Here is a 115,343-nt window from a genome sequence, read left to right on the forward strand (position 1 = left end):
TTTTGGCATTAGTTTACGGGCTCAAACTGTTTCAGGTGTTGCAAGCAATACAGGATGTCAGAATAGTGGTATTGTAACGGCAAGCAGTACTCTGGTTTAGTGTCCTGAGCCATTACGCCAATTGAAAAGAAAGCAACTGTTACAACTGTGATTACTTTTGTCATTTTGTTTAAATGTTTTTTGTGTTAGAGATTATAATTGGTAAATCAAATATAATCCGAATTCTTATAGCTGATTCTTACAAATTGTTAATGTTTTTGTAAAATCTGTTAATGAGTTGTAAAGCCTCCACCATTGTATTTAATAGTTAAGATTAACTCCAAATCCAATTCCCATATCGCTGTCGTAATGTGTCGTAATTCCGAAGTTTCGGGCAATAATGTATTTCAATCCAGCCATGTATTCTTTATCAGTATTCCACATTAAATTCATTCTGAGTCTTTGCGAAAGCGGAATGTCTTTTCGTTCAAATTGGACTCTCACATTTCCATCGGTATAAACCTCAACTTGTGCTTTTATGAGCATTGGCAAAGTATATTCTGCTCCTAGACTAAAAACCGAACGGTTGTCTTTGGTGTTTTTCTGTCCGAAGAGATTCTGTTCCTGTTCGTCTATTCCCATTTTTCGGTATCGCCAGTCAAAACCAATAAAAGGCATTAACCATTGATTTTTTCCAATATAGCGACCAATATGTGTTTCAGCTTCATAACCGTGTTTGTCATTATAACCCAATCTCCATTCGGTTCCAATGCTCCAACGTGTGTTGCTGAACACCGCTTCACCGTCATTTCCATTCGAAGCAAAATCATTTTCAGCCATAAAATGAAACATTCTATCATCCATTTTTAGCATTTTAAAAGCCATTTCAGGATGATGAATCAACGGATTTGGAGCTGAATTTTCGTAAGTGAAAATTCTTCCCATTCCCGCCATCATGTGATATAAAATATGACAGTGAAAAAACCAGTCGCCATCAGCATTTGCTTGGAATTCGATTGTGTCGGTTTCCATCGGCATAATGTCAATCACATTTTTTAAAGGAGAATAATCCCCATGTTCGTTCAAAATTCTAAAATCATGTCCATGCAAATGCATTGGGTGGCGCATCATAGAACCGTTGTACAGCACAATACGAACGTTTTCGCCTTTTTTAATTAAAATTTTATCGGTTTCAGAAACCACTTTATTATCCAAACTCCAGACATAACGATTCATATTTCCAGAAAGTGTAAAACGCAATTCTTTTACAGGTGCATCTTTCGGAAGATTGGTTTTAAAAGGAGATTTCAGCATTCCGTAATTCAAAGTCACAATTTCAGAAGTTTCAATACTGTCATTTTCCATTTTCATTCCTTCCATATTATGATTTGAATGATCCATCGCAGGTTTTGCATTTTCATCTTCACCTGAAATTTCTGGATACATTACGGCATTCATATCCATTTTATTCAAAGACATATTCATGCCCATATCGTTCATGTCGCCGTTCATTTTCATCATATCATTCATCATTTTCATACCTTCAAAATATTTTAATTTCGAAAGATGATGAACTGGCTGTTTCTCTCCTCTTCCTAAAAACAAAGACGCAGATCCCGTTCTGTCTTCGGCTGTAGCCAAAAAAGCAAAAGATTTGTTGTCTTCAGGAATCGTAATTACAACATCATAAGTTTCAGAAACTGCAATAATCAAACGATCGACTTCGACAGGATCAACATCATTTCCGTCGCTTGCCACAACCGTAATTTTTCCTCCGCCATAAGTCAGCCAAAAATAACTCGAAGCACCTCCATTGGCAATTCGTAAACGGACTTTTGAACCTGGTTTAAGATCTGAAAACTGCTGTTCGTTTTTACCATTAATGAGAAACTTTTCATAATAAACATCGCTGACATCCATTGCGTTCATTCGTTTCCATTCGTTGGTAACTTTGGTAGAAAAATGCCCTTGTTTTACAGCTTCGGAATAACTTTGAGTTGTTCCTTTTTTGATAGCAAACCAATCATTTGCATTGTGCAGCATTCGCTGAATATTCTCTGGTTTAAGATCCGACCATTCGCTTAAAATAACTGGAATCGTCGGCAAATCGTCAATTCCTTTTCTAATAGTCGGATCGTCTTTTTTCTTGTTGATGATGAAAAGTCCGTACAAACCAATTTGTTCCTGAAGTCCAGAATGGCTGTGATACCAATACGTTCCATTTTGAATAATAGGAAATGTATATTTGTGAGTTGTTCCTGGTTCAATTGGCATTTGAGTTAAATACGGAACACCGTCTTCTTTATTGGGAAGAAATAATCCGTGCCAGTGCATTGAAGTACTTTCTTTTTTTAATTCGTTATGAACGTAAATCTCTGCAATATCGCCTTCGGTAAAAGTTAGAGTCGGCATCGGAATTTGTCCATTAACAGCAATCGCACGTTTTTCTTTACCCGAAAAATTGACAATCGTATCACGAACATGCAAGTCGTAACGCACTACTTTTTGAGCCTTTAGTTGAAAAGCGATTGCAAAAAGGATAAGGATATATTTGATTTTAATCATTAGATTATAATTTTAAATTTCTCAATCGCAAAGCATTTACGATTACGGATACAGAACTCAAACTCATTGCCACCGCAGCCAACATTGGCGAAAGCAATATTCCTAAAAACGGATATAAAATTCCAGCTGCAATTGGCACGCCCAAAGTGTTATAGATAAAAGCAAAAAATAAATTCTGCTTGATGTTTGACATCACAGCATGGCTGAGGTTTTTTGCTTTTACAATTCCCTTTAAGTCTCCTTTTACTAAAGTAATTTTAGCGCTTTCAATAGCGACGTCAGTTCCAGTTCCCATTGCGATTCCTATATTGGATTGAGCTAAAGCAGGCGCATCATTGATTCCGTCTCCAGCCATGGCAACAATTTTTCCTTGTGCCTGAAGACGTTGAATCTCTTTTAATTTATCTTCTGGAAGACAATCTGCCTTGAAAGAACTTAAATGTAAATGTTCAGCAACTGCTTTTGCAGTATTATGATTGTCACCAGTCATCATGATTACTTCAACACCTTGAGCGATTAATTCTTTAATGGCTTTTGCGCTGTTTTCTTTAATGGCGTCAGTAATGGCTACGAAGCCTAAAACGCTTTTTTCAATAGCGATGTACGAAATAGTTTTTCCTAAATTCTGTTCAGAAATTACTTTTTGTTCTAAATTGGCAGAAACAGAAGCACCAATTTCATCCATTAATTTTTTGTTTCCTAAAGCGACATTTATGTTTTCTATAGTTCCCAAAACGCCTTTTCCTGCAATAGTTTCAAAACCTTGAACTTCTTTGAATGAACTATTTTTTGCTTTCGCGAAATCTACTACGGCCTGCGCTAAAGGATGTTCGCTATGCTGATTTAAAGAAGCAATGTTTTGAAGAAGAAAATCTTCGTCATTATTTACTGCATAAATTTTTTCTACAGATGGTTTTCCTTCTGTGATGGTTCCAGTTTTATCGGTTATCAAAACATCAATTTTATTCATGTTTTCTAAGGCTTCTGCATTTTTGATCAAGATTCCGTTTTGAGCACCTTTTCCAACCCCAACCATAACCGACATCGGAGTTGCGAGTCCGAGTGCACAAGGACAGGCGATAATTAGAACCGCAATCGCATTGATTAATCCGTAAACATAAGCGGGTTCTGGACCAAATTTTGCCCAGACAAAAAAGGTTACAATTGAAATGATAACAACTGTTGGCACAAAATATTTAGAAACGCGATCAGCTAATTTCTGAATCGGAGCACGAGATCTGCTTGCATCATTTACCATTTGGATAATTTGTGACAACATGGTTTCTGAACCGACTTTTTCGGCAATCATCACAAATGATTTTGTACCGTTTATAGTTCCTGAAATTACAGCATCGCCTGTTTTTTTGTCTACCGGAATTGGTTCTCCAGTAATCATCGATTCGTCTATACTGCTTTCCCCAGTTGTTATTTTTCCATCTACAGGGATTTTTTCTCCTGGTTTTACACGAAGTAAATCGCCTTTTTTGATATTGTGAATAGAGATTACTTTATCTACACCGTTTTCAACCAAAGTCGCTTCTGTTGGAGCTAATTTCAATAATTCTTTTATTGCTCCGTTGGTTTGTCCGTGCGCTTTGGCTTCCAACAATTGTCCTAATAAAACCAAAGTGATAATTACAGTGGCAGCTTCAAAATACAAATGAATCGTTCCGTGATGCGATTTGAATTCGTCTGGAAAAATACTTGGAAAAAACATTCCCACGATACTAAAAAGAAAAGCAACGCTGGTTCCGATTCCAATTAGCGTAAACATGTTTAAATTCCAAGTTACAATTGATTTGTATGCGCGAACGAAAAACATCAAGCCAGCATAAAACAAAACAGGAATAGAAAATAATAACTGAACCCAGTTCCATTTTTCAATAGACATGATATTGTAAAGCGGATTATTCGGAATCATTTCTGACATTGAGATGATGAAAATTGGAAGCGTAAACAGAATCGCTATTTTCATTTTCTTTAATAAATCAGAATAAGTTTTGTTTCCTTCACTTTCTGAAGCTTGCATCGGAACCAAATCCATTCCGCAAATTGGACAATCGCCTGGTTCGTTTGAAACAATTTCTGGATGCATTGGACAAGTAAATTGTGTTGCGGTTACGGCAACTTGCGGAACTAAATCCATTCCGCAGACTGGACAATCTCCAGGTTTGTTGTATGTTTTATCGCCTTCACAATGCATTGGGCAGTAATAAACGCCATTCGCACTGTGATGATGTACTTTTTTAGTTTCTGCTTTATGATGATCGTGATTGTGACCGTTATGTTCTTTTTTATGACTAGAACAGCAAGATTTAACGGCAGTTTCTCCATGATTTTTAGGAGAATCCATTTCAATAGTATAATTTCCCGCAACCGATAAAACTTCCTGAAATTTTTCTGTCGGGACGTGCTTATCCATTGTTATAGTGGCTGTTGGCGGATTCAAACTAACTTCTGCATGAACGCCTTCAACTTCATTTAAAGTTTTTTCTACTTTAGTTCGGCATCCATTGCAAGACATTCCTGAAATTATATATTGATGAGTCATTGTATTGGTTTTTAATGTTACAATGCAAATTTCTGAACTATCTGTGAGTTCGGTTTGTAGAATTTTGGGAATGATTTGTAAGATTTACTAAATGTTGTTTTTTAAACGCAAAGGACGCAAAGAATTTACGCAGAGTTCGCTAAGTTTTTATTTAGTTGAGATTTTTAAAAGTTCGCAAAGCTTTGTGTGAATAATTCTGCGAGCTGTATTTAAACATAGCCCAAGGTTTCAACCTTGGGTACACAAAGATTGGAACACGATGCGTTTCCCAAGGTTGAAACCTTGGGCTATGTTCTGAATAAATTGCGAAATCGTTATGTGAAAAGTTAGCCACAGACTTAAAAGATTAACACAGATTTTAAAATCCTTTTAATCCTTATAATCTGTGGCTAAAAAACTTTGCTCCCGATAGCTATCGGGATTGCGTAAACCTTTGCGGTTAAATAAAAAACTACAAATTCTCGATCTGAATACGCATTTTATCTTTTGATTGTTTGAATGAAGTAGGAGTAAAGCCTGTAATTTTCTTGAATTGATTGCTTAAATGCGCCACATTGCTGTAGTTAAGAATATCGGCGATTTCGCTAAGAGAAAGCTCATTATAAATCAATAATTCTTTTACTTTTTCAATTTTCTGGCTGATGAAATACTTTTCAATAGTGGTATTTTCAATTTCAGAAAATAAATTGCTTAGCGAATTATAATCTTGATTTAGGTTTTCAGCTAAATAATCAGACAGGTTGATTTTTAAATCATTGTTTTTATGATGTACCAAATCGACAATTAGGTTTTTTATTCTTTCGACTGTTTTCGTTTTTTTATCATCGATTAAATCAAAGCCTAAAGCTTGAAGATTTTCTAATAGAACTTCTTTTTGCTCGTCGCTGATTTCTTCGTTCAGCTCGACTTCTCCCAATTCTACAGAAGTGGTTTGAAGTCCGAGTTTTTCGAACTCAGACTTCACTACCATTTTGCATCGGCTGCACACCATATTTTTGATGTAAAGCTTCATATTTATTTGATCGTTTCTACCACATTTCCGCAAGTCAGCATAGAAGAACCATAATACGGATTTTTAACCGCTTTTTCTTTGCTTAACCAATCAGCGTCTGCCATTGGGCAATATTGTTTGTAGATTGGTTCACTTGGATTTGAAACCTTAATTAAATCGTAAGTGCTTTTAGATAAAGATTTAAAAGTCTCACGCTGTTTTTTAAGATCTGTTGTTGCTGAAATACTTTTGGCATCGGCAGTTAATTTTTTAACTACTTTCATCCAAACGGTATGTTCGTTGCTTTTCAGTTTGTCCATTTTAACAGCGGAAATGGCTGTCAACAAAGTTGCAGCTTTCGCCGAAGTTAGTTTGCTGTCACTTTTAATAAGTGCATCTTTTACAGAAAAATAAGCATCGTAAACAGATTGAAGCTGACTAGCATCAACAATTTCTGTTGTTCCTGACTCTAATTTTGCTGTTTTTGCCTGAATAATATTTGCGTTAAATAATACTGTAAATGCTGTTGCTAAAGCTATAATTGATTTTTTCATTGTATATAATATTTAAGTAAAGGATTTATTTCCTTTAAAATTAATTAAAAATTTCGTTTTAAAAAAGACCCAATATGGGCTGTCATAAATACAAATATTATATTTTCGGCTTCAGCCAAATAGAAGCAAATCCAGAAGAAATAGTAGAATTACTATAAGATGAAATAGTGTTTTTTAAAGAAAAATTGAAAACATCGTTTTGGAAATCAAAATCATTAGAAGTTAAAAGAATGTTTAATACTGAGGTATTACAGCCAGTATGACGGCATTTTCCTTCGCAATTGTGTTTTTCTTGTTTTGAAGTTTTCTTTTCACAGCATTTTTTAGAACAGCTGTTTTCTTTTTTCGAGGCAATTTCTTTTGAGTGTCCAGTATGACATGCGTAAGTATAACTCGGATTCAAAAAGAAACTAAGTGTTATAAAAAGCATTATTATGTGGATTTTCTTGCTCAAGAATTTGTTTTTAGTAGCACAAATTTAGTTAAAAATGTTTGAGGAAATAACTTTTTAAGATTTCGCTAACTAGAGTTTTTTGAAATCTGTCGGTTTCATGTTTTTACGTTTCTTGAAATAATTGGTCAAATGACTTTCATCGGTAAAACCAAATTCGTACGCAATCTGTTTAATCGGCAATTGATTGTTGTGAAATCTTTTTTCGATTAAAGTCAATCTTAAATTATGAATGTATTCGCGATAACTAATGCTGAAAGTTCTTTTAAAATAAGCGCTAAAATAGGTCTGAGCGATATTAAAATGTTCTGCAATAACTTTTATCTGAACCAATTTAGGCTGATAAATATTCTGATGTATATAATTTGCAATTTGTTCATTGTCCAGATGTTTGGATGTCATTTGTAAATTCATGCATCTAATCGTTTCTTTAATCAATCCAAAAATGGAAAGTATCTGATAGAATACAATTGGCGAATTGGTAACATCTATATATTCGCCATACTTTGTGATGTTTTCAACTGTATTCTTTAGAATGGTTTTGCAAGGTTCATCAAACTTTAAAACAGTTTCTTTTAAAATTTTATCACGCATGAAACTTTCTGGAGTGTGAATTAGAAATTCATCACAAGTTAGATTTTGCTTCGAATTAAAATAATTATCGGTGAATTTTATAAAAATAAAACGAGTACTCTTTTTAATATCAAAGTAATGTTCGTCATCAGGTGAAATCACAAAAAGATCTCCTGCTTTATAATGAAGCAAATTATTATTTATATGATGAATACCACTTCCTTTTTTGATATAAATGATTTCGTAATACGTATGTGTATGCGGAGGAAGATGAAATTTCTCTTCCTCAAATTCGTCAAGAACAAGCGTTTTAAACTGATTTAATTTAGGCATAACATAAATGTACAATTTTATATCGTAAATTTACAACTTTTTTTAAGGTTAACGGTGTTAATTTTGCCTCGTAGAAATCTATTCCTTTCTACATTAAATCAAAATGAAAAAAAGTCTTATTGCACTCTCTTTAGGAGGGTTAACTATTGGAATTACAGAATTTGTAATGATGGGATTACTCCCAGATATTGCTTCAGATATGAAAGTTTCAATTCCGGTTGCTGGATATTTAATTTCAGCTTATGCGCTTGGAGTTGTTATTGGAGCACCTTTATTAGTAATCGCAGGAAGAAATTATGCGCCTAAAAAAATGCTTTTAATTTTAGCTTTAATGCTGGCAGTTTTTAATGCATTATCAATTATTGCTCCCGATTATAATATTTTATTTGCTTCCCGATTTCTTTCTGGTTTGCCGCATGGAGCATTCTTTGGAGTGGGAGCGGTAGTCGCAAGCCGTTTGGCAGATAAAGGAAAAGAAGCACAGGCAATCTCAATTATGTTTGCCGGCTTAACTATCGCTAACTTAATAGGTGTACCTATTGGAACTTATATAGGACATCATTTTATTTGGCGTTATACTTTTGTTTTAATTGCTCTTGTGGGATTATTGACGTTGCTGGCAATTTATTTTTGGATGCCGAATTTAGAAAAAGGAGAAAGTGTCAATATGAAAACACAGCTTCAGTTTTTTAAGAAAACAGAAGCTTGGCTAATCATCGGAATTACAGCAATTGGTTTTGGAGGTCTCTTTGCTTGGATCAGTTACATTGCACCTCTTTTAATTAATGTATCAAAGTTTTCGCCAGAAGATGTTTCATCTATCTTGATTTTAGCAGGACTAGGAATGGTAGTTGGTAACTTCGTGGGAGGTAAATTGGCAGATCGTTTTTCGCCAGCTCCAACGACTCTAGCTTTATTGCTTGTTATGTCTACCGATTTGGTTTTGGTTTACTTTTTCTCATTTAATCAATATGTGTCCTTATTTCTAACTTTCTTAACGGGGGCTATTTCATTCTCGGTAATTGCGCCAATTCAGATGCTGATGATTCGTACGGCAAAAGGAGCGGAGATGATTGCTTCGGCTTCTCTTCAAGGAAGCTTTAATATTGGTAATGCTTTAGGCGCTTTTCTTGGCGGATTGCCTTTGGCGGCGGGATTCAGCTATTCTTCTCCTAATCTTATTGGCGTAGTAATGTCGGTTATCGGAATGATTATTACATTCATATTGGAGATTACATCAAAAACAGGTTCAAGTTCAGCCAGTATAAGTCTAAAAACAATCAAATTTTTAAGCCCTTAACTTTTGTTTAAGGGCTTTTTTTATGCTTGTAAATACGCAAGCTTATAGTCAGAATCACTTTTTCTTTTCCTCCGTTGACTTTATTTATAGGTAAAATCATTATAAAATTTAAGCTGTAAATAGTTTTTTTTTAATTTTTTTTGGCTTGGCTTTAACTTTTTAAGTGTAAAAACAACACCTGATAATTTCGTAATTAATATTCATGTAATCGATTGTTTTTTTTGCAATAATCGAATCAAATGAACGATTAGTAATAATATTTTTAATATTTTAAAGTGATATAAATTATATATGTCACATAAAAAAGCAATAATAATTTTCATATATAGTTTATTTTGGGATTTTTTTGGGAAATTTTATTTTTCGTTTAAAAAAAATATCTATGTTTGTGTAATCGATTACAACTTTTTTTGCGTTGTTCGAAATCGATTAAGTTATGTGAAGGAAAATGAAGCTTGAATAAAGTTTTAATGAAGAGATAAATAAATTACTGTTAAATAAAAACCACAAATATTAACTATAAAATGAATTGAAAGTAACCACAAAAAACCACTTAAACCAACTAGAAAAAACATTAATAACTTAAACAATCAACCATGAACTTTAAAGAACTATTAAACAAAGGAGCAAATTTTTGCTTTAAACTTGTTTTCTTACTGTGCTTATTGATCGGTAGTCAAGTACACGCGCAGGGCACAACGATAGAGGGAACCGTGAAGGATGCCGCGGGACTTTCTCTTCCTGGGGTAAACGTCTTAGAAAAAGGAACTAAGAACGGAACTTCTACCGATTTTGATGGGCATTACAAAATAAAACTAACCAATCCGAAAGCAGTATTAAGTTTTTCATTTATAGGGTTTCAGAGCATTAATGTTCCAACGGAAGGAAAGACCAAAGTAAATGCAACATTAATTGAAGATGCTAATAACTTAAATGAAGTTGTTGTAATTGGATACGGAACGGCTAAAAAGTCTGATTTGACTGGAGCGGTATCTACTATTTCGGGTACAGACTTGAAAAAAGTGCCAGTAGCTAATGTTGCTGAAGCTTTAACAGGTAGAATTGCTGGTGTGCAGGTAACTACCGCAGAGGGTTCTCCTGATGCAGACATTAAAATTAGAGTTCGTGGAGGTGGTTCACTTACTCAAGATGCTTCGCCTTTAATTATTGTGGATGGATTTCCAATCAATAATATGAATGACATTTCTTCATCTGATATTGAAACAATGACTGTTTTAAAAGATGCCGCTTCAACTGCAATCTACGGATCACGTGGTGCAAATGGGGTAATTCTTATTACTACAAAAAGCGGAAAAGATGGAAAAATGGCAGTAAACTTCAACATGTTTTACGGTATGAAAACGATGGCGAAGAAAATTGATGTTTTATCACCGGAGGATTATACTAAATGGCAATATGAGTATGCTTTACTTTCGCAAGGGACTCCAAAAGTAGCTTCAGATCCAAGTTCATATACTAAGTATTTTGGAAATTGGCAAGATCATGATATGTACGCAGGTGTGAAAGGGGATGATTGGCAAGAGCAGATTTTTGGACGTACAGGTGAGGTTCAAAGCCGTGATTTAGGAATTAGAGGAGGAACTGATAAGCTTAATTATAATTTTAATTATGCTCATTTTGATGAAAAAGCGATTATGGTAGGTTCAAACTATAAAAGAAACAACTTAGCATTAGCTTTAAAAAGTAAATTAAATGATAAGATTGACGTTGGTTTTACTATGCGTTATTCAGATACAGAGATTGATGGTGGTGGTGTAAACGAGCAAAATGAGAAATCTTCATCAGACTCACGTATGCGTACTATTGTGGGTTATGCGCCACTTCCAGTTGCAGGTTTAACTACAGAAGATGTAAATGGGGATGGAACAGATATGTTAATAAATCCTTTTACGTCTATTTCTGACAACGATCGTCAGCAGTTTCGTAAAAACTTTAATATGTTAGGAAGTTTTGGATGGGAAATTGTTGATAATTTAAAATTGAAAGTAGATTTAGGTTTAGACAATTTCAATAACCAAGATTATCGTTTTTACGGACTAACTACTTATTATGTGGCAAACTCACCACTGGCTACAATGCAGAACATGCCAGCAATGATTATGTCAGATGCTAAGGAGAAACGTTTTAGAAATGCTAATACGCTTACTTACGATTTTAAAAAATTAATGGGCGATGATCATCATTTGAATGTTCTTGTTGGGGAAGAAAACATTACATATAGCTCAAATACTGTAACAAGCACTATCCACGGATATCCAACATTTTTTAATTTTGATCAAGCAAAAAAATTAACTACGCAAGGAACTCCTCAATCTGTTGATAATTATTACAGCCCAGATGATAAATTATTATCATTTTTTGGACGTGCAAATTATGACTACAAAAACCGTTACTTACTTTCAGCGACATTTCGCGCCGATGGATCTAGTAAATTTTTGGCAGAAAATCGTTGGGGTTACTTTCCGGCTTTTGCAGCAGGATGGAAAATGTCAGAAGAAAATTGGCTAAAAAATAAAACTTGGTTAAGCCTTTTAAAGCTAAGAGCAAGTTATGGTGAAGCAGGAAATAATAATATACCTGTTGGTCAGCAAATTCAAATTTTTCAATCTACAGCAACATCATGGATCAATGGGGTTACTAGCGTTTGGGCGCCTTCAAAAACGATGCCTAATCCTGATTTGAAATGGGAAACAACTGTAACTCAAAACTTAGGTTTAGATTTCGCATTTTTCAAAAATCGCTTAAGTGGTAATTTCGATATATATAAAAATATTACTAGCGACTTATTAATTAATTTCCCAGTTGCAGGATCTGGATATGATTTCCAATATCGTAATATGGGAGAAACACAAAATAAAGGTTTTGAAGCTACAATTAATGTTGTTGCGATTGAAAAAGCTAAATACGGATTGAATTTTTCTTTCAATATGTCGGTAAATAAAAACCGTATCAATTCATTAGGAATGATGAGTGATTTTGGACAAGGCACAGGATGGGCTTCTTCACAAATTGGAGATGATTACCTTATAGCAGTTGGCGGTTCATTAGGTAGTATGTATGGCTATAAAAATGATGGAAGATATGAAGTTTCTGACTTTGATTATGTTGGAGGAAAATATGTTTTAAAAAGCGGAGTAGTGAATACTTCTACTTCTTTAGTGGGTGATGGAAATGGCCTTAGACCTGGAGATATGAAATTAAAAGATATCAACGGAGATGGTAAAGTAGATATTAACGATAAAACAGTTATTGGAAATGTTAATCCTAAAAGCTCTGGAGGTTTTGTTATCAACGGAAATGCTTATGGATTTGATTTAATGGCAGCTTTCAATTGGAGTATTGGTAACGATATATATAATGCAGATAAAATTGAGTTTTCGACAGCTACAGCTTCAGGAGAATACAAAAACTTAAATTCTACAATGGCTGATGGAAAAAGATGGACAAATTTAGATCCTGCTACAGGACAATTAGTAACAGATAATCCTCAAGCTTTAGCAGCTCTTAATGCTAATACAACGATGTGGTCTCCATATATGAGATCTGCTATCTTTACTGATTGGGCAGTTGAAGACGCATCATTTTTAAGATTGAATACTTTAACATTAGGCTATACAATGCCTGAAATGTTTACATCTAAACTTGGAGTTTCTAAATTGAGATTTTACTTGACAGGAAGCAATGTTTTTGTTTGGACTAATTATTCTGGTTCTGATCCAGAGGTTTCAACAAAAAGAAAAACTCCACTTACTCCTGGGGTTGATTCGAGTCCTTATCCAAGAAGCAGACAAATGATTTTTGGAATGAATCTTAATTTCTAATTTAAACGACTACAAAATGAAACATAAAATAATTATAGCAGGATTGATTATTTCGGGTCTATTTAGTTCTTGTCAGCAATTTGAAGATGACTATTTAGAAGCGCCTGCACAATCAACATTAGATGCTTCTGTAATTTTCTCTACTGCGGGACTTGCAAAAGGAGCTATTGACGGAATTAAAGTTCCATTTGCAGAAACAAACTCTTATAGAGGAAGATTTTTACCTTATTACGGATTAAATACAGATGTAGAATGGTATAATACTTCGCAAACAGCTGGAGACAAATCAGATTTGTGTGTGTATGATGCAAAGCCTAGCAATACAGAAATGAATACTACCAATAATGCTTATGCCATGATGTATTCAGGAATTGAGCGTGCAAATGTTTGTATTCAGGGCTTACGCCAATATGGAAATCCTACACCAGGAACAGAATTAGGTCAGTTATTAGGAGAGGCTTTAACACTACGAGCGATTTACTATGCTGATTTGCTTAAATCTTGGGGAGATGTTCCTGCTCGTTTTGAACCGATTACTAGTGCTACTTTATATTTGCCTAAATCAAATAGAGATATTATTTATAAACAATTAATTGCAGACTTAGGAGAAGCTTCAACATTGGTGGCTTGGCCTAACGAGACTTCTTATACAAGTACAGTAGAACACGTAAATAAGGCTTTTGTAAAAGCATTTAGAGCGCGTTTGGCTTTGGCAGCAAGTGGTTACCAGCAATATCCTGACGGAGTGAGAAGAAGCAATGATCCAGAACTTTCAGTAGCGTCTATGTATGCATTGGCATTAAGAGAATCTCGTGAGGTAATCCAAAGTGGTTCTGCTCGTTTAGAATCTACTTTTGAGGGATTATGGAGAAAATACAACGAAGAAAATACTGCTGCAGGAGGAGAATCTCTTTGGGAACTTCCTTTTTCTGATGGGCGTGGTAGAATGTTATTTACTTTTGCTGTAAAGCACACGGCGGCAGCTGATCAATTTCAGGCTAATGGAGCTAACCGTGGTGGTGTTGCAGGTCCATTACCATTTGTTTTCTATGACTACGATCAAACTGATGCTCGTAGAAATGTTACTTGTGTGCCTTATAAATATGGTGCAGCGGTTAATGGTATTGCAAAACAAGAGTTGGGTTCTTTAGATACATGGTATTTTGGTAAATACCGTTACGAATGGATGAAACGTTATGTAACTTCTACAAATGATGATGGAGTTAATAAAATGTACATGCGTTATGCTGAGGTGCTTTTAATTGCTGCTGAAACGGCAAACGAATTGGAAGGGCCAAGTGCAGCAATGCCTTATTTGAAAGAAGTACGAAGAAGATCATTTTCTTCAGCAGATCAGGCTGCTAAAGTTGAAAATTATGTAAATGCTTTAACTAGTAAAGAAGCAATGTTTAATGCGCTTGTTGATGAAAATAAATATGAGTTTACAGGTGAAATGGAACGTAAACAAGCACTTATTCGTTGGAATTTGCTTAAAGTAAACTTAGATAAAGCAAAACAAAAAATGGCAGAATTATCTGCTCGTACAGGACAATATGCAGATGTGCCAGCTACTTTGTATTATAAATACCAGTCGGATAATGTAAGTTTAGATGTGTATGGACTTAATCGTGGAGAAACTACAAATCCAGGAGTTTTGTATACTTCGACTCCTTGGACATGGACAGGAACAGCTGCTGATGCTAAAATAGCTTCTTTATATAAAGTAGGAGTTAATCCTGATAACAGACAATTTTGGCCAATATGGCAAGTGTTTCTGGATGCAAGTAATGGTCAGTTAAAAAATGATTACGGTTATTAAAAATTTTTCAAAAAACTAATAATAAATTATAAGTTATTATGATGAAAACAATAAATATATTTAAAGGATTAATAACCGTATTACTTCTTTCAGTAGCAATTTCTGGTTGCGAAAGTTATAATGAAGCGTTATTAGACGATATAGGAAATACAAGAGAGTTTTCTCCAATTGGACTTAAAGCTACAATTAGAAATAAAACTGTAGTTGAATTAAACTGGACGGTTAAATCAGATGAAAATACAGATCATTATGTAGTAGAATTTAGTGCCGATGATCCTAGTTTCTCTACAATTTATAAAACCATAAATGTTGCGCCTTCTGAACTTCCTATACAAGTACCTCTAGAAGGAGAAACAGTTTATTCTATTAGAGTAAAATCTGTTACTTCGGGACTAGAAGATTCAAAATGGTCAGTTATAACAGCTACGACATTATCAGAACAAATAATGTTCCCGGTTCAAGATGCAGATATTGAAGCAACTAAAGTTACATTAAGATGGATTCCAAATAGCTCTGTGACACAAATTACAGCTATGCCTGGAAATATTATACACACTATTACAGCGGCTGAAAAAACTGCTGGAGTAGCTACTTTAACAGGCTTAACACCTGAAACTGCTTATACAGCAATTTTATACAACGGTACGAAGAAAAGAGGTGATGCATCATTTACAACTGGAATAGATATTGGAACTGGAATATTAGTTAAATTAGGAGATGATATAATTCAAAAAATTGTTAGTGCACCTTCTGGATCTGTTTTAGTTTTCATGCCGGGTGATTATACAGCTCAAACGGGAACAATAGCAGTAAATAAAACATTAACATTAAGAGGTTTGAGACCAGGTGATAAACCAAAACTTAAATTTAATTTCACTCTAGCTAACAATCCTAATAATGCAAGCGAAGTAGTTAATTTCTCTTTAGTTGATATCGATTTAAGTGGAGTAGGAACAACTGGTGGTGCGATTACAATTGGTACAGCAGCCACTACACAATTGGGAGATGTTTTAATTAGCGGTAGTTATATTCATGATTTCCCATCTCAATTAATGTACGGAAATGCATCAGCAAAATTAAAATCGTTTACTGTAGATAATAGTATTGTTAAAAATGTAAATACTGCTTCTGGAGCTGATTTTATAGATTTCAGAACTACTTACGTGGCAAGTGTTTCTTTAACAAAAAGTACATTTGACACTTGTTCATCTCGTGATTTCATACGTTTAGATGCAGCTGCTGGATTAACAGGAACAGGGTTAACAAGCAATGTGTTAATTGATGCGTGTACAATTTATGCGCCTACCTTGCCAGCTGCAAGTAGAATCTTGTATGTGCGCTTTGTATCAAATGCATCAATAGTACGTAATACATTGTTAGCAGTTGGATCTGCAGTTTATACAAATTCTACAGCAACTGCCGCTCCAACATTCGGAAATAATAATAATTTCAATTCAGCTGGTTTACAGGCTACAGCAAGTAACAATAGACCAGATGCTTCTGCAACTGTATTGGATCCTCAATTTACAAGTGCATCAACGGGTGATTTTACAATTAAAAATCAAACATTAATTGACAGAAAAGTGGGAGATCCACGTTGGATAAAATAAAAAAATCGTGGTTGATTAAATAGAGAAAAGCGGGATGCAATTTACTTTGTAATCCCGCTTTTTTAATTTTGGTGCTAGCTTTCAATTTTAATTTAGTTGTAGCAGAAACTGAAAATTAAAAAATCATTGAATGTAGTATCGTTTCAAAACTTTGATTTTTAATACGGATTCCATTGTTATTCTAATTCGATACAATCAAAAATGGTATTGTTTTGAAGTAATGCTGTAACATTCAATTCGCTGTCAACTCGTAAGATGTTATCGCAATCTTCAAGGTCGAAATTCCATTGAGATTCTGGTAATAATTGATTTAGTAATGCAGAAGCCGATTCAAATTTGGCTTGGTTATCAACGGAAGTTTTAAAAACATAAATCATAATTTGCATTTTTGAGGAAGCAAATTTCTGAAAAACGTCTACATAATTGTTAGGATTCTCTAATCAATAATTGGGACTTATCAATCAATTTTCGATATCGTATTGGAGAAATTCCTTCTGTTTTTTTGAAAAAACGGCTAAAGTAAGATTGATCTTCAAATCCTACTTGTGCTGCGATTTCACCTACAGAAAGGGTGGTTTGAAACAGTAAATATTTAGCTTCGAGCAATATGTTTTCGTCAATCCATTTCACCGCAGATTTTCCTGTAATAGTCTTTACACATTTATTTAAATGGTTTGGAGTGACATTCAATAAAGACGAATAATAATTTACCTGATGCTGGGTTTTTATATGATCATGAATCAGTTCTTTGAATTTTGCTGTAATGGCTTCTGCTGCCGAAATGCTTTTGATAGTTTTCACAGCATTTTTATTCATTTCATAAAACAGCGTAATCAGATAAGATTGCACAATATTCAAATCTGCAATTGTAGTTTCTGAATATTCCTTTTTCAATCGTTCAAAGATATTGGTAATGGGTTCAATATCTTCGGGAGCCAGTTTGATTTTCGGATTTCCAGAAATTTTCAAAAAATCAAAATCATTCAACAATTCGCGACTGCCATATTTCCGAATTAAAATATCAGGATGAAACTGGCAGATATAACCTTTATGAATATTATTTACATTATCAAGCGAAAAAATCTGACCCGCTGGAACCATAATCATTTCATTATCGGTTGTGATAAATTCCTGATATCCCAATTTCATAATATGCTGACCAGAAGAAATAAAAATTAAAGTATGGCAAGAATGTTTAGAAGGCGGAACAGGATGTTGCATTTGCATCATTTCTTCAATTTCAAGACAGAAAAAATGATCCGAATTCGATTTGAAAAGCAAATGAATAGGATTGTCTTCACCTAAAAATTTCTCTCGAAATCCTTTTGGGCCATACGTTTTTATTTTCTCTGCCTGCCTCTTTTTCATTTTTAATAATATAGTCTAAAATCAAGCAGTTTGCACAGATTGTAATGTTTAGTATAAAGATCTTCGACCACTTCGATCAAATTGTCATTTTCCTGATACAGGCTAAAAAAAGCTTTGTCGATTGTACTGCAGCTGGCAATTTTATTATAAGTAGAACCATAACCAGAAATTGCTCTTGCGCCAGTAATATCCAAAAAATATTGTGCTTCTTCTTCGTTTAAATCTAAAACCTTAAGATTGGCAAAGTGGATAATTTTACCTTTCATTTTTCCTTCAAACAATTCGGCAATTTCTTCAATGCTGTAATAATAATCGTGAAGGCAGATATTGTTTTCCTGACCCGGCATTGCTAGATAAATAATTTCATAATCTTTAAAGTTATGATCTTCGTAAAGCAGAATATTCAAACTTTCTTCTAAACCCTCAATCGTGTCGCAGGTTTTATGAATGCTTGAAATGCCTTGGTCAATAGCCAATTCTTCAAGACATTTTACCACATGTGTTGGGGTATGATCGTCTATATCTTTAACGCCTTCAAGGCAGAAAATAAATTTTTCACTATCCATGCAGTTTTTTCCTTTCTTTTTAAGACTTTTTTAGTGGTTCTAGCAAATGTATTTTTTAAATCATAAAATCCAATAGATAAAACAGACTTTAACGTCTTTTTTGGTTTTTAAATTTAGGTTAGAGCCACGTAAATTTTTAAACGTATTTTTGTAAACCGAAAATAAGTTACGCATGATACAAATTAACCAAACAGCATCCTTTGCTGTTGAAGATATATTATTCTGCTTTGCTCTCGAATCTGAAGCTGCAGAAGTTTTTAAAGGCCACAATGTTTTAATTACAGGAATCGGAAAAGTAAACGCCGCTTATGAATTGACAAAAGCAATCCAAAATAAAAGACCTTCTGTGATTATAAATCTGGGTTCAGCGGGAAGCAGCTGTTTTCAAAAAGGTCACGTAATTTGCTGTACCAAATTTGTTCAAAGAGATATGGACGTTCGCGGTTTAGGTTTTGCATTGTACGAAACACCACTTTCAGGGTTGTCACCAGTTTTAGAATATGGTTTGTTAATGGATAATCTTCAAGAAGGAATCTGCGGAACAGGCGATAACTTCGAAATGGGACATTGCTCAGACGCTTACAATGTCGTTGATATGGAAGCTTACGCTCTAGCGATGATTGCCATGAAAGAAAATATTCCGTTTTTAAGTCTAAAATATATTTCTGACGGAGCCGATGATAATGCTGCAGAAGATTGGACAGTTCAGGTTCATAAAGCTGCAACTGCTTATGGTAAAATTTTGGGATTGATAAAAGAATCAGAAGCCATTTCTTAGTTGAAATGGCTTTTTTTATTTAGATTGCAGACACAGAAACAAATAAATAATTATGGAAGATTTTATTAATGAGATTTTAGGAGATGATCGTGAAATAGTTGAAAAAGTAGATTTTAATGATTTTGTTTTTGTTTTTTTTAAGCCCAAAGGGTATAGCAATCCATATAAGGATGAAAGACTAAATTTAATATCAAGTTCAGGGCCATTAAAAATTAATATAAAGACAATGGAATATGAATTTACTCACATATATGAGTTTTATTCAGAATATGGAGATAATGAAATAATTTTTCCAAAAAAAGATGAAGTTCCTCTTGATTGGGGTGAGGTTCTCTACAATATTAAAATGAGGGAACGTTTTAATTCAGAAGACTTTTTTTTACTATTAAAAAATTATAATCTACCTCTTGATAGTTTTGATATTTATAGTATTAATAGTCAAGACACTATTGAGATTGAAATAAAACATGATGTAGCTATTAACTATTTAATAGAGTTTCTTGAGAAAAATAATGGCAATTATATTAAAAAACACAGCAATCATTTTCTCATACAATTAGATATCTAATTTTTCAGTGATAACAAGATGAAGTAAAAAAGCAACAGGAGTATTTCTAACTCTCTGTTGCTTTTTTTATGGTATAACACAAATAAAAAAAGAAAAACGACTAAATAAGCCTCATAACACAAAACTGATAAGTATTTGATGGGTTATTTTTAACTAATACGGAATGTTTGTTTACTACTGAATTTCAGAAACTTTTTAACTTTATAACCTTCATAATTTACTAACTAAAGACTTTCAAAACCAAATGATTTTAAATATGAAAAAGATAATAATGCTGTGCTGTGCTTTTCTGTTTATTGGAAAAACTATAGCGCAGGAAATTCCGTTGGTGGCAAATATTTCTTCGCGAAACAATATTACTTTAAACGGAAAATGGAGTTATATAGTAGATCCGCTGGAAAACGGATATTTCAATTACCGTTTAGAACCTTTTAAAGACAACGGATTTTTCGAAAATAAAAAATGGAACACTACAGAACTGAGCGAATATAATTTTGCAACCTCAGCAGTAATGGATATTCCGTCAGATTGGAATTCGAAAGACCAAAGATTGTTTTTTTATGAAGGAACGGTTTGGTTTCAGAAAGACTTTAGCTATAAGAAGGATTCCAAAAGCAAAGGAATTCTTCATTTCGGAGCGGTTAATTATGATGCGAAAGTTTATGTAAACGGAAAATTGGCAGGAACTCATATTGGCGGTTACACACCTTTCAATTTCGACGTAACCAATTTATTGGTTGACGGAAATAATTTCGTAGTTGTAAAAGTCGATAACAAACGCCATAAAGACAATGTGCCAACCGTAAATATGGATTGGTGGAATTATGGCGGAATCACAAGAGATGTAACTCTGGCTCAAGTTCCGAATACTTATATTGAAGATTATTTAGTTCAATTGGATAAAAAAGAAAAAGGAAAAATTTCAGGCTGGATAAAACTAAATAGCGAATCGGCAAATCAGTCTCTTTCGGTTTCAATTCCAGAACTGAAAATTAAAAAAAGCGTTACGACCAATGCTAAGGGAATGGCGTATTTCGAAATAAAAGCCAATCCAATTTTATGGACACCTGAAAAGCCAAAATTATACGATGTAACCATTTCTAAAGCAGATGAAAATATTGCCGATCAAATTGGTTTTAGAACTATTGAAACCAAAGGCAAAGAAATTCTGTTAAACGGAAAAAAAGTCTTTTTACGCGGTATCAGTATTCACGAAGAAGCGCCTTTTAGATCTGGAAGAGCTTGGTCGCAAGAAGATGCTATAACGTTGTTGACTTGGGCAAAAGAAATGGGCTGTAATTATGTTCGTTTGGCTCATTATCCGCACAACGAAAATATGGTAAAAGAAGCCGAAAAAATGGGATTGATGATTTGGTCTGAAGTTCCGGTTTATTGGACAATTTCGTGGACAAATCCTAATACGTATGCTAATGCCGAACATCAGTTGCACGATATGATTTACAGAGATAAAAACCGTTGCGGAATCGTAATTTGGTCAATTGCCAATGAAACTCCACACGGTGATGATCGTGATGCTTTCTTGAGCAAATTGGCAAAATATGCGCGCACGCAAGACAATTCTCGTTTGATTAGTATGGCGATGGAAGTTACTTCGAGTTCAAACAACATCAATACGCTTCATGATAATATGAATGAATATGTTGATATTGTAAGTTTCAATCAATATTTGGGTTGGTACAGAGGAACTAACGAATCTTGCAAAGACATGCAATGGGTGGTTCCGTACAACAAGCCTGTTATTATTAGCGAATTTGGTGGCGAGGCTCTACAAGGTTTGCACGGTGATAAAAAAGAACGTTGGAACGAAGAATATCAGGAAGAGCTTTATATTCAAAACACACAAATGTTTAATCGTATTGAAGGTTTAGCAGGAGTTTCGCCTTGGATTCTCGTTGATTTTAGATCACCAAGAAGACAATTGCCAAACATTCAGGATTTCTTTAATCGCAAAGGATTAATTTCTAGCAACGGAATTAAAAAGAAAGCTTTTTATGTAATGAAAGATTGGTACAAACAAAAAGAAGAAGAATATAAGTAAGATTGATAAAGTAGAAAACCTTCAAAGTCCTTTAGATTTTGAAGGTTTTTTTATGTTTTTTCCTTAATTTTATTTTAAAAAACACAAGACTTAAATGGATGTCGAAATTATCATAAAATTGCTTTTAGCAACATTTTGGGGAGCTTTAATTGGTGCCGAAAGAGAATACAAAGGAAAAGCTGCCGGACTTCGCACAACGATAATGATTTCTGTTGGAGCGTGCTTTTTTACCCTAATGTCTGAATGGATCGGCGGACCAGGAAATCCCGATCGCATAGCTTCTAATATTGTTACAGGACTAGGTTTTCTTTGTGCGGGAGTAATCTTTAGATCAGACAGTCACGTTTCAGGTATTACAACGGCAGCGACAATATGGTCGGTTGCGGCTGTTAGCATGGGGGTAGGAGCAGGTTATTACTTTGCTTCGGCTTGTGCAGCGATTATGATTATCATAATTCTAACAATGCTAACGGTTCTTCAAGATAAAATAGACCTCATCAACGAACATAAAACACTTCGAATAACTTTTAAGCGCTCCGATAATGGACACGAAAGGTGTAAAGAACTTTTTTCGACTTTTGGCGTAAATTCAAAACTCATGACTCAGCGCCGTAATATGGATCATATTACTTTAGAATGGCAAATTCATGGTTCTAAACGCGCTATAGAATCTTTATATGCTTCGCTTTTAGTAGATCCAATTTTTGAAGAGTTAGTTTTATAAAAATCAAAATAATGAATTTTAATTTACAACCCGTTTTAGAAAACGATCTTTGCATTCTTTCTCCTTTAGAAGAAAAAGATTTTGACGCATTATACCAAGTAGCTTCCGATCCTAAGATTTGGGAGCAGCATCCAAACAAAGACAGATGGCAAAGAGAAGTTTTTGAAAACTTTTTCGAAGGAGCCATGAAAAGTAAAGGCGCTTTTAAAATTATAAGTAAAGAAACGGGAGAGTTTATCGGAAGCACACGATTTTACGATTTCAGTGAAGAAGACGATAGTATTCTTATTGGCTATACTTTTTATGTGGTTTCATGTTGGGGAAAAGGTATTAATCAAAGCGTAAAAAAAACAATGCTGGATTATCTTTTTCAATATGTTTCGAAAGTCAAGTTTCATATTGGTTCAGAAAATATCCGATCGCAAATTGCCATTTCAAGAATAGGTGCCCAAAAAGTGGCCGAAGAAGAAGTGGCTTATTTTGGAGAAAAGCCCAAATTGAATTTTGTCTATCAAATAAATAAAGAAGACTGGAAAAGACAAAAGCCTTAAACGAAATGTTTAAGGCTTTTGTCTTTTTATAAATGGATTTTCTATTTCACCAAATAATCAACTTGATCTGCTTCGCAAAGTCTAAAATAGCCAAATGCAAAATTATTAGCATCAGAAGTATTTATAATGTTTCCTCTAATATTTCCTGGCGGAACAAGAAACGGATTTGAGCTTGAGGCTTCCAAAATTAATTTCCAGTAATTGTAGAAGTTTTTAGAAACGCCTCTGTGAGTAATTTTTACAGTATTTCCAGATTTCATTTTGTCTTCATGAGAATATCTCGTACTGATTTCGTTTCCGTTAAAGAATTCATCATTCGTGATTTCATATTCTGGGTAAATCAAAAATGAACCTTGGTAATCGGTGACATAATAATTGATCTCGTCTGCAGGATCATTATAATAATAAGTCAGTTCAATAATATCTTTTCCACTAAAATCGGGAACAATATTCTGTTCTATTTTAGTAATTGGCGTTACAGAAGTTAGTTTTTCAACTGCTGTAAAACTTTGCCCTTCGGCAGTAATAAATAGTTTATAATCTGCATTGAGAACAGGAACAAAATTAGTGCATTTGTAAACGCCAGCTTCGGTTTCGTTAAATGCAAAAACATCTCCGTTACTGTTTTCAATTCTTACTTGAGCGCCAGAAACTTTTGGCGTTGAATTGCTATAATAAGGAGCCGTTTTACTGATTTTTATGGTTTGTTCCTTTCCGTCAGTTCCTTTTTTCCAGATAATTTCGGCATCTATAACCAATTTGGTTTCGCCAGTTTCCAGATCCAGATTGACTACATCTTCGCAAGAAGCAAAAGAAAAAACAAAAAGAAGACTTATTAATGCCAGTGCTTTATTCATTATCGTATATTTTTTCAATTTATTCATAGCATTAAAATTTAAAATTATAAGAAACCCCAGGAACAATTCCGAAAATAGAAAGTCTTCTGGTTTCATTTGCTCCCGTATCTTCATTGGTTGTAAAACTCATAGAAGCCGCATTTTTTCTGTTGTAAATATTGTAAAGGCTAAATACCCAATAGCTTTGCCAACCTTTCTTTTTGTCTGGTTTAGGCGTGTACGTTGCCGCAACGTCTAAGTGATGGAAAAGTGGTAAACGGTTTTCATTTCGCAAAGAATAATTCGGAATATGAATGCCTCCCATTTCGTAGTATCCATTAGCATAAGTAACAGGTTGACCTGATTGCAAAGTGAAATTTCCATTAAAAGACCATTTCGGATTAAGTTCATAACTTCCTACAATGCTCAAATTATGCAATTTGTCGTAACCAGATAAATACCAGTCGCCGTTTGCGATTCCTGGTTCTTCAGGAGTTCTTCCCGGAGTTTTTTGTTCAGCTCTAGATAAAGTATACGAAATCCATCCTGTAAAAATGCCAGTATTTTTTCTGAATAACAACTCCATTCCGTAAGATCTGGCTTTTCCGTTTAGAATAACCTGCTCAATATTGTTGTTAGCCAAAATATCAGCGCCGTCAATATAATCAATACGATTTTGAACATTTTTATAAAATAATTCGGTTTCTAATGAATAATCTCCGTCTTTGAAATTTCTGAAATATCCCATCGCGTACTGATCCAAAAGTTGAGGTTTTGTAAATGGTCCGCTTGGTGTCCAGATGCTCATTGGCAGTGGAGACTGTGTGTTTGATAAAATATGAATGTACTGCGCCATTCTGTTGTAACTTGCTTTTATAGAAGTTTCGTCATTAAAAGCATAAGACAAGGCAGCTCGAGGTTCAAAATTGTTAAACTTGCTGATGGTTTTTCCTTTTCCGTACGAAATGCTTCCGTTTGGCGTTCCTTCCTCGTAAATTTTATACAACGGATTGTATACTACCGCCTGACCATTTTCGTAAGTGCTGATAGTTTCGTCTCCTAAACGATAAAACATGCTGTAGCGAAGTCCATAACGGAAATTTAGTTTCTCTGTAATTTGATTTTCAAAATCAACAAAAGCAGAAGCTTCTAAAGCATATTTTTTATCCAATTGCATATAATTAAACTGCGAATCTGGAGAAGTCGGTTTTACAACTCCAGGATTAAAGTTGTAATACAAACCATCAATACCATAATTGATTTTGAATTTCTCTGACTGTTGGAAATTCCAATTGTATTTCAATCCATAACTCGCAATATTGCTATCCCATTTAAAACTTTCAATCGGAATTTCTAGATTAAATCTGTAATCGCTGTAGAAAGTTGATAAATTGCTGTTTACACGATCAGAAAATTTATGTTTCCAGCTTAAAATACCCATTGTGCTTCCGTAAGTGCTGGCAAAACGATCATTGATATCGAATATGTCATTTCCGAAATAACCAGAAAAAGACAATGTGTTTTTAGCATTAAAACGATAATTTAATTTAGCATTCAAATCATAAAACATGGCAGAGTTATTATTGTCTGCCAGTTTCATGAACAAATGCGCGTACGAAGCTCGTCCAGAAAGGATAAACGAACCTTTTTCTTTTTGCAACGGACCTTGAACTAAAAGTCGGCTTGAAATAATTCCGATTCCTCCGTTTACTTTATATTCTTCAAAATCTCCAGTCTGTTGCGTAACATCTAAAACAGAAGAAACGCGTCCTCCAAATTTTGACGGAATTCCTCCTTTATATAAATCTAAACCGTTGACAATATCAGCATTGAAAATAGAAAAGAATCCAAACATATGCGAATCTGCATATACAGGCGCACCATCCAAAAGAATCAAATTCTGATCGGCAGCACCACCGCGAACATTAAAACCCGAAGAAGCTTCTCCTGCATTGGTAACTCCTGGCAAAGTTAAAATTGATTTTAACGGATCAGGCTCTCCCATTGCAACAGGAATTCTTTTGATTTCCTGCATCGTAAGCTTGTTAACGCTCATTTGGGTAGTTTTAATATCAACCGCTTTATTGTTCATAACAATAACTTCTCCCAATTGCTGGCTGTCAGAATCTACATTGAAGTTCACTTTGGTATCGTCTGAAATAGAAACACGTTTTTCTTCATTTTTAAATCCAACATAACTTACCTGAACAGTATAATTTCCGTGAGGGACATCAATACTGTATTTTCCGTTAGCATCTGTTACAACGCCAGTTTCCAATTCTTTAATATAAATATTAGCGCCAATAACAGGCTGTCTTTCGTCATCATAAACGTGACCGGTCAGCTTGCTTTTTTTTTTGGCAGGTTTTGGAGTTTGAGCTTTCTGCTTCACAAAAATATTGTTGCCAACTATAGAAAATTGTACAATCGAAGTTTGGTTTAATTCCGTAATTAGCTTGCTGATTTCAATATTCTTATAAGTATTTTTTTGTGTAAAATACTTTTTATTGGTGTCGATCTGATCTGTAAAAGCAAATTTAAAATTGGTTTGGCTTTCAATCTGTTTAAAGAATTCTTTTAAAGTTACATTTTGATCTACAGTTACTGTAACGCTCTGTGCAGACATACATAAACTGAATAAAAAAAAGCACGCTGAAATTATATGCTTCATGAAATTTCGTATTTTTGAATATTATTAAATGGAATAACCTCGTGTTATCCTGAAAATTAGGAGGATGTGTAGTTTCGCGGCTTGCATCCTTTCTTGTTTTTTTATTGAAAAGTGATCTGTTTTAAATCTTCATTTATTTCAAAGTTTAGGTTATACATTTCGGATAGTAATTGTACAATTGTTTTTAAATCTTCTCTTTTATTGATTCGGATAGTGATTTTCTGATCTAGATTTTCTTTCGGAATATTGACTTTATAACCGTATTTTTCTTCAATATATTGACTGATGACTGACAGTTTTTCGTTGTCAAAATCTACAAATGGGCTGAATTCTGTTATTGAAGCAGTTCGGTTTCCGTAAGTGAATTTATCACCTGGTTTCAAAATCCATTTTTGGCTTTGCCCTTTTACATTCATCTGAACGCTTCCTTCAAAAAGCTCAACAGTAACTTGTTCGTTTTTGGTTTCCTTAACTGTAAAAGAAGTTCCTAGAACAGTTGTTGTAGTTTCGTCACAAAAAACTTGAAAAGGGTGCTGTTTGTCTTTTTTTACATTAAAATAGGCTTCGCCCTCAATTTCAATTTTTCTGTTTAAAGCAAAATTATTTCCATAAGAAATTTTAGAATTTGGACCTAATTCAATTTTTGAACTGTCTGGCAAGACAACATATTTTATTGCTGAGGTTGTGTTTTCAATGATATTTTCAGCAAGAACAGCATTTTCATTTGAAGATTCGTTGTTGAAATATATTCCAGTTCCAATAAGGGCAAAAAGTAAAATTGAAGCTGCTGCATAAAGATGCCAAGGCTTAAATTTTCTTTTTTTCTTTGAAAATGTCTTAGCATAAAATTGTTCCCACGAAGCTTCTTTTTCGCTGTCGGAATGAGATAGAGGAGACTCTTCCCATAACTTTTTAAACTCCTCGTCAAATTTCTCCTTATCCATTTTTTCTAGCTTAAATAATTTGACAATGAAATCCTTGTTTATTAAAGACACTGTAAACCATTTCTTTGATTTCACGGTTAGTTTCTATTTTAAGGATGTTTTCGCGCCCTTGTTTATCAAAATTTATGATACAGTCAGAAATGATAAACTGTAAATGAGCAACAAGTAAACTTGCGTCTTTCTTTGTTTTAACATTAGTTTTATACGCTTCGATATGCATTTTTAGTTCCTGTTTTTTAGTATAACAAACGAGAACTAAAAAGTTCCTAATGGTTTTCGATTTTTTTTCGAATAAATTTACTGGCGAGATAAATATGATTGGCAATGGTCTTTTCAGAAAGATCCGTTATTTCTGCAATCTCCTTATAGCTAAGGTTTTCCAGTTTGTGTAAAGTAAATATTTTTTGTTGCTGTTCGGGAAGCTGATTAATGAAATTTTGAAGTTTTTCTTGTCTTTCTTCAAAAATTCCTGAGTCAGTTTCTTCATCTAGCATTTCAACTTGAGAAGGATCAAGCTGTATTATTTTATTTTCCCTGTTAACATGATTGATAATAATGTTTTTACAGATAACAAATATCTGTTTGTCGAACAAAACATCTTCATTAAGCAGTTCTTTTTTATTGTAAAGTCTTATGAAAGTTTCCTGAACAAAGTCTTCGGGAGTAAATACAGAAGAATTGAATCGTTTGGCAATATTTATAAGTTTGTCGTAATAGCTGAAGTAAACTTCCTTGAAAGCTGCTTCATTACCTTTTTTTAAACTTAAAATAAACTTTTTATTGTCCATAACGAAAGTATCGTGCTAGCTCCCTAGTTCTAAACTCTTTAGAGTCAATATTATTGTATTCGGAAATTAAGTAACCTCAAATGAAAATGTAATAAGTTACAAAGAACCGTAATTTAATTCAAGATTTGACGCTTTTGTAGATTAAATGTTACAAATTATTTCAAATAAAAACCCTTAAACATTTTGTCTAAGGGTTTTGCTTTTTGTTGCTAATTAGAAATTTTAGTTTTTCAGCTAATAATAAGCATCATTTGAATGTCTACTCTGTCATAAGAAGATGAGATACCAGTAATTTCTTTAAAACCTAATTTTTCATACAACTTAATAGCAGATTTCAGTTTGGTATTGCTTTCCAGATATATTTTAGAAGCACCTTTTTCTGATGCCCATTTTATTGCTGATTTAGCCAGTAAAAATCCCACGCCTTTTCCTTGTGCTTTTGGGCTTACAGCCATTTTAGCCAATTCGTAATCGTACTCTTTTCCGTCACTTTTAATTAAAGCACAAACCCCTAAAACTTCATCGTTTAAAATGGCAGAAAAAATTTCCCCACCTTTATTTATAATATAATCTTCGGCGTGATCTAACGCTTTCACATCATTTGGTTCAACCACAAAATAATTTGAAATCCATTCGATATTTAAATCCTTAAAACTTTTTTGATACTCAGGTTTATAAGTTACTATTTCTACTTGTTCTTTATTTTTCATAATACATTAAATGCTGTTTTTTATTATTCTGCCCAATTTTTCTAAATCAGACTCCACGCGTTCATTCCATTCCAAAGCATAATTCAGTCGCATGCAATTGTTGTATTGATTGTATTGCGAAAAAATTCTTCCAGGCGCAAAATTAATTTTCTGACTTAGGGCAGTATTAAATAATTCTGTTGTTGATATTCTTTGATCCAATTCCAGCCATAGCATAAAACCGCCTTTTGGTTGTGCAATTTTGGTGTTATCTGGAAAATAAGCTTCTATAGCACGATTCATCTGTAGATAATTAGCATAAAGCTTATTTCTGAATGTTCTTAAATGATGATCATAACGTCCGTGTTCTAAGAAATCCGTAATAACATCTGAATACAACGAAGAATTACAAACCGTCTGAACCAATTTCTGTCGAATAATTTTATCTTTAAATTTTCCGGGAGCGATCCATCCAACTCGATAACCCGGAGCAAGAGTTTTAGACACAGATCCAATCCATAAAACTAGACCAGCTTCGTCGTAAAACTTGCAAGGTTTTGGACGTTCGGAACCAAAGTAAACATTGCCATAAATATCATCCTCAATCAGCGGAACGTTATATTGAGTGATCAATTTAACTAGTTCTCGTTTGTTTTCGTCAGGCATTTGAAATCCCATCGGATTATTAAAATTGGTAATAAAACAACACGCTTTAATTTCGGGAAGAACTTTTTTCAAAGCCTCAAGGTCTAATCCGAATAGAGGATGTGTCGGAATTTCAACTGCTTTTAAACCTAATTCTTTTATTGCTTGAAGTATTCCAAAATACGCTGGGCTTTCAACCGCAACACTGTCTCCAGATGATGTCACAGCCATAAGCGCGTTGTAAATTGCATGCATTGCACCTGAAGTGATAACAATATCATCTTCAGTAATTTTTCCTTCCATCACTAAAGCCCATTTTGCAATAGCACGACGAAGGCTTTCCGGTCCTTGCACTGGCTCATAGGGAGTGCCAGCGTCGTCTCTCGTGCGAACGACATTGATAATTCCTTTATTCAATTTTGCAATAGGCAGGAAATTCTTTCCTGGCATTCCGAGTGCAAATTGTGTTACATCGACTTGTGTGATAGTGGCAAAAACTTTATCAATAAGTTCTTCAGGAGTATTTTCCGTTTCCTGATTATCTATACTTGCAATTGTTGGAAGTGCTGTTGTGCGTTGTGAACTTTTGCTCACGTAATATCCCGTTTTTGGACGAGATTCTATAAGTGAGCGGCTCTCGAGTTCTAAATACGCTTGTTTTATCGTGTTTAAACTAACATTATACAGTTTTTGTGCGCTTCTTACAGAAGGTAATTTATCGCCCAGCACCAAAGTTTCATTGTGAATCTGATCTTCAATGATTTTAGCAATTTTTAAGTATAATGTTTCTTTGTTTTTCATTTATGCTAAAAATTCAGGTAGTGAATAAAATGCTCTGTGCTTTGTTTCAGTTGCTCGGCATTATTGAAATTGGCGCTATTTTTCTTCTTCAGAAATTTTTTGATGTAATCATTAAATAACGCTTTATCTTCATTTGTCAAACTTCCATCATCATAAATTCTAAATACAATTTGATTGCTTTGGTTTAAAATTAAACTGGCAAACGAATTTATTTTATTGTCTTTTTCGCAGAGAAGAAATGGTACTCCAAAAAGCATTTTGTCTTCGGCTTTCTCATGCATATTTTGAATGAAGATGTTTTGCAAAATCTCCATATCAAATACATAAACTTCTCTAAAATTTATTTTTTCCTGAGTTACAGCTTTAGATTCCATATCTTTTTTTAGCAAAATTATTGCTATTGTAGATTTGGGTACAGATACAGAAAATACTTTTTTTATGGATACAGATAAAATTACTGCTTTTTTAGGAGAGGACGAAATAATTATAAAAAACAAAATCCCTGAATAAAAATATTCAAGGATTTTGGTGTTCTTTATAGCTTGGAAAGGAAGAAACGTTTATTGGTTTTCTTTTTCCAAATCTGCAGCTGAGATCTGATCTAATATATTAGTCTGATTTGGCGAAATGTAGTTTTTGTTTTCGGTAACCTGTTCCTTTTTAAAAAGAAGGTCGAGTGCATTGTAAAGCTTTAATAAAACATCTTTGTCTTCTTTGGCAATATCTAAAGCGGTGTTGAAATTAAAAACATAATTGTTAGAATTACGTACTTCTACTTTAATTGTTTTAGATGTGATCTTAAATTTTACTATGTCCATATGTTTGTAAATTACCTTTGCAAAATAACTATTTTAATGGCACTTATTGCGGTTATTTTTTAATTTTTTAATCAAAAAGAATTTCTGCTATTCTCTTTTAATTCTAATAGAACCTTCATTGCTTTTTGAGCATCATTTTCGTCAACAAATATATGGTCGTGCAAATATGCGGCAACTACATTACAGCTGATATTGGCATTCCCTAGAGCCTGAGAAAAAGCAGCAGTCAAACCTACAGCAGCCAAAGAAGAATGAACTTCTAAAGTAATCCAAGAAGCAATGTATGAGAAATTAAGATTAAGTTCTTCTGCAAAGCGTTTTTCTAATACAATGGTGATTCCTTCTTTTTCTTTAAATAGAAACAGAATTTTAGAAAAAGGAATCTGATCTAGCGAATCTACTTTTGTAAAAACATATTTTCCGTCGTTAAGAACAGGATTAAGATTCTCTAAAATGATGTTTAAATTTATTTCTCCTTCCATGAAACTAGGACTATTTTTTGTTTAAATATAATAAAAAACCCTTAAACATTTCTGTTTAAGGGTTTTACCTTCTAGTAGCGAGGACGGGAGTTGAACCCGTGACCTCAGGGTTATGAATCCTGCGCTCTAACCAACTGAGCTACCTCGCCTGGACTGCTATCATGAATTCCTGATTGCGGGTGCAAAGATAGAAATAATATTAAAGCACGCAAGCATAAAATGAAGAAAAAAAAATATTTTTAAAAATGCATTGTTTTTGGACATATATTCTTATATTTCGAAAAAAATTAAAGTAGCACATGGATTCAAAAATACGTTACGAAATCGAGTTTCCGATTAATTCTTCGCCACAATTATTGTATCAATATATATCAACTCCGTCAGGTTTACAAGAATGGTTTGCTGACAATGTTAATTCGAGAGGTGAATTTTTTACTTTTATCTGGAATGATTCACAGGAGAGAGCACGTCTAGCTTCGAAAAAATCTGGTGAAAAAGTAAAATTCAAATGGGTTGATGACAGCAGTAAGGATACAGAGTATTTTTTCGAACTCCATATTTTAGTTGATGAATTAACTAAAGATGTATCGCTTATGGTAGTAGATTTTGCTGAAAAAGAAGAACTAGGCGAAGCTAAACAATTGTGGGAGAATCAAATCTCAGATCTAAAACATCTTATAGGATCTGTTTAGTAAAAGTCTATTTTATACCTTATATTTGCCCTGAACAAAATTCAGGGTTTTTTTATGATTAATTTTAACGGAAACATAGGGCAGGAAGAAAATATACTAACTCTAAACCGCGCTTTTTTGTATGGTGACGGAATATTCGAAACAGTAAAAATTATCAACGGAAAAATCTTGTTTCTTGAGGATCATTATTTTAGACTAATGGCTTCAATGCGTGTGGTAAGAATGATGATTCCAATGGATTTTACAATGGAATATTTTGAAGAGCAGATTCTTAATTTGGTAAACGAACAAGGAATTGCAGCTTCGGCACGTGCAAGAATTACTGTTTTTAGAAATGATGGCGGTTTATATCTTCCAAAAAGCAATGATATTTCATTCTTAATCAATGCCATTTCTCTTGGAAATAAAGCTTACACTATAAATACAAACGAGTATGAAGTAGATTTGTATAAAGACTTCTATGTAACAAAACAATTATTATCGTCTCTTAAAACGACTAATAAGATGATTAATATTACGGGAAGCATTTATGCAAATGAAAATGATCTTGCGAATTGTATTTTACTGAATGACAGCAAAAATGTTGTAGAAGCACTTCAAGGAAATATTTTTATGGTGACGGGTAATAAGCTTATTACACCTCCAGTTTCAGAAGGTGCTTTAAACGGTATTATGCGTAAACAGATTTTAGCTTTAGCTAAAAAAGTAGATGGCATAGAAGTTTTGGAAGAAGTAATTTCACCTTTTGATCTTCAAAAAGCAGACGAATTATTTCTGACCAATGTAATCACGGGAATACAACCGATAACTAAGTATCGAAAAAAGGAGTTTACAACAAATCTGGCTCATTTATTAGTACAGCGACTAAATGAATCCATCTCTGAAAATTAATTCAGATATGGATTTTCAGGTGCATTTGACCAAATAAGATAATCGCCGCCAAGCTCAATAATCTGCTCTTTCCAAAAGTGGGTAGTAGATTTTCCGATAATTTTATTTTTGTAATTATTATCAGCAATAATCCAAGAGTTACCTTGCATCTCATTCTCAAGTTGATTTTCCTCCCAGCCGGTATAGCCTAAGAAAAAACGAATGTTGTTTTTGCTGATAGATCCGTTGTTAATTAGGTCCTTAGTGGACTCGAAATCGCCTCCCCAATAAATTCCGTTAGAAATTTCCACACTATTTGGAATTAACTCAGGAATATTGTGAATAAAATAAAGGTTGTCTTGTTCTACAGGGCCTCCGTTATATATCTTAAAGTTAGCATCAATCTCAGGTATTAAGTCATTAATAGTATATTTTAATGGCTTATTAATTATAAAACCAATTGATCCTTCCTTGTTATGGTCTGCTAATAAAATTACCGATCTGTTAAAAGATAAATCTCCAATTATTGAAGGCTCGGCAATAAGCAGGTGTCCTTTTTTTAATTTTTCTGAAATCATACGGTTACAATTTTTATTAAATTTACTCATAAAAAAATTAAAATCACAAAAAAAATCGTTAAACCGCATAAAAAAACCTTCCAGATGGAAGGTTTTAATTATATTATAAGTTTAGAGAACTTTCTTACTTAGTTCACTGCACCTTCTAATTCAGCACCAGCTTTAAATTTTACAACGTTTTTAGCTGCGATTTTGATAGTTTTTCCTGTTTGAGGGTTTCTACCGTCTCTAGCAGCTCTTGAAGATACTGACCATGATCCGAAACCTACTAATGAAACTCTTCCACCTTTTTTCAAAGTAGTTCCTACATTACCTAAAAAAGACTCTAAAGCTAATTTCGCCGCAGCTTTTGTAATTCCTGCATCAGCAGCGATAGCATCGATTAATTCTGATTTGTTCATAATAATTAGTTATTAATTGTTGGTTAAAAAAAATTGTTAATACACAAATTTAGTAGGAAATCCGTTGCGTGCAAGTGTTTTCTTTATTTTTAGCAAAAATTGTTGATAACTTGCTTTTTTTGTTCATAAAGAGTGTTATTTGTCGATGAAAAACAAGTACAAACCCCTGTTTTACTGACGTTAATACACTTTTGCAGCTTCTGAAAAACTCACTCCATTTAATAATTCTGAAGCAAGCATTCTCTTTTTTCCTGGAAATTGTAGACTTAATAACTGAATAAAACCGTCTTTTATTGCAATCTTGATTTCTTTTTTAGTGCTAATTAGCTTTCCAATCTCGTAAGAATGTGATTCTGAGATTAGTTTTGCTTCATAAATTTTGATGTTTAATTCTTCATTTTGGTCTTTTAAGTAACACCAAGAAGCAGGATATGGACTTAATCCTCGAATTAAATTATTGATTTCTGCGCCAGATTTTGTCCAGTCAATTTTACAGTTTTCTTTGTTTAACTTATAAGCCGTTTTTATATCGTCGTTATCTTCCTGAATTGTTGTCACGACATTTCCGTTTTCAATAACCTTTAAAGTGTCAATAACAGTTGTGCTTCCTAAATGCATTAAGCGATCGTGAAGTTGTCCTGCTGTTTCTTCGGGCTCAATATTGATTTCAGAATTTAAAATCATAGCACCAGTATCAATTTTGTCATCAATAAAGAAAGTAGTAACTCCAGTTTTAGTTTCTCCATTAATAATAGCCCAGTTAATAGGAGCAGCTCCACGGTAATTAGGAAGCAATGATGCGTGAAGATTGAAAGTTCCTAAGCTTGGCATTTCCCAAACTACTTTAGGGAGCATTCTAAAAGCAACTACAATTTGTAAATTGGCATTTAAAGCTTTTAATTCTGCTAAGAAATTTTCGTCTTTTAAATTGGTTGGCTGTAATAAAGTAAGGTTGTTTGCAAGCGCATATTCTTTTACAGCCGAATATTTTATTTTTTGTCCGCGTCCTGCTGGTTTGTCTGCAGCAGTAATTACGCCAACAACTTCATAGTTATGTTTAATAATGGTGTCCAAAATGCCAACGGCAAATTCTGGCGTTCCCATAAATATAATTCTCAATTTCTCCATTATGATTTTAAAGTGTATTTATTATTCGGTTGTATAATGATATGATTGTTTTCGAGTAATTCCTGAAGAACCAATAAAATATCTTTTGCATCCATTTTTATCTGATTTTCAATTTCTCTCGAAGTCAGCGAAGCTGTTCTAAGCAGAGACAAAATCTTGTCAGCAATCGAATCGGCTTCTGTAATTTTTCCTTTTTGTGTAATGCAGTACGAACAAATGCCACAATTTTCGTTTGTTTCTTCTCCAAAATAATTCAAAACCAATCTGTTTTTGCAAGTTTTGTTGTCTTTTATATAATGAAGAACCGATAGAAGTTGTTCTTTTTTAACCTCGTTTTGTTTCTCTAAATATTTCGAAACTCTATTTATAGTAAGATCATCCTCGCGGACTTCATTAAACAATATAGTAGCATCGTTGTTTTTAGATTTATATTCTATAATTTCTTTTTCTCTTAATTTTTCTAAAAGTGCGGTAACTTGTTCTTCCGAGTGATGAGATTTTTTAGCAATTAAACCAAGATTCAGATTAGATTTTACGTCATAAATTCCAGGATAAGTTCTCAAAATAGTCAGGATAATCTCTTCATCATTTGGATTCAAACTCATATATCGAATGACTTCTTTAGATTCTATTAAAAATTGAGCGCTAATTTTTTCTGAGAATTCCTGAGACATCGTAATAATTCCTTGCTGATTTAAAAACTGTAAAGAATTGTACGTTTTGAGAGTGGGAAAGTCATATTTATTGCAAAAATGATTCAGTTTAAACGAAAAAGATTCATCTAAACCTTCGCCATATGCAATCTGAAAATAATTACAGAGTTTGATGTACATCGTTTTTAAAAACTTCTTGTCGGGAAGAACGTTGATAAACTGCTGTTCGGTCTGGATCATGTCCGAATTATTGTAAAGCAAAACCGAAAAAGCTTTTTCGCCATTTCTTCCAGCCCTGCCAGACTCTTGATAATAATTTTCTATGTTTTCTGGAAGCTGTGTGTGAATAACGGTTTTGACATTGTCTTTGTCAATTCCCATTCCAAAAGCATTTGTTGCCACAATAACTTGCGCTTGCTGTGACATCCACAACTGCATGTTTTTGTCTTTTTCTTTTGAAGAAAGTCCGCCGTGATAATACGTTGCCGTAAAACCTAACGATTGTAATTGCGAAGACATGTTTAGACACGCTTTGCGATTTCGTACATATATAATAGAAGGCTGTGGATTTTTTTTCAAAATCTGTTCCACGCGATACAATTTATCTTCGACTTCAAAAACCATGTAAGCGATATTTTTTCGCTCAAATGACTGCTGAAAATGTCTTGGATTTTTTAATTCTAATTGCGTTCTGATATCTTCAATAACTCTCGGAGTCGCCGTAGCAGTCAAAGCCAAAAACGGAATTTTAGGAAAGAACTTTTTCAGTTCCGAAATTTTAAGATAAGCAGGTCTAAAATCGTGTCCCCATTGCGAAACACAATGCGCTTCATCAACAGCAATTAAATTAATAGGCAAATTTTTAATACGCTCCAGAACCCAGTCCGATTGAAGTCTTTCTGGAGATAAATAAAGAAATTTATAATTTCCGTACTGGCAATTGTCGAGAAGATCAATCAATTCTTCGGTGTGAATTCCGCCTGTAAGGGCAATCGCTTTTATATCCCTTTTCTGCAGATTCGCAACCTGATCTTTCATTAAAGCAATTAGAGGAGAAATAACAAGGCAGATTCCTTCCTGCATCATCGCAGGAACCTGAAAACAAATCGATTTTCCTCCGCCTGTCGGAAGTACCGCAAAAGTATCCTGTCCTTCAAGAACAGAATCGATAATTTCTTTTTGTAACGGTCTAAAACTGTCGTGTTTCCAGTGTTTTAGAAGAATATCCTGCGCTCCGAGCATTGCTTTAGTTTTAAAGTTAAAAATTTAGAAAACAGTTTCTAGTTTTGCAACTTTAAACCATGCCGCTAAATTTTGTCTAAGATATAAAGAATTCTGTTTTCGACCGTATCTTTTGGAACCTCAATCAGTTCGTAACCATATTTTTTGTAAGTTTCAACAAGATGCTCTTGGATTTTTACTGCCTGATCAAAATTTTCATAACGTTCAGAATCACTTTGGTAAATTTCTTCCCAAGGCGGTAAAATAAAAGTTTTAGAATATTTATAATCTTCGCACGCTTTAACGAAACTCTCTGGATATTCATCACCAATATAATCCATATAAGCTACTACATCTGGAATTCCGCGGTCAATAAAAACCACATTATCCGGCTCTTCAAGAGCATTTTTATATTGTTCAATACGACCTTCCAATAACATTTCGCTAAACAAAAGCGGCTGTTCAAGAAACAACTGTTCAATGCCTTGTTGTTGCGCTTTCATGGTAACCTGTCTTGAAATTTCAGGATAGCAGCAAAAGCCACGAGCTACCAATTCGTTAATAAGTGTTGATTTTCCAGTACCAGGTCCGCCAAGCAAGACTATAATTTCTTTTTGCACTATTCTAAAAATAAAGCGCAAATTTACCTAAACTTATTTATAATTAAAAAGAATATTTATCAGAAACGAAAGATTTGGCATTTTTGCAATCATGCGTTCCTGCTGTTCGCTACAATCTTTTGCTTTTTAAAGAAAAAAGCAAAAGGATTTCCGCTTCCATCAGGGTTAAAAAGGAGAGATGGTTTTGTTTTTGGAATTATTTTGTATTTTTTTTCTCCTGCAAGGTTTTCAAAACCTTGTAGGTCTCTAAATGTGAATTATTAGTAGTAAAAAGAGAAAAAAATAATACCTACAAGGTTTTGAAAACCTTGCAGGAAATCAAGAAAAAGCATAGGCTCCAGCGGAGCGACACAATTTGGATAGTTTATATGTCGCTCCGCTGGAGCATTTTTTATTTGAATTGCCGTTGGTTTTAACCAACGGGATTTTTGAAGATGTAGAATTTCGGCTTTAGCCAAATGTAATAGTTGTTATTTGTTTTGTTTGAATATCATCATTAAATCAGAATATAAGTATACACCAGCAATTGCTAATATAGGAATAGCAATAAAAAATTTGCCATCTGGAATCATGCCAAATATGCTAAATAATATTAAAGCTAAACAAAATGGATATGTAAATAATCGGGTTAATATTTTACCGCCGCTCCATTCATTTTCTGATTTTTCTTCTGTTTCTGAATCAAGGATTCGACTTCTGTGCTGTTTGGTTAATTGCTTATTATTTACTTTAATATTTATTAATTGATAAAAATCTGTCAATTGATCTTTTTTATTAACTAAACCTATTCTGCGACTGAGTAAATAACAAGCAAAAGTCAAAAAAAGAAAAACACTTATACAGGCTAAGAATTTTTTAATTTGAAAATCCGTAAAAGCTGTCAATAGTAGAGGGAAGAAAAAGAATAATGGAAATAGTAGTTGTGAAAATTGAGCAAATGGATTTAATTTATCATTGACTTTTGTAAGTATGTCTTCTGAATCAAATTCAAAAGAATATAGTGAATATGAGCTTCCAGTCCAACCTGTTCTTTGCCAGATAATGATTTTATGCTTTTCAATATTTCCGTAGATTTTGTAATCTTTTTTGAGGGAACATATAAAATGATTAAAAAAGGTATTTTCTTTCTGAACTTGTATTAGTTTTTGAATGTCTGATTTTGTTACTTCCATTTTTTGTAAAATAAAATATCTTAAAATGTAGTAATTGTCTTTCTTTTTTTACTCGCAAAACAAATACTTCCCAGAACTTTTTCCATTTTTAGATGGCACAATCAAATGCGATTGAAACTTTTTACCATTCGAAACATCATTCACAAAATCTAGAACATATTGCTGTCCTTGGTGAAAAAGATAGCCAGAAAATTCATGTCCGCCACCGCAGAAAGTAATCAGCTCAATGTCTTTGTGTAAATCGGTCATTTGATTGTAAACCGCATAAGAGCCAAAAAGAATCAGCCAGCCCGACGCATTTGTTGGGCAAGAACGGTGCGAACCTGCAGCGTATGGAACTGTATCATCATTATTTCCATGTGCCAATAACATCGGAATTGCTTTTTCTTTTGTAATCAAATTAATGTCCTGAATAGCTCCCGAACCTCCAATAAAACCTTTGTATTTAAAGTTTTCAGGCAAATTACTTTTGTATAAATTCATCAATTTATAATCCCAAAACGAAGCATGGAAGCCAATTTCGGCACCTGCACTAATTCCTGAAATAAAGATTTTTGAAGTATCAAGACTGTATTTGTCTGCATTCTCAATCATGAAAGCAGTTGCTTGCCACATATCACTCACACCAATTTGGATCGCTTTTATTTTTTCGGTTAAAGTTCCTTTACACCCAAAATCTTTTCCTTTCATGTATAAACTGTACGAAATACTCGCAACCGCATAACCATTTTGTGACATGAATTTTCCAAAATCTTTTTCGCTTGTGCGTTCTCCGCCAGAAAAACCTCCGCCAAATGCGAACATTATTAACGGAATTTTTTCGCCAGCTTTTTTCTTTGGCAGATATAAATCTAAGTCTAGTTTTAAAGTGTCGTTTTGGAAATAAGTTAGTGTTTTAACTTCCTGCGCTTGAATATTGGTGAATGTAAGGAAGATAAAAAATAAAAGGATTTTTTTCATTGTAATGTGTTTTAATCTCGCAAAGTCGCGAAGTCGCAAAGTTTTTTTGCCACGACTCGAGCGATAGCGAACAGGCGAAGCAATTTTACGAATTTTCGCTAATTATTATTTTTTGATTTGCCAAGTTAACTAAAATTCGTGAAATTGAAATTTCAGAAAAAAGAATAGATAAAAATTCGTGAATTCGTGACTGAAAAAATACTAGTTTTTTAGAGTCAAAAAATCTAAAATCTAAAATCATAAATCTGAAATCAAAACCGTATATTTGCGTTTATTTTTAATTACGAATGGAGAACGATAAAGAAAAAAATACAGCCGAATTTTACGAAAGATTAAAATTAGAGCTAGATAACGCAAATACTTGGCCAGCAGAATATTTATACAAATTTATTGTGCCTTCTGTAGCAGACAATGTTGAGCGTGTTGAAAAAGCTTTTGATAGAATGGGAGCAGTCATTAAAACAACAAAATCTAAGACAGGTAAATTTACCAGTGTTTCTGTAGATGTTACAATGCACAGCTCAGATGATGTGATCAGCAAATACAAAGAAGTTTCTACAATTGAAGGTATAGTTTCATTATAAACTTATGATCGAAAAATATAAAAGAGAAGCCGCAAGCGACGTTGTGTATAATTTGGAATACAATTCTGAAAGACAACGTTTAATTATCCCTGAATATGGTCGTCATTTACAAAAATTGATCGATCAGGCAACTGCAATCGAAGATGATGAAACGCGCAATAAAGCCGCAAAATATATTATTCAGGTTATGGGAAGTCTGAATCCGCATTTGCGTGATGTGCCAGATTTTCAGCATAAACTTTGGGATCAGCTTTTTATTATGTCTGATTTTAAACTGAATGTTGAGTCTCCGTACCCGATTCCGTCAAGAGATGTTTTGCAGCTAAAGCCAGAGATATTGCAATATCCACAGAATTTCCCGAAATACAGATTTTATGGTAATAATATCAAATATATGATTGAAGTTGCTAATAAATGGGAAGAAGGAGAGATGAAAAATGCGCTGGTAATGGTAATTGCCAATCACATGAAAAAATCTTTCTTAAGCTGGAACAAAGATACTGTAAAAGACGATGTGATTTTTGAGCATTTATATGAATTATCTGGTGGTAAAATCAATTTATTGCACAGTACAGAAGAACTGTTAAACACGACAGATTTAATGCGTACAAACAAACGCATGTCGAACAAAACAGCTTCTGGAACACAGCCAAAAGCTCAAAACAACAAGAATAATAAAGGCGGTCAAAAAAAGAACTTTCAAAAAAACAATAATCAAAAATAAAAAAGGGGCTAAGATGCTAAGGGACTAAGATGCTAAGATTTTTATCTTAGAACCTCAGAATCTCATAACCTCAGAACCTTAACAAAGATCTATGGGAATTTTTAAAATCGAAGGAGGAACTCCTTTAAAAGGAGAAATCACTCCGCAAGGAGCAAAGAATGAGGCATTACAAATATTATGTGCCGTGCTTCTAACAGGAGAGAAAGTGAAAATTAATAACATTCCTGATATTATAGACATCAATAAATTAATCACTTTGTTGGGGAATTTAGGGGTAAAAATTCAACGTAACGAACCAGGTTCGATTACTTTTCAAGCTGACGAAGTTAATGTTGGATACTTAGAAACTGAAGCTTTCAAAAAAGAAGGTGGAGCGCTTCGTGGTTCTATTATGATTGTTGGGCCGCTTTTGGCTCGTTTCGGAAAAGGATATATTCCAAAACCAGGAGGAGATAAAATCGGTCGCCGTAGATTAGATACACATTTTGAAGGTTTCATCAACCTTGGAGCAAAATTTAGATATAACAGAGAAGATCATTTTTATGGAGTAGAAACTCCTGAAGAAGGTCTTAAAGGAACAGATATGCTTCTTGATGAAGCTTCTGTAACAGGAACTGCAAACATTGTAATGGCTGCCGTTTTAGCAAAAGGAACCACTACAGTTTACAATGCTGCTTGTGAGCCATACTTACAGCAATTGTGTAAAATGCTTAACTCTATGGGAGCTAAGATTACAGGAGTTGGTTCTAACTTATTGACTATCGAAGGTGTTGAAAGCCTTGGTGGTTGTGAGCACAGAATTTTACCTGATATGATTGAAATTGGTTCTTGGATTGGTCTTGCAGCAATGACAAAAAGCGAAATCACAATCAAAAATGTTAGCTGGGAAAACTTAGGTTTGATTCCAAATACTTTTAGAAAACTTGGAATTACAGTTGAAAAACGTAATGATGATATTTACATTCCTGCTCACACAAATGGGTACGAGGTAAAAACAGATATCGATGGTTCTATCTTAACTATTGCCGATGCACCATGGCCAGGATTTACACCTGATTTATTAAGTATCGTTTTAGTTGTGGCAACTCAAGCTAAAGGAGATGTTTTAATTCACCAAAAAATGTTTGAAAGCCGTTTGTTCTTCGTGGATAAATTAATCGATATGGGAGCAAAAATTATGTTATGCGATCCACACAGAGCTGTGGTTATGGGGCATAATTTCGAATCTCAATTGAAAGCAACAACAATGTCTTCTCCTGATATTCGTGCGGGAATTTCATTATTGATTGCGGCGCTTTCTGCGAAAGGAACAAGCACAATCCAAAATATCGAGCAAATCGACCGTGGATATGAGCGTATCGATGAGCGTTTAAGAGCAATCGGCGCAAAAATCGTGAGAGCTTAAAATGTTATAGCCACGAATTCACGAATTATTTTGATAATCTTTGAGGATTTAAATTCGTGATCCCGATAGCTATCGGGAGTGGCAGAAAAAAATAAATGTCGCTAAATGACAAACGAACAAAAAGCTATAAAAGCTACATACTTTAGTATAGCCGGAAACACCTGCTTGGCCCTTATAAAAGGTCTTGCAGGTTTTTTTGGCAATTCTTATGCCTTAATTGCAGATGCAATTGAATCAACGACAGATATATTTTCATCATTTTTGGTTCTGTTTGGAATCAAATATTCGAATAAACCAGCAGATGAAAATCATCCTTATGGTCATGGCCGTGCAGAACCTCTAATTACGTTTTTGGTTGTAGGGTTTTTAATCACTTCGGCAACTATTATTGGTTACGAAAGCATTGCTAATATTGGCACTTCACATGATTTGCCTAAATCTTGGACTTTGTACGTTTTGGGTGCCATTATTATTTGGAAAGAATACTCTTTCCGTTTGGTAATGAAACGAAGCAAACAAACCAATAGTACCTCTCTAGCAGCTGATGCTTGGCATCATAGAAGCGATGCAATAACTTCTGTAGCAGCTTTTATCGGGATTTCGGTTGCTTTAATTATGGGTAAAGGATACGAATCTGCTGATGACTGGGCAGCGCTATTTGCAGCCTTTTTTATTCTCTATAATAGTTATAAAATTTTCAGACCTGCGCTTGGCGAAATCATGGATGAAAATCTAAATGAGGACTTAGTAGAAGAAATTCGCGTTGTAGCCCTTACAGTTCCTGGTATTTTAGGAACTGAAAAATGTTTTATCCGTAAAGCTGGAATGAAATACCATGTTGATTTGCACGCTATCGTTTCAGCAAAAATTTCGGTTAAAGAAGGACATGATTTGGCCCATAAACTGAAAGATACACTCAGAGAAAAAAATCCTGAATTAGGACATGTATTAATTCATGTTGAGCCAGATGATTATTCTTAAGGGACAAAGTTGCAAAGGTTCAAAGTTGCAAAGGTTTTTTCACTGAAACTTTTATTAAAGATTGAAATAAAAAAATCCGTTTATTATAAGTAATAAACGGATTTTTTTTGTTTGATATATTTTTGAGTTCCAGCGAAGTAAAGAATCCGCAAGGTGTTTCAGCTTTGAACCTCTGAGCCTTTGCAACTTTGAACCTTAGCTTAATCCAACGCATTTAAGATTTTCAAGCCAAAAACTACTCCGTTTTGCTGAATGCCGCCTTGGTAAGAATGCACATAATCGATTCGGAATAATTTGAATTTTCCAAAACCTAGATTGTCTAAACCAACCGTAAATTCAGAATAGGGTTTTCGATCAGGAATCGCTAAAGCGTGAAAACCAAGATTCATAGTCGATTTCAAAAGATTTAGCAGCGGAATTTTATTCATAATAAAACCAGTGTCGTTATACTCGGTGTGCATTTCAAAATAACTATCGTTTGTGCTGTTAGAATAATAAGGCATCATATTAAAAACGTTCAAATAGCGATCACTTGTTCCGATGTGAGTTTGATTTCCGTTGAAATGTCTATAATCAATAAATGAGATGTTTTCTGCATTAAAGAATTTTCCTCCTCTAAAATTGGTTCCTAAAAGACCTTTGTTGCCAAGTGATAAGTCATATTGAACAGAAGCGCCAATTCTTTCATATTCATATTTTTTTTCGCTTGCTGCGAAAGCTTTTTCAAATGCAAGATAAACCGTTGGATATTTGTCATTTTTGATATTGAATCTTCCGTCAGGTCTTGAGATGTATTTACTTCCAAAATTGATTCTTGTTGTTACAAGAGCTTTAAACAAATGATGCTGATCAAATGCTGGAGTTGTAAAATCGTTTGGCGCTAAAGGATTATTAGACGAATAAATATCATCTTTTTTAAAGAAAGAATAATCAGTTGTATTAAAAAGCGGTTTTCGCTGTTCGTAACCAATTTTTCCCGTAAGATTTATTCCATTTGCAATATCTTGTCCGTAATTGATTTCTACAAATTCTAGGTTATACAGCTTCATGTAATTGTCTTTAAAAAATAAAGAGCTTATAGAATTGACAAACTTACTAATAGGCTCCGCACTATTAAACTGAGCTGTTTTTGCACCACCAGAGCCCCAAATTGTAGCATAATTTATAGTGTTGAAACGATGGCTGAATTGGCCAATTGCACGAAAACGTTCGTCAGAAAAGCCATAATTGAAAGTGGTGCTTATAGAAGTGTTTGTTCCTTTTTCTTCATCCCATTTTCTGAAAGAAAAACCAGAATCCAGATTGAAACCCTGAACAGTATTAAAACTCAAAGAAGTAATATTTAAAAGGCCTTTATAATCAAAAGAATATTTTTTAAATGTGTTTTTGTAATCATAACCCATTAATATATCCCAAACCTTAAACTTGTTGTTTTTAGCATCAATAGAATCAGTATATTTTTTTGATTTTCTAATAGTCTGCAAACTGTCTTTTTTAGCATAATCATTACTTTCTTCAAGTGTTAACGGAATTGGCCGAATTTCATTCCAAAAAGCATCCTCTTTTTTATTGGCATTAAGTTCAAAAGCAACAATTTCATTTCCGAAAGTTTTCTTGTCAAAAGAATCGGGAAATTCATAATTCGAATAAACGTAATTGAAGTTTCCAGAGAATTTTACTCCAAAAATGCCCGCGTTAAAAGAAAGCGTCTGAGCATTCTTAGACCAGATTTTGTTTTTGGTGTTATAACTAAAACTCTGTTTTAAAGTCATCACTTCTGTAAATTCATTTTTCATTCGATATCCTTTAATGTCGAGATCAATGGCATAGATTGCAAAACTGTCATCTACAATATAAATGTAGCCTTCAAAAACAGGTTCTTTATCTCGTTTCGGAATAACTTTGATTTTATTAATCTGCTGATTATTGTCGTCATAAAATGTACTTTCCAATTTATATTTATAATAATTGAAAGCATTGTCGGCAATAGGAGAGATGAGTTTTACATCAAAATCTAATGTATTGTCATAAAAATCGTAAGTAGATAAGGCAGCCGTATTATAACTATAACCGCGATTGTTTCCTGAAATTTTAGAAGCGATGATTTTTTCTTTTAGTTTATCTGGTTTTTCAAAAGTCACTTTCGAAATCGTCTCAGATAAATACAGAATCCCTGTTCCTGTAGAATCTAAATTTGAAGCCATATCATCACCTAGATCTACTTTTTTGCCAAGGATTTTTTTAGGAAGATCTTTAACCTTAAACATTCCTTTCGAATAAAAATCGGCTGTATATCTTCCAGTTTTATCTGAGTTTTCCTTTTTATTTGCTATTGCACTTTTTATAATAGCATTTGCAGGATTATTTTTAGGATCAATGATCACTTCGTTCAATGCAAAACTTTCTTCTTGCAGGCTAACATCCATATTAACTATTCTTGTTGCGGCAAGAACCGTTATCTTTTTAGTTTTATACCCTAAATATTGAAAAGTGATGACGTTTCCTCCAATTTCTTTTACGTTAAGCTGATATTTTCCCTGTTCGTTTGTGGTTGTTCCAGCATAGGTGTTTTCTTCAAAAACGGATACAAATGGCAACGGATTTCCTTTGTCATCTGTTACAGTTCCTCTGATTTGAGCAAAATTAGAAAGCGAAAAAAATAAAAAGGCAAGTAAAGTATAGTTTCTCATACAAATGTGGTATATCTTACAAAAATATAATAAGTTAAATCTGAGCTTATTAATAATTTGTTAAATTGAATGAGAGAGTTTATCATTCTGAGAGAAGTAGTTGTCTTCGCTCAGAATGACAATATGCTATAAAAAAGACTGAACAGCTAATTCGTAACTTTTTAGGCCAAATCCTAAAATAACGCCTTTTGCATTTCCAGATAAATACGATTGATGTCTAAAGCTTTCGCGTGCATAAGTGTTTGAAATATGAACCTCAATTACTGGTGTGGTAACGGCTTTCATGGCATCACCCAAGCCTATAGAAGTGTGGGTATAAGCACCAGCATTCAGAATAATTCCATCAAAAGTAAAACCAACTTCTTGGATTTTACCAATCAGTTCGCCTTCAATATTGCTTTGATAATAAGAAAGTTCAATGTTTGGGAATTTTTGCTTCAACGTTTCAAAATAGTCTTCAAAAGTCTGGCTTCCGTAAACTTCAGGTTCACGTTTCCCTAAAAGATTCAAATTTGGTCCGTTGATGATGCAGATTTTCATATGTGTTTTTATTTTGAGATATTGACATTGCTATTGATTTTTGCAATTGTCATTGAACTTTGTAAAAATAAAAAAACCGCACTAATAATTAGAGCGGTTTTTATAAAAGTATGTGATATTCTTTTAGAACATGTATCCAGCTGAAAGTTGGAATACAGAGTTTTTGAAATCAGCTTTATCTGAAATTTCTGTTAAGCCAATGCCGTAACGAGCCTGAACAAAAAGACCTCCAACCACTTTTAATCCTAAACCTGCATTAAGAGAAAAGTCAAAAGTCTTTGGATCTGCAACATCAAATTCTTTTTTATTGCTAACAAGAAATGATGCCTGTGGACCAAGTTCTAAGCTAAGAGATTTAGTCATATAGATTTTTGCCATTACGGGAATAGCAATATATCCCATTTCATTTTTAAACTCTGAAACAGCATTTTTATAAGTTGCTCCTTGAGTAGTATATAAAAGCTCTGGTTGAATTGAGAATTTTTCTAATAATTTAAGTTCTGCGACAAGACCTGCATGGTAGCTTGTAATACCATCTTTGTCTACAGAAATTCCATTAAAGTCAGAACCTCCTGTTTGGTTAGCGAAGTTAACCCCTGCTTTGACCCCGATTTGTACAAATTGTGCGTTTACTGCCGCTGATGTTGCAATGAACATTACAGCTGCTAAAAGTATTTTCTTCATAAAAAGGTTTTTAAAAATTGGTATTTTAAAATGTTATTTAAAGTTCAAAACTACATATTTAGGATTTTATTGCCTTATAATTTGGATTAAATAATTACTAAAATTCCCACTCAAAATGCTTTTTCTTGTCTAAAAAACGTCCTTTTTTATTTTAAATATTTGATTTTCAATCAGTCTCTATTGACTTTATTTTTGTCTTATTTTAATACTTTTTAAACTTATTGAGATGCATGTTTTGTAAGTCTAATCTTAGTTTTGTGAAGTATTAATCGAATAATATTTTAAAAAATTATGAAAAAAATTGTTTTAGCTGCTATTGCAGTACTATCTTTTGGATGGGCTAATGCTCAAGAACAAACAGCAAAAGGAAAATGGTTAATTGAAGCTAATACTGGTTTTGGCTCTGGTGTTGGAAGTACTAGTTTTGGTTTAGCATCAGCGGATGGTGAAACTCAATGGAACATTGGTGCAGAAGGTGGATACTTTTTAGCTGATAATCTAGCGGTGAAAGTTGGTTTAGGATATGGTGATGAAGGTCACGATTCAAGCACTTTCGCTTATAAACTAGGGGCTAAGTATTATTTGGCAAATAAATTTCCATTAGAACTTTCTTATAATGGCGTTAGTTACAAAGGAGCTGACGAAAATCCTTCTTACCTTGGTTTACAAGGAGGTTATGCATGGTTTATTGGGAAAAATGTTTCTGTTGAACCAGGAGTTCGTTATAATGTTTCATTGAATGATGATTATTATAAAAGTGTATTCCAATTCAATGTTGGTTTCGCTTTACACTTCTAATATTTAGTTAATAGTGTTTTTTTGAGAGCCTTTCCAGAAATGGAAAGGCTTTTGCTTTTATTAGTTTTAAATTTCCAGCTAATTCATGTTGTCTTAACAATTAGTGTAATAGTTACTATTTTATTTGTTAAATTCCTAATATACATTTATGAAGAATATTTTTATATTTGACCCAATTAATTTAACCCAAAACAAATTAGAATGAAAAAAATTATTTTATCTGCCATTGCAATTATGGCTTTTGCATTCACTAATGCACAGTCAACAAGATTTGGAGTAAAAGGAGGTCTTAACATTTCAAGTATTGTTGGAGGAGATGTAGACAATAGTAAATCATTAGTAGGATTTCATATTGGTGGTTTAGCAGAAATCCATGTAGTTGAAAAGTTTTTTATTCAGCCTGAGCTTTTATTCTCTGCTCAAGGAGCTAAATTTGATGGACCTTTTGGATCTGACGCAGACTTAAAATTAAATTATTTAAACATTCCAGTATTAGCAAAATATTACATTGTTGACAAGAAGTTTAGTGTAGAAGCTGGTCCACAACTGGGTATTTTATTATCAGCTAAATCAGATGGAGAAGATTTCAAAGATTATACAAGATCAACAGATTTAGGCTTTAATTTAGGAGCTGGTTATGATTTTACTGAAAATTTCTTTGTAGGTCTTCGTTACACTATCGGTTTGTCTCCTATTTCTGATAGAGATATTGATGATTCAGAAGATTACTATGATAGCGCAAAAAATGGTAATTTTCAGATTTCTTTAGGTTATAAATTCTAATTGAAATTTAAAATATTTAAAGAACCTTCCTGTAATGGAAGGTTTTTTTATGGCCCTAAATCTTTTAAAATAAATCCTATTTTATTTGTTAAATTAAAGTGATGTTTATTGAGTATATTTTTATATTTGGCTAAACTATTTAATCAAAACAAATAAAATGAAGAAATTTTTTTTATCTGCGATTGCAGTTATGGCATTTGGTTTTGCAAATGCACAAGATGGAAACTTTAAGGTTGGAGCTCACGCCGGTGTCGTTCTAGGTGATTTAAAAGATTCCTATTCTGCGAATTTAGGTATTGATGTTGCATATCTGTGGAATGTTACTGATAAATTTAGCGTTGGTGCAACTACAGGTTATACCGCTTATGTTCCTAAATCTGATAATTATGATTATGGGAATGTATCATACAGAATCAAAAGTCCTAATGCTGGTTTTGTTCCATTAGCAGCAACTGCACAATACTCGATAACAGATAATTTGTTTGTTGGTGCTGATTTAGGTTATGCAGTTTATGCATCAAGCGGTAGTGGAAATGGAGGAGTTTTGTATCAGCCTAAATTTGGTTATCAGAATGAAAAAATTGAATTGTTTGCTTCTTATAAAGGAATATCTGATGATGCTACTCTATCTTCTTTAAATATTGGATTTAATTATAAATTCTAATTTGAATTTTAAAATATTTGAAAAACCTTCCTTTTTTAAGGAAGGTTTTTTTATGCCAAAAAATTACTTACTTTGTACATATGAATTGGAGCAGATATATAAAAGATTATCAGTCATACTTGAGGATTGAGAGAGGTTTGTCTAAAAATACAATAGAAAACTATGGCTTTGATATCGAGCGTTTATGTCTTTTTTTGGAAACCAATCAGATTGATGTTTCTCCTATAAAAATTTCCGATGAAACTTTACAGCAGTTTATTTATTCGGTAGCTAAGGAGGTAAATCCGAGATCACAGGCAAGGATTATTTCTGGACTTAAAAGTTTTTTTAATTATCTGGTTTTTGAAGATTATAGAAATGATAATCCTTTAGAATTAATTGAAGCTCCAAAAACAGGCCGTAAATTGCCAGATACTTTATCACTTCAGGAAATTGATGCCCTTATTGAAACAATCGATTTAAGTACTAATGAAGGCGAGAGAAACAGAGCAATGCTCGAAACTTTGTATGGTTGCGGATTACGTGTTTCTGAATTGATTACACTTAAAATTTCAGATCTTTTTTTTGATGAAGGCTTTATTAAAATTACGGGTAAAGGAAATAAGGAAAGGTTTGTTCCAATAGGCTCATTGACTCAAAAATATATCGATATTTATAAAAATGCGGTACGTTCAAATCTCAATATTAAAAAAGGAGCTGAAGACACTTTGTTTTTGAATCGACGTGGGAATCAATTGACTCGTGCAATGGTTTTTACTATCATTAAAGATCTTGCTCAAAAAATGGGACTTAAAAAAAGTATTAGTCCGCATACTTTGAGACATTCTTTTGCGACTCATCTACTTGAAAATGGCGCTGACTTGAGATCAATTCAATTAATGCTTGGTCATGAATCTATTACAACAACTGAAATTTATGTGCATTTGGATCGCAGTTTCTTAAAAGAAGTAATGTATAGTTTTCATCCTAGAAAATAAATTATTTTTACATATAGTTATGTTTTTGTTGTTTAAATTTATTATATTGTGTTAAATTTTTGTTTAAAATAAAGTAAAAAGTAGTAAAAACTGAGTTTTGTTTTTTGCTTTTCTGAATAAGTTCGAATATCTTATTTACAAAAAATAGTAGTATATGGTTTTTGATTTATATGGAAATGAAGATTGCTTAGAGGTAAATAATTTTTATAAAAAATTGTTGGCCGAAATGCCTGACCTGCTTTTTCAGTTTGTTATTGATACTGATAATAATTACACATTTCCTCTTGTAAGCAAATCGGCAGATGAAATATTTGAACTTTCTTCGGAGGATTTTAATAATGATATTAAGTTTATAGTTTACGATCGAATTTTACCGCAGGATCGTGAACTTTTTTTTCAGTCTTTAGTCAAAGCAAGAAAAGAAATAAAACCTTGGGAAATTGAATTTAGAGCTACTCTTCCTAAAAAAGGAATTCGATGGTTTAAAATTGCAGCAAAAACAGAATCTGCGACAAATGAAAATGTAATTTTTTATGGTCATGTTTCGGATATTACTGAACTAAAAGATAAAGAAGAAAAGCTTAGAATTTCTGAAGAGCGTTTTCAGTTTGCCCTAGATGCTTCCACAGCTGGAATTTGGGATTGGGATATGGTAACAAATAGGGTTTTTTATTCTTCTCTCTCTCTTAAAATTTTAGAGCTAGAATCGGCTGATATTTTTGATGATCCAGAACGATGGGATAAAATTGTGCATCCAGATGATCTTCCAAAATATTATTCAGACATACATGAACATTTTGATAATAAAATTCCGTTTTACGAAAATTATCATCGTGTAATGACTTCTAGCGGTAATTATAAATGGATTTTGGATCGTGGAAAAGTAATTAAACGTGATGAAAATGGAAAGCCTTTGCGTGTGATTGGGACGCATACAGATGTTTCGGCTCAGAAAGAAAAAGAGCTGGAGCTTATGAAAACAATGAAGCTTTATAGCGATCAAAATAGCCGTTTATTGAATTTTTCGCATATTGTTTCTCATAATTTAAATACACAAGCTGGAAATATTAAATCTATCTTAGATCTTATTGATGCAGATGTTAGTAAGCAAACGGTAACAGAAATGCTGGAATATTTGCGTACTGTTTCTAATGATTTGAATGAGACTATTTTAAATCTTACCCAAATTGTAAAAACACAGAGTAATATCAATATTGCAGTTGTTCCATTAAAACTTTGCGAGTATATCGAGAAAACTATTTCGACTATTAAAGGATATCATCAACAGCGAAAGGTTACTATTATAAACAATGTTCCGAAGTATTTAACGATTAATTTTAATCCGGCTTATATGGAAAGTGTTTTGTTGAATTTTACAACAAACGCGATTAAATATGCGCATCCTGATCGAGATCCCGTAATTACTTTTGATTTTGCAATTGAACCTGAAGGTTATAAATCGCTTAAAATTACAGATAATGGTCTAGGAATTGATTTGAAAATTTATGGTGACTTATTATTCGGGATGTATAAAACTTTTCATAAGCATGAAGAAGCTAGAGGTATTGGCTTATACATTACAAGAAATCAAATTGAGGCAATGAAAGGAACGGTTGAAGTAGAAAGTGAAGTAGGAGTAGGAACAAGTTTTAAAATCATTTTTAATGATATGTAGACGTTTTGGATACTAGAAAAAAAATAAAGGCTGTCAGTTGACAGCCTTTATTTTTTATGTATACTCCTTAGATTATTTAGCAATGTTTACAGCTCTTGTTTCTCTAATAACTGTAACTTTTACCTGTCCAGGATAAGTCATCTCTGTTTGAATTTTTTGTGAAATTTCGAAAGATAAGTTTGCTGCATTGTCATCAGAAACTTTTTCACTCTCCACAATTACACGAAGCTCTCTACCAGCTTGGATTGCATAAGCATTTTTAACTCCGCTGAATCCGTAAGCTACGTCTTCAAGATCTTTCAAACGTTGGATATAAGAATCAAGAACCTGACGTCTAGCACCTGGTCTAGCTCCAGAAATAGCATCACAAACTTGGATAATTGGAGATAATAAAGATTTCATTTCAATCTCGTCGTGGTGTGCTCCAATTGCGTTGCATACTTCTTCTTTCTCGCCGTATTTCTCAGCCCATTGCATACCTAAAAGAGCGTGTGGCAAATCACTTTCTGTATCTGGCACTTTTCCGATATCGTGAAGTAAACCAGCTCTTTTTGCCAATTTAACGTTCAGTCCTAATTCTGCAGCCATAATTCCGCAAAGTTTAGAAACCTCTCTCGAGTGCTGTAATAAGTTTTGTCCGTAAGAAGAACGGTATTTCATTCTACCTACAACTTTAATTAATTCTGGGTGTAAACCGTGAATTCCTAAATCAATAACGGTACGTTTTCCAACTTCAATGATTTCGTCGTCGATTTGTTTTGCAGTTTTTGCAACAACTTCTTCAATACGCGCTGGGTGAATACGTCCGTCAGTTACTAATTTGTGCAAAGACAAACGAGCAATTTCTCTACGAACAGGATCGAAACAAGAAAGGATAATTGCTTCTGGTGTGTCGTCAACAATGATTTCAACTCCAGTTGCAGCTTCAAGAGCTCTAATGTTACGTCCTTCACGACCGATAATTCTACCTTTTACATCGTCAGATTCAATGTTGAAAACAGAAACGCAATTTTCTACCGCTTCTTCCGTTCCAACTCTTTGGATCGTATTAATAATGATTTTTTTAGCTTCTTGCTGTGCAGTCAATTTTGCCTCTTCAATAGTTTCTTGAATATGAGACATTGCTTTTGTTTTAGCTTCAGCTTTTAAGCCTTCTACCAATTGTTCTTTTGCTTCTTCGGCAGAAAGACCAGAGATTACTTCTAATTGCTGTAATTGACTTTTGTGAAGTTTATCTACTTCAGCTTGTTTTTTGTCTAAAACTTCAATTTTATTATTGTATTCGGCTGTTTTAGCTTCAAAATCTTCGTTTATTTTTTTTGCTTTAGAAAGTTCATTAGAAACTTGAGATTCTTTATCGCGAACGCGTTTTTCTACTTCAGCAACTTTTTTATCACGTGCTAAAATAACTTGTTCGTGTTCTGATTTAAGTTCGATAAAACGCTCTTTTGCTTGAAGAATTTTATCTTTTTTGATATTTTCTGCTTCTAAATTAGCATCTTTTAAGATAGAAGCTGCTTCTTTTTTAGCGTTTTTAATTAGGTTTGAAATATTACTTTTCTCGATAATTTTAGCTATTGCAAATCCTGCCGCAATACCTACAATACCAATAATGATCGTTATGATGTCCATGTTTGTTAGGGTTTATATATAAAAAAAGCCTACATTAATTGCTTGTATAAACTCGTAAAGACAAGTTTTGAGCTAACTCACTGTTCAAGTTTCCCAGCCAAAAGGAGGGCATACTATAGTAGCGACGATTTGCTCATTCTAAATTGTTAGTGTTGAGTTTACCAAATGTGAACTAATGTAGGCAGTATCTTAGTTTCTGTAAAGAACGTTTAATTTTCGAGATATTGATCTAAAAGCGTATTTAATCTTTTAATTCTTTCGATAGTTTCTTCTCCATCGATTGCATTATCAATCTGTTTTTGTTCTACTTGCGATGCAAATTGTAGTGCACACATGGCTAGAACATCTTGTTTGTCACGAACCGCGTAATTTTCTTCGAACTGCTTGATCATGGTATCAATTTTTTTAGAAGCACTTCTAAGTCCTTCTTCCTGAGCGGGTTCAACCGTAAGTGGGTAAACGCGGTCGGCAATTGATATTTTAATTCTAAGCTTTCCGTCCATGTTATTAATCTGATAGTTGCGCTATGCAGTAATCGATTTCGCGAATTAATGAATTTATTTTAAGCTTTGTCTCTCTCTTGTTATTGTCGCTGCCAAGCAACGAATTGGCTATCTTAAGTGTTTCATTTTGCTTCTTCAAAGCTTCCATTTCCTCAGATTGTTTCTGGATAATTTGCGCAGCTTTGGCTAGTTCTAATCGTAGTGCTTGATTGTTTTGTTCAAAGGCTTTTGATTTTTCAAAAAGCTTTTCAACTTTATATTCAAGAGTATCAATTATTTCTGCAATTACACTCATTATACATCCTATTCATTACTTAATCCTACAAAGTTAATATTCCTTTTTATTAATGCAATTTTTTATCGATTTTTTTGCATTATTTTAGATAAATATATTGTAATTCAATTAATTGGGTTTTTGAAGCTTTTTTCTTGCTTTTATTGGCTTATTTTTGCTTATCTTAGCAAAAATGTTGTTTATGAGATTATATGTACTTGCCCTTTTAATTTGTAATTCTGTGTTTGCTCAAACACAATATCCTAAAGATTATTTCCGTCCTCCATTAGATATTCCAATGCAACTTTCCGGTAATTTTGGAGAGTTAAGACCTAATCATTTTCATGCTGGTTTTGATTTAAAAACGAATCAAAAAGAAGGATTGAGTGTGCATGCAATTGCGGATGGATATGTTTCACGAATTAAAATTTCGACTTTTGGAAACGGAAAATGTATTTATATAACACATCCAAATGGTTACACTTCAGTTTACGGACATTTGCAAACGCCAACTGGCGCAATTTTAGACTATGTGAAAAAAACACATTACAAAGAAAAAGCCTATGAGATTGAAATGTTTCCAAAACCAGGCGAGCTTCCAGTTGTAAAAGGAGATATAATTGGGCTTTCAGGAAATACAGGTTCGTCAGAAGGGCCACATCTTCATTTTGAAATAAGAGATACAAAAACGGAGTTTGTTATCAATCCGATTTTCTTTGGCTTTGACCAAAATTTAAAAGATACCAAAAAGCCAACTTTATCTAGTTTATATGTTTATCCTTTGGATAATGCTACTGTCAACCAGTCTAAGCAGCCTTTATTGGTTAATATGGCATTTCAAAAAGACGGTACTTATTTGGCATCTAAAATTAAAGCAAACGGAAAAATTGGTTTCGGAATTAATGCTGTTGATACTGATGATGTTTCACATAACAGAAATGGAGTTTTTAATGTTTCGACTTTTTTAAACGGAAATCAGAATTATAATTATCAGTTTAATACGTATTCTTTTGATGAAATGCGCTACATCAACGCCTTGATTGATTATCCTCGTTATAAAAAATCGGGACAGCGCGTGCAGAAACTTTTTATGAAAACGCCATTTGCGTTAAGCATTATCAAAACAGATTCTCTTCGCGGGATTGTAAAAGCAGAACCTAATTTAACTTCAAGTTATAAAATTGAGGTTTCAGATTATTTTGGAAATATGAATTCTATTACGGTTCCAATTGAGTTTGATGCTGCAACACCACTTGTAGAAGCAGAACCAACAAACGGGCAGTATTTCATCAAGTATAATAGAGATGCCAATTTTGAGAAAGATAATATGTCAGTTTTCTTTCCAGCTGGAACTTTCTACGATGATTTTAATATGGATTTTGATGTGAGAAATAGCAAAATTTATATTCACGACGATACAGTCCCTGTACATTCAAATTTTACGATTACCATAAAAGACGATACTTATCCAGAATCGTTAAGAGATAAACTTTATATTGGCAAAGGAACAAGTTATAATGGAACAGTCAGAAAAGGAGATGTTTTTACTGCAAAAGCAAAAATATTGGGCACTTACGGTTTGGTTCTCGATACGATTCCGCCAGTTGTTAAAATTGCAAAACCAATTGAAGGTAAATGGATTAGCGATCAAAAGAAAATTGACCTTACGATAAGTGATTCTTTGTCTGGAATAAAATCTTATAATGGATATTTGAACGGAAGCTGGGTTTTGTTTGAATACGAAAATAAAGCCAGAAGAATTACGCATACTTTTGATGATCAATATTTGGCAGAAGGTGAAAACGTATTAAAAGTTGAAGTTGTTGATAATGTAGGAAATACTACTATCTTTGAAACTCGTTTTTTTAGAAGTCAACAAAAATAAAACCCAAAATCTTTGAGTTACAACAAGTTTACATTCGCTTTTCTTTTTTTATTTCTCAGCTGTATTGCTTTAGCTCAAAATGCTAGTATTAAAGGGCTAATTTTAGATGTAGATAAACATCCTGTTGCGGGCGTAAATATTTCTTCGCAAGATATTACAGCGCAATCTGATGCAAATGGTTTTTACGAAATAGTAATTCCGTCAAACAAAAAAGTTTCTCTTATTTTTACTCACGTTTCATTAAAAATGATGAGTTTGACGGTTAGTTTAAAAACAAACGAAGTTTTTGTTTTTAATCCGATTATGAGTAATTCTGAAGAACAGATGGGAGAAGTTTTTGTTTCTTCTGGAAATAGAAAACGTGTTCAAGGAATAACTTCTGTTGATACTGAAACCATAAAAAAGATTCCGGGTGCCAATGCAGGAATCGAAAATATTCTGAAAACGCTTCCTGGCGTTAATTCAAATAATGAATTAAGTACACAATACATGGTTCGTGGCGGAAATTATGATGAAAATCTAGTTTATGTAAACGAAGTAGAAGTATATCGTCCGTTTTTAATTCGTTCAGGACAGCAGGAAGGATTAAGTTTTACCAATACAGATTTGGTTCAAAATGTTGAATTTTCTGCTGGTGGATTTCAAGCGAAGTTTGGAGACAAATTATCTTCTGTTTTAGATATTACGTATCGTAAGCCAACTCAATTCGGTGCTGCTTTTGAAGCCAGTTTTCTAGGAGGAAGCGCTGCAGTAGATTTGGTTTCTAAAAATAAAAAATGGTCAGCTGTAACAGGAGTTCGTTATAGAAATAATAGCCTTTTAGTAAATAGTCAAGATACAGAGACGAACTATAAACCAACTTTTGCTGATATTCAGACGAATATAAATTATGATATTTCTGAAAAATGGCAAATGAGCTTTTTAGGAAATATTTCTCAGAACAAATATTCGTATGAGCCTTTAGTGCGCCAGACGAATTTTGGAACAGCAGATCAGCCAATGGCGCTTGCGGTTTATTATGACGGACAGGAAAAAGATCAATACGATACTTATTTTGGTGCTTTAAAAACAACTTATAAAGCATCGCCAACGCTTACTTTAAAATTAATAGGATCTTTATTTCATACCACAGAACAAGAACATTTTGATATTCTGGCGCAATACCGTTTGGGCAATGTAAATGCTGAAGATTCAGAAAATGCATCTGCAGTTGATTTTACTCGCGGAATTGGTTCTCAGCTAAACCACGCCCGAAATGATTTGGATGCCCTAATTGCAAATATTGAGCTGAAAGGAATTAAAGACTGGAAAGAAAGTCAGCTGGAATTTGGTTTAAAATATACGAGAGAATCTATTCGAGATCGAGTAGTGGAGTGGGAAGTTATTGATTCAGCAGGATTTTCTATAAATCCGCCTTTAGTTATTCTTCCAAAAAACAATGAACCTTACGCGCCTTATACAGGGCCGCTTTTGCCCTATCAAAATATCCGAGCGACCAATTTTAATACTATAAATAGATTTTCGGGTTATGCACAATGGAATAAGCAGTCAGAAATTGGCTCAAGTCAGATCTGGTATCATTTAGGAGCGCGTTTTCAAGGCTGGAATGTTGCGGGAGCTTTAGAAGAAGGAAAAACACAGTTTGTCGTAAGTCCGCGCGCGCAATTTGCTATAAAGCCAGATTGGGATCGCGATATGGTTTTCAGGATTTCGGGAGGATTGTATCATCAGCCGCCGTTTTACAGAGAATTACGAGATTTAAATGGTGTTGTGAATCCGAATGTGAAAGCTCAGGAAGCCATTCATGTGGTTTTAGGAAATGATTATAATTTTAAAATGTGGAATCGTCCTTTTAAATGGGTGACAGAACTGTATTATAAATCACTTTCAGATGTAAATGTGTATTCGATAGATAATGTCCGTATTCGTTATGTGGCGAATAATAATGCAAAAGCGTACGCGCAAGGTTTGGATTTTAGATTAAATGGCGAATTTGTTCCAGGAACAGAATCTTGGGTAAGTTTTGGATATATGAAAACCGAAGAAAATTACGAAAACAAAGGTTATATTGCCCGTCCAACAGATCAGCGTTTGAAATTTGCGATGCTGTTTCAGGATTATATGCCGAATATTCCAAGTGTGAAGGTGTATTTGAATTTGGTTTATAATACAGGTTTGCCTGGAGGTGCGCCAGCATATTCTGATCCGTATTTATATCAAAACCGATTGAATGATTATAGAAGAGCAGATATTGGTTTTGCAAAGGTTTTTGTAGATGCTAGTACACAAAACACAAAAAAAGGTTGGCTGAAAAACTTTAAAGAATTGGCTGTTGGATTGGAAATTTTTAATCTTTTCAACAATCAAAATGCTATTACCAATACTTGGGTTCGTGATGTGTATTCAAAAAATCAATATGCGATTCCAAATTATATGACTTCGAGGGTTTTTAACGTTAAGATAAATGCGAGGTTGTAGTACTGCTTCGGAATTGTTCAGTAAAATTCAATAAAAACAAAAATTACAATCAAAAATAGTATATTTGATAATCGTATATAATCATTGTAGATGAAAAAGTATTTTAAATATATCGCCTTTTTACTTATCGGAACAGTTATAAGCTGTAGAGAAGAAGTTCAAAAACCAAAAGTAAGTTATGGCGCTTCAAACAAAGTAAGTGTTACTAAAGCCGATACAACTCAAATTGAAATTGCCGATTTGCCAATTCAAATGGAAGGAACAAGCTATTTAATTCATCCGGTTGGAGATCTAAGGGTTTTTGAAAGGGGTTCTAAAGCGCGTTATGGTTCTTCAAGCGTAAATGATGTAAGCTTTACGATTTCTAATTTGGGCGAATATGAAATTACAGGATACCTTCAGAATTTAAAATTCCAAAAAGTAGATTCAGATTCTATCCGACCTTTATCAGATAAACCAGTTTTGATTTTAACAGCAACTTTTCTAAAAACGGTTGCAGACAGAACGCATAATAACGTGATGGTTTATACGCTTACGGATTCAGATACCAATAAAGATGGTAAAATAGATACGAGCGATATTAAAACTTTATACTTAAGTGATATTAGTGGAGAAAATTTTACCAAAGTTTCTGCAGACCTTCAAGAGTTGGTAGATTGGAGTTTAATTGAATCTAAAAACCGTTTGTATTTTAGAACTATTGAGGATACAAATCAAAATGGACAGTTTGATAAAAATGATGTTTTGCATTACAATTATATAGATTTGGCTTCTAAAAAATGGGAAGTGAAAAGTTATAAACCTATTTAAAAGGTTCTGAGGTTCTGTGATGCTAAGGTTCTAAGTTTTTTGCAACAGATTAAAAGGATTAGAAGGATTTTTTAATTCTTTATAAATATAAAGAGAGGAATAGAAAATTTTAATTTCTATTCCTCTTTTCTTTTTAGCACAATATAAAATCATTTTAATCCTTTTAATCTGTGGCAAGAAAAAAACTCAGAATCTTAGCAGCTTCAAATTAATATATCACTTTCCAGGTCAGATTTTTCAATTTCAAAACCAAAACCAAGACGCTCCACCAATTCGATAACCAGTTTTTTGTACCAGTTTTCAGATTTTGGGTGAATGTATATTTTTTCGATCAATTGATTGATGTCGACATTGATCTTTAATCCGTCGTTTAATTTGATGTCACTTTTTGAAGTGTCACTTAGAATACGGACTTCTCTTTCGTATTGAAAACTTTTTCTTTTAAATAGAAATGGAAAGAATAAATCATCAAACGGAATGTATTCTTTTTTGTAGTCAATGTAATTTACTTCGCCAATATACTGGTCAAAATTATTTTCAGGTCTCACAGCTTTTTGCAGTCTTTTAATAGTAGATTGAATAGCTAAACCTTCATTGTTTTTGGTGAAAATCTGCCACATGGCAAAAGATTCATATTCGTTGATATGCCAGCTGCTAATGGCTACTTTTTCGCGATGCGTTTTGTAGTAGTTTAAGAACTCGGGATTATCTACTGCAAGTTTTTTAATCTCTTCATAAGTGGGTTCGCTAAAAGTACCTTCGTATTGGTCTTCAAACTTGTCTGAACGTGACATAAAAAGTTTCTTCGAAAGCAGTAAATCTAGAAATTTAGATAAGTCAAGATATTTCCAAACAATAGTATCAGGATCGTCAGGAAGTTTTATGTTGGGGTTGTTAAGATACATTTTCTGAAAGAATTAAATTTCAATCTTTAACTATCCTAAAGTTATAAAAATAAACACAGATTAAAGAAATTAAACTGAGTTTTAATATTTCCTTAATCTGTGTTAGATTATTTGTTATACGAGAGTCTTATGATTCGAAAGACTGCATGGTAACCAATTTATTGTAAGTTCCGTTGTGAGCAATCAGTTCTTCATGAGTTCCCTGTTCAACGATTTTTCCTTTTTGCATTACCACAATCACATCTGCTTTTTGAATTGTAGAAAGACGGTGTGCAATTACGATTGATGTTCTGTTTTGCATCATGTTTTCAAGAGCAACTTGAACAAATTTTTCGCTTTCTGTATCTAATGCAGATGTCGCCTCATCCAAAATCATAATTGGTGGATTTTTAAGAACGGCACGGGCAATAGATAAACGTTGTTTTTGACCTCCAGAAAGTTTGTTTCCGCTGTCTCCGATATTAGTATAAATTCCTTGTGGAAGGTCTTTTACAAATTCATAAGCATTCGCAATTTTAAGCGCTTCGATAATTTCGTCATCGGTAGCGTCTAATTTTCCTAAAGAAATATTGGCTTTGATAGTATCATTAAATAAAATGCTATCCTGAGTGACCAATCCCATTAAGCTGCGAAGCGATTGCAGATTCATGTCTTTAATGTTGATTCCGTCAATAGAAATAGAGCCGTCGTTAACATCGTAAAAACGAGTCAATAAATTGGCAATAGTACTTTTTCCACTTCCAGATTGACCAACAAGCGCAACAGTTTGTCCTTTTTTGATTTGAAGAGAAAAATTTTTTAAAACCGTTTCGTCTTCGTATTTAAAGTTTACATTTTGAACTGAGATATTATCATCAAAAGTTGTTTTTTCAACAGCATTTTCTTTAGAAGTAATCGTGTTTTCTTGTTCTAGAATTTCAAGAACACGTTCTGCAGCTGCATTTCCTCTTTTTACTCCGTAAGAAGCTTTAGAAATGGCTTTTGCAGGAGTTAGAATGTTATACGCTAATCCCATATAAGCAATAAATGCAGCGCCTTCTAAAGTTTTATCAATCAAAACCATCTGACCTCCGTACCAAAGCAAAATCGCAATGACCGTAATTCCCATAAATTCACTCGCTGGTGAAGCTAGGTTTTGACGATTTCCAATGCTATTTGATAAAGTGAAAAAGCGGTCTGTCGAATTTTGAAAAACGTTATTAAAGTAATTTTCAGCATTGTATCCTTTTACAACTTTTAATCCTCCAATTGTTTCTTCGATAGTAGAAAGGAATTTTCCTTGTTCTTCTTGAGCTTTGGTAGACTGTTTCTTAAGCTGTTTTCCAATCAGTGAAATGATATATCCAGAAACAGGAATAAAGATGAAAACAAACAAAGTCAGTTTGGCGCTAATGACAAGCATAGCGATGATCGTAAAAATAATCGTTAAAGGCTCTTTTATGATGAGCTCTAAGATTGCTAAAAAGGAGTTTTGGACCTCATTTACATCAGCTGAAATTCTAGAAATTACATCTCCTTTTCTTTTTTCAGAATAAAAAGCCAAAGGAAGTTCTAATGTTTTTTTGTACAATGCATTCCTCATGTCTTTCAAAACACCATTTCTCAAGAAATTAATGAAAAACATTGCTAAATAATCGGCTAGATTTTTTAGTAAAAAGATTGAGATAATTATGGCAACCATTATAGATAGCACATATCCAGCTTCGTGAGTTCCTTTTGAAGTTGTAATATAGTAGCTTAGGTAATTTTCGCCATATTCCTTAATGTCCAAAATTCCTGTGTATAAAGGTTTTTCATAGTTTTCTTTGGTTTTGTCAAATAAAACTTGAAGCATTGGTATTAAGGCAATGAATGAAAGTGTGCTGAAAAGCGCATATAAAATATTGAAAAAGATATTTAAGAATGCGTATCTTTTATATGGGTATATAAAAGGAATTATTTTTTTGAAATTACTCATTTATTTTTGGATGTTTTTTTCTGCTTGGTTATGGTCGTTTGAGTTTTGGCTAGTGAATTTTTTCTGCACAAAATTAATCCAATTGGATTGTTTTCAATTTCTTTTTAGTTTTTTTTATAAAAAAAACTCTGATTTTGCATCTTCTAAGAAATGCAAATCAGAGTTTTACTATTTGACTCCTTGTTTTTAAATACTATTTGCAAATGGCAATACTTTCAAAAAAGGTTTATTTAATTCAACTGCATGTCTGCAATAATGTTTTGAATTTTTTGATCTAAGAAACTTTCTGCCTCATCAAAATCAGAAACCGATTCGATTTCAGCATTTACACTAATGTAGAATTTAATTTTTGGTTCAGTTCCGCTTGGTCTCGCACAAATTTTAGAACCATCTTCTGTATAATAAATCAATACATTTGACTTCGGAATATCCATTGTTGATTCAGAACCGTCTAATAGATTTAAAGCGATAGATGATTGATAATCTTCAACCATAATAACTCTTTGTCCGTTAATTTCTTTCAAAGGATTTTCTCGTAAATCAATCATCATTTGGTTGATTTCTTGTAAGCCTTCCATTCCTTTTTTAGTTAAAGAAACTAAGAATTCTTTGTAGAAGCCATTTTCAACATAAAGCTGTAAAAGTTCTTTGTAAACAGAGCTTCCTGCTGCTTTAGCTTGAGCGGCAACTTCGCATATTAATAAGGTAGCAGCAACAGCATCTTTGTCTCTAACAGCATCGCCAACCATAAATCCGAAACTTTCTTCACCACCTCCAATAAATTCAAGTTCAGGAAAATCTTTGATCATTTTTGCGATCCATTTAAATCCTGTTAATCCAACTTTGCACTCCACACCGTAGCTTGTTGCCAATTCCATCATCATTGGAGTTGAAACGATTGTTGAACCTACGAATTGTTTTCCGTTAAGTTTACCTGCTTTTTTCCATTGTTTCAATAAGAAAGAAGTCATTAAAACCATAGTTTGGTTTCCGTTCAATAAAATCATTTTGCCGTCATTGTTACGAACAGCAACTCCTAAACGGTCGCAGTCAGGATCTGTTCCTACTACAATATCAGAATTTGTTTTGTCTGCCAACGCCAAAGCCATTGTTAAAGCTTCTGGCTCTTCCGGATTTGGTGATTTTACTGTTGGGAAATCTCCATCTGGTACAGCCTGTTCTGGAACAATATGAACATTTTTATACCCAGCTTGCGATAAAACATCTGGGATTGATTTTATAGAAGTTCCGTGCAATGAAGTAAAAACAATGTGAAGGTTGTCTTTGGCCTCAGCCGGAGTATTAAAACTTGCATTTTCGATAGACGATTTTATAAATGCTTTGTCAAGTTCTGTATCAATGTACTGAATCAAACTTTCGTTTGCGTTAAATTTGATTTTGTCATAGCCTAAACTTTCAATAACATTTACAATTTCTTTGTCTTGCGGAGGAACAATTTGGCCTCCATCTTGCCAGTATACTTTGTAACCGTTATATTCTGGCGGATTGTGAGAAGCTGTTAAAACAATTCCGCATTGGCATTTTAAATATTTAAGAGCAAAAGATAATTCTGGAGTTGGTCTCAAATCAGAAAACAAATAAACCTGAATTCCATTTGCCGAGAAAACATCAGCTACGACTTTTGCTAAAGTATTGCTGTTATGACGGCAATCGTAAGCAATAACCACTTTTAAAGGTTCGTTTGGAAAAACTTTATGGAGGTAATCAGATAATCCTTGAGTGTTTTTTCCAAGTGTATATTTGTTGATTCTGTTATCGCCAACACCCATAACACCACGCATTCCTCCAGTTCCGAATTCTAAGTTTTTGTAAAAACTCTCTTCCAATTCTTTTGGAGAAGTGGTCATTAATTCTTTAACTGCAGCTTGCGTTTCCTTATCAAATGTTGGTGTTAACCATTCATTGACTGCGTTTAGTATATTTGGTGCGATATTCATTTTGATTTCGTTTTATGATTTATTTAAAAATAAATTTTTATTAAGGCTCAAAGGTGCTTTATGCAATAATTTTATGACTTAATTAAAAATATTTTAAAGACTATAATATTGTTTTAAAAATTAACCTCTCGTGCTACTTTATATCTTGCCTCATTGCTTTTTGTTCTTAGAATAATTTCTCCTAAGAAACCTGCTAAAAACAATTGAGTGCCAAGAATCATCGTAGTCAAAGCAATATAAAACCATGGATTGTTTGTAACCAAGCTGTATTTCATTCCTGTATACATATGGTATAGTTTAGAAATTCCAATGTAACCAGCAGATAAAAATCCGATAATAAACATTAAGGATCCTATGGCACCGAATAAGTGCATTGGTCTTTTTCCGAATCTTGATAAAAACCAAATGGTAATCAAATCCAGGAATCCGTTTATAAAACGCTCCATTCCAAACTTCGTTTCACCATATTTTCTTGCTTGGTGAATTACCACTTTTTCGCCAATTTTTCCAAACCCAGCATTTTTAGCTAAAACTGGAATATAACGGTGCATTTCACCAGAAACTTCAATGTTTTTTACCACAACATTTTTGTAGGCTTTCAATCCGCAGTTAAAATCATTCAATTCAACACCAGAAGTTTTTCTAGCTGCCCAGTTGAATAATTTTGAAGGAAGATTTTTTGCTACAACAGAATCGTAACGCTTCTTTTTCCAGCCAGAGACCAAATCGTATTTCTGAGCTGTAATCATTTCATACAATTCAGGAATTTCGTCTGGACTGTCTTGCAAGTCGGCATCCATAGTAATGATAACATCACCTTTTGCTTTTGCAAAACCAGCATGCAAAGCTTGAGATTTTCCGAAGTTTTTCATGAAACGAATTCCTTTTACATTTGGATTTTCGTTAGAGAAACCTTCAATAATCTGCCAAGAATTATCTGTACTACCATCATCTACAAAAATGATTTCATAAGAGTAATTGTTAGATTGCATCACTTTAATGATCCATGTATAGAGTTCTTTAAGTGATTCCTCCTCGTTTAGAAGCGGTATAAGTATAGATAAATTCATTTATATTTTTATTCTTGTGTAGATTTGCTTTTAAAAAATGCTGCGAAAATTAATCCGAAAATTGCGCTTACAACCATAGCAAAAACAGATCCTTTTAATAATTCAAAAGTAGAATACGGATTGCTTTCTTTCATTTTGGCAACAGCTTCGTTAATTGCTGAAGCTGGCGTACCAAATTTCTGCATCATACCAATAGTATATTTGATCATAATTTCGCTTAAAGTGTCTTTTGCACCTGGATCAATTAAATTAAATAATACAATGTTGAAAGTTGTAGATATTAAAATACCGATTACAGCAGCTATAAAATAAGTAGTAAAAGCATCTTTAAAAGGAAAAACACCGTTTAAATCTTTCTTAGTTTTAGAAAGTAAAATGATACTAATTGTAAGGCTTATTACGATTCCTAGTATTCCCATCCACCAAGCTGTAAACAGATTTAAATCAATAGCATAGATTGTAGCGGTAACCAAAGCCGATGCAATTCCGATCATTACACCATACGTAACTCCATTCTTTTTTATAACTTCATTAATCATATTTCGATATGTTTAAAATTAATCCACAAATATAGTAATTCCCACTATAATCGAATATAAAAAAAGCTTTTCGAAATAAACTAAAAAAAAGTAAGCTAACTGTTTGTTTATTAAAAAAGAATTGTAAATTTGCACACTCAAAAATAATTAAATTTTTAAACAAAAAAGAGTATTATTTGTTTACACCTTTTTCTAACCATGAAAAAGCTTCAAAATAAAAGTGCTCCAAACAATAAATAAAAGAAAAGATGAAAAAAGGAATTCACCCAGAAAATTACAGATTAGTTGCATTTAAAGACATGTCGAATGATGAGGTTTTTATCACTAAATCTACTGCAGATACAAGAGAAACAATTGAAGTTGACGGAGTTGAGTATCCAGTTGTAAAAATGGAGATTTCTAGAACATCTCACCCTTTTTATACTGGTAAATCTAAACTTATCGATACTGCAGGACGTATTGATAAATTCAAAACTAAATACGCTAAACACGCTAAAAAATAATAGCTGTTTTAAATTATACAAAAGCCTTTCAATTATGAAAGGCTTTTTTTATGTTTTTTTATTTGCCACGAATTCACGAATTATTCTCTTGTAAAGCTTATGTTTAAAGTATTTGTGAAATCATTAGTATGATGTTATTTGTATCAATTCGTGAATTCGTGGCTATTTACATATAAACTTGCTTAATGTAAAACATAAATATTTGTAACTTTGGTGCCAGGTAACCAAATCAAATTTTAACAAACACTCAATTATTTATGAACTACATTCTTTTCGACGGTCCCGTTCGGAATGCCTTATTACCCTTTACTTTTACACGGCCAGTAGCTGATATTTTGGTAGGAATTATGACAATTCGCCAGAAATGGGAAAAATATCTAGGTTCTACAATCACTACGATAACCGAAGAATATTTGTCTGAAAAATTTCCAATGGTTGAAATGGAGGAAAACGTAATGATCAACGCAGCGTATTTGCCAAATGATACTCTTGCGGAGATGGTTTCTAATTTGACAGAAAATCAGGCAATCTTTAAAGGAGAAGATATAATTGCGTTTTTTGCGAGCGAAAATCAAGACGAAGTCGATTTTGATTCTTACGAAATTATTCAGTACAACGAAGATTGCATTACGATAGAGCATACTTGGGATATTTTCTCAAAAAATGATGCTGCGATTCGCCAAGATTTTAAATATCTGACTGAAGACCGCACGTCTCAGCCAATTCCTAAAAGCGTTAATGTAATTTCGCCAGAAAATATTTTTATCGAAGAAGGAGCAAAACTAGAGTTTGTAACTTTAAATGCATCGACTGGTCCTATATATATAGGTAAAAATACCGAAATTATGGAAGGAACCGTAATTCGCGGACCATTTGCTTTATGCGAAAATGCAATGGTAAAAATGTCAGCTAAAGTTTATGGGGCAACTACTGTTGGACCTGGGAGCCGAATAGGAGGAGAGGTTAAAAACTCAGTTCTTTTTGCGAATTCAAATAAAGGACATGAAGGGTTTTTAGGAGATTCAGTTTTAGGAGAATGGTGCAATATCGGAGCAGATTCTAATAACTCAAACCTAAAAAATAATTACGAAGAAGTGAAATTATGGAGCTACGAAACAGAAGGTTTTGCTAAAACAGGACTTCAGTTTTGCGGTTTAATGATGGGAGATCATAGTAAATGCGGAATCAACACGATGTTTAATACAGGAACTGTCGTTGGTGTAAGCGCTAATATTTTCGGAAGCGGATTTCCTCGCAACTTTGTTCCAAGTTTTTCTTGGGGAGGTGCTGCAGGATTTACAACTTATGTAACTAAAAAAGCTTTTGAAACGGCAAGATTAGTAATGAGTAGGCGAAATATTGAATTCGATGCAACTGAAGCTGCAATTATGGAGCATATTTTCGAAGAAACTAAAAAATGGAGAAAAGATTAATGAGATAATTAGTCAATTTGAAAATTAGATAATTATAGCAAACCCTACAGGTTTTTAAATCCTGTAGGGTTTTGTTATTTTAAGGTTTTGAGAATTTTCTAATTTCCTAATTGACACATTTTCTAATTCAACTTATTTGTCAATCTTAATAAAATCTCCTTTCAGGTTGAATTTTAGTTCCAAACCATTGGTTAATTTTGTTTCATAACCAGAACTTCCAAGTTCTATTTTGGTTACGTCTTCTTTAGGGAAATTTGATTTTATATAAGAAGCAACTTTTTTAGGGATAATAGATTTTGGAACTTTACTGTTTTTTGCTTCCACTTCTTTCCAGTTTCCTTTTTTATCAAACTCGATTTCAATCTGATTGTCGTATTGAACTTTGTATTCTGTCGAAAGAATTTCTTTGTCTTCCAATATATAGCTCGGTTTTTTAGATCCAAAATGTGTCTTTAAGAATGTTTGAGCATTCGCAGGCAAAGCTTCTTTTTTAATTACGGTTTTTTGTGCATTTGCAGTAAGTCCAAATAGTAATCCTGCAATTAAGTAGACGGTCAGTTTTAATTTCGTTCTCATATTTTGCTGATTTTTAAATTCTTATACAAGATAAGATTAAAATTTTAAAATTTAGCAAAACCATTGAGGTTTCGTTCATTACGATTTAGATCTTATTTAGTTAGTGTATTATCTAATTGGCACATTTTCAAAATTATCTAATTATCAAATTGGCACATTATCTAATTAAATCTATCTTTGCAGCACGAAAAAAATGGGTAGTCGGATAAACGATTAACCGATTAAACAAAATTCACAAACACAAATGATTACAGTTAACGATATTTCGGTTCAGTTTGGCGGAACTACACTTTTTAGCGATGTTTCTTTTGCTATTAATGAAAATGATAAAATTGCCCTTATGGGTAAAAATGGTGCGGGAAAATCGACACTTTTAAAAATAATTGCTGGTGTAAACAAACCTTCTACAGGAAGTATTTCGGCTCCGAAAGAAGCTGTAATTGCCTATCTGCCTCAGCATTTGCTTACTGAAGATGGTGCGACAGTAATGGAAGAAGCGTCAAAAGCTTTCAGTGAAATTTTTAAAATGAAATCTGAAATTGATGATATCAATGAACAGTTGACAGTTCGTACTGATTATGAAAGCGACGAATACATGAAATTAATCGAAAGAGTTTCTGACTTAAGCGAGAAGTTTTATGCTATCGAAGAAGTGAATTACGAAGCAGAAGTTGAGAAAATATTAGTTGGTTTAGGTTTTGAAAGAGAAGATTTCGCACGTCAAACTTCAGAATTTTCAGGAGGATGGAGAATGCGTATCGAGTTGGCTAAAATCCTTTTAAGAAAACCAGATTTAATTTTGCTGGATGAACCAACAAACCACATGGATATCGAGAGTATTCAATGGTTAGAAGATTTCTTGTTGACTCAAGCAAAAGCAGTTGTGGTAATTTCTCACGATAGAGCGTTTGTAGATAATATTACAAACAGAACTATCGAAGTTACGATGGGAAGAATTTACGATTACAAAGCAAAATATTCTCATTACTTAGAATTAAGAAAAGATCGTAGAATTCATCAGCAAAAAGCGTATGATGAACAACAGAAAATGATTGCTGAAAACCGTGCTTTTATTGAGCGTTTCAGAGGAACATTTTCTAAAACAGACGCTGTTCAATCTCGTGTCAAAATGCTTGAGAAACTTGAAATAGTAGAGGTTGATGAAGTTGATACATCTGCATTGCGTTTAAAATTCCCGCCAGCGGCACGTTCTGGTCAATATCCAGTTATTGTAAAAGAAATGTCTAAAGCTTATGGAGATCATGTTGTTTTTAAAGATGCAAATATTGTAATCGAACGCGGTCAGAAAGTAGCTTTCGTTGGAAAGAATGGTGAAGGAAAATCAACAATGATTAAAGCCATCATGAAGGAAATAGGTGTTGATTCTGGAAGCGTTGAAATCGGACATAACGCTCAAATTGGGTATTTTGCTCAAAATCAAGCGGCGCTATTAGATGAGAATGCTACTATTTTTGAAACTATTGATAGTATTGCTGTTGGAGATATCAGAACGCAAATCAAAAATATTTTAGGCGCTTTCATGTTCCAAGGAGATGATATCACTAAAAAAGTAAAAGTACTTTCAGGAGGAGAAAAAACTCGTTTGGCAATGATCAAATTGTTATTGGAGCCAGTGAACTTATTGATTCTGGATGAACCTTCGAATCACTTAGATATGAAAACTAAAGATATTATCAAAGATGCTTTAAGAGATTTTGATGGAACTTTAATTTTAGTTTCTCACGACCGTGATTTCTTAGACGGTTTGGCTACTAAGGTTTTCGAATTCGGAAATAAGCGAGTAAAAGAACATTTTGAAGATGTGGCTGGTTTCTTGGCTCATAAGAAAATGGATTCGATGAGAGAAATCGAGAAATAATATTTTTCAATATAAATTCTAAAGGGTGTAAGATTTAATCTTATGCCCTTTTTTTATTTATAATCCATAACAGTATTTTAATGCAATTTTTTTTACATAAAATATCTTTTTTTGTTATTTTAGTACTTCCATTCCATGTTGACTATAAGCTGTTAACTTTTGATCTCAAGAATAAAGAGCTGATTTTTTTAAATCGGCTATATAAGCATTAATGTTTCAAATTATTTTAAGCCTATGAGTAAAAGTCTACTAATGCCAATTTTTTTTCTTTTTTTTATAACGCCAACTTTTTTACACGCCCAAGGCGATTTGAATCAAGGAGCTGATAAGACCGATAAAACAGAGAATGGAGAAGTAAAATATCCGCAGTTTCAGTTAAAAGGACTGCTTCAGGCGAGATATTTAGAAAGTTTTGGAGATAATGTAGATGTTTTAGGAACTCATCATTCGACGGGAGATGCAACACAAAGCTCTTTTGATATAAAAAGAATGCGTGTTGGCTTAAATACCAAACTAAGCGAAACAACAGAAATCGTAATTCTGGTGAATCTTGCAGATTTTAAATCAGATACAAAAGGTAAAGTTCTTGAAAATGCCTACGGAAAATATACTTTTAATAAATATATAGCCTTAACAGGAGGACAATTTCGTCCAGCATTTGGTATTGAAGAGCTTGTTCCAGTAGATATTATTAAATCTTTTGATTTCTCGAATCAATATTATGAGTTTGGGAAAAATGGATGGACAAGTTTTCAGATTGGTGCATCGGCAACGGGAGCTTTTGATATTGGGAAAATTCCAGTGAATTATGCCATTTCGGTTTTAAATGGAAATGGGAAAAATGTAGAAATGGACAAAGACAACGGAAAGCAATATTCTTCCAGATGGGTTTTCGGTTTGTCAAAAGAACATAAAATTAATTTAGGTTTAAACGGCGGTTTCGGAAAAGTTTTTAAAGAAGATGTTTTTGCAATCGGAGCAGATATTACAAGCGATTTTAAATTGACGGATAAGTTTAGTTTTGATTTGCAGATAGAATATAAACAAGGAACAAATCATAATTTGTACTATTCGCTTCCGGTCGACGGAAAAACAGATAATGTTTCAGATTATCAAATGCGAGGTATTTATTTCCTTCCAAACTTTAGATATACCGTAAATTATCAAAAACTCACAGCGCTCGAATTGTCGTGTCGTTACGAAACTTTTGATCCTAGTTATAAAATCAATTCAAACGTACGCACCACTTATACGCCAATGGTCAGTTTAGAATTCGGAAAATCATATACGGGTCGTATAGAAATGGGATTTGAGATTGATAGATTTGATAAAAGCATTCCAAGTACAACAACCTACGATAATGATTTATTTTTAATTCAGTTGCAGCTCAGAATTTAATTCACTTAATTTTTGTTTTATGAAAGAAGTAAAAATTCCACAGACTCTAATTACGCTGGCAGTTTTAGTTGCCATTTGGTTTATTCCAGCTCCAGAAGGTGTTGTGATAGAAGCGTGGCATTTATTTGCCATTTTCGTAGCTACTATTTTAGGAATCATCTTAAAAGCAGCTCCGATGGGAACTATGTGTATGATTGCTATTGCCTTGACGGCAATGTCTCAGGTTTTGGCTCCTGGAGATCCTGGAAAATCAATCACTTTAGCATTAAAAGGATTTGGCGATAAAGTAATCTGGCTGATTGGAATTTCATTCTTTATAGCAAGAGGATTTATAAAAACAGGTCTTGGAAACAGGATTGCTTTTTTATTCATAAAAATATTCGGAAAAAGTTCTCTGGGATTAGCGTATGGTTTAGGATTGGCAGATTTGGTTTTAGCGCCAGCTGTTCCAAGTAATACCGCTAGAGGAGGAGGAATCGTTTATCCGATTATGAAATCAATGTCGATGAGTTTTGGCTCAATGCCAGACAAACCTGAAACACATAGAAAATTAGGGGCTTATTTGACTTTGAATAGTTATAATATGAATTTGATTGCTTCTTCTATGTTTTTAACAGGAACGGCAAGTAATCCGATGTGTCAGAAGTTTGCGCTTAATCTGGGAATAAAAATCAGTTGGATGTCATGGGCTGCGGCGGCGATTGTTCCGGGTTTGTGTGCTTTTATTGTAATTCCGTTTGTTTTATATAAAATTTACCCTCCAGAATTAAAAAAGACTGGAGATGCTCCACAAATTGCATCACAGAAATTGAAAGAAATGGGAGCGATTACAAGAGACGAATGGATGATGTTGCTTACATTTTTCATTCTGCTTTTCCTTTGGATGACAGGGGACTTGTTTTCTATCGATGCAACAACAACCGCCTTTATCGGATTGGTAATTTTACTTTTAACTTCAGTTTTGACTTGGGAAGATGTAAAATCAGAAAAAGGAGCTTGGGATACTATTGTATGGTTTTCTGTTTTGGTTATGATGGCGAGTTCGCTAAACGAATTAGGTTTTATAGCGTGGTTCAGTGATTTAGTAAAAGCACAAATTGGCGGATTAAGCTGGCAAATGGCTTTTCCGATTATTATATTAGTGTATTTCTTTAGTCATTATCTTTTCGCAAGTGCAACTGCGCACGTTGCAGCAATGTACGCAGCTTTACTTGGTGTTGGTGTTTCGCTCGGAATTCCGGGGTTGTTGCTAGCGTTTATGCTTGGTTTTGTCGGATCGCTTTACGGAACTTTAACTCATTATGGCCATGGTCCGGCACCCGTATTTTTCGGGAGCGGTTACGTTGACCTAAAGAGCTGGTGGGTCAAAGGGCTTATAACCGGTTTGGTTATGCTCTTAATCTATATGGTAATAGGAGGGTTGTGGCTCCGAATTATAGGATATTTTTAAATTCTAATTCCTGGAGGAAGTAATTCTTTATATCTTGGATTTTTTTTGAAAAACGAAACAATCTTTGGATGAATCGGAACTACTCTGTAATTTTTTTCAGCACTTAAATCTAATATATTTTTAAGCAAAGTGTTGATTGTTTCTTCGTTCTCGAATGAATCAGGCTTGTTGATTTTGGTTAAAAAGATTTTCTTTTCTTGAAATTGATACTCAACTGCTAACATTCCTTCAGGGATGACAGTTTCGAATTGGCGTGCAAATGTGTTGTCTTTGATTTCCATAGTTACAGATGTTTCCATAGTAATTTCTTGTTAGGATATTGGTAAATAGTGAATTTGGGACTCGAAATACGTATTGAAAGAAAATTCTTTATAAGATTTAAAATCAAAAAATATTTCGAAATGCAAAGGTAATCATTTGATTTTCAATATTAAATTATTTTTTGCAGCTATAAACTTTAAGTTATTGTTTTGAAGTTTGATTTTTTGAGCCAGACGCAATAAATAGGTCTGAAATTTGATTATAATGATATTAAAAAAGGTAACTTTATTTTTTAGAATAAATATCCTAATGGTAATTTCATTTTAATGTTATGAGTAAAATTCCAGTTTATTTTATGCCAGGTTTGGCTGCGAGTTCATCTATTTTTGAAAGAATAAAATTGGATGAAGATATTTTTGAAACGCATCTTCTCGAATGGGAAATTCCAAACCCAAAAGAATCTTTATCAGATTATGCGCTTCGAATTAGTAAAAATATAAAAGACGAAAATCCTGTTTTAATCGGAGTTTCCTTTGGAGGAATCTTAGTGCAGGAAATTTCGAAACATATAAAAGCGCGAAAAGTTATTATTATATCGAGCGTAAGAAGTAATCACGAATTTCCTAGAAGAATGAAAATAGGAAAGAGCACAAAAGCTTACAAACTAATTCCAATGCAGTTGATTCTTAATATTGAAAAGCTTGCCAAGTTTTCTTTTGGAGAAAAAGTCAATAAGAGAATAAAATTATACGAGAAGTTTCTATCTGTTCGTGATTTAGGTTATCTGCAATGGGCTGTAGAAAGTGTAATCTTATGGGATCGCGATCAAATCGACGAAAATGTAATTCATATTCACGGAGACCAAGACGATGTTTTTCCAATTAAATATATTGATAAATGCATTTTGGTTAAAGGAGGAACCCATATTATGATTCTCAATAAGTATAAATGGTTGAATGAGAATTTGCCTTCGATAATACTGGATTAAATTCCAATTTTTAAATTCCAAATTCCAAATCTTTGTCAAAGTTTAAAACTTTGACAAAGGTGTATTTAAGGACATTTACACGCGATCTTGTCATTTCGACCCTAGGGAGAAATCTTCGCAAGTAGCTCGACAAAGATTGGTAATTTACTTTGCGGAGTTTCTTACGGAGATCCTTCGTTCCTCAGGATGACAAACTATGCGGAAAATGTCAGTTAAGAAAAATCTAAAATCTAAACTCAACAATCTAAAATAAAAAATCCCAAACTCCTTTTTAGAATTTGGGATTTTTAATATTTGGAATTTAAAAAATCGTTAGATTTTCTTCATTTGTTCTTTCATCATAGAGATTTGCTCTTTCAGCATACCTTGCTTGTCTAATTTTTTAGCTTCGTTTAATAAATTAGTCGCTTCCAATTTTCTTCTGCGAGACATTGCAACTCCTGCAAGGTTTAATTTAGCTACAGCTAAATCCATATCCATTGATAGTCCAAGTTCGATTGCTTTTTTGAAATGTTTCTCTGCTTGGTTGATGTTAGTTTGAGATAACATGATGCCTTGTAAATAATTTAAGTACCCTTGTTGTTTTCTTACTAATGCACCTTCTGGATTTTTGATATATGATAACCATTTATTAGCTCCTGCGAAGTCTTGTTTTCTTAATTTAAGGAAGGCTAAAAGGATAAATTCGTTTTTAAAATAAAGAAAAATTGGAATTGCAGTCAATAAAATCAAAAATATACCATTTCCGATATTACTTTCTGTAAATTGCCAAATGCCCGCCACTACAAGAAGTCCGGCCAAAATAAGTTTAATATTCTTGTGAAACATAATTATTGTAAATTTGTGATTGCAAAGATAGTAAAAGGAATTAAAAATATTTTTATAAAAGTACTTGCCAGAAAAAAAAGTCTTTGTATATTTGCACTCGGTTTTTGAACAACGATATCCAAAACCAAATAAACGAGTTAATAGATACCATTTTTAAAGATACAAAGCAATGAGCAAAAGAACATTTCAACCATCGAAAAGAAAAAGAAGAAATAAGCACGGATTTATGGACAGAATGGCTTCTGCGAATGGAAGAAAAGTTCTAGCGCGTAGAAGAGCAAAAGGAAGACATAAATTAACTGTTTCTAGCGAGCCTAGACACAAAAAATAATGTTTGTATAAACATACATAAGGCGATTACTTTTTTAGTATCGCCTTTTTTTATACCTTTTCGGTAAAATTTTATCCAACTTTCTAGTTTATAATACACTAGAGAGGTTTTTAAAACGTAAATAACTACACAATACATACAAAATGCCTAAAGACACATCAATAAAATCAGTTTTAATAATAGGTTCAGGACCTATTGTTATTGGCCAAGCTTGCGAATTCGATTATGCGGGATCTCAATCTGCACGTTCGATTCGTGAAGAAGGAATTGAGGTTATCTTGATTAACTCGAATCCAGCGACGATTATGACCGACCCATCTATGGCCGATCATATTTATTTGAAACCTTTAACGACAAAATCGATTATTGAGATTCTTAAGGAACATCCGCAAATTGATGCAGTTTTACCTACAATGGGAGGACAAACAGCATTGAACTTGTGTTTGGAAGCTGAGGAAAAAGGAATCTGGCAGGATTTCGGAGTAAGATTAATCGGTGTTGATGTAAATGCAATTAATATTACTGAAGACAGAGAGCAGTTTAAACAGCTTTTAGAAAAAATTAATGTACCAACTGCACCGGCAAAAACAGCTACTTCTTACTTAGAAGGAAAAGAAATTGCTCAGGAGTTTGGTTTTCCGCTTGTAATTCGTCCATCGTTTACGCTTGGAGGAACTGGAGCAGCTGTGGTTTACAAAAAAGAAGATTTTGATGAGCTTTTAACTCGCGGACTTGAAGCTTCTCCAATTCACGAAGTTTTGATCGACAAAGCTTTGATGGGATGGAAAGAATATGAGTTAGAGCTTTTAAGAGATAAAAATGATAATGTTGTAATTATCTGTTCTATCGAAAACATGGATCCAATGGGAATCCATACTGGAGATTCTATTACAGTTGCGCCAGCAATGACTTTATCTGATACAACTTTCCAAAAATTACGTGACTACGCTATCTTAATGATGAGAAGTATCGGAAATTTTGCTGGAGGATGTAACGTACAATTTGCAGTTTCGCCAGACGAAAAAGAAGATATCGTAGCAATCGAAATCAACCCTCGTGTATCTCGTTCTTCTGCTTTGGCATCAAAAGCAACTGGATATCCAATTGCTAAAATTGCTTCTAAACTGGCTTTAGGTTACAACTTAGATGAGTTGCAAAACCAAATTACAAAATCTACTTCGGCTCTTTTTGAACCAACTTTAGATTATGTAATCGTAAAAATACCACGTTGGAACTTCGACAAATTTGAAGGGTCAGACAGAACTTTAGGTCTTCAGATGAAATCTGTAGGTGAGGTTATGGGAATCGGACGTTCTTTCCAAGAAGCCCTTCACAAAGCAACTCAATCTCTAGAAATTAAGAGAAACGGTTTAGGTGCTGACGGAAAAGGATATAAAAATTACGAACAAATTATCGAAAAACTAACTTATGCAAGCTGGGATCGTGTATTCGTAATTTATGATGCAATCGCAATGGGGATTCCGTTGAGCACAATCCACGAAATTACAAGAATCGATATGTGGTTCTTGAAACAATACGAAGAGCTTTATACTTTAGAAAAAGAAATTTCAAACTACAAAGTTTCAAATCTTCCTAAAGAATTATTGCTTGAAGCAAAACAAAAAGGTTTTGCAGACAGACAAATCGCTCACATGATGAGTTGTTTAGAAAGTGAAGTGCATATTTTGCGTATGAACATGAACATCAACCGTGTATTCAAATTGGTTGATACTTGTGCGGCTGAGTTTAAAGCAAAAACACCATATTACTACTCAACATTCGAAGCTGAAATTGAAAAAGCAAACGGAGAACGTTTTGTAGACAACGAAAGTATCGTAACAGATAGAAAGAAAGTAATCGTTTTAGGTTCTGGGCCAAATAGAATTGGTCAAGGAATCGAGTTTGATTACTCTTGTGTACACGGAGTTTTAGCAGCTAAAGAATGCGGTTACGAAACGATCATGATTAACTGTAATCCTGAAACGGTTTCTACAGACTTTGATACGGCTGATAAATTATACTTCGAGCCAGTTTTCTGGGAACACATATATGATATTATCCAACATGAAAAACCAGAAGGTGTAATCGTGCAGCTTGGAGGTCAGACGGCTCTTAAATTGGCAGACAAATTATCTAAATACGGTGTGAAAATCATCGGAACTAGTTTTGATGCACTTGACTTAGCAGAAGACAGAGGACGTTTCTCAGACTTATTGACTGAATTGCATATTCCTTTCCCACGATTTGGAATCGCTGAAACAGCTGATGAGGCTTCAAAACTAGCTGATACTTTAGATTTCCCACTTTTAATTCGTCCTTCTTATGTATTAGGAGGTCAAGGAATGAAAATTGTAATCAACAAAAAAGAGCTTGAAGAGCACGTTATCGATTTGTTGAAAGCAATTCCAGGAAACAAATTGCTTCTAGATCACTACTTAGCTGGAGCAATCGAAGCTGAAGCTGATGCAATTTGTGATGCTGATGGAAATGTTTACATCATCGGAATTATGGAGCACATTGAGCCTTGTGGAGTTCACTCTGGAGATAGTAACGCAACATTGCCTCCTTTCAACCTAGGAGAGTTTGTAATGCAGCAAATTAAAGATCACACGCATAAAATTGCGAGAGCTTTAAAAACGGTTGGTTTGATCAACATTCAGTTTGCGATTAAAGATGATACGGTTTACATCATCGAGGCAAACCCAAGAGCTTCAAGAACGGTTCCGTTCATTGCTAAAGCTTACGGAGAGCCTTACGTAAACTACGCTACAAAAGTAATGTTAGGTCACAATAAAGTAACTGACTTTGATTTCAACCCAAAATTAAACGGATACGCTATCAAACAACCAGTTTTCTCTTTTAGCAAATTCCCGAACGTAAACAAAGCGTTAGGGCCAGAAATGAAATCGACAGGAGAAAGTATCTTGTTTATTGATGACTTAAAAGACGATCAATTCTACGAGTTATACTCTAGAAGAAAAATGTATTTGAGTAAATAATCTCAGATTGTATTATAAAAGAAAAGCTCCAATGAAAATTGGAGCTTTTTTATTTCTGAATTAAAAACTTTATTCGCCTTGATTAAAGTTCATATTGTCTCTAGTATTTTTCTGAACTGAAATTGCACCGAATAATGCTAGTAGAAAAGCAAAGGCATAAAAGCCTTTTTCGCTTGGTAAAATTGTTGCATTCCATAATCCAACAACTAAAAGAACGATTGATAGTAAAGTTCCAAACCAGCAGATTCCGTAATAAATATCAGTAACAGGAAGTTTTTCTAATCGGTCTCTTACACTTTTTTGTAATGAAACAACAGCAAAAAGGCCGAACATTAGAACGGTGAAATAATATCCTTTTTCGTTTAAAAGCATTTCGGCTCGGGCAAGTCCAACAATAAAACCGATTGTTCCGGCTCCAAGCGCAACCCAAGATGCGGCGATAAAGGCATTTGATGTTTTTTGTATTATAATTTATTATTTTGGTAAGCCACAAATATAATTAAATTAGATTCATGCCAAAGTAAAAACCTGCTGTTTTGTTCAGTAAAATCGCTCAAAATAAATAAAAGAAAAAGCTCCATAATTGAAGCTTTTCTCGTTGTAAAAAAGTAAGATGTTTTATTTTTTAAGCAATTGTTCTAGAGGTTTTAACTGTTCCATATCTATTTTAGATTTTTGTAAAACAGACATTAAAGTCATAATGTTATTTGGATTCATATCTTCGCCTAACACTCGAACTACTGCAAAACCAGTTTCTTTTCTGTTGGCAAAAATGACAAACTCTTTAATATTGTCGTCACTTCCAACGTAGCTTACAGAAGCGCCTTCTTTTCCAGATCCAAACTTCATTAATTCCTGATATTTCGGATCTTTTAATATGGTTTTTACTTTTGTTCTTTCTGTCTCAAACTGAGCTTGATTACTTTCATCAGCTTTAAAAGCCAGAATATTCATTTTGTCAAACGAGTTTAAAGCTTCGTTTTGTTCGGCAGATAATTTTGTTTTATCAACATTTAAAATGTTTGGCGAAATATCCAAAGCTATAAAATCTTTTTTCTCTGAATTTTCAACAAAATACTTTTGCAGTGAAGGTTCATAATTACAGCTTCCTAAAGTTAGAAGAGCTGTAAGTGCTAAGATGAAGATACCTTTTTTCATTTTATTTTTTGCCTTTAGAAGCTTTCTTTAAGTCAGAACCGCCAGGAAGTTGCATTTTGTCAGTTAGTACTGAAATTTCATTTAAATCAAAATTACCAGTTAAAGATAGTAAAACAGTTTCGTCATTTTTTGCACCGTCAACATACATTAAAAGTTCTCTTATCTGTGTGTCAGTAGCGCCAGATTTTACCATTATTCTAACGTTTTTTCCGCCATCATTTACTCGCATTAATTCTTCTAAACCGGCTGTTTTTACATATTTATCGGCAGTAGCTTTCATGTCGGCTTCGATTTTTGGATTTTTAGTGGTAAACACTTTTAAGTAATCCAGTTTTTTGATTAGAGCAATATATTGCTGAGTTTCTTTATCAGAAGTGTCAGTTTTTACTTTGCTCATTAAATCAAACATTTTTTTGTTTACAATTACTGAGGTTACATCGTCTTGACCGTCAAATTTGTCAAATGCGCCTTGTGCATAAAATACATTTGTAACGAAGGCGAATACTAGTGTTATGATGAAATTTTTCATTTTTGATTGAATTTAATTACTGTTTAAAAATTTTGTTTTTTGATTGTTCGTATTCTTTAATATAGTGTACACTTTCAATACCTACATTAACATTGTTTGATAATAAAGCCAAAGCTTTTTGAGTTGCTTTTAAGGCTTCTTCTGGATCATCGTAAGTTCCTAATTCGGTTTGCGAAGCTACTGCAGTAGTATCATTTTTTTCGCTAACAAAAAAGTAAGTTCCGATTCCAAGCAAAACAACAGCAGAAGCTGCAATCGATAACCACGCTACGTTTCGTTTCTTAGTTTGTAGTGGAATCTCATACGTCGATTTCTGTTCTTTTGCTTGAGAGAAATAGCCAAACATAGGTTTGTACTGCTCCAAATGCTGCGCAACATTTGATGAAGAAAAGTATTCTTTTAATTGATTTTCTTCAGCAATAGAAGTTTCTCCCTGAAAGTATTTTTCTAATATCTCTTCTATTTTATTTAGTTCCATAAAGGTGTGTATTTGTCATTGATTCTCTAATTTTTTTTCTTGCTCTCGAAAGTGCCACTCGTATTGCGGTTTCGTTCATATTTACGATTTTGGCTATTTCTTCAAATTCATATTGTTCAACATCCCGAAGCTGAATTAATAGTTGCATTTGTTCGGGCATTTCGTTTATAATTTTTTCAACCCATTCTAAACTGTCTTGATCTTCTAATTTTTTATCCAATTGCGGTTGCCGATCGGTAAAATTATTATGGACAATCTGAAGATTACTGGCTCTTTTAGATTTTAGCTGATCGAGACAATAGTTTTTTGTCATTGTCATGGCCAATGCTTCGACGCTATTATAGCTTTGCAGGTTATCTTTTTTGTTCCATAATTTTACCATTACTTCCTGAGTTGCATCTTCTGCTTCTTCGGTGCTGGTAAGCAATCTTTTTGCCAGACGAAAAACTTTGTCTTTGAAAGGATTTATTAATTCTATAAATACAACTTGGTTCATTAATCTGATGGTTAATCGTTAGCTTATATATTCAAGACGAGGTACAATTCTATTTGTTACAAGGAAAATAAAATTTTTTTTTGCGTAAAAAAAATACTGCTTTTTAACGAAGCTAAAACTAAAGGTACTACTTTTACGTTTATTCAGAATATAGATAACCTACACGATATGAAAACAACTTTAAAAAGCATTCTTTTTCTTTTTTTATTCGCATTTTCTTTACAGTCTTGTGAAGATCAGGATGATGTTGCTGCTCCAGCAGACTTGCAGATTAATAAATTTATCTGGAGAGGATTAAATGAAGTTTATTTATGGCAGCAAGATGTTCCAAATCTAGCTGATGGCCGTAATTTGCAACCAGATTTTGATCAATTTTTAAGAGGATATTCTCATCCCGAAGATTTATTTCAAGACTTGCTAAATAAACCAGTCAGTAAATTTCCTAACGGTGATGCGATTGATCGTTTCAGCTGGATTGTTGACGATTATACGGTTCTTGAGCAGGAACTTAGCGGTGTTACAAAAAATAATGGTGTCGATTTTAGATTAAGCCGTGTGGCTTCAGGATCAAATGATGTGGTAGGTTTTGTACGATACATTATCCCAAATTCTGATGCTTCTACAAAAGCTATTAAACGAGGAGACTTGTTTACTAGTGTGAACGGAACAAAACTTACAGTTTCGAATTATCAGCAGCTATTATTAAATCAGGATAGTTATACTTTAGATTTGGCAGATTATAACGGAACTAACTATGTTCTAAACGGAAAATCAGTTGCCTTAACTAAAACTGTTTTAGAAGAAAATCCTATTTTCATTAACAAAGTGATTGCTTCAGGAGGTCGTAAAATTGGTTATTTAATGTATAATGGTTTTTATCCAGGATATGACGATAAATTAAATCAAGCTTTTGGCGAATTAAAATCGCAAGGAATTACAGATCTGATTTTAGATCTTCGATACAATGGAGGAGGATCTGTGACATCTGCAATTAGACTTTCTAGTATGATTACAGGACAGTTTGATAATCAGATTTTTGCTAAAACGCAATTCAATGCGAAGTGGATGAAAGATATGACTGCCGACGATTTAGAAAGTTTAAATTATAGGTTTGTAAATAATATTGATGGAAAACCATTAAACAGTTTAAATTTAACTACAGTTTATATTATTACCACTGCAAGTACAGCATCTGCAAGCGAATTGATTGTAAATGGATTAAAACCTTATATCAACGTAGTTCAGATTGGAGAAACTACAACGGGCAAAAATGTTGGGTCGTATACAATTTATGATTCTGAAACTCTTTTTACTAAAAAAGGAATCAATCCAAACCATAAATATGCGATGCAGCCTCTTGTCTTTAAAATTTCAAATTCTGCAGGTTTTGGTGATTACCAGCAAGGTTTACAGCCAACTTATCAGCAGTATGAAAGAGTAAGTACTTATGGTGTTTTAGGAGAAACATCTGAGCCTTTGCTTAATTTGGCTATTTCAAAAATTACAGGATCTACTGCTAAGAGAATCTTAGATGATTCTACACCAAATACTCCTTATTTGACAGATTCAAAAATCATAAATGGACTAAGACATGGAATGTATTTTCAAAATGCTCCAAAAAACTAAAATACAATAAATAGAAAAGGCTTTCATCACTGAAAGCCTTTTCCATAAAAAAAACAAAAACTAATTCTAAGTATAAATTAATCGTTAAAGTAGAATCCGTTTGGACCAACACCAACAGTTAATTCTTTTAATAAGCTTCCGCTTAAATTATAAATGTATGCTTTACTGCTTGAAGCAAAATCACCACCATCTGCAATAAAGATTTTATCATTTTTTACTGCAAAACCGTACATTTTTCCATACTCAGAAGTTGAGCTGTATTGGAAAATAGGAGTTGTAGAAGCTGATGTTGCTGTGTAGTCTATAGCATAAACAGCAGTTTCTAGAGTATAATATATTTTATTGTTGTTAATGTCTAGATTTTTAACACCATCAAGAGACTCAGGGAAAGTAATTTTACTGATAGAATTGTCAGATAATTTTACTTTTACAATTTCGCTTCTTTCTCCGTATGAGCTTCTAATTACGTACAAAATACCATCTTTAACTTCCATTGTATCTGCACCTTGACCAATAGTTAGAGAAGTTTCAAGTTTGTTTGTTGCAGTATTTACTATAAGTAATTTGTTATTGTTGTAAGGTTCAGTTACATAAAGTTTATTGTTGTAAACTTCAATATGATTAGCCGTTGCGTTTAAAGCAATTGTAGATTCTACTTTGTTTGTAGCTAAATTGATAACAGCGATAAAATCATCTGTATTACCAGCTGGGTTTGTGCTAGATGCGTAAGTATTTGCATTAGTAACATAAGCTTTTCCATCTTTTACAACACCGTATCTTGGAGTAATTAAGCCAGTTTCAATTTTTGCTACAAGTTTAAATGTATAACGATTTACAACATTTATAACATTAGAACCACCAGCAATGATATAGGCTTTATCTCCATCAAAAAATATATTTTGAAGATATTTTCCAACAAAATCAGAACCGTTTACAGTATTGTATACATCTTTTGTGAAAGTATTTAAATCGTTGCTAACGAAAGAAACAGAACCTCCATCAGTGAAATTTCCTTCGTTTAAGATGAAAATTCCATTATCATAAACTCCTTTTGGATCATTGGAGTCATCGTCATTAGAACAAGAAACAAGAAGCGAAACGCTAAGTGCTGCTAAAAATAATCTAGTTAATTTCATTATATTAAAATTTAAGGTTTAAGTACAAATTAAAATTTCTTCCAGGCATTGGTCTGTATTCTAAACTTTGATAAAATGTATTCCAAAGATTTAAGACCTGAAATCCTACTTTAAAAGAAGATAAAAGTTTAAAATCATAATCAATTCCGATATTTGATACATTGTAAGCATCAACAATTTTCTCAGGATCGTTGTCAGATTGTGTGTAGACAAAGCCATTATAAAGGAACTGATAATAGGCAGAAATGTTTTTTCTTGAATAGGCAACAGATGCCGTAACTTTATTGAAAGGAACAAAAAATAACTGTTTTTTGGTTTCAACATTTTCTGAAACTGTATAAGCATAAGTTGCATTTGCTGTCAAGTTGTTTTTTCCAAAACTTTTTTTCCAGCCCAATAATGTTTCAGCTCCATAGCTATTTACCTTGTCTGTATTTTGTGGCATCCAAATTCCATTTGTTCCAGGAACCCATCTTAGCAAATCTTTTATTTTCATGTAATAAAAGGTCTGCGATATATTAAAATTTTGAAAAGTAAAAACATTTCCTATTTCTGCCTGATAAGAACTTTCAGGTTTTAAGTTTGGATTTCCGCCTTCTTCCCAGTACAAATCATTGAAAGTTGGAATCCTGAAATTTCGTGATGCATTCAATTTCAAATTGTATAGTTTTCCAAACTGATAAGAAGAACCAACTGAAAACAGAACAGGAGATTTATAATTGTCTGTAAATTCTTTACGGACGCCAAATTCATTTTTCCAGTTAGCTGAAGCGTCTTGTTTGACAAGTAAAGCTGCAGAACTTATTTCTCTCACATTATCGCCAAAACCAGAACCATATCCTTTAGTTCTATTATAGTCCAAAATTCCGTTTACTTGCAATGATTTGAATACTTGATATCCTAAATCTGCTTTTGTAATAAAGCTTTCAGTTTTTCCGTAAGTATAAATGTTACTAGAATTATCTGCATAATACTGATAGTTCTCGAAAATATAAGCAGTTTTTAAATTGGTTGTAAACTTTCCAAAATTACCGTCATATTCTAATAAGTTCCGATTAAAGCCATTGACATATTTGCTTTTCATTTCCGATTCGGAAACTAAAGAAGTATTTCTATCGGTATTTGAGCTTTGGGTGTATAATCTTAGGATGTTTTTTGCATTAATTTTATAACCAGCATTGGCGCTTAGAGTAATAACATCATATTGCCCATTTTGATTCCAGCGCTGTTCGCCTTTCCAGTTGTACTGATTCAGATATTTATAATCGTTAGTCGAACTGTTTTTCGAAAGTCCAATTTGAGCACTCCATTTTTTGTTAGAAATAGAAGTTTTGTAATTAACTCCAATTGTATTGAAACTGCCGTAGTCTAGTCTTAAATTATTCTCAAAACGATTAGAAAATAACAAATCGTTGTTTAAATGCACCGTCCCTCCAACTGCTCCGCTTCCGTAAATAACACTTCCACCGCCCGCTTTTACACTTATTGAATTGTAATCGGAACCCGAAATGGTATTAAAATCGGTGCTTCCGTTCATTTGGGAATTGATGTTAATTCCGTTCCAGATTACCGCTGTTTGAGAAGAAGTTGTTCCTCTAAAAGCTACCGTAGATAACATTCCACGCCCGTATTCTTTAAAGTAAATTGTAGAATTAAAGTTTAATAAATCGGTTAAGAGAGCTTCATTTTTGCCAATAACAGAGTCATTTAGTTTTAAAACAGATTGTGAAACCGAATAGGATTTTAAATTTTTGTCTGAAACCAATACTTCTTTGAGACTGGTAATAGAATCGTTTTGCGCCGAAATAATCTGGCACATTATAAAAAAACAAAAAGCAAAAAGTCGTTTTAAAGTCATAAATTCTTCACTCTTTTTCCCGAGAGTTCGATAAATTGTTACAAAGGCAGGTCTCCTGGCTTGCGTCTTGCTGTTTACCTTCCCATTCGCCGTGGCGGAACAGTGGTTTGTAGTTAACAGCAAGCATTCGTTTAGAACTTAGCTTACAGTTGCGGGTACAGCTCAAGAATTTACTTGATTCCCTTTTAATGTGTTTTTAAATCAAAAACACAACCTTAATTTGCTGCAAAGATAAAGTTAAAAATATTGATTATTCAAATTTGTTTTGAGATTCATGAAAAATTATAAATTATTTGCACTAAAAATCGATTTTTATAACTTGTCCGAAATCAACTTTATTATTGAAAGCATCCTTTAAAGGCAGTGAACTCTGATGGCAGAGAATGCTTCTGATGATTCCGGCGTGAGCAACAATAACAATTGGTTGATTTGTTTTTGAAATGGTTTCAGATAAAAAATCACCAACTCTATCGTGCAGTTCGACAAAAGATTCTCCGTTTGAAACTTTTATGTTTACAAAATCTTCCATCCAAGGATTGAGTTCTTCCTGCGGAATTTCGTTCCAGCTTTTTAATTCCCAATCTCCAAAATTCATTTCTTTCAAACGCTCGTCTTCCTGATAAGAAATGGTTTTAATATTTTTTTGAATGTGTTTTGCTAAAATAACACAACGCTTTAAAGGACTAGAGAATATAATTGCCTCTGAAGGAAGTTCACAAATAATTCTGTCAAAAATTTCATCAAATGGAACTGAAATATCAACATCTGATTGCCCGTAACAGATTCCTTTTTCGCAGATGGTTTCGGTATGACGAACTAGATAAATTTCCATAAAAATAAAATGCTTAAGTAAAATACCACTTCACAAACCTGTTGAGTTGCTCCAAGACAATCTCCAGTATAACCGTCAATCCATTTCTGAAAATAGCGTGCTAAAAAATATCGTGTTATAAAAACAGGAATTATAGCCAGAAGAAATTTCAAATTGAAACAAGAAAATGCAATCAGAGGAACTAGACCAAAAAAGAAAGAGCCAAAAACTTCTTTCCAAGTATATTGTTTTGCAATTGGTTTGCTTTTGCTCGAAGCATCTTCACGAGAATATTCGTGTGTAAAAATAATACTTATTGCTGCCAGACGGCTTAATGAATGAGCAGAAATAAATAAGAGATAAACTAGTAAAATATTATTAGTGAAAAGTAAAATTGATTCTGAAAGCAGTTTGAATTTTAATAGAAAAAGTAACACCAATCCGATTGCACCATAGGCGCCGATGGCACTATCTTTCATAATCATCAAGATTTTTTCTTTCGTCCAGCCTCCGCCGAATCCATCACAGACATCAGCGAATCCATCTTCGTGGAAAGCACCCGTTGTTAAAATAGAAGCAATAATTGCTAATATAACAGCAATCTCCGTTGAAAGAAAAAATGAAAAAAGATAAAAGGTCAAAAAGGAAATACTACCAACAATCCATCCGATAAAAGGAAAATATCTTGTGGCTTTGTTTAAATAATCTGGATGATGCGTAATGTTTTTTGGACACGGAATTCTGGTGTAAAACATTAAGCAGGTGAAGAAAATGTGTAGTTCTTTTTTCATTTATATAATTAGTTTGTCATTTAGTTTGTCATTTCGACGAAGGAGAAATCATACAAGATATTCCGTAAAGAGAATCGCCAATCTTTGTAGAATTTCTAGTGTGATTTCTCCTTCGTCGAAATGACAAAAATCAGAATAAATCACTATGTGACATAATTGTTTTTTAGAAATACAAAACTATTTCCTACTTATACCCGCACTTTCAAAACTTGCCATTTCATTCAAAAAGGCCTCAGCCGATTTTAAAATTGGAAAAGCAACAGCGCAACCCGTTCCTTCTCCCAAGCGTAAATCAAGATTTAAAATAGGTTTTGCTCCTAAATAATTTAGCAATTCTGAATGTGCTTTTTCGGCAGAACAATGGCAGAAAATAGCATTTTGTTTGATATTCGGATTTATTTTAAAAGCAATCAAATATGCAACAGTACAAATGAAACCGTCAACAAGAATCAGCATTTTATTTTCAAAAGCTTCGAGCATTGCGCCAGACATTTGAAGAATTTCAAAACCTCCAAAATAGGAGAGTTGCGATAGTATTTCGGCTTGACCGGAATAACTTTCAATTGCTTTTTTGAGTAAATTTTGTTTTAAGATCAGTTTTTCATTTTCGACTCCAGTTCCTTTTCCGACACAATCTTCAATAGGAAAATCGGTTAAAATACTCATTAAAACAGAAGCTGTAGAAGTATTTCCAATTCCCATTTCGCCAAAACCAATACAGTTTGAACCAGATTTTGCGATATTTTCAACAATCGATTTTCCTTTCTCAAAACATAACTGGACTTCAGATTCGCTCATTGCGGGAACGTGTAGAAATGACTGAGTTCCTTTGGCAATTTTTGCATCGATTAATTTTGCGTTGGTTGGAAAATCATAATTAACGCCCGAGTCTACAATCGATAATTCGATATTATTTTGATTACAGAAAACGTTTATAGCTGCGCCACCATCCAGAAAATTATTAACCATTTGTCGCGTAACATCCTGCGGATAATCACTTACGCCATGAATTGCAATTCCGTGATCTGCAGCAAAAACTACAATATTAGGTTTTACGATTTTCGGATTCAAAGTTTCAAAAACCGTTGCCATTTGAAAAGCCAATGCTTCCAAAGTTCCTAAAGAACCAACAGGTTTAGTTTTCGAATCTATTTTGTCTTGTAAAAGAGTATAGAAATCGGACTTATCATGGATTTTGCTTTCTGATTTTGAATTGAAAGAAGAAACATTTATTTGATGAATTTCTTTAATTTCAGTGCAAATAGGAGCTTCCGATTTTTGTTTCCAATGCAATTGCTGCAGCATTGGCTGATTGTTATAATTGGTAGCTGGTTTCCCGATGCAGAAATAACCAAGCGGTTCTATATTTTCGGGTAAATCAAGGATTTTTTTAAACTGATAATAGTTGAGAATCGAAACCCAGCCCATTCCGTAACCTTGTTCTGTTAGCGAAAGCCAGATATTCTGCGCCGCACAAACCGAACTGAATTTCACTGCTTCGTTACTGCCAATTGTGCCAATCGTAAATTGATTGAGAACCGAGCGATCATAAGCAATTATAAGTCCAATTGGAGCTTCTTCAATTGCTTCGAGTTTTAGCGATCTGTAAAGTTCTTTTTGTTCTGGATTGTCGGTAAGTTCTTCAGCTTTTTTATTGTAATCTAAAAAAAGCTTTTTAATAGACGTTTTAACCTCATGAGATTTAATGAGATAATATCTTGTAGCATCAGTCAGTCCCACAGACGGAGCCCAATGTCCTGCTTGCAAAGCTTTTTCAATTACGTAATGAGGAACTTCATCGGCTGTAAAATGTCGTGTGTCGCGGCGTGATTTTAATATATCGTCTAAATGGCTCATTTTCAAAAATCAATAACAATTTCAAAAATCAATGTCAATTTGAATCTCAAAATTTTTTAGTCCTTGTAAAGTTAAAGCATTCGCTTTGGAATCAGAATTAATATTTTATTAAATAAAAAAGAAAGCTAGATAAAGGATATTGATTTTTGAAATTGTCATTGTTATTGAAATTTTTAACCTTTTATTTTAACTGGAATTCCAGAAATCATCAATACAACTTGATCTGCATTTGCAGCAAGAAACTGATTCATCCAACCTTGAAGTTCAACGAATTTTCTTCCTATGTGCGTTTCTGCATGAACACCCATACCGATTTCATTTGTTACAATAATGATATTCGCATTTTCGTGTTTTGCAATGGCAAGAAATTCTTTTTTAGCTCCTTCCAGACTTAAATCTACATCATTTTTGGTATCAATGAAAAAATTGGTCAGCCAAAGCGTTACGCAGTCAATTAAGGCCGTTTTTCCAGAGAAATCAATTTCACTTAGATATTTCTCTTTCTCAATATTGGTCCAATGTTCGTCTCTTTCTTTTTGATGGCGATCAATTCGATTTTGGAAGTCATCATCCCATTTTCGGGCAGTTGCTACATATAACGGTGAGTTGGAAAGTTCTAAAGCAAGTTTCTGCGCATAACCACTTTTTCCCGAGCGCTCACCACCAGTTATTAAATAAATCATTTTTTATTAATTATGAGTTATGAGTTTTGTTTGGCAATTTATAAATTAAATTACGAGCTATTCATTCATAACTCATAATTTATAATTCATAACTCCTAATAAGGGCAATGTCGGCAGTTATTCCCACAGCAGGTTCCTCTTTTTAGGTGAAACCAAGCTTTAAAAACATAATTGCCATTTTCGATATAATAGTCAATTCCTTCAATTAAATTGTCAGTTTTGGGTAAAAGCATTGCCTTATTATTAAGTGCCTTTTTTGGAGTTAGGGTTTCAATATAAGCGTCAATTTTATCTTCGCAGGCTTCTTTAAAACATGCAGGGCATAGACAATCGCCTCCTTCTGAAAGATTGAAAATAGGAGGGTAATCATTACACCAGCATTTATTTTCAGGTGAAATGTCTCCGCATGAAAAAGCGGCTTCACAACTAGAGCAAATTTTTGTTTTTGGCGCACTCATTAAATAAAAGGCTTTTGTTTAAATTTGTACGAATAAAGGTAAACAAAAAAAATAGAAATTGATTTACCTTTGTGCCCACACAAAACACAAAATATGAAATATTTTTTCCATAAATTACCAGTCGTTTTTTTGCTTCTTTTAGTAATTAGCTGTAAAAAAAATGAAACGCAAGCTATTGTAAAATCTGATGTTGCGACAGAAAGTATTCAATATGCATATGGACTTTCAATTGTAAAAAACGAAGGCTATTCAATTGTAAATGTGAGCAATCCGTGGCCAAATGCTAAGGAGAAATTCACTTACATTTTAGAAGAAAAAGACGTACAAATTCCAGACAGTTTAAAAAAATATCCGTCAATAAAAGTTCCATTAGAAAGTGTTGTGGTAACTTCGACAACCAATATTCCGTTTCTGGAAATGCTCGAAGTGGAGAATAAATTGGTCGGATTTCCACATACCGATTATATTTCTTCAGAAAAAACACGTGCATTAATTGACAAAGGTTCTGTGAAAAACGTTGGACAAAATGAAAAACTGAACATCGAACAATTAATAGAATTGTCACCAGATTTGATTGTGACGTTTGGTGTCGATAATAATAATCCGATGTTGGATAATTTGAAGAAAAGTGGTTTAAAAATACTTATTCAAGGTGATTGGATGGAGCAGTCTCCATTAGGAAAAGCCGAGTGGATTAAACTTTACGGCGCTTTGTTTGGTAAAGAAGACAAAGCAAAAGAGCTTTTTGATAAAATCGTAGAAAGCTATAATCAGGCTAAAAAGTTAGTTATAGATAAACCTGCAACTTCAAAAGTTTTATACGGTTCTATGTACGAAGATGTTTGGTATGTTGCCAAAGGAAATAGTTGGGTGGCGCAGTTTATGAAAGATGCAAAATCAAATTATTTATGGGCTGACTTACAAGGAACGGGAAGTGAAGGATTATCTTTTGAAAAGGTGTTGGATAAAGCGAAAACGGCTAATGTTTGGATTGCTTCAGGATCTTTTAAAAGTTTGGATGAACTGCAAAAAGCGAATCCGCATTACTCAGAATTTGATGCTTTCAAAAATAAGATGGTATATAATTTTGAAGGAAAGCTTGGAGCAACAGGAGGAACAGTTTATTATGAATTGGCACCAAGCCGTCCAGATTTAGTTTTAAAAGATTATATCAAGATTTTTCATCCCGATTTATTGACGGGCTACGAATTTACTTTTGCATCAAAACTGAATTAAATTGGCGAATAAAAAAAGAAATACCATTTTATTTGTCGTTTTGGCTTTAGGACTGTTACTAATGTTTTTTGCGAGCATTAGTTTAGGATCGGTTACAATTCCCTTAAAAGATGTTGTAGCAAGTTTAACAGGAGGTCAAGCAACAAAATCGACTTGGGAATATATTATCATTAATTACCGTCTTCCTAAAACCATCACTGCGGTTTTAGCTGGAATGGGACTTTCAATGAGCGGACTTTTGATGCAGACTCTGTTTCGAAACCCGCTTGCTGAACCTTATGTTTTAGGTTTAAGTTCCGGAGCCAGTCTTGGGGTTGCTTTTGTGATTTTGGGAGCAGGATTTTTGCCTTCTTTTTTAAGTGTAATTGTATTGTCTTCTTATGCAATCGTTTTGGCATCTACTTTAGGAAGCACATTGGTTCTTTTCTTGGTTTTAATTGTTTCGCAAAAACTACGAAATACAATGGCAATATTGATTGTGGGATTGATGTTTGGAAGTTTTAGCACGGCTATCGTAAGTATTCTATCGTATTTTAGTACGGCAGAACAACTTCAGAAATTTACTTTTTGGACAATGGGAAACCTCGGAAATCTCTCTTGGACAAACATCGGAATTCTAACTTTTTGTGTTGGAATCGGATTGCTTTTGAGTGCCAAAAGTATCAAACCATTAAATGCCTTGCTTCTTGGAGAAAATTATGCCAAAAGCATGGGATTGAATTTTAAACAGGCTAGATTAATAATCATATTTGCAACCAGCATATTGTCTGGAGCTATTACTGCATTTGCGGGACCAATTGCATTCGTAGGTTTGGCAGTGCCCCATATTGCAAAGCTAACTTTTCAAACCAGCAATCATACTATTTTATTTTGGAGCACTTTATTTTTCGGTTCTATTATAATGCTGTTTTGCGATATTGTTTCGCAAATGCCTGGATTTGATGTTACGCTTCCAATAAATGCCGTTACATCTATAATTGGTGCGCCGGTTGTTATTTGGCTTGTAGTTAGAAAAAGAAATTTTTAATAATTTATTGCCACAGATTAAAAAGATTTACGCAGATTTTTTTAATCATTAGGCAAAGAAAAAACTTAGAATCGTAGAATCTCAGAACCTTAGCGCCTTAAAAATGAAAAATATTTTATCAACTTCAAATCTAAATATTGGATATAAATCCAAGAAAGGAGTTACGACTATTGCTGAGAATCTTAATCTAAATCTTGAAGCAGGCAAATTAATTACTTTAATAGGAGCAAACGGAATAGGGAAGTCAACTTTACTGCGAACGATTACTGGAATTCAGAAACCTTTATCAGGAAATGTTTATTTGAATGAGAGAAAGATTTCAGACTATAAACCATTAGAATTGGCACAAAATCTAAGTTTAGTTTTAACCGAAAAACTGCCGCCAAGTAATCTTTCTGTTTTTGAGTTAGTCGCTTTGGGTCGCCAGCCTTATACCGATTGGGTCGATAAATTGTCTCAAGAAGATATTCTAAAAGTGCAGGAAGCAATGAATTTGACACAAATTGAACATTTAGCTTCAAAAAAACATTTTCAAATTAGTGACGGACAATTGCAGAAAGTTTTAATTGCACGAGCTTTGGCACAAGATACTCCGTTAATTATTTTAGACGAACCAACAACACATCTTGATTTGCTGCATAAAGTCTCATTATTTAAATTATTAAAGAAGCTAACACAAGAAACTCAAAAATGCATTTTGTTTTCAACACACGATATTGATTTGGCTATTCAGTTAAGTGATGAAATGATTCTGATGACGCCAGAAAATATAGTACAAGATCAGCCTTGTAATTTAATTTCAAATGGGAGTTTCAGCAATTTATTCAAAGATGAACATATTATTTTTGATGCTGAAAAAGGGAAGTTTATTGTGAGTTAGAATTATTGTTTTTCCGATCGTACACGATAGACTTGAAGTAGTTTTTCTAATTCTTGATCTTTTATGTCTAATTCTCCAATATCAATCATTTCATTGTTAAATGCTAAATAAGTTGTGCGGTTTTTTCCTCCTGACGTAAAAACTCTATCGTTTTGTATGCCTTTCCACTTGACAAGCTTTTTGTCTTTTAATTTTATTCCTTCGGCATTAATTATAATTTGAGGATTTTTATCTAGTAATTTTTTAATTTGATTATAGGTTAAATAAAAACCGAATCCTAAAAGTATTAGTCCCCAGTATTGTTTTTCATACAATGAATAAATACCTAACAAAATACTTCCGAAATAAATTAAAAGGAAGAAAAGAATAATAATTTTTGAGAAATAAATAGCTGTTTCTTTTGGAACCGAAATATCATCCTTATAGATATCTTTTTCTAGAAATTTTTTATCTAATTGTTTTAATTTTTGTTTTTGCTGATCGTTTTTAAATTCTGTCTTTTCAAGCCAGCTGCCTTTTTCCCAAATCAATTTTTCTTCGACAGCTTTTCTTTGTAATTCATGGATATTTCTAACATTTTCGTAAGCCCATATTTTCCAATTATTAACAAAATAGCTCCATACCAGCCAACCAGATATAAATCCTAAAACAAAACTAACGGGAATAATCCATCCTTCTAATAATTTTACATACGAAAGGTAAATTCCACCACAGATAAAGCTAAAAATTACAATCATTGGCAAAAATTTTAATTGCCATCTGCCTTTGCTTAGTGCTTGTTCTACAGTTACGTTTTCTTTCATAAAGATTAAATAAGGATTTTAATTTGCTTATTCTGATGAAGCAAATAAACAATTAAATTTTCTTTAATCCAATTTGCCTCTTCGCTTCTCCAACAATAAAAGCAACCGAATTGGCAATATTAAAACTACGGATAAGTGGTGACATTGGAATCGTTAAATGATTTTTGAATCTTGCCATAAATGCTGCGCTCAAACCAACGCTTTCTTTCCCGAAAACCAACCAGTCACCATCTTGGAATTCATTTTCTAAATAGGATTTATCAGAATGCGAACTCATTAAAAATACGCGAGAATGATCTGGAATCTGAGCAATCCATTCCTCTACGTTTTGATATTCTGTAACATCAAGATGAACCCAATAATCCAATCCAGAACGTTTTAGATTTTTGTCATTAATCACAAATCCGAAAGGATGTATTAAATGAAGACGGCTTTCTGTGCCTACACACAATCTGCCAATATTTCCGGTATTATTTGGTATTTCTGGTTCTACGAGAACAACGTTTAACATCTTTTTTAGTTATGAATTATGAGTTATAAGTTATGAGTTTCTGGAAATTATCTAATTGGCACATTTTCTAATTAACTAATTTTCTAATTCGAAATCGGAAACTTCCAAAACTTCACCTGCTTTAAGGTTTTGCAAATATACATTTCCTATTCGAACGCGAACTAGACGAAGTGTTGGAAAACCAACTGCAGCAGTCATTTTTCTAACTTGACGAAATTTCCCTTCTCTTACCGTGATAGATGCCCAAGAAGTTGGACCATGACGTTCGTCTCTTATCTTTTTGGCTCTCGCTCCAAAATCTGGAATTTCGGTAACGATAGATGCTTTACAGCGTTTCGTTTTGTATTTTCCACCGTCAAGTCCAATTTCGACACCATTTTGTAATTGTTCAATTGCTTCTGGAGTAATTAATCCGTCAACTTGAACGTAATATTCTTTTTCAACCTTTTTACTTCGAACGAGTTCGCTCATGTTTCCATCAGTAGTCAAAAGAAGCAATCCTTCAGAATCTTCATCCAATCTTCCAATTGCCATTGTTCCATTTGGGAAATCGTACAATTCGCCCAAAAGCTTTTTCTTTCTTTTTAATTCATAAATAAATTGGCTCAAATAGCCGTAAGGTTTAAAAAGAATGAAGTGTCGATGCATTTTTAATTTTTTGCAAAGATAGTTTCTTTCCTAAAATTAAAACTATTACGGCTTTTGTGATTTCATTTTTTTAAGCCATTGGTAGACAAACCAAATTACGGTAACAATAAAAATGGCGATTAAAACCGAATAATAGTTTTCGAAAAATTCATGAAAATAACTGCCAATTAAAATATAAGCAGAAGCCATGCAAAATTTGATTAAGATAAATTCAGAATTTGACCAGCTGGTTTTGATTTTGAAGAAGTTCATAATAATTAAGGTTGTTAAGTTGCTTTGAATAAAGATAATGAATAAAAAAGTAGATGGCAATTATAAAAGAAAAGCAACCCGAAGTCGTAATTTTTTCGCAGTAAGAATTCGTAATATTATAAAGTTGAATGTAAAAATAATAATGCCATGGAAACGAATAATTTAGGAACAAAAAAGATAAACGGAACGCAGAAAAATATTGACGAATCTAAAGGAAAAAACGTTTCGCACGATAAAGAATTAAAAGATGCCAAATTGAACAAAGAAATGGTTACAGATGCAGACGGCGATAAAAAGATTGTAGAAAGAGCACGAAACGAGAATGAAGATATTCATAAAACTCTTCATCAAATAAATCCAGATAATCCAAATGCAAACCGTGGAGTTGAAACGGAAGAAGAGGCAAACAAAACAGTTGAGAACAAAGATCGTAATTCTGATATTACGCCAAATCGATATCCAAACTCACATCCTGATAATCACAAAGATCGCGGAAACATGAAATTGGATGAAGACGAACGAGATACTACGAAATTTTAAATAAAAAGAAGTCAATTTAATGCTAAATAACATAAGATTAGCGGTTGGCGTTAATGTTATTGTAAACTCATTTTAAAGCTTCTGTATCGGTTGATATCTTCGTAAATTAGAGGAATCAATTTAAAAACATATATAAAATGGCACTTTTAGAAAATAAAGTAGCTTTTGTATCTGGCGGTGGTTCAGGAATTGGACGCGCAGTAGCAAAAGCCTACGCTCGAGAAGGAGCAAAAGTTGTAGTATCTGATATAAATGTAGAAAATGGTGAAGAAACTGTAAAAATGATAAAGGAAAAAGGCGGAGAAGCTTTTTTCGTAAAGGGAGATTCGTCGAGCGCAGCCGACAATAAACATATGGTTGAGGTGACAGTTTCAAAATACGGCCGATTGGACATTGCTTGTAACAATGCAGGAATGGGAGGGCAGGCAAAACCAACCGGAGAATACGATCCAGAAGCTTGGGATAAAGTTATTGCATTAAATTTGAGCGGTGTTTTTTACGCTTGCCGTTACCAATTGGAACAAATGGAGAAAAATGGTGGTGGAAGTATTGTAAATATTGCTTCAATTCATGGACAAGTAGCTGCGCCAAATAGCGTTGCATACACAGCGAGTAAACACGGTGTGGTTGGTTTGACTAAAAATATTGCAGTAGAATATGCTCAGAAAAATATTCGTTGTAATGCTGTTGGACCAGGTTATATTGAAACAGCACTTTTAAAAGATAATTTAAATAAAGAAATGATGCAGGCCGTTGCAGCAAAATCTGCAATGAACCGTTTGGGAACTGCAGAAGAAGTTGCCGAACTGGTAGTTTTTCTAAATTCTGATAAATCATCATTTACAACAGGAAGTTATATTATTGCCGATGGTGGTTATACCGCGGTTTAATATTTTTTATAAAATACTATTTTGAATTAGTAAAAGCAGTAAGCGAAAGTTTACTGCTTTTTTAGTTTTTAAATCTGTTTTATTTGTAGGAAACGTAGCGTTTTAGAGGCTTTCGCGTGTTTTAGTTGTTTTGAATAATGTTTTGTTTTGTGCCTTTTTTGTTGGTTTTATTTTATTATATTTAGCGTTGAATTAAGTTTTGATGAAAAATATTTATAAAATTGTAAACATTAAGTTTATGTTTTTGTAATATTCACTTAACTTTAAACACTATAAATTTGAACTCTAAAAACTCTATTTTTTAACGTATGAAAAAACTTTACTTTTCGCGCCTTTTGGCTCTTTTATGTTTTTTTTGTTGTATTTCTGGAGATCTTTTTGCCCAGACAAATCCAGCGCCACAAAGCATACCTTTTAAACAATATTTTGATACATTCGCAGTAACATCTACTACTTATCCGGATGGTTTTCAAGGTTGGAATGCAAGTACACCTTCCAGTTTAGGTACACCTTCAAATTTTACTACTACTGTTACCTCTGATAAAACCATGAGTTCGGGTGGATCAGCATCTTCTTCTGGAGGGAATATTTATAATTATAATCAAAAAATTGGTTTTTTAAATGCCTCAACTTATCTAGATCAATCTATAGTTCTTGCTTTAAAGACAGAAATGCATACAGGAGTACAGGTAGAATATGATGCAATGGTAGTTCGTAATCCATATGTTGCAGGAACTACAACTAATCGTATTAATGAGATGGCTTTACAATATCGTGTGGGTGAAACGGGAAACTTTATAACCTTATCTGAAAGTTTATTTCGTAACAATACAACAACACGTACAAAGGAAAGTGATCCGTTGCAAACTGAGCACATAAGAGTGACATTACCTGCCGAATGTGATAATAAGCCAGTAATTCAAGTACGATGGATATCTAGACAAGTTTCAGGAGCAGGTTCTCGTCCTGCTTTTGCTATTGGTAAAATAGATGTAACAGAAGATGATTTAGCACCAGTAAATATTTCAGGATATCCAAAAACAGCAAATGTTTTAGGAGATAGTTTTGATTTTGTTAGTAGAATAAATGAAGCTGGAAAAACGTATTATGTTCTACTTCCAAATGGTAGTGCAGAACCAACAATTGCACAAATAAAAGCAGGTCAAGATTCTAATGGAAGTGAAGTTTTAAAAGCAGGAGTTTTTGATGTCACAAGTTCTGCTCAAGAATATGTGGCAAGTTTTACAGGATTGCCTTTAAGCACAGCATATTCTGTTTTTTCTATATCAGAAGATATTGCAGGAAATATCCAAGCATCAGTAAATAGAGTAGATGTGACAACACTAAACGTGATGCCTCCTGCTATATCTCCATCTATTTCTTCATTAAATTTAGGAGGTACTGAACCAAATTTTGATCCTTTAATTAAAAGCTATCAGATAGGAGCTTCAGATCTTACCGCAAATGTAGTGCTTACATCTTCAGGAAATTTTACTATTTCAAAAGATAATACTGTATTTTCATCATCTTTGACATTTGTTCCTACTGATTTTGATTCGAATGCTACACCAACCATTTATGTAAAATTTACACCAACAGCAATTGGCAGTTTCTCGGGAACAATCACTCATGAAACAACTGGAGGTACAACTAAAATAGTTTCTTTAACAGCTCTTGGAGTAAATCCTTTTGTACAAAATTTTGACGATCCAGATGTTTTTGTAAACAGTAAATGGTCTCAATATAATGAAGCAGGGCCAATAAACAAATGGGCTTACACGAATCAGTCGCGTAATGTTAACTCCGGAACTGGAGCTGTTTTAATGAACGGATTTTCAGACAGCGGCGCTAGTAAAGATTGGTTAATTTCTCCTAGATTACGTTTAGATGGTTTTACTCAAATTCCGTTATTATCTTTTTATTCTCGTCAATTTTATGATGGCCCATCTTTAAAATTAATGGTTTCAACCAATTATGATGGAGTAAGTGACCCAAATACAGCAACATGGACACCGATAAACGGAAGATTTCCACAAGATACGGGAAGTTATGTGAAATCTGAATATATAAATTTATCAGCTTATAAAACAAATCACACTTATTTGGCTTGGGTTTACGAAACCACTTCTGGCGGAAATGATAATGCTGCGGAATGGTCTTTTGATGATTTTGCTATTATTGATGAATCAAAATATGTGGATTCTAACCCGCGCTTAGATTTTGCAGATGTAAGTCCAAATTCGGTTTCTGCTAGTCAAACTTTTGTTTTTGCAGCGGCAGGCTATGGAGATATTACTATTGAGGCTCCCGCTTCATACGAATTGTCATTAGATAATATTTCATTTTCATCAAGCATTATTATTTCTTCTGCAGATGCATTAACTGGAAAAACAGTTTATGCGAGATTTGCCCCAACAACAAAAGAGCCAACTATTTCTGGTGTTTTAACTGTTACAGGAACCTCTTTAAACAAACAAATAGGTTCATTTACTGGAACTTCTATATTGAAAGTAGATACTTATGATGTAGTATCTTATAATTTAGAATTTTTTGGTTCTGATGTTAAAGATAAAACTGGTAAAGAATTTGGACCAACAAATGATGCGTTGCAAATAGAAAACGTTGCCAAAGTAATGAACAAATTGAATGCAGACGTCTATGTTGTTCAGGAAGTTTCTGATGAACCAGCACTAGATGCTTTAATTCAAAAAATTAGCGTTAACGGAAAAACATTTGATAAAGTAACTTCAACTTCTTGGTCTTATTCATTTAAGCCTTTAGATCCCTATTTTCCACCTCAAAAATTAGTTGTAATTTATAATACGCAAACGACTACTGTAAAAAGCACAAAAGTATTATTTAAAGATTTATACGATCAAATTTTAGCTCATACGGTAGTTTTACCAAACTATCCAGGAACAGGAACTCCAGAACTTAATGATGATAGTTTTTTCTCATCAGGACGTCTTCCTTATTTAGTTCAAGTTGAAGCTAATATTGGCGGAATTAAAAAAGACATAAATCTTATCGATCTTCATGCACGTGCAAATAGCGGGACATCTATAAAGGAGTACAATCAGCGCAAATATGATATCGACTATCTAAAAGATGCATTAGATGCTGAATATCCAGATGCAAATTTAATTCTTTTAGGAGATTTTAATGATGATGTAAAAGCTTGGGTTGGAAACGCAAGTACAGCTTCTTCTTATAAGAAATTTGTAGATGATACGACTAATTATAATGCTTTAACATTAGGTATTAGTCAGGCTGGAGCTTATAGTTTTTTAAGTTCACAAGGATTTTTGGATCATATTTTAATTTCTAATGAATTGAATGATGATTATATTGCTAACTCAATTGCAGTTTATGACCCAAGAAATGATATTGCAAATTACACCACAACAACATCAGATCACGGACCTGTAATTGCCCGATTCCAATTGAAACAAGATGTGCTTTCTACGCCTGATTTTGGAAAAAACAAATATTTTGTAAAAGCTTATCCAAATCCTGCAACAGATGTTTTGAATTTTGACGTAAAAACTACGCAAGGAAGAGATCTTAAAATCAGATTATATGATTTTAATGGTCGTGCTATTGGAAACCCGATTAGTGTTAAAAATGAATCGGAAGTTAGCACCGCAGTTGTTGCTGTTGGAAACCTAGTTTCTGGAGTTTATTTCTATACAGTAACAGAAAACAATAAAGTGATTTATAAAGACAAAGTTATTAAGAAATAAAATCGATTATAAAAACAGAAAGGCAGTCTAATTTAAGACTGCCTTTTTTACATAAATACTTTTTTAAATTCCTCTAAATCAATTTTGCTTTGATCTGAAAAGTTAAAGAAATAATCCAATTGCCATTTCTGCGTTTTCTGTGCTTGTTTGCTTGTGGTTTCGTCCCACGGCGGATAAACTCTTGTAGCTCTAATGCCTTCTTTATTTTGGGTAGAGAAAATACCTTTTTCAAGTAAAGTTTTCTTCGGAAAGATAAACTGTCCCCAATTTTGATCTTTTCTAACAGTCACAATTACAAAATCAATATTATCCAAATAATCAAAAGGTTCAATTATACCTGATTGGTTTCGTTTCCATAATGTAACGAACTGTCCCGTTTTGGTTGGGGTAATTTTCGCCTCTCTATAGCAAATGTTTTTATTGTTTAACTTAAAACGAAATGCACTGTATTCTTCACTTTCGCTTTCCTTCTCTAAAGAAGTCATCTGCAAATCAGCTTTGTCAAAAATACTTTCTTTGCTCAATACTAAATCAGCTGAGCCAATGGTAAAATTCATAAAAATCTATTTTAAAAATAGTTTGAAAATTACTACAAATTTACTTTAGAAATTAACATTCAGTCCAAAATTTAATCCCCATTGGAACTGGTTGAAAGACTGGCTGTTTAACGGATTGATATAATAATTTACAGCAGGTTCAACAAAAACATTGGTCTTTTTATATACACGATATTGCACCGTACTGCTCAAAGTAGAACCATAAACATAATTATTAGCATTTACATTTTCTCCAATAGAGTGTCCGTCCAAAGCCACATTGTTAGAAATTAATTTACCCACAAAACCTCCTGTATTTAAGTTAATGCTGGCTTTGTTTTTATTAAAGACAGAATAAGAAACCTCAAGTGGCATTTCAACATATCTTAAATTTTGATCTAATTTTCCAGTTTGTACGTTTTCATTTTTCAAAGCTTCTTTTGTACTATTTGAAATAAAAAGATAACCTTGGCTTGACGGGTCTGCTGAAACAACGGGACTGTTATTACTATCGGCATTTAGAGTGCCAGGATTAAAAAAAGCATTGCTTTTAGCGCTTAAATACGATACATTGGCAACACTCTGACCTAATTCACTAATTTTTAATCCAGAACCAACAGCCCATTTTTTGTTAATGCTGTATTTTGTTTTTACACCGTAAGAATTAGATTGTTTAGAATCGTTTACGTTACCTAAAGTTTTCTCGTTTTTAGTGTTTTCAGAACTTGCCACACCCGCAAAAACGGCAACTGCCCATCTTTCTTTTTTGTTAATCAAATTATCTTTTTTCGCTTTTTCTTCTTTTTCCTTTTCTGGAGTCAAAATTCCCTTTTCTAAATTCTGAAGTTCAGCCAGCTGCATAGAGTCTGTTTTACTTAAACTGTTGGTAATTTTCAGATCGTCTTTTATGATAATTGCTTTATCTGTTCGCTTATTCTCATTTTTACCCGTAATGGCATTGTTTGAATTATACGCATTACTGTTTGCAAAAGGGTTGTTATTTGAAGAATAACGCTGATTATTGAAGGCAATATTTTTATTGTTTTTGGGAGCAAGTTGCTCTTCAAAAATAGAATTTGAAAGCTGTTTTTTTGCAGACGAATTAAACTTGCTTTGTTTTCCAAATGCAATCTGTTCTTCAGAAATTCCTTTATTAGAAAGCTTTGCTTTATTTTCTAAATTAGATTGTTTAGAAGATTTTGTACTTGATTTTCCTTCTAAACCTGAATTTTGATATGCAACAGATTGGTTCGGAGTGTTTGCTGGAACTACAGTATTAGATTTTTTAGAAGATTTTACAATTGATTTTTCTTCCGAATTTGAATTTTGATATGCAACAGATTGTTTCGCAGCATTTGCTGGAACAACTGTACTAGATTGTTTAGAAGATTTTACAATTGATTTTTCTTCTGATAAACCTGAGTTTTGATATGCAACAGATTGGTTCAGAACATTTGCAGGAACTACTGTATTAGATTTAGAATCTTTTTTATCGGTTTTGTTCTTAGAGTTTGTTTCTGCTACAGAAGTTTCTTGAACTTGAATTTGTGAGTCAATGTTGAATTGGTTCTTTGCATCATTTTCATGTAATGAATCTATTGCTTTGCCAGTATTTTTATTTTGATTTAAATCTTTGGTATTCTGAATGCCATTTTTTTCTTTGTCAATAACAACACTATTTCTGCTGTTTTCTAAATTGCCATTGTTGAGGTTTGTATTTTCAGATGAATCAGTAAAATGTAAAATTGAAGGCAGAAGCAACCCTAATAATAAGCATGCAGCAGCCGACCACCAAAGAACAACTCTCTTCTTCTTTTTAGGTTTATTTAATTTTTCTTCAATCTGACTCCATAATTCTGGAGGCGGAACACTCGAAAAGTCTTCCATTGATGAAAAAATATCTTCTATTTTTTGCTTCTTCATGCTATCTTAAAATTTTTTATGCTCAAAATTCGCTTTTGTAATATGTGTTTGGCGCGATTTAAATTTGATTTTGATGTTCCTTCGGAGATTTTTAATAGTTCGGCGATTTCTCTGTGTTTCATTTTTTCAAATACATACAAGTTAAAAACCGTTCTATATTGATCTGGTAAATCCCGAATATATTCGAGCAGTTTTTCCTGTTCTATCGGAATAGCTTCCAGTTCCTCTTCTTCAATAAAATCAGTATCAGGATCAAAAACATCTAAAAAGAAACTTTCTTTTTTCTTTTTATTTAAAGTTTCGATGAGTTTGTTTATAAAGATTCGTTTTAGCCATCCCTCAAAACTTCCTTCAAATTTATATTGGCTTATTTTTTGAAAGGCAATTACAAATGCTTCCTGAAAAACGTCTTTCGCATCATCTTCGTTCTTCATATATTTCAAACATATACCATACAAAACAGGAGAGAACAACTGATAAATTTTCAGCTGTCCCTCTCTGTCATTTTTCATGCACAGTTTGATATATTTTTCTAACTCGTCTTTCAAGAAATGGTTCAAATTTGATTTTGCAAAAATAGTTTTAAATAGCTTACAAAACTATCTTTTAAAAATAGTTCGAGCACCATCTTGACAGTTGCTTACAATGGTTAGGTTTTGATTGTCAAGGTTTTCTATTACGTAAGTTTTGCCTTCAAACGTTATTAGATCGTGTTCCGACTGATCAGAATATCCTTTTCCTTTTTCTATCTGATAAGCACTGTTTCTAATTTCTATATTGTTTTTGTAAGTAATAACCCTTCCGTCTTGGGTGAAAATAATTTTCTTAGTAAATCCAATTGTTTTTGGAGTTGCTACATAAGGATTATTAGATCCTCCTATAGATTTTTCCCAAGTCCAAGTATTTACTATTGATCCAGCAGCTTCTTTAGAATCATTTACAGAAATCATTGATGTAAAAAGAAAACAGATAACAAAAGATAAAAAGAGTTTCTTCATGACCGAATTATTATTTTAAACTTGTAATTTTTTCTTGAATCGCTTTTTTGAAAAGTTTTACTTCTGTACTCTGATCTTCAGTGTCATTATTGTCGATATAAACTTTAGTTGTACTTGCGCCTTGACGAAGTTCAAAATAAATTCCGCCTTGATCTGCAGCATCTGGAGAACCGTAAGTTTTAGTTTTTCCTTTTAAAGCCAAGATTTCAGCAGGAACACTTTTTAAGAATGAAGTATATTCGCCTCTTTTAATTGTCGGAGTATATCGATATTGTCCAAAATCATATTGATTAGCACCAACATTTAAGAATTTTAAAGTGTTATAATCGTTAATCTGATAGAATTTTTGGCAGTCAGAACTTAAACATTTATTATTGAAACTTCCAATAATCATATTGTCTGCACTTTCTGTTGTTTTATTAAAAATCATTCCTTTTGCCGTTTTCGGAATCAAAACAAAATCATAAGGATAAGTAGGAGCTTGTGTTACATTTTCGCCTTCAGCAGGAGCTTTTTCGTAGTAATTCACAACGATTTCACAATTATTTTCTACAATCGAAGTAATTTTGATGGCATACCCGCTTGTAGGTTTTGCGCCTGCAAAAATTCCAACAAGATATTCTTTGGTAAAATCAATATTTGGGTCACTTGCAACCGGACAACTGTTATCATGTTTTGTAAAAAACTCATCCATTTTTTCTTGAGATACAATAACAGCCGCAGCAGGATTATTAGGCATTGATTTTACACTATAATTACATGCAAAAGGAAAACCAGTAAAATTTACAGCTGTATTAGCTCCGCAATCTACATAGTTATTTCCGTCATTAAGAGAACAAGCACTGAATCCAAAGGCTACAAATAAGCCAAGCATTAATTTTTTCATAATCATTTTAATAGGTTTATATCTTGTAGATAGCACTTTTAAAAAAAGGTTGCGTTGAGGTTAAACTTTTTTCAAAAAAAATAAAATGTTGGTTTAGTTGGATTTGAAAATCAATTCGTGAAATTTCTATTTTAAAAATCAAGTACTAAGCATTATTGAGTATTTTTACGTAAAATAAACTTAGTTATGTCTGATTATATACCGTTTTTATTAGGTTTTGTTGTGGCGCTTTTTGCGGGAATCTACTTAGGCAGAATGCTTTCTGTATCAAAATTTCAGTCGGAAAAAGCTATTTCTGAGGAGAGATTAAATGCCTTAAATAATCAATTGCAAATGCTGAAAGAACAATTTGAAAACGAAAAAAATAATTTTCAGAAACAATTGCAATTTAATATTTCTGAAAAAGAAAATATTCGAACAGAAAAAGACAGTCTGGCAATTCAGCTTTCTAAAAAAGAAGTAGATTTTGAAAATTTATGGGAACGCCATAAAGAGCAAAAAAGCGAAATCAACGAGCTTCAGGAAAAATTTACCAAAGAATTTGAAAACCTAGCCAATAAAATCCTAGAAGAAAAATCGGCAAAATTTACTGAACAAAATACTGTAAACATGAAAAATATCTTGACGCCTTTACAAGATAAAATTCAGGTTTTTGAGCAGAAAGTAGAGCAGACACATAAAGAAAGCATTGATTATCATGCAGCGCTTCGTCAGCAGATAATTGGTTTGAGCGAAATGAACGCACAAATGAGCAAGGAAACCTTAAATCTTACCAAAGCATTAAAAGGCGATAGTAAAATGCAAGGGAATTGGGGCGAATTGGTTCTGGAACGTGTTCTAGAAAAATCAGGATTAGAAAAAGGAAGAGAATACGAAGTACAGCAAAGCTTTACAAATAGTGAAGGAAACCGCGTTTTGCCCGATGTTGTAATTAATCTTCCTGACGGTAAAAAAATGATTGTTGATTCTAAAGTTTCTTTGTCGGCGTATGAAAAATGGGTAAACGAAGAATCGGAACTTTTAAAAATAGAATTCCTTAAAGAACATGTCATTTCTATAAAAAGACACGTCGAGCAGTTGGGTAGCAAAAACTATCACGATTTGTATCAAATGGAAAGCCCAGACTTTGTTCTGCTTTTTATTCCGATGGAACCAGCTTTTGCTGTTGCTTTAAATGAAGATCCAACATTATACACCAAAGCTTTTGACCGAAACATTGTCATTGTAACACCAAGCACGCTTTTGGCCACTTTAAGAACTATTGACAGTATGTGGACCAATCAGAAACAACAAGAAAATGCTTTAGAGATTGCAAGACAAGCAGGAGCTTTGTATGATAAATTTGAAGGTTTTGTAAATGATTTAGTTCGAATAGGAAACAAAATAAAAGATACCAAAACCGAATACGAAAGCGCCATGAATAAATTGGTTGACGGAAAAGGAAATCTGATTTCGAGCGTAGAAAGATTGAAGAAAATGGGAGCAAAAGCAAAGAAATCGCTTCCAGATAACATTATTGCAAGAGCTATTAATTCAGATGAAAATGAGTTGTTGAATTAAGAAAGAGAGGCAAGAAGAAAGACAAACGTAATATATAATACAACTAATCAAAATACCAAAAACAAAAACATGAGTACAGATTTTAAACCCGTTTCTTCATCAAAAGTTAGCATATCAGAATTAATGCTGCCATCGCATACTAACTTTAGCGGGAAAATTCATGGAGGATATATTTTACTATTATTAGATCAGATAGCATTTGCATCGGCATCAAAATTTAGTGGAAATTATTGTGTTACAGCTTCTGTAGATACAGTAAACTTTCTTAAGCCAATTGAAGTTGGAGAATTGGTGACCATGAAAGCCTCCGTAAATTATGTCGGAAGAAGTTCTATGATTGTCGGTATTCGTGTAGAAGCCGAAAATATTCAGACAGGAGTAATCAAACATTGCAATTCCTCTTATTTTACAATGGTTGCCAAAGATAAAGATGGAAAAAGTGTGCAGGTTCCAGGATTAATTTTATCGAACTTAGAAGAAGTGCGCCGTTTTAGAAAAGCAATAAAACATATCGAAGTTAGAAAAGAAGTAGAAGAACACGAAAAACTGACCAATATAAACTCTATTGAAGATTTGGCGAGTTTAGAAAAATATAATGTCCTTTTAGAAATCAGCTAAATTTCTTATATTTATTTGGCACACATTAAATATTAGAAATTATGGTCAAGTTTGGATATACTATTTTATATGTTGAAAATGTCGAAGAATCTATTGCGTTTTATGAAAACGCTTTTGGGTTTTCGAGAAAATTTGTCACGCCAGAAGGTGATTATGGCGAATTGATTACAGGAGAAACAACACTCTCGTTTGCTTCGAAGAAATTAGCTTCTAAAAGTTTACCAGATGGTTTTATCGAAAGCAGTCTGGAAGATAAACCATTTGCTATGGAAATTGGTTTTATTACAGAGAATGTTCCTGAAGTTTTGCAAAAAGCAACTTCATTTGGTGCTATTATCGTTTCAGAACCTGTAGAAAAACCTTGGGGACAAATCGTGGCTTATGCAAGAGACTTAAATGGATTTTTGATTGAAATTTGTACAGAGGTTAAAATGTAATTTTGAGAGCATTTCACATCTCACAATTCACATTTAACGAAGAAAAAATTCACAAATTTTTAGCATTACTCTCAGAACTTTGAATGGGGAAATTTCGTAACTTTAAGTGTAATTATTGGGTTACGGAATTTTTTCATTGAGTATTGCCGTTCGATTTTTCAGATTAATTAAAGTCTGATTTCTAATTTACATTAGTCCGAAAATAAATTGAATGACATAATTGTTTAAATGTAGACGATTATGAAAACAACTACCTTACTATTTTTATTTTTTACTGTCTTTTCTGTCATTGCCCAAGATAAGTTTTTTACTAATACAGGAACAGTAAATTTTGAAGCCTCTGTTCCTCTTTTTGAAGAAGTGAAAGCAGTAAATAGACAAGTTGCCATACTGTTAGAGCCAAAAACAAGTACTTTTATCTGTACAGTTATTGTTAAAGATTTTCGCTTTAAATTGAATTTGATGCAAGAGCATTTCAATGAAAATTACATGCAAAGCAATCGTTATCCTAAAGCTGTATTTAAAGGGAAAATTCAAAAATTTGATTTAAAAGATATTACTGAAGTAGAAAAGCAATATGAGATTAAAGGAAAACTTAATTTGCGAGGCAAATCAAAAGAAATTGTGGTGAATGCCTTGATTAAAAGAGTTCCAGAAGGAATTAGGATAGTTTCAGATTTTCCGATTGAGGTATCTGATTTCAATATTCATATTCCAACTCCTATAGCTTCTAAAATTGCAAAAACAGCCAATACAGAACTGACGGGTATTATTCGCAGTGATGAGACAATGTTGACTTTGAAATAAGAGCTACTTTATACAATTGATAAGTGTCTTTTCTAAATCTGTAAATTGGAATTCGAATCCTGCTTTCTGAATTTTCTCTGACGAAACACGCTGTCCGGTTAAGACGGCTACGCTCATTTGTCCAAGCATAATCTTTAATACAAAAGGCGGAACTTTGGGCAGCCATATGGTATAATCATACAGTTTAGCCAAAGTTTTAGAAAAACCGGCATTTGTTGTATTGTCCGTTATACAAGCATTGTAAGCACCTTCTAGTTTGGTGTCTTCAATGCTTTTTAAATAAATCTGACACAAATCTTCAATATGAATCCATGGGAGATATTGTTTGCCAGAACCTAAAACAGCTCCAAAACCAGATCTAAATGTGGGAATCATCTTCTTCAGAAAACCTTCGTTTTTGCCTAAAACAATACCAGTTCTAATTTTAACTGTTCGAATATTTAAAGAAGCAATTTTATCAGCAGCACTTTCCCATTTCTGGCAAGTTATGCCCAGAAAATCATCGGCTGGAGGAGTATTTTCAGTGCAAATTTTATGGCTCGTAATAGCGCCGTAAATCCCGATTCCTGAAGCAGAAACAAATGCCTCTAGTTTTTTATTGTTTTTCTCTAAAATCGAATAGATCATTTCGACAGGCCTAACGCGACTTTCGATGATGGCTCTTTTACGTCTTTTAGTCCATCTTTTTTCGACGATGCCTTCGCCAGCAAGATGAATGATGTAATCGGCATTTAGAATCGCATTTTTGTCAATATAGTTTTTCTTAATATCCCATTTGTAATAAGTAACTCTTGGAGTATCTTCTCTATCAGAACGGCTCAAAACAGACACAGAAAAGCCTGCTTCGATGAGAACATCTGTTAAATGTTTTCCAATGAAACCACTTCCGCCTGTTAATAGAACATTTTGAGCCATAATAGTTTATAATATATTTAACAGTCTAACTTGTTTAAGGATTAGTAAAGGTACTTAAACAATCCTTATCTTTAGGGCGAATTCTAAATTATAATGAAATGGCGACTAAAAAAAAGACAATCACAAAGGATGATATAGTCTCAAAATACATGAATGAAGTTTTAGAAAAAGGTCAAAAACCAAAATCAGTTTATCATTTTGCAAAGGAAAATGATTTTACAGAAGCTGAGTTTTATGCTTTTTTTGGAACATTAGAAGGTTTAGAAAAAGAAATATTCCGACTGTTTTTTGAAAATACAGTCAATCTTCTTCATAAGAACGAAGAATATCAAGGATATGATATGAAAAACAAAATGCTGAGTTTTTATTTTACTTTTTTCGAAATACTTACTGCCAATAGAAGCTATGTCTTGCAATCGCTTAAGATTGACAGAAATCCGCTTAAAAATTTAGTACAGCTAACCACACTTCGAAATAGTTTTAAAGAATATGTTTCTGAAATCCTGACAGACGATTACAGACTAGAACAGGAAAAGTTTCAAAAGTTTCAGGAAAAAGCCATTCAGGAATCTTCTTGGTTGCAATTAATGTTGACGATTAAATTCTGGATGGAAGATGAATCTCCTGCTTTTGAGAAAACCGATATTTTCATTGAAAAATCAGTTAATGCATCGTTTGAATTAATGAATGTAGCACCAATGAATCATCTGATAGATTTCGGAAAATTTTTGTTCAAAGAAAAAGTATACAGCAGATAATGAAAACAATCGATTATATTCCGACCTCAAAAATAGAAAGAGCAGGAAAATTGGTTCAGACAGGTGCTAAAATTGGTGTAAACTATGTAAAGCATTATGCTGAAAAAATAGTAAATCCCGATCTGACGCGTGATAAACTAAACGAGAATAATGCCGAAGATATTTATGACGGACTAAAAAGCTTGAAAGGAAGCGCACTAAAAGTAGCGCAGATGTTAAGCATGGATAAGAACTTTTTGCCACAGGCTTATGTAGAAAAGTTTTCTTTATCTCAGTTTTCTGTTCCGCCGCTATCTGCTCCATTGGTTTAAAAACTTTTAAAAATAATTTTGGAAAAACACCTTATGAGATTTTTGACGAATTCAATCCAAATTCGGTAAACGCGGCAAGTATTGGCCAAGTGCATTTGGCAAAGAAAAATGACAAAAAACTAGCAGTTAAAATTCAATATCCGGGCGTAGCCAATAGTATTTCGTCAGATTTGGCTTTGGTAAAACCAATTGCAATTAGAATGTTTAACCTTCAAGGAAAAGATTCTGATAAATATTTTAAAGAAGTTGAAGACAAACTAATTGAAGAAACAAACTATTTACTGGAATTAAAACAAAGTCAAGAAGTTGTAGAGGCGTGCAGTAAAATAGAAAATATCAGTTTCCCGAATTACTATCCAGAGTTTTCGTCAGAGAAAATCATTACAATGGATTGGATGACGGGAATTCATCTTTCTGAATTTACAGCTGTAAATAAAGATCAAGAAGTGGGCGACAAATTAGGTCAAGCACTTTGGGATTTTTACATGTATCAAGTGCATGTTTTGCGAAAAGTGCATGCAGATCCGCATCCGGGAAATTTTTTGGTAGATGATAAAAACCAATTAATTGCTTTGGATTTCGGTTGTATGAAACAGATTCCAGATGATTTCTACATTCCGTATTTTGAATTAATCAATAAAAACATACTCTCAGATCCAAATCTTTTTAATCAAAAATTATTCGAATTAGAAGTTCTAAGAGCAGATGATTCAGCTTCAGAAATAGAATATTTTACTAATATGTTTTTTGATTTGCTGTCTCTGTTTACGAAACCCTTTCAGAATGATTCCTTTGATTTTTCAGACGAGAAATTTTTTAATGACATAGCAGTATTAGGAAAACGTTTTTCAACCGACACTAATCTTAGAAAGATGAACGGAAACCGTGGGTCTAAGCACTTTATTTATATGAACCGTACTTTCTTTGGCTTATATAATTTAATGTTTGATTTGAAAGCGAAGATTGTGGTAGATAATTATTTGAAATACTAAGGTTTAGTTTCTTTTGTTTCAGGTTTAAAGTTTCAAGTTGATGAACTTTATATATAGAACTTTGTCAAAGTTTTAAACTTTGACAAAGTTTTTTTGTTTAGTTTGTCATCTCGACGAAGGAGAGATCACACTAGAAACTCCGCACAGAATTTTGTCAATCTTTGTCGATTTACGAGTGTGATCCTTTGTTCCTCAGGATGACAAGATTGGGGATAATTGGAATTTGGAATTTAAAAATTTGGAATTTATTTAACTATTCCCTTTTTGTAAGTCGCAATCGCGCGATCTCTAGCAAAAGCATGATCAACCATTGGTTCGTTGTATCCAAGATCAAACTCAGGAATCCATTTGCGGATGTATTCTCCTTTTGGATCAAATTTCTTTTGTTGAATTTCGGGATTAAAAACTCTAAAATAAGGCGCAGCATCACAACCTGTTCCTGCCGCCCATTGCCAGTTTCCTACGTTTGAAGCCAATTCAAAATCTAAAAGTTTTTCTGCAAAATAAGCTTCGCCCCATTGCCAATTGATAAGCAAGTGTTTGCAGAGAAAACTTGCGACAACCATGCGCACACGATTATGCATATAGCCAGTTTCGTTTAACTGACGCATTCCAGCATCAACCATCGGGTATCCGGTTGTTCCAGAACACCATCGTTTGAAATCTTCTTCGTTATTTCGCCATTGAATTCCGTCATAATTAGATTTGAAATTATGATTGACGCAATTCGGAAAACTAAACAGAATCTGAATAAAGAATTCTCGCCATATTAATTCACTTAAAAAGGTCTGATTTTTTCGGTTTGCCCAATTTACTAATTTACGAATACTCACAGTTCCGAAACGCAAATGCGGAGAAAGATAAGAGGTGCTGTCTAAAGCTGGAAAATCTCGTGTTTCTTTATAATTAGCAATTTGAGATAAATTATGCGGTTGAACTTTTATAGAACTTCTTTCGAAACCTATTTCAACTAAATCTGGAAACTTGAATTTGTTTTTAGCAAAATTAGATTGATATGAAGTAGAATCATATTCTGTAGCTGATCCTAAAAAATGATATTTTTCCAGCCATTTATTTTTATAAGGCGTGTAAACCGTATATGGAAGTCCGTCCGCTTTTGTGATTTCTTTTTCTTCAAAAATGACATGGTCTTTATAAAAGAAAGTTTCAGTGTTATTTTCTTTTAATAATGCCGTTATAGCTGTGTCACGTTTGATAGCAAAAGGTTCATAATCTTTATTGAAGAAAACGTTTTGAATATCAAATTCCTCAATTAACGATTTCCAAACTTCTGTAGTTTTTCCTTTTTTTATTAAAATAGAAGAATCAAGTTTATTTAATTCTGAGTTTATTTTTTCAAGTGAATCATAAATAAAAGTTACTCTGGCATCATTTTTTGGAAGATGTTCTAAAATATCATCATCGAAAATAAAAAGAGGTACAACAGGAAAATCAGTTTGCAAAGCATGAAATAATCCTGTATTGTCTTCTAAACGCAAATCACGTCTAAACCAGAATAAAGTAACTTTTTGTTTTGTCATTGGTTTGTCTTAATAAAGTAATTTTAAAGGTTTTTATTTCGCATCAAATAGCTCGCAAAGGCGCTAAGTCGCAAAGCAATTCTTTCTCAGGCCTTTGCAAATAAAAGATTGCGACTTAGCGTCTTTGTGAGATTAAAAAATCTGCGACTTATTTTTTAGAATTAAACAATTCTTCGATTTTATTAAATCTGTAATCGAAAATGCTTTTCAATTTATTTTTTACGACCAATCGGTTCATAATTCTGCCTAGAATTCCGAATGGGAGAGCGTAATGAACAATGTCTGTCATTTTTGTTCCGCCATCAGGTGTTGGTTCAAAGAAATGTTTGTGATGCCAAAGTTTATAAGGTCCGAATTGCTGAATGTCTACAAAATACTCATTTTCTTGGCAAGCCGTAATTTCGGTTACCCAAGACATTTTGATTCCAAAAAGTGGTTTTAAAGTGTAGGTAATTATTTGTCCGTGATACATGCGCTTGCCATCATAATCTTGAATTTGAAAATTCATGTTATCAAGTGTAATGGTCTGCAAGTTTTTTGGACTTGAGAAAAAATCCCAGCAATCTTCTACACTTGCATTGATATGCTGTACTGTTACTATCTTGTATAATTTCATAATCAAATCGTTCTTTAAAAATGCCCAAATAATGTTACATTTTATAATATTTGAATGGTACAAACAACATTCCGAAACATTCTCCTTTTTCTTTTTGTAAATGTTTGTGGTGTATTTTATGAGCCTTTCTAAGTCCGATGAGGTATTTGTTTTTGGTGTTTTTAAACCATTTAAATCGCTGATGGATTAAAACATCATGAATTAAAAAATAACAAGCGCCATAAAGCGTAATGCCGCATGCAATAAAAAACAAATAATTGAATCCGCCTTCGACACCAAAATAGAATAAGATAATGCTCGGTGTGGCAAAAATGACAAAGAAAATATCATTACGCTCAAATGTATTTTCGTATTTCGGCTGATGATGATCGGCGTGAAAATACCACATAAAACCATGCATGACATATTTGTGAGTTAACCACGTAACACATTCCATGAACAGAAAAACGCCTAAAAAGATTAAAAAAGAAATCATTTTGTATATGTTGATGTTTTAAAATTATCGTTTTATTGTTTTTGAGTTTAGCTTTAAATTATAAAAGGTTGACTCAAAAGGATTTTGTTGTTTTTTAAGTCTGCGATTCTCTCAATCTTGTCATTTCGACCGAAGGGAGAAATCACACTAGTTGATCGACAAAGATTAATTCTTCGCATTGCGGAGTTCCGAGTGTGATTCCTCGTCCCTCGGAATGACTAACTATGGGTTAAACCATTTTCAATT

Annotated in this window: 108 protein-coding genes, 1 tRNA gene, 1 pseudogene and 1 riboswitch (1 of these 111 running past the window's edge); of the genes and pseudogenes, 44 read left to right on the top strand and 66 right to left on the bottom strand. The window is 33.3% G+C overall.

Going from position 1 to position 115,343, the window contains the following annotated elements; genetic code table 11:
- Window positions 1-300 precede the first annotated feature (300 nt).
- The 6 genes from DMB71_RS03140 to DMB71_RS03165 form a co-directional block, all read right to left on the bottom strand.
- The gene (locus DMB71_RS03140) at window positions 301-2,544 is read right to left on the bottom strand and encodes a multicopper oxidase family protein (RefSeq protein ID WP_239452911.1); all 2,244 of its coding nucleotides are present in this window, start codon (window positions 2,542-2,544) and stop codon (window positions 301-303) included.
- A 4-nt stretch (window positions 2,545-2,548) separates the two neighbouring features.
- Complete coding sequence (locus DMB71_RS03145) at window positions 2,549-5,095, bottom strand: heavy metal translocating P-type ATPase (RefSeq protein WP_111363621.1); 2,547 nt, start codon at window positions 5,093-5,095, stop codon at window positions 2,549-2,551.
- A gap of 451 nt (window positions 5,096-5,546) precedes the next feature.
- Complete coding sequence (locus DMB71_RS03150; protein ID WP_111363623.1) at window positions 5,547-6,107, bottom strand: AraC family transcriptional regulator; 561 nt, start codon at window positions 6,105-6,107, stop codon at window positions 5,547-5,549.
- A gap of 2 nt (window positions 6,108-6,109) precedes the next feature.
- Entirely contained in the window at window positions 6,110-6,640 is a 531-nt protein-coding gene (locus tag DMB71_RS03155; protein WP_111363625.1) for a DUF3347 domain-containing protein, read from the bottom strand.
- Between the two features lie 97 nt (window positions 6,641-6,737).
- On the bottom strand, window positions 6,738-7,094 hold the full coding sequence (locus DMB71_RS03160) for a hypothetical protein (protein ID WP_239452912.1): 357 nt from the start codon (window positions 7,092-7,094) through the stop codon (window positions 6,738-6,740).
- 69 nt (window positions 7,095-7,163) lie between these two features.
- The gene (locus tag DMB71_RS03165; protein ID WP_111363629.1) at window positions 7,164-7,997 is read right to left on the bottom strand and encodes an AraC family transcriptional regulator; all 834 of its coding nucleotides are present in this window, start codon (window positions 7,995-7,997) and stop codon (window positions 7,164-7,166) included.
- 103 nt (window positions 7,998-8,100) lie between these two features.
- On the opposite strand from DMB71_RS03165, the gene DMB71_RS03170 reads away from it, so the two are divergent.
- The 4 genes from DMB71_RS03170 (at window position 8,101) to DMB71_RS03185 (ending at window position 16,568) form a co-directional block, all read left to right on the top strand.
- Entirely contained in the window at window positions 8,101-9,297 is a 1,197-nt protein-coding gene (locus DMB71_RS03170) for an MFS transporter (RefSeq protein WP_111363631.1), read from the top strand.
- A gap of 596 nt (window positions 9,298-9,893) precedes the next feature.
- A complete protein-coding gene (locus DMB71_RS03175) occupies window positions 9,894-13,139 on the top strand; it encodes a SusC/RagA family TonB-linked outer membrane protein (protein WP_111363633.1) in 3,246 nt (1,081 codons plus the stop codon).
- A gap of 16 nt (window positions 13,140-13,155) precedes the next feature.
- A complete protein-coding gene (locus tag DMB71_RS03180; protein ID WP_111363635.1) occupies window positions 13,156-14,958 on the top strand; it encodes a RagB/SusD family nutrient uptake outer membrane protein in 1,803 nt (600 codons plus the stop codon).
- A gap of 38 nt (window positions 14,959-14,996) precedes the next feature.
- Entirely contained in the window at window positions 14,997-16,568 is a 1,572-nt protein-coding gene (locus tag DMB71_RS03185; protein ID WP_111363637.1) for a DUF4957 domain-containing protein, read from the top strand.
- Window positions 16,569-16,744: 176 nt separating this feature from the next.
- Here the strand turns inward: DMB71_RS03185 and DMB71_RS03190 are convergent, their stop codons facing one another.
- Genes DMB71_RS03190 through DMB71_RS03200 form a run of 3 tightly spaced genes read right to left on the bottom strand, consistent with a single transcriptional unit; the run spans window position 16,745 to window position 18,502 of the window.
- Entirely contained in the window at window positions 16,745-16,945 is a 201-nt protein-coding gene (locus tag DMB71_RS03190) for a hypothetical protein (RefSeq protein ID WP_111363856.1), read from the bottom strand.
- A gap of 49 nt (window positions 16,946-16,994) precedes the next feature.
- Complete coding sequence (locus DMB71_RS03195) at window positions 16,995-17,936, bottom strand: helix-turn-helix domain-containing protein (protein ID WP_239452913.1); 942 nt, start codon at window positions 17,934-17,936, stop codon at window positions 16,995-16,997.
- A 2-nt stretch (window positions 17,937-17,938) separates the two neighbouring features.
- Complete coding sequence (locus DMB71_RS03200) at window positions 17,939-18,502, bottom strand: DUF6642 family protein (protein ID WP_111363639.1); 564 nt, start codon at window positions 18,500-18,502, stop codon at window positions 17,939-17,941.
- Window positions 18,503-18,674: 172 nt separating this feature from the next.
- Here DMB71_RS03200 and DMB71_RS03205 point away from each other — a divergent pair, with 172 nt between their 5' ends.
- The 5 genes from DMB71_RS03205 (at window position 18,675) to DMB71_RS03225 (ending at window position 23,182) form a co-directional block, all read left to right on the top strand.
- Window positions 18,675-19,280: a 5'-methylthioadenosine/S-adenosylhomocysteine nucleosidase family protein gene (locus DMB71_RS03205; RefSeq protein ID WP_111363641.1), complete on the top strand. Its 606-nt coding sequence runs from the start codon at window positions 18,675-18,677 to the stop codon at window positions 19,278-19,280.
- Window positions 19,281-19,332: 52 nt separating this feature from the next.
- Window positions 19,333-19,848 carry a hypothetical protein gene (locus DMB71_RS03210; protein ID WP_111363643.1) on the top strand — a complete coding sequence of 172 codons (516 nt, stop codon included), beginning with the start codon at window positions 19,333-19,335 and terminating at the stop codon, window positions 19,846-19,848.
- 256 nt (window positions 19,849-20,104) lie between these two features.
- Complete coding sequence (locus DMB71_RS03215) at window positions 20,105-21,907, top strand: glycoside hydrolase family 2 protein (RefSeq protein WP_111363859.1); 1,803 nt, start codon at window positions 20,105-20,107, stop codon at window positions 21,905-21,907.
- A 94-nt stretch (window positions 21,908-22,001) separates the two neighbouring features.
- Window positions 22,002-22,631: an MgtC/SapB family protein gene (locus DMB71_RS03220; protein ID WP_111363645.1), complete on the top strand. Its 630-nt coding sequence runs from the start codon at window positions 22,002-22,004 to the stop codon at window positions 22,629-22,631.
- Between the two features lie 11 nt (window positions 22,632-22,642).
- Window positions 22,643-23,182: a GNAT family N-acetyltransferase gene (locus DMB71_RS03225; protein WP_111363647.1), complete on the top strand. Its 540-nt coding sequence runs from the start codon at window positions 22,643-22,645 to the stop codon at window positions 23,180-23,182.
- A gap of 41 nt (window positions 23,183-23,223) precedes the next feature.
- Here the strand turns inward: DMB71_RS03225 and DMB71_RS03230 are convergent, their stop codons facing one another.
- From DMB71_RS03230 to DMB71_RS03280, 11 genes are all read right to left on the bottom strand, one after another.
- Window positions 23,224-24,039, bottom strand: a complete 816-nt coding sequence (locus DMB71_RS03230; protein ID WP_239452914.1) for a DUF4249 domain-containing protein — start codon at window positions 24,037-24,039, stop codon at window positions 23,224-23,226.
- Window positions 24,040-24,070: 31 nt separating this feature from the next.
- Window positions 24,071-26,689, bottom strand: coding sequence for a TonB-dependent receptor (locus DMB71_RS03235; protein WP_111363651.1), 2,619 nt, complete (start codon window positions 26,687-26,689; stop codon window positions 24,071-24,073).
- A gap of 101 nt (window positions 26,690-26,790) precedes the next feature.
- Window positions 26,791-27,633, bottom strand: coding sequence for a FecR family protein (locus DMB71_RS03240; protein ID WP_111363653.1), 843 nt, complete (start codon window positions 27,631-27,633; stop codon window positions 26,791-26,793).
- Window positions 27,634-27,643: 10 nt separating this feature from the next.
- Complete coding sequence (locus tag DMB71_RS03245; protein WP_111363655.1) at window positions 27,644-27,853, bottom strand: hypothetical protein; 210 nt, start codon at window positions 27,851-27,853, stop codon at window positions 27,644-27,646.
- Window positions 27,854-27,899: 46 nt separating this feature from the next.
- Window positions 27,900-28,421, bottom strand: a complete 522-nt coding sequence (locus tag DMB71_RS03250) for an RNA polymerase sigma factor (RefSeq protein WP_111363657.1) — start codon at window positions 28,419-28,421, stop codon at window positions 27,900-27,902.
- Between the two features lie 230 nt (window positions 28,422-28,651).
- A complete protein-coding gene (locus DMB71_RS03255) occupies window positions 28,652-29,131 on the bottom strand; it encodes a GNAT family N-acetyltransferase (protein WP_111363659.1) in 480 nt (159 codons plus the stop codon).
- A gap of 6 nt (window positions 29,132-29,137) precedes the next feature.
- Window positions 29,138-30,556, bottom strand: a complete 1,419-nt coding sequence (locus tag DMB71_RS03260; RefSeq protein WP_111363661.1) for an aminotransferase-like domain-containing protein — start codon at window positions 30,554-30,556, stop codon at window positions 29,138-29,140.
- 5 nt (window positions 30,557-30,561) lie between these two features.
- A complete protein-coding gene (locus DMB71_RS03265) occupies window positions 30,562-30,930 on the bottom strand; it encodes a hypothetical protein (protein WP_111363663.1) in 369 nt (122 codons plus the stop codon).
- Between the two features lie 186 nt (window positions 30,931-31,116).
- Window positions 31,117-31,374, bottom strand: a complete 258-nt coding sequence (locus DMB71_RS03270; protein WP_111363665.1) for a hypothetical protein — start codon at window positions 31,372-31,374, stop codon at window positions 31,117-31,119.
- A 71-nt stretch (window positions 31,375-31,445) separates the two neighbouring features.
- Window positions 31,446-31,856 carry an ACT domain-containing protein gene (locus tag DMB71_RS03275; protein WP_111363667.1) on the bottom strand — a complete coding sequence of 137 codons (411 nt, stop codon included), beginning with the start codon at window positions 31,854-31,856 and terminating at the stop codon, window positions 31,446-31,448.
- 75 nt (window positions 31,857-31,931) lie between these two features.
- Window positions 31,932-32,005 (bottom strand) — tRNA-Met (locus DMB71_RS03280).
- 150 nt (window positions 32,006-32,155) lie between these two features.
- Here DMB71_RS03280 and DMB71_RS03285 point away from each other — a divergent pair.
- The gene (locus DMB71_RS03285) at window positions 32,156-32,548 is read left to right on the top strand and encodes an START-like domain-containing protein (RefSeq protein ID WP_111363668.1); all 393 of its coding nucleotides are present in this window, start codon (window positions 32,156-32,158) and stop codon (window positions 32,546-32,548) included.
- A gap of 54 nt (window positions 32,549-32,602) precedes the next feature.
- Window positions 32,603-33,439, top strand: coding sequence for an aminotransferase class IV (locus DMB71_RS03290; protein WP_111363670.1), 837 nt, complete (start codon window positions 32,603-32,605; stop codon window positions 33,437-33,439).
- Here the strand turns inward: DMB71_RS03290 and DMB71_RS03295 are convergent.
- From DMB71_RS03295 to DMB71_RS03325, 7 genes are all read right to left on the bottom strand, one after another.
- Window positions 33,436-33,996 carry a YqgE/AlgH family protein gene (locus DMB71_RS03295; RefSeq protein ID WP_008464759.1) on the bottom strand — a complete coding sequence of 187 codons (561 nt, stop codon included), beginning with the start codon at window positions 33,994-33,996 and terminating at the stop codon, window positions 33,436-33,438. The genes DMB71_RS03290 and DMB71_RS03295 overlap by 4 nt on opposite strands.
- Window positions 33,997-34,124: 128 nt before the next feature.
- On the bottom strand, window positions 34,125-34,397 hold the full coding sequence (locus tag DMB71_RS03300; RefSeq protein WP_008464760.1) for an HU family DNA-binding protein: 273 nt from the start codon (window positions 34,395-34,397) through the stop codon (window positions 34,125-34,127).
- A 180-nt stretch (window positions 34,398-34,577) separates the two neighbouring features.
- On the bottom strand, window positions 34,578-35,525 hold the full coding sequence (fmt, locus tag DMB71_RS03305) for a methionyl-tRNA formyltransferase (RefSeq protein ID WP_111363672.1): 948 nt from the start codon (window positions 35,523-35,525) through the stop codon (window positions 34,578-34,580).
- On the bottom strand, window positions 35,525-37,420 hold the full coding sequence (locus DMB71_RS03310; RefSeq protein WP_111363673.1) for a RecQ family ATP-dependent DNA helicase: 1,896 nt from the start codon (window positions 37,418-37,420) through the stop codon (window positions 35,525-35,527). Before DMB71_RS03310 ends, fmt begins: the two co-directional genes overlap by 1 nt.
- A gap of 65 nt (window positions 37,421-37,485) precedes the next feature.
- A complete protein-coding gene (locus DMB71_RS03315; RefSeq protein ID WP_111363675.1) occupies window positions 37,486-38,019 on the bottom strand; it encodes an AAA family ATPase in 534 nt (177 codons plus the stop codon).
- Window positions 38,020-38,489: 470 nt separating this feature from the next.
- Window positions 38,490-39,191, bottom strand: a complete 702-nt coding sequence (locus DMB71_RS03320; protein ID WP_111363677.1) for a hypothetical protein — start codon at window positions 39,189-39,191, stop codon at window positions 38,490-38,492.
- A 48-nt stretch (window positions 39,192-39,239) separates the two neighbouring features.
- The gene (locus tag DMB71_RS03325; RefSeq protein WP_111363679.1) at window positions 39,240-40,151 is read right to left on the bottom strand and encodes an alpha/beta hydrolase family protein; all 912 of its coding nucleotides are present in this window, start codon (window positions 40,149-40,151) and stop codon (window positions 39,240-39,242) included.
- 287 nt (window positions 40,152-40,438) lie between these two features.
- Here DMB71_RS03325 and DMB71_RS03330 point away from each other — a divergent pair, with 287 nt between their 5' ends.
- The 4 genes from DMB71_RS03330 to DMB71_RS03345 all read left to right on the top strand — a co-directional run bounded on the left by DMB71_RS03330 (window position 40,439) and on the right by DMB71_RS03345 (window position 43,845).
- Window positions 40,439-40,735 (top strand): DUF493 family protein, encoded by a 297-nt coding sequence (locus DMB71_RS03330; RefSeq protein WP_035649758.1) that lies wholly within the window; start codon window positions 40,439-40,441, stop codon window positions 40,733-40,735.
- Between the two features lie 4 nt (window positions 40,736-40,739).
- Window positions 40,740-41,459 (top strand): DUF4290 domain-containing protein, encoded by a 720-nt coding sequence (locus DMB71_RS03335; RefSeq protein ID WP_111363680.1) that lies wholly within the window; start codon window positions 40,740-40,742, stop codon window positions 41,457-41,459.
- A gap of 91 nt (window positions 41,460-41,550) precedes the next feature.
- Window positions 41,551-42,864 carry a UDP-N-acetylglucosamine 1-carboxyvinyltransferase gene (gene murA / locus DMB71_RS03340; RefSeq protein WP_111363682.1) on the top strand — a complete coding sequence of 438 codons (1,314 nt, stop codon included), beginning with the start codon at window positions 41,551-41,553 and terminating at the stop codon, window positions 42,862-42,864.
- Window positions 42,865-42,969: 105 nt separating this feature from the next.
- Window positions 42,970-43,845: a cation diffusion facilitator family transporter gene (locus tag DMB71_RS03345; protein ID WP_111363684.1), complete on the top strand. Its 876-nt coding sequence runs from the start codon at window positions 42,970-42,972 to the stop codon at window positions 43,843-43,845.
- 200 nt (window positions 43,846-44,045) lie between these two features.
- Here the strand turns inward: DMB71_RS03345 and DMB71_RS03355 are convergent, their stop codons facing one another.
- The 3 genes from DMB71_RS03355 to DMB71_RS03365 form a co-directional block, all read right to left on the bottom strand.
- Window positions 44,046-46,535, bottom strand: a complete 2,490-nt coding sequence (locus DMB71_RS03355; protein WP_111363688.1) for a DUF5686 and carboxypeptidase regulatory-like domain-containing protein — start codon at window positions 46,533-46,535, stop codon at window positions 44,046-44,048.
- A gap of 126 nt (window positions 46,536-46,661) precedes the next feature.
- The gene (aroQ, locus tag DMB71_RS03360) at window positions 46,662-47,075 is read right to left on the bottom strand and encodes a type II 3-dehydroquinate dehydratase (RefSeq protein ID WP_111363690.1); all 414 of its coding nucleotides are present in this window, start codon (window positions 47,073-47,075) and stop codon (window positions 46,662-46,664) included.
- A gap of 123 nt (window positions 47,076-47,198) precedes the next feature.
- Window positions 47,199-47,759, bottom strand: coding sequence for a porin family protein (locus DMB71_RS03365; RefSeq protein WP_111363692.1), 561 nt, complete (start codon window positions 47,757-47,759; stop codon window positions 47,199-47,201).
- Window positions 47,760-48,050: 291 nt separating this feature from the next.
- Here DMB71_RS03365 and DMB71_RS03370 point away from each other — a divergent pair, with 291 nt between their 5' ends.
- From DMB71_RS03370 to DMB71_RS03390, 5 genes are all read left to right on the top strand, one after another.
- Window positions 48,051-48,557: a porin family protein gene (locus DMB71_RS03370; RefSeq protein WP_111363694.1), complete on the top strand. Its 507-nt coding sequence runs from the start codon at window positions 48,051-48,053 to the stop codon at window positions 48,555-48,557.
- 201 nt (window positions 48,558-48,758) lie between these two features.
- Complete coding sequence (locus DMB71_RS03375; RefSeq protein ID WP_111363696.1) at window positions 48,759-49,340, top strand: porin family protein; 582 nt, start codon at window positions 48,759-48,761, stop codon at window positions 49,338-49,340.
- A 157-nt stretch (window positions 49,341-49,497) separates the two neighbouring features.
- Window positions 49,498-50,004, top strand: coding sequence for an outer membrane protein (locus DMB71_RS03380; protein ID WP_111363698.1), 507 nt, complete (start codon window positions 49,498-49,500; stop codon window positions 50,002-50,004).
- Window positions 50,005-50,084: 80 nt separating this feature from the next.
- Window positions 50,085-50,981 carry a site-specific tyrosine recombinase XerD gene (gene xerD, locus DMB71_RS03385; RefSeq protein WP_111363700.1) on the top strand — a complete coding sequence of 299 codons (897 nt, stop codon included), beginning with the start codon at window positions 50,085-50,087 and terminating at the stop codon, window positions 50,979-50,981.
- Between the two features lie 154 nt (window positions 50,982-51,135).
- Window positions 51,136-52,656 carry a sensor histidine kinase gene (locus DMB71_RS03390; RefSeq protein WP_111363702.1) on the top strand — a complete coding sequence of 507 codons (1,521 nt, stop codon included), beginning with the start codon at window positions 51,136-51,138 and terminating at the stop codon, window positions 52,654-52,656.
- A 72-nt stretch (window positions 52,657-52,728) separates the two neighbouring features.
- On the opposite strand, the gene rny is transcribed toward DMB71_RS03390, so the two are convergent.
- The 3 genes from rny to DMB71_RS03405 form a co-directional block, all read right to left on the bottom strand.
- On the bottom strand, window positions 52,729-54,288 hold the full coding sequence (rny, locus tag DMB71_RS03395) for a ribonuclease Y (protein ID WP_111363704.1): 1,560 nt from the start codon (window positions 54,286-54,288) through the stop codon (window positions 52,729-52,731).
- A 209-nt stretch (window positions 54,289-54,497) separates the two neighbouring features.
- Complete coding sequence (locus DMB71_RS03400) at window positions 54,498-54,791, bottom strand: cell division protein ZapA (RefSeq protein WP_111363706.1); 294 nt, start codon at window positions 54,789-54,791, stop codon at window positions 54,498-54,500.
- Window positions 54,792-54,795: 4 nt separating this feature from the next.
- On the bottom strand, window positions 54,796-55,086 hold the full coding sequence (locus tag DMB71_RS03405; RefSeq protein ID WP_111363708.1) for a hypothetical protein: 291 nt from the start codon (window positions 55,084-55,086) through the stop codon (window positions 54,796-54,798).
- A gap of 181 nt (window positions 55,087-55,267) precedes the next feature.
- On the opposite strand from DMB71_RS03405, the gene DMB71_RS03410 reads away from it, so the two are divergent.
- The 3 genes from DMB71_RS03410 (at window position 55,268) to DMB71_RS03420 (ending at window position 60,238) form a co-directional block, all read left to right on the top strand.
- Complete coding sequence (locus DMB71_RS03410) at window positions 55,268-56,950, top strand: M23 family metallopeptidase (RefSeq protein ID WP_111363710.1); 1,683 nt, start codon at window positions 55,268-55,270, stop codon at window positions 56,948-56,950.
- Window positions 56,951-56,962: 12 nt separating this feature from the next.
- Window positions 56,963-59,428 (top strand): TonB-dependent receptor, encoded by a 2,466-nt coding sequence (locus tag DMB71_RS03415; RefSeq protein ID WP_111363712.1) that lies wholly within the window; start codon window positions 56,963-56,965, stop codon window positions 59,426-59,428.
- 90 nt (window positions 59,429-59,518) lie between these two features.
- Window positions 59,519-60,238 carry a CREC-EF hand family protein gene (locus DMB71_RS03420; protein ID WP_111363714.1) on the top strand — a complete coding sequence of 240 codons (720 nt, stop codon included), beginning with the start codon at window positions 59,519-59,521 and terminating at the stop codon, window positions 60,236-60,238.
- Between the two features lie 203 nt (window positions 60,239-60,441).
- Here DMB71_RS03420 and DMB71_RS03425 read toward each other — a convergent pair whose 3' ends face one another.
- The 5 genes from DMB71_RS03425 to DMB71_RS03445 form a co-directional block, all read right to left on the bottom strand.
- Window positions 60,442-61,143, bottom strand: a complete 702-nt coding sequence (locus DMB71_RS03425; RefSeq protein ID WP_111363716.1) for a DUF2971 domain-containing protein — start codon at window positions 61,141-61,143, stop codon at window positions 60,442-60,444.
- A 127-nt stretch (window positions 61,144-61,270) separates the two neighbouring features.
- Window positions 61,271-63,100, bottom strand: coding sequence for an ABC transporter ATP-binding protein (locus DMB71_RS03430; protein WP_111363718.1), 1,830 nt, complete (start codon window positions 63,098-63,100; stop codon window positions 61,271-61,273).
- Between the two features lie 230 nt (window positions 63,101-63,330).
- Window positions 63,331-65,058: a phospho-sugar mutase gene (locus tag DMB71_RS03435; RefSeq protein ID WP_111363720.1), complete on the bottom strand. Its 1,728-nt coding sequence runs from the start codon at window positions 65,056-65,058 to the stop codon at window positions 63,331-63,333.
- 113 nt (window positions 65,059-65,171) lie between these two features.
- Window positions 65,172-66,128, bottom strand: a complete 957-nt coding sequence (locus DMB71_RS03440) for a glycosyltransferase family 2 protein (protein ID WP_111363722.1) — start codon at window positions 66,126-66,128, stop codon at window positions 65,172-65,174.
- Window positions 66,129-66,136: 8 nt separating this feature from the next.
- On the bottom strand, window positions 66,137-66,667 hold the full coding sequence (locus DMB71_RS03445) for a DUF4199 domain-containing protein (RefSeq protein ID WP_111363724.1): 531 nt from the start codon (window positions 66,665-66,667) through the stop codon (window positions 66,137-66,139).
- A gap of 248 nt (window positions 66,668-66,915) precedes the next feature.
- Here DMB71_RS03445 and DMB71_RS03450 point away from each other — a divergent pair, with 248 nt between their 5' ends.
- Both DMB71_RS03450 and DMB71_RS03455 read left to right on the top strand, forming a co-directional pair.
- Window positions 66,916-67,170, top strand: coding sequence for a type B 50S ribosomal protein L31 (locus DMB71_RS03450; RefSeq protein ID WP_111363726.1), 255 nt, complete (start codon window positions 66,916-66,918; stop codon window positions 67,168-67,170).
- Between the two features lie 257 nt (window positions 67,171-67,427).
- Window positions 67,428-68,603: a GlmU family protein gene (locus tag DMB71_RS03455; RefSeq protein WP_111363728.1), complete on the top strand. Its 1,176-nt coding sequence runs from the start codon at window positions 67,428-67,430 to the stop codon at window positions 68,601-68,603.
- Window positions 68,604-68,735: 132 nt separating this feature from the next.
- On the opposite strand, the gene DMB71_RS03460 is transcribed toward DMB71_RS03455, so the two are convergent.
- On the bottom strand, window positions 68,736-69,179 hold the full coding sequence (locus tag DMB71_RS03460; protein ID WP_111363730.1) for a PepSY-like domain-containing protein: 444 nt from the start codon (window positions 69,177-69,179) through the stop codon (window positions 68,736-68,738).
- A gap of 244 nt (window positions 69,180-69,423) precedes the next feature.
- Between DMB71_RS03460 and DMB71_RS03465 the strand changes: the two genes are divergently transcribed.
- From DMB71_RS03465 to DMB71_RS03475, 3 genes are all read left to right on the top strand, one after another.
- Window positions 69,424-71,058 carry an ABC-F family ATP-binding cassette domain-containing protein gene (locus tag DMB71_RS03465; RefSeq protein WP_111363732.1) on the top strand — a complete coding sequence of 545 codons (1,635 nt, stop codon included), beginning with the start codon at window positions 69,424-69,426 and terminating at the stop codon, window positions 71,056-71,058.
- Between the two features lie 234 nt (window positions 71,059-71,292).
- Window positions 71,293-72,456 (top strand): porin, encoded by a 1,164-nt coding sequence (locus DMB71_RS03470; protein ID WP_239452915.1) that lies wholly within the window; start codon window positions 71,293-71,295, stop codon window positions 72,454-72,456.
- 19 nt (window positions 72,457-72,475) lie between these two features.
- Window positions 72,476-73,906, top strand: coding sequence for an anion permease (locus tag DMB71_RS03475; protein ID WP_111363736.1), 1,431 nt, complete (start codon window positions 72,476-72,478; stop codon window positions 73,904-73,906).
- Here DMB71_RS03475 and DMB71_RS03480 read toward each other — a convergent pair.
- Window positions 73,903-74,205 carry a GNAT family N-acetyltransferase gene (locus DMB71_RS03480; protein WP_239452916.1) on the bottom strand — a complete coding sequence of 101 codons (303 nt, stop codon included), beginning with the start codon at window positions 74,203-74,205 and terminating at the stop codon, window positions 73,903-73,905. The two genes, DMB71_RS03475 and DMB71_RS03480, sit on opposite strands and share 4 nt — an antisense overlap.
- A gap of 293 nt (window positions 74,206-74,498) precedes the next feature.
- Between DMB71_RS03480 and DMB71_RS03485 the strand changes: the two genes are divergently transcribed.
- Window positions 74,499-75,155, top strand: a complete 657-nt coding sequence (locus tag DMB71_RS03485; RefSeq protein ID WP_111363737.1) for an alpha/beta hydrolase family protein — start codon at window positions 74,499-74,501, stop codon at window positions 75,153-75,155.
- 312 nt (window positions 75,156-75,467) lie between these two features.
- On the opposite strand, the gene DMB71_RS03490 is transcribed toward DMB71_RS03485, so the two are convergent.
- Complete coding sequence (locus tag DMB71_RS03490) at window positions 75,468-75,983, bottom strand: hypothetical protein (RefSeq protein ID WP_008464839.1); 516 nt, start codon at window positions 75,981-75,983, stop codon at window positions 75,468-75,470.
- A 169-nt stretch (window positions 75,984-76,152) separates the two neighbouring features.
- Between DMB71_RS03490 and rpmH the strand changes: the two genes are divergently transcribed.
- Window positions 76,153-76,314, top strand: coding sequence for a 50S ribosomal protein L34 (gene rpmH / locus DMB71_RS03495; protein ID WP_008464848.1), 162 nt, complete (start codon window positions 76,153-76,155; stop codon window positions 76,312-76,314).
- Window positions 76,315-76,457: 143 nt separating this feature from the next.
- Complete coding sequence (gene carB, locus DMB71_RS03500; RefSeq protein ID WP_111363739.1) at window positions 76,458-79,313, top strand: carbamoyl-phosphate synthase large subunit; 2,856 nt, start codon at window positions 76,458-76,460, stop codon at window positions 79,311-79,313.
- Between the two features lie 69 nt (window positions 79,314-79,382).
- Here carB and yiaA read toward each other — a convergent pair whose 3' ends face one another.
- From yiaA to DMB71_RS03525, 5 genes are all read right to left on the bottom strand, one after another.
- A complete protein-coding gene (yiaA, locus tag DMB71_RS03505; protein ID WP_066033705.1) occupies window positions 79,383-79,781 on the bottom strand; it encodes an inner membrane protein YiaA in 399 nt (132 codons plus the stop codon).
- 150 nt (window positions 79,782-79,931) lie between these two features.
- Window positions 79,932-80,471 carry a DUF4252 domain-containing protein gene (locus tag DMB71_RS03510; RefSeq protein WP_111363741.1) on the bottom strand — a complete coding sequence of 180 codons (540 nt, stop codon included), beginning with the start codon at window positions 80,469-80,471 and terminating at the stop codon, window positions 79,932-79,934.
- A 1-nt stretch (window position 80,472) separates the two neighbouring features.
- Window positions 80,473-81,000: a DUF4252 domain-containing protein gene (locus tag DMB71_RS03515; RefSeq protein ID WP_111363742.1), complete on the bottom strand. Its 528-nt coding sequence runs from the start codon at window positions 80,998-81,000 to the stop codon at window positions 80,473-80,475.
- A 16-nt stretch (window positions 81,001-81,016) separates the two neighbouring features.
- Window positions 81,017-81,478 carry a hypothetical protein gene (locus DMB71_RS03520; protein WP_111363744.1) on the bottom strand — a complete coding sequence of 154 codons (462 nt, stop codon included), beginning with the start codon at window positions 81,476-81,478 and terminating at the stop codon, window positions 81,017-81,019.
- A complete protein-coding gene (locus tag DMB71_RS03525; protein WP_008464858.1) occupies window positions 81,465-81,974 on the bottom strand; it encodes an RNA polymerase sigma factor in 510 nt (169 codons plus the stop codon). Before DMB71_RS03525 ends, DMB71_RS03520 begins: the two co-directional genes overlap by 14 nt.
- A gap of 168 nt (window positions 81,975-82,142) precedes the next feature.
- Between DMB71_RS03525 and DMB71_RS03530 the strand changes: the two genes are divergently transcribed.
- Entirely contained in the window at window positions 82,143-83,600 is a 1,458-nt protein-coding gene (locus DMB71_RS03530) for a S41 family peptidase (protein ID WP_111363746.1), read from the top strand.
- A gap of 77 nt (window positions 83,601-83,677) precedes the next feature.
- On the opposite strand, the gene DMB71_RS03535 is transcribed toward DMB71_RS03530, so the two are convergent.
- The 7 genes from DMB71_RS03535 to DMB71_RS03565 all read right to left on the bottom strand — a co-directional run bounded on the left by DMB71_RS03535 (window position 83,678) and on the right by DMB71_RS03565 (window position 91,194).
- Complete coding sequence (locus DMB71_RS03535) at window positions 83,678-84,736, bottom strand: DUF5074 domain-containing protein (protein ID WP_111363747.1); 1,059 nt, start codon at window positions 84,734-84,736, stop codon at window positions 83,678-83,680.
- A gap of 4 nt (window positions 84,737-84,740) precedes the next feature.
- Window positions 84,741-86,555, bottom strand: coding sequence for a TonB-dependent receptor plug domain-containing protein (locus tag DMB71_RS03540; protein ID WP_239452917.1), 1,815 nt, complete (start codon window positions 86,553-86,555; stop codon window positions 84,741-84,743).
- A gap of 67 nt (window positions 86,556-86,622) precedes the next feature.
- Window positions 86,623-86,827: riboswitch (cobalamin riboswitch) on the bottom strand.
- 65 nt (window positions 86,828-86,892) lie between these two features.
- Window positions 86,893-87,426, bottom strand: coding sequence for an alpha-ribazole phosphatase (gene cobC, locus DMB71_RS03545; protein ID WP_111363750.1), 534 nt, complete (start codon window positions 87,424-87,426; stop codon window positions 86,893-86,895).
- Window positions 87,411-88,196, bottom strand: coding sequence for an adenosylcobinamide-GDP ribazoletransferase (locus DMB71_RS03550; RefSeq protein ID WP_111363752.1), 786 nt, complete (start codon window positions 88,194-88,196; stop codon window positions 87,411-87,413). Before DMB71_RS03550 ends, cobC begins: the two co-directional genes overlap by 16 nt.
- 177 nt (window positions 88,197-88,373) lie before the next feature.
- The gene (gene cobT / locus DMB71_RS03555; RefSeq protein WP_111363754.1) at window positions 88,374-90,053 is read right to left on the bottom strand and encodes a nicotinate-nucleotide--dimethylbenzimidazole phosphoribosyltransferase; all 1,680 of its coding nucleotides are present in this window, start codon (window positions 90,051-90,053) and stop codon (window positions 88,374-88,376) included.
- A gap of 173 nt (window positions 90,054-90,226) precedes the next feature.
- A complete protein-coding gene (cobU, locus tag DMB71_RS03560) occupies window positions 90,227-90,736 on the bottom strand; it encodes a bifunctional adenosylcobinamide kinase/adenosylcobinamide-phosphate guanylyltransferase (RefSeq protein ID WP_111363755.1) in 510 nt (169 codons plus the stop codon).
- 95 nt (window positions 90,737-90,831) lie between these two features.
- Complete coding sequence (locus DMB71_RS03565) at window positions 90,832-91,194, bottom strand: DUF5522 domain-containing protein (protein ID WP_111363757.1); 363 nt, start codon at window positions 91,192-91,194, stop codon at window positions 90,832-90,834.
- A gap of 93 nt (window positions 91,195-91,287) precedes the next feature.
- On the opposite strand from DMB71_RS03565, the gene DMB71_RS03570 reads away from it, so the two are divergent.
- The 3 genes from DMB71_RS03570 (at window position 91,288) to DMB71_RS03580 (ending at window position 94,337) form a co-directional block, all read left to right on the top strand.
- Window positions 91,288-92,430 carry an ABC transporter substrate-binding protein gene (locus DMB71_RS03570; protein WP_111363759.1) on the top strand — a complete coding sequence of 381 codons (1,143 nt, stop codon included), beginning with the start codon at window positions 91,288-91,290 and terminating at the stop codon, window positions 92,428-92,430.
- A 1-nt stretch (window position 92,431) separates the two neighbouring features.
- Window positions 92,432-93,457 (top strand): FecCD family ABC transporter permease, encoded by a 1,026-nt coding sequence (locus tag DMB71_RS03575; RefSeq protein WP_394336375.1) that lies wholly within the window; start codon window positions 92,432-92,434, stop codon window positions 93,455-93,457.
- 103 nt (window positions 93,458-93,560) lie between these two features.
- Window positions 93,561-94,337, top strand: coding sequence for an ABC transporter ATP-binding protein (locus DMB71_RS03580; protein ID WP_111363760.1), 777 nt, complete (start codon window positions 93,561-93,563; stop codon window positions 94,335-94,337).
- Window positions 94,338-94,339: 2 nt separating this feature from the next.
- Here DMB71_RS03580 and DMB71_RS03585 read toward each other — a convergent pair whose 3' ends face one another.
- The 3 genes from DMB71_RS03585 to DMB71_RS03595 form a co-directional block, all read right to left on the bottom strand.
- Window positions 94,340-95,140: a hypothetical protein gene (locus DMB71_RS03585; RefSeq protein WP_111363762.1), complete on the bottom strand. Its 801-nt coding sequence runs from the start codon at window positions 95,138-95,140 to the stop codon at window positions 94,340-94,342.
- Window positions 95,141-95,192: 52 nt separating this feature from the next.
- Window positions 95,193-95,651: a tRNA (cytidine(34)-2'-O)-methyltransferase gene (locus DMB71_RS03590; RefSeq protein ID WP_111363763.1), complete on the bottom strand. Its 459-nt coding sequence runs from the start codon at window positions 95,649-95,651 to the stop codon at window positions 95,193-95,195.
- 75 nt (window positions 95,652-95,726) lie between these two features.
- A complete protein-coding gene (locus DMB71_RS03595) occupies window positions 95,727-96,299 on the bottom strand; it encodes a pseudouridine synthase (protein WP_111363781.1) in 573 nt (190 codons plus the stop codon).
- A 399-nt stretch (window positions 96,300-96,698) separates the two neighbouring features.
- Here DMB71_RS03595 and DMB71_RS03605 point away from each other — a divergent pair, with 399 nt between their 5' ends.
- The 3 genes from DMB71_RS03605 to DMB71_RS03615 all read left to right on the top strand — a co-directional run bounded on the left by DMB71_RS03605 (window position 96,699) and on the right by DMB71_RS03615 (window position 101,724).
- Window positions 96,699-97,091: a hypothetical protein gene (locus tag DMB71_RS03605; protein WP_111363784.1), complete on the top strand. Its 393-nt coding sequence runs from the start codon at window positions 96,699-96,701 to the stop codon at window positions 97,089-97,091.
- Between the two features lie 137 nt (window positions 97,092-97,228).
- Entirely contained in the window at window positions 97,229-97,981 is a 753-nt protein-coding gene (locus DMB71_RS03610) for an SDR family NAD(P)-dependent oxidoreductase (RefSeq protein WP_111363785.1), read from the top strand.
- 308 nt (window positions 97,982-98,289) lie between these two features.
- The gene (locus tag DMB71_RS03615) at window positions 98,290-101,724 is read left to right on the top strand and encodes a T9SS-dependent choice-of-anchor J family protein (RefSeq protein WP_111363787.1); all 3,435 of its coding nucleotides are present in this window, start codon (window positions 98,290-98,292) and stop codon (window positions 101,722-101,724) included.
- Window positions 101,725-101,771: 47 nt separating this feature from the next.
- Here DMB71_RS03615 and DMB71_RS03620 read toward each other — a convergent pair whose 3' ends face one another.
- The 5 genes from DMB71_RS03620 to DMB71_RS03640 form a co-directional block, all read right to left on the bottom strand.
- On the bottom strand, window positions 101,772-102,281 hold the full coding sequence (locus DMB71_RS03620; protein WP_111363789.1) for a MepB family protein: 510 nt from the start codon (window positions 102,279-102,281) through the stop codon (window positions 101,772-101,774).
- A 45-nt stretch (window positions 102,282-102,326) separates the two neighbouring features.
- Window positions 102,327-104,183, bottom strand: coding sequence for a hypothetical protein (locus DMB71_RS03625; RefSeq protein ID WP_111363791.1), 1,857 nt, complete (start codon window positions 104,181-104,183; stop codon window positions 102,327-102,329).
- Entirely contained in the window at window positions 104,180-104,695 is a 516-nt protein-coding gene (locus DMB71_RS03630) for an RNA polymerase sigma factor (RefSeq protein WP_239452918.1), read from the bottom strand. The genes DMB71_RS03625 and DMB71_RS03630 overlap by 4 nt, the downstream gene beginning before the upstream one ends.
- 87 nt (window positions 104,696-104,782) lie before the next feature.
- The gene (locus tag DMB71_RS03635) at window positions 104,783-105,181 is read right to left on the bottom strand and encodes a hypothetical protein (RefSeq protein WP_111363795.1); all 399 of its coding nucleotides are present in this window, start codon (window positions 105,179-105,181) and stop codon (window positions 104,783-104,785) included.
- A 10-nt stretch (window positions 105,182-105,191) separates the two neighbouring features.
- A complete protein-coding gene (locus tag DMB71_RS03640) occupies window positions 105,192-106,067 on the bottom strand; it encodes a protease complex subunit PrcB family protein (protein WP_111363864.1) in 876 nt (291 codons plus the stop codon).
- A gap of 186 nt (window positions 106,068-106,253) precedes the next feature.
- Between DMB71_RS03640 and rmuC the strand changes: the two genes are divergently transcribed.
- The 4 genes from rmuC to DMB71_RS03660 all read left to right on the top strand — a co-directional run bounded on the left by rmuC (window position 106,254) and on the right by DMB71_RS03660 (window position 109,489).
- Window positions 106,254-107,627, top strand: coding sequence for a DNA recombination protein RmuC (gene rmuC, locus DMB71_RS03645; RefSeq protein ID WP_111363796.1), 1,374 nt, complete (start codon window positions 106,254-106,256; stop codon window positions 107,625-107,627).
- A gap of 69 nt (window positions 107,628-107,696) precedes the next feature.
- On the top strand, window positions 107,697-108,245 hold the full coding sequence (locus DMB71_RS03650) for an acyl-CoA thioesterase (RefSeq protein WP_111363798.1): 549 nt from the start codon (window positions 107,697-107,699) through the stop codon (window positions 108,243-108,245).
- A 41-nt stretch (window positions 108,246-108,286) separates the two neighbouring features.
- Entirely contained in the window at window positions 108,287-108,682 is a 396-nt protein-coding gene (locus DMB71_RS03655; protein WP_111363800.1) for a VOC family protein, read from the top strand.
- A 240-nt stretch (window positions 108,683-108,922) separates the two neighbouring features.
- The gene (locus DMB71_RS03660; protein WP_111363801.1) at window positions 108,923-109,489 is read left to right on the top strand and encodes a YceI family protein; all 567 of its coding nucleotides are present in this window, start codon (window positions 108,923-108,925) and stop codon (window positions 109,487-109,489) included.
- A gap of 3 nt (window positions 109,490-109,492) precedes the next feature.
- Here DMB71_RS03660 and DMB71_RS03665 read toward each other — a convergent pair whose 3' ends face one another.
- The gene (locus tag DMB71_RS03665; RefSeq protein ID WP_111363803.1) at window positions 109,493-110,404 is read right to left on the bottom strand and encodes a TIGR01777 family oxidoreductase; all 912 of its coding nucleotides are present in this window, start codon (window positions 110,402-110,404) and stop codon (window positions 109,493-109,495) included.
- Between the two features lie 98 nt (window positions 110,405-110,502).
- Here DMB71_RS03665 and DMB71_RS03670 point away from each other — a divergent pair, with 98 nt between their 5' ends.
- Entirely contained in the window at window positions 110,503-111,162 is a 660-nt protein-coding gene (locus DMB71_RS03670; RefSeq protein WP_111363805.1) for a TetR family transcriptional regulator C-terminal domain-containing protein, read from the top strand.
- Window positions 111,162-112,465, top strand: a pseudogene (locus DMB71_RS03675) (ABC1 kinase family protein). The gene DMB71_RS03670 and the pseudogene DMB71_RS03675 overlap by 1 nt, the downstream one beginning before the upstream one ends.
- Before the next feature lie 245 nt (window positions 112,466-112,710).
- Here the strand turns inward: DMB71_RS03675 and DMB71_RS03680 are convergent.
- The 4 genes from DMB71_RS03680 to DMB71_RS03695 all read right to left on the bottom strand — a co-directional run.
- A complete protein-coding gene (locus DMB71_RS03680; RefSeq protein ID WP_111363806.1) occupies window positions 112,711-114,006 on the bottom strand; it encodes a cryptochrome/photolyase family protein in 1,296 nt (431 codons plus the stop codon).
- A 148-nt stretch (window positions 114,007-114,154) separates the two neighbouring features.
- Window positions 114,155-114,622 (bottom strand): SRPBCC family protein, encoded by a 468-nt coding sequence (locus tag DMB71_RS03685; protein ID WP_111363865.1) that lies wholly within the window; start codon window positions 114,620-114,622, stop codon window positions 114,155-114,157.
- A 34-nt stretch (window positions 114,623-114,656) separates the two neighbouring features.
- Window positions 114,657-115,097, bottom strand: a complete 441-nt coding sequence (locus tag DMB71_RS03690) for a sterol desaturase family protein (protein ID WP_111363808.1) — start codon at window positions 115,095-115,097, stop codon at window positions 114,657-114,659.
- Between the two features lie 229 nt (window positions 115,098-115,326).
- Window positions 115,327-115,343 carry the end of a phytoene/squalene synthase family protein gene (locus DMB71_RS03695; protein WP_111363810.1) on the bottom strand. 823 nt of this gene lie beyond the right edge of the window, so the window shows 17 of its 840 coding nt (coding positions 824-840); the start codon falls outside the window, past its right edge; its stop codon occupies window positions 115,327-115,329.

It is taken from the genome of Flavobacterium tistrianum (assembly GCF_003254545.1).
GTDB classification, from domain to species: Bacteria; Bacteroidota; Bacteroidia; order Flavobacteriales; family Flavobacteriaceae; genus Flavobacterium; species Flavobacterium tistrianum.

What these genes read in the sequence shown, in the direction of transcription:
- DMB71_RS03140 (WP_239452911.1), bottom strand. Translation starts at nt 2,544, where the DNA reads ATGATTAAAATCAAATATATCCTTATCCTTTTTGCAATCGCTTTTCAA.
- DMB71_RS03145 (WP_111363621.1), bottom strand. Translation starts at nt 5,095, where the DNA reads ATGACTCATCAATATATAATTTCAGGAATGTCTTGCAATGGATGCCGA.
- DMB71_RS03150 (WP_111363623.1), bottom strand. Translation starts at nt 6,107, where the DNA reads ATGAAGCTTTACATCAAAAATATGGTGTGCAGCCGATGCAAAATGGTA.
- DMB71_RS03155 (WP_111363625.1), bottom strand. Translation starts at nt 6,640, where the DNA reads ATGAAAAAATCAATTATAGCTTTAGCAACAGCATTTACAGTATTATTT.
- DMB71_RS03165 (WP_111363629.1), bottom strand. Translation starts at nt 7,997, where the DNA reads ATGCCTAAATTAAATCAGTTTAAAACGCTTGTTCTTGACGAATTTGAG.
- DMB71_RS03170 (WP_111363631.1), top strand. Translation starts at nt 8,101, where the DNA reads ATGAAAAAAAGTCTTATTGCACTCTCTTTAGGAGGGTTAACTATTGGA.
- DMB71_RS03175 (WP_111363633.1), top strand. Translation starts at nt 9,894, where the DNA reads ATGAACTTTAAAGAACTATTAAACAAAGGAGCAAATTTTTGCTTTAAA.
- DMB71_RS03180 (WP_111363635.1), top strand. Translation starts at nt 13,156, where the DNA reads ATGAAACATAAAATAATTATAGCAGGATTGATTATTTCGGGTCTATTT.
- DMB71_RS03185 (WP_111363637.1), top strand. Translation starts at nt 14,997, where the DNA reads ATGATGAAAACAATAAATATATTTAAAGGATTAATAACCGTATTACTT.
- DMB71_RS03190 (WP_111363856.1), bottom strand. Translation starts at nt 16,945, where the DNA reads ATGATTTATGTTTTTAAAACTTCCGTTGATAACCAAGCCAAATTTGAA.
- DMB71_RS03195 (WP_239452913.1), bottom strand. Translation starts at nt 17,936, where the DNA reads ATGAAAAAGAGGCAGGCAGAGAAAATAAAAACGTATGGCCCAAAAGGA.
- DMB71_RS03200 (WP_111363639.1), bottom strand. Translation starts at nt 18,502, where the DNA reads ATGGATAGTGAAAAATTTATTTTCTGCCTTGAAGGCGTTAAAGATATA.
- DMB71_RS03205 (WP_111363641.1), top strand. Translation starts at nt 18,675, where the DNA reads ATGATACAAATTAACCAAACAGCATCCTTTGCTGTTGAAGATATATTA.
- DMB71_RS03210 (WP_111363643.1), top strand. Translation starts at nt 19,333, where the DNA reads ATGGAAGATTTTATTAATGAGATTTTAGGAGATGATCGTGAAATAGTT.
- DMB71_RS03215 (WP_111363859.1), top strand. Translation starts at nt 20,105, where the DNA reads ATGAAAAAGATAATAATGCTGTGCTGTGCTTTTCTGTTTATTGGAAAA.
- DMB71_RS03220 (WP_111363645.1), top strand. Translation starts at nt 22,002, where the DNA reads ATGGATGTCGAAATTATCATAAAATTGCTTTTAGCAACATTTTGGGGA.
- DMB71_RS03225 (WP_111363647.1), top strand. Translation starts at nt 22,643, where the DNA reads ATGAATTTTAATTTACAACCCGTTTTAGAAAACGATCTTTGCATTCTT.
- DMB71_RS03230 (WP_239452914.1), bottom strand. Translation starts at nt 24,039, where the DNA reads ATGAATAAAGCACTGGCATTAATAAGTCTTCTTTTTGTTTTTTCTTTT.
- DMB71_RS03235 (WP_111363651.1), bottom strand. Translation starts at nt 26,689, where the DNA reads ATGAAGCATATAATTTCAGCGTGCTTTTTTTTATTCAGTTTATGTATG.
- DMB71_RS03240 (WP_111363653.1), bottom strand. Translation starts at nt 27,633, where the DNA reads ATGGATAAGGAGAAATTTGACGAGGAGTTTAAAAAGTTATGGGAAGAG.
- DMB71_RS03245 (WP_111363655.1), bottom strand. Translation starts at nt 27,853, where the DNA reads ATGCATATCGAAGCGTATAAAACTAATGTTAAAACAAAGAAAGACGCA.
- DMB71_RS03250 (WP_111363657.1), bottom strand. Translation starts at nt 28,421, where the DNA reads ATGGACAATAAAAAGTTTATTTTAAGTTTAAAAAAAGGTAATGAAGCA.
- DMB71_RS03255 (WP_111363659.1), bottom strand. Translation starts at nt 29,131, where the DNA reads ATGAAAAATAAAGAACAAGTAGAAATAGTAACTTATAAACCTGAGTAT.
- DMB71_RS03260 (WP_111363661.1), bottom strand. Translation starts at nt 30,556, where the DNA reads ATGAAAAACAAAGAAACATTATACTTAAAAATTGCTAAAATCATTGAA.
- DMB71_RS03265 (WP_111363663.1), bottom strand. Translation starts at nt 30,930, where the DNA reads ATGGAATCTAAAGCTGTAACTCAGGAAAAAATAAATTTTAGAGAAGTT.
- DMB71_RS03270 (WP_111363665.1), bottom strand. Translation starts at nt 31,374, where the DNA reads ATGGACATAGTAAAATTTAAGATCACATCTAAAACAATTAAAGTAGAA.
- DMB71_RS03275 (WP_111363667.1), bottom strand. Translation starts at nt 31,856, where the DNA reads ATGGAAGGAGAAATAAATTTAAACATCATTTTAGAGAATCTTAATCCT.
- DMB71_RS03285 (WP_111363668.1), top strand. Translation starts at nt 32,156, where the DNA reads ATGGATTCAAAAATACGTTACGAAATCGAGTTTCCGATTAATTCTTCG.
- DMB71_RS03290 (WP_111363670.1), top strand. Translation starts at nt 32,603, where the DNA reads ATGATTAATTTTAACGGAAACATAGGGCAGGAAGAAAATATACTAACT.
- DMB71_RS03295 (WP_008464759.1), bottom strand. Translation starts at nt 33,996, where the DNA reads ATGATTTCAGAAAAATTAAAAAAAGGACACCTGCTTATTGCCGAGCCT.
- DMB71_RS03300 (WP_008464760.1), bottom strand. Translation starts at nt 34,397, where the DNA reads ATGAACAAATCAGAATTAATCGATGCTATCGCTGCTGATGCAGGAATT.
- fmt (WP_111363672.1), bottom strand. Translation starts at nt 35,525, where the DNA reads ATGGAGAAATTGAGAATTATATTTATGGGAACGCCAGAATTTGCCGTT.
- DMB71_RS03310 (WP_111363673.1), bottom strand. Translation starts at nt 37,420, where the DNA reads ATGCTCGGAGCGCAGGATATTCTTCTAAAACACTGGAAACACGACAGT.
- DMB71_RS03320 (WP_111363677.1), bottom strand. Translation starts at nt 39,191, where the DNA reads ATGGAAGTAACAAAATCAGACATTCAAAAACTAATACAAGTTCAGAAA.
- DMB71_RS03325 (WP_111363679.1), bottom strand. Translation starts at nt 40,151, where the DNA reads ATGAAAAAAATCCTTTTATTTTTTATCTTCCTTACATTCACCAATATT.
- DMB71_RS03330 (WP_035649758.1), top strand. Translation starts at nt 40,439, where the DNA reads ATGGAGAACGATAAAGAAAAAAATACAGCCGAATTTTACGAAAGATTA.
- DMB71_RS03335 (WP_111363680.1), top strand. Translation starts at nt 40,740, where the DNA reads ATGATCGAAAAATATAAAAGAGAAGCCGCAAGCGACGTTGTGTATAAT.
- murA (WP_111363682.1), top strand. Translation starts at nt 41,551, where the DNA reads ATGGGAATTTTTAAAATCGAAGGAGGAACTCCTTTAAAAGGAGAAATC.
- DMB71_RS03345 (WP_111363684.1), top strand. Translation starts at nt 42,970, where the DNA reads ATGACAAACGAACAAAAAGCTATAAAAGCTACATACTTTAGTATAGCC.
- DMB71_RS03355 (WP_111363688.1), bottom strand. Translation starts at nt 46,535, where the DNA reads ATGAGAAACTATACTTTACTTGCCTTTTTATTTTTTTCGCTTTCTAAT.
- aroQ (WP_111363690.1), bottom strand. Translation starts at nt 47,075, where the DNA reads ATGAAAATCTGCATCATCAACGGACCAAATTTGAATCTTTTAGGGAAA.
- DMB71_RS03365 (WP_111363692.1), bottom strand. Translation starts at nt 47,759, where the DNA reads ATGAAGAAAATACTTTTAGCAGCTGTAATGTTCATTGCAACATCAGCG.
- DMB71_RS03370 (WP_111363694.1), top strand. Translation starts at nt 48,051, where the DNA reads ATGAAAAAAATTGTTTTAGCTGCTATTGCAGTACTATCTTTTGGATGG.
- DMB71_RS03375 (WP_111363696.1), top strand. Translation starts at nt 48,759, where the DNA reads ATGAAAAAAATTATTTTATCTGCCATTGCAATTATGGCTTTTGCATTC.
- DMB71_RS03380 (WP_111363698.1), top strand. Translation starts at nt 49,498, where the DNA reads ATGAAGAAATTTTTTTTATCTGCGATTGCAGTTATGGCATTTGGTTTT.
- xerD (WP_111363700.1), top strand. Translation starts at nt 50,085, where the DNA reads ATGAATTGGAGCAGATATATAAAAGATTATCAGTCATACTTGAGGATT.
- DMB71_RS03390 (WP_111363702.1), top strand. Translation starts at nt 51,136, where the DNA reads ATGGTTTTTGATTTATATGGAAATGAAGATTGCTTAGAGGTAAATAAT.
- rny (WP_111363704.1), bottom strand. Translation starts at nt 54,288, where the DNA reads ATGGACATCATAACGATCATTATTGGTATTGTAGGTATTGCGGCAGGA.
- DMB71_RS03400 (WP_111363706.1), bottom strand. Translation starts at nt 54,791, where the DNA reads ATGGACGGAAAGCTTAGAATTAAAATATCAATTGCCGACCGCGTTTAC.
- DMB71_RS03405 (WP_111363708.1), bottom strand. Translation starts at nt 55,086, where the DNA reads ATGAGTGTAATTGCAGAAATAATTGATACTCTTGAATATAAAGTTGAA.
- DMB71_RS03410 (WP_111363710.1), top strand. Translation starts at nt 55,268, where the DNA reads ATGAGATTATATGTACTTGCCCTTTTAATTTGTAATTCTGTGTTTGCT.
- DMB71_RS03420 (WP_111363714.1), top strand. Translation starts at nt 59,519, where the DNA reads ATGAAAAAGTATTTTAAATATATCGCCTTTTTACTTATCGGAACAGTT.
- DMB71_RS03425 (WP_111363716.1), bottom strand. Translation starts at nt 61,143, where the DNA reads ATGTATCTTAACAACCCCAACATAAAACTTCCTGACGATCCTGATACT.
- DMB71_RS03430 (WP_111363718.1), bottom strand. Translation starts at nt 63,100, where the DNA reads ATGAGTAATTTCAAAAAAATAATTCCTTTTATATACCCATATAAAAGA.
- DMB71_RS03435 (WP_111363720.1), bottom strand. Translation starts at nt 65,058, where the DNA reads ATGAATATCGCACCAAATATACTAAACGCAGTCAATGAATGGTTAACA.
- DMB71_RS03440 (WP_111363722.1), bottom strand. Translation starts at nt 66,128, where the DNA reads ATGAATTTATCTATACTTATACCGCTTCTAAACGAGGAGGAATCACTT.
- DMB71_RS03445 (WP_111363724.1), bottom strand. Translation starts at nt 66,667, where the DNA reads ATGATTAATGAAGTTATAAAAAAGAATGGAGTTACGTATGGTGTAATG.
- DMB71_RS03450 (WP_111363726.1), top strand. Translation starts at nt 66,916, where the DNA reads ATGAAAAAAGGAATTCACCCAGAAAATTACAGATTAGTTGCATTTAAA.
- DMB71_RS03455 (WP_111363728.1), top strand. Translation starts at nt 67,428, where the DNA reads ATGAACTACATTCTTTTCGACGGTCCCGTTCGGAATGCCTTATTACCC.
- DMB71_RS03460 (WP_111363730.1), bottom strand. Translation starts at nt 69,179, where the DNA reads ATGAGAACGAAATTAAAACTGACCGTCTACTTAATTGCAGGATTACTA.
- DMB71_RS03465 (WP_111363732.1), top strand. Translation starts at nt 69,424, where the DNA reads ATGATTACAGTTAACGATATTTCGGTTCAGTTTGGCGGAACTACACTT.
- DMB71_RS03470 (WP_239452915.1), top strand. Translation starts at nt 71,293, where the DNA reads ATGAGTAAAAGTCTACTAATGCCAATTTTTTTTCTTTTTTTTATAACG.
- DMB71_RS03475 (WP_111363736.1), top strand. Translation starts at nt 72,476, where the DNA reads ATGAAAGAAGTAAAAATTCCACAGACTCTAATTACGCTGGCAGTTTTA.
- DMB71_RS03480 (WP_239452916.1), bottom strand. Translation starts at nt 74,205, where the DNA reads ATGGAAACATCTGTAACTATGGAAATCAAAGACAACACATTTGCACGC.
- DMB71_RS03485 (WP_111363737.1), top strand. Translation starts at nt 74,499, where the DNA reads ATGAGTAAAATTCCAGTTTATTTTATGCCAGGTTTGGCTGCGAGTTCA.
- DMB71_RS03490 (WP_008464839.1), bottom strand. Translation starts at nt 75,983, where the DNA reads ATGTTTCACAAGAATATTAAACTTATTTTGGCCGGACTTCTTGTAGTG.
- rpmH (WP_008464848.1), top strand. Translation starts at nt 76,153, where the DNA reads ATGAGCAAAAGAACATTTCAACCATCGAAAAGAAAAAGAAGAAATAAG.
- carB (WP_111363739.1), top strand. Translation starts at nt 76,458, where the DNA reads ATGCCTAAAGACACATCAATAAAATCAGTTTTAATAATAGGTTCAGGA.
- DMB71_RS03510 (WP_111363741.1), bottom strand. Translation starts at nt 80,471, where the DNA reads ATGAAAAAAGGTATCTTCATCTTAGCACTTACAGCTCTTCTAACTTTA.
- DMB71_RS03515 (WP_111363742.1), bottom strand. Translation starts at nt 81,000, where the DNA reads ATGAAAAATTTCATCATAACACTAGTATTCGCCTTCGTTACAAATGTA.
- DMB71_RS03520 (WP_111363744.1), bottom strand. Translation starts at nt 81,478, where the DNA reads ATGGAACTAAATAAAATAGAAGAGATATTAGAAAAATACTTTCAGGGA.
- DMB71_RS03525 (WP_008464858.1), bottom strand. Translation starts at nt 81,974, where the DNA reads ATGAACCAAGTTGTATTTATAGAATTAATAAATCCTTTCAAAGACAAA.
- DMB71_RS03530 (WP_111363746.1), top strand. Translation starts at nt 82,143, where the DNA reads ATGAAAACAACTTTAAAAAGCATTCTTTTTCTTTTTTTATTCGCATTT.
- DMB71_RS03535 (WP_111363747.1), bottom strand. Translation starts at nt 84,736, where the DNA reads ATGAAATTAACTAGATTATTTTTAGCAGCACTTAGCGTTTCGCTTCTT.
- DMB71_RS03540 (WP_239452917.1), bottom strand. Translation starts at nt 86,555, where the DNA reads ATGTGCCAGATTATTTCGGCGCAAAACGATTCTATTACCAGTCTCAAA.
- cobC (WP_111363750.1), bottom strand. Translation starts at nt 87,426, where the DNA reads ATGGAAATTTATCTAGTTCGTCATACCGAAACCATCTGCGAAAAAGGA.
- DMB71_RS03550 (WP_111363752.1), bottom strand. Translation starts at nt 88,196, where the DNA reads ATGAAAAAAGAACTACACATTTTCTTCACCTGCTTAATGTTTTACACC.
- cobT (WP_111363754.1), bottom strand. Translation starts at nt 90,053, where the DNA reads ATGAGCCATTTAGACGATATATTAAAATCACGCCGCGACACACGACAT.
- cobU (WP_111363755.1), bottom strand. Translation starts at nt 90,736, where the DNA reads ATGATTTATTTAATAACTGGTGGTGAGCGCTCGGGAAAAAGTGGTTAT.
- DMB71_RS03565 (WP_111363757.1), bottom strand. Translation starts at nt 91,194, where the DNA reads ATGAGTGCGCCAAAAACAAAAATTTGCTCTAGTTGTGAAGCCGCTTTT.
- DMB71_RS03570 (WP_111363759.1), top strand. Translation starts at nt 91,288, where the DNA reads ATGAAATATTTTTTCCATAAATTACCAGTCGTTTTTTTGCTTCTTTTA.
- DMB71_RS03580 (WP_111363760.1), top strand. Translation starts at nt 93,561, where the DNA reads ATGAAAAATATTTTATCAACTTCAAATCTAAATATTGGATATAAATCC.
- DMB71_RS03585 (WP_111363762.1), bottom strand. Translation starts at nt 95,140, where the DNA reads ATGAAAGAAAACGTAACTGTAGAACAAGCACTAAGCAAAGGCAGATGG.
- DMB71_RS03590 (WP_111363763.1), bottom strand. Translation starts at nt 95,651, where the DNA reads ATGTTAAACGTTGTTCTCGTAGAACCAGAAATACCAAATAATACCGGA.
- DMB71_RS03595 (WP_111363781.1), bottom strand. Translation starts at nt 96,299, where the DNA reads ATGCATCGACACTTCATTCTTTTTAAACCTTACGGCTATTTGAGCCAA.
- DMB71_RS03605 (WP_111363784.1), top strand. Translation starts at nt 96,699, where the DNA reads ATGGAAACGAATAATTTAGGAACAAAAAAGATAAACGGAACGCAGAAA.
- DMB71_RS03610 (WP_111363785.1), top strand. Translation starts at nt 97,229, where the DNA reads ATGGCACTTTTAGAAAATAAAGTAGCTTTTGTATCTGGCGGTGGTTCA.
- DMB71_RS03615 (WP_111363787.1), top strand. Translation starts at nt 98,290, where the DNA reads ATGAAAAAACTTTACTTTTCGCGCCTTTTGGCTCTTTTATGTTTTTTT.
- DMB71_RS03620 (WP_111363789.1), bottom strand. Translation starts at nt 102,281, where the DNA reads ATGAATTTTACCATTGGCTCAGCTGATTTAGTATTGAGCAAAGAAAGT.
- DMB71_RS03625 (WP_111363791.1), bottom strand. Translation starts at nt 104,183, where the DNA reads ATGAAGAAGCAAAAAATAGAAGATATTTTTTCATCAATGGAAGACTTT.
- DMB71_RS03630 (WP_239452918.1), bottom strand. Translation starts at nt 104,695, where the DNA reads ATGAAAAATGACAGAGAGGGACAGCTGAAAATTTATCAGTTGTTCTCT.
- DMB71_RS03635 (WP_111363795.1), bottom strand. Translation starts at nt 105,181, where the DNA reads ATGAAGAAACTCTTTTTATCTTTTGTTATCTGTTTTCTTTTTACATCA.
- DMB71_RS03640 (WP_111363864.1), bottom strand. Translation starts at nt 106,067, where the DNA reads ATGAAAAAATTAATGCTTGGCTTATTTGTAGCCTTTGGATTCAGTGCT.
- rmuC (WP_111363796.1), top strand. Translation starts at nt 106,254, where the DNA reads ATGTCTGATTATATACCGTTTTTATTAGGTTTTGTTGTGGCGCTTTTT.
- DMB71_RS03650 (WP_111363798.1), top strand. Translation starts at nt 107,697, where the DNA reads ATGAGTACAGATTTTAAACCCGTTTCTTCATCAAAAGTTAGCATATCA.
- DMB71_RS03655 (WP_111363800.1), top strand. Translation starts at nt 108,287, where the DNA reads ATGGTCAAGTTTGGATATACTATTTTATATGTTGAAAATGTCGAAGAA.
- DMB71_RS03660 (WP_111363801.1), top strand. Translation starts at nt 108,923, where the DNA reads ATGAAAACAACTACCTTACTATTTTTATTTTTTACTGTCTTTTCTGTC.
- DMB71_RS03665 (WP_111363803.1), bottom strand. Translation starts at nt 110,404, where the DNA reads ATGGCTCAAAATGTTCTATTAACAGGCGGAAGTGGTTTCATTGGAAAA.
- DMB71_RS03670 (WP_111363805.1), top strand. Translation starts at nt 110,503, where the DNA reads ATGGCGACTAAAAAAAAGACAATCACAAAGGATGATATAGTCTCAAAA.
- DMB71_RS03680 (WP_111363806.1), bottom strand. Translation starts at nt 114,006, where the DNA reads ATGACAAAACAAAAAGTTACTTTATTCTGGTTTAGACGTGATTTGCGT.
- DMB71_RS03685 (WP_111363865.1), bottom strand. Translation starts at nt 114,622, where the DNA reads ATGAAATTATACAAGATAGTAACAGTACAGCATATCAATGCAAGTGTA.
- DMB71_RS03690 (WP_111363808.1), bottom strand. Translation starts at nt 115,097, where the DNA reads ATGATTTCTTTTTTAATCTTTTTAGGCGTTTTTCTGTTCATGGAATGT.